Annotated in this window: 113 protein-coding genes and 2 riboswitches (2 of these 115 cut by a window edge); of the genes, 68 read left to right on the top strand and 45 right to left on the bottom strand. The window is 66.1% G+C overall.

Annotated elements, in window-relative coordinates; genetic code table 11:
- Together cobT and JMJ54_RS16935 are read right to left on the bottom strand one after the other, a co-directional pair.
- Positions 1–739 carry the 5' portion of a nicotinate-nucleotide--dimethylbenzimidazole phosphoribosyltransferase gene (cobT, locus tag JMJ54_RS16940; RefSeq protein WP_203539739.1) on the bottom strand. It extends 305 nt beyond the left edge of the window, so the window shows 739 of its 1,044 coding nt (coding positions 1–739); it begins with the start codon at positions 737–739; its stop codon lies off the left edge, out of view.
- A 51-nt stretch (positions 740–790) separates the two neighbouring features.
- Positions 791–1,042, bottom strand: a complete 252-nt coding sequence (locus JMJ54_RS16935; RefSeq protein ID WP_203539738.1) for a hypothetical protein — start codon at positions 1,040–1,042, stop codon at positions 791–793.
- A gap of 63 nt (positions 1,043–1,105) precedes the next feature.
- Positions 1,106–1,317, top strand: a riboswitch (cobalamin riboswitch).
- A 143-nt stretch (positions 1,318–1,460) separates the two neighbouring features.
- Here JMJ54_RS16935 and JMJ54_RS16930 point away from each other — a divergent pair.
- Positions 1,461–3,287: a TonB-dependent receptor domain-containing protein gene (locus JMJ54_RS16930; RefSeq protein WP_203539737.1), complete on the top strand. Its 1,827-nt coding sequence runs from the start codon at positions 1,461–1,463 to the stop codon at positions 3,285–3,287.
- Positions 3,288–3,336: 49 nt separating this feature from the next.
- On the opposite strand, the gene JMJ54_RS16925 is transcribed toward JMJ54_RS16930, so the two are convergent.
- Positions 3,337–3,939, bottom strand: a complete 603-nt coding sequence (locus JMJ54_RS16925; RefSeq protein ID WP_203539736.1) for a diguanylate cyclase domain-containing protein — start codon at positions 3,937–3,939, stop codon at positions 3,337–3,339.
- A gap of 87 nt (positions 3,940–4,026) precedes the next feature.
- Here JMJ54_RS16925 and waaC point away from each other — a divergent pair, with 87 nt between their 5' ends.
- The 17 genes from waaC to JMJ54_RS16840 all read left to right on the top strand — a co-directional run bounded on the left by waaC (position 4,027) and on the right by JMJ54_RS16840 (position 20,505).
- Positions 4,027–4,986, top strand: coding sequence for a lipopolysaccharide heptosyltransferase I (waaC, locus tag JMJ54_RS16920; protein ID WP_203539735.1), 960 nt, complete (start codon positions 4,027–4,029; stop codon positions 4,984–4,986).
- Positions 4,983–6,257 carry a lipid IV(A) 3-deoxy-D-manno-octulosonic acid transferase gene (gene waaA, locus JMJ54_RS16915; protein ID WP_203539734.1) on the top strand — a complete coding sequence of 425 codons (1,275 nt, stop codon included), beginning with the start codon at positions 4,983–4,985 and terminating at the stop codon, positions 6,255–6,257. Before waaC ends, waaA begins: the two co-directional genes overlap by 4 nt.
- A 135-nt stretch (positions 6,258–6,392) precedes the next feature.
- Complete coding sequence (locus tag JMJ54_RS16910) at positions 6,393–8,996, top strand: putative bifunctional diguanylate cyclase/phosphodiesterase (protein WP_203539733.1); 2,604 nt, start codon at positions 6,393–6,395, stop codon at positions 8,994–8,996.
- Between the two features lie 119 nt (positions 8,997–9,115).
- Positions 9,116–9,454 carry a 2Fe-2S iron-sulfur cluster-binding protein gene (locus JMJ54_RS16905; protein WP_203539732.1) on the top strand — a complete coding sequence of 113 codons (339 nt, stop codon included), beginning with the start codon at positions 9,116–9,118 and terminating at the stop codon, positions 9,452–9,454.
- Between the two features lie 92 nt (positions 9,455–9,546).
- Entirely contained in the window at positions 9,547–10,560 is a 1,014-nt protein-coding gene (locus JMJ54_RS16900) for a sulfate ABC transporter substrate-binding protein (protein WP_203539731.1), read from the top strand.
- Positions 10,561–10,613: 53 nt separating this feature from the next.
- On the top strand, positions 10,614–11,246 hold the full coding sequence (locus JMJ54_RS16895; RefSeq protein ID WP_203539730.1) for a peroxiredoxin: 633 nt from the start codon (positions 10,614–10,616) through the stop codon (positions 11,244–11,246).
- A gap of 125 nt (positions 11,247–11,371) precedes the next feature.
- Positions 11,372–12,184 carry an EAL domain-containing protein gene (locus tag JMJ54_RS16890; RefSeq protein ID WP_203539729.1) on the top strand — a complete coding sequence of 271 codons (813 nt, stop codon included), beginning with the start codon at positions 11,372–11,374 and terminating at the stop codon, positions 12,182–12,184.
- On the top strand, positions 12,184–12,774 hold the full coding sequence (locus tag JMJ54_RS16885) for an RBBP9/YdeN family alpha/beta hydrolase (RefSeq protein WP_203539728.1): 591 nt from the start codon (positions 12,184–12,186) through the stop codon (positions 12,772–12,774). The genes JMJ54_RS16890 and JMJ54_RS16885 overlap by 1 nt, the downstream gene beginning before the upstream one ends.
- Before the next feature lie 41 nt (positions 12,775–12,815).
- Entirely contained in the window at positions 12,816–13,037 is a 222-nt protein-coding gene (locus JMJ54_RS16880) for a hypothetical protein (protein WP_203539727.1), read from the top strand.
- Positions 13,038–13,113: 76 nt separating this feature from the next.
- Positions 13,114–13,710, top strand: coding sequence for an NADPH-dependent FMN reductase (ssuE, locus tag JMJ54_RS16875; protein WP_203539726.1), 597 nt, complete (start codon positions 13,114–13,116; stop codon positions 13,708–13,710).
- Positions 13,711–13,747: 37 nt separating this feature from the next.
- Positions 13,748–14,680, top strand: a complete 933-nt coding sequence (locus tag JMJ54_RS16870; protein WP_203539725.1) for a sulfonate ABC transporter substrate-binding protein — start codon at positions 13,748–13,750, stop codon at positions 14,678–14,680.
- A gap of 10 nt (positions 14,681–14,690) precedes the next feature.
- On the top strand, positions 14,691–15,620 hold the full coding sequence (locus JMJ54_RS16865) for a sulfonate ABC transporter substrate-binding protein (protein ID WP_203539724.1): 930 nt from the start codon (positions 14,691–14,693) through the stop codon (positions 15,618–15,620).
- Between the two features lie 23 nt (positions 15,621–15,643).
- Complete coding sequence (ssuD, locus tag JMJ54_RS16860; protein WP_203539723.1) at positions 15,644–16,795, top strand: FMNH2-dependent alkanesulfonate monooxygenase; 1,152 nt, start codon at positions 15,644–15,646, stop codon at positions 16,793–16,795.
- A 9-nt stretch (positions 16,796–16,804) separates the two neighbouring features.
- On the top strand, positions 16,805–17,572 hold the full coding sequence (gene ssuC, locus JMJ54_RS16855) for an aliphatic sulfonate ABC transporter permease SsuC (RefSeq protein WP_203539722.1): 768 nt from the start codon (positions 16,805–16,807) through the stop codon (positions 17,570–17,572).
- Between the two features lie 593 nt (positions 17,573–18,165).
- Positions 18,166–18,966 carry an ATP-binding cassette domain-containing protein gene (locus tag JMJ54_RS16850; RefSeq protein ID WP_203539721.1) on the top strand — a complete coding sequence of 267 codons (801 nt, stop codon included), beginning with the start codon at positions 18,166–18,168 and terminating at the stop codon, positions 18,964–18,966.
- Between the two features lie 108 nt (positions 18,967–19,074).
- A complete protein-coding gene (locus tag JMJ54_RS16845) occupies positions 19,075–19,290 on the top strand; it encodes a TOBE domain-containing protein (protein ID WP_189461934.1) in 216 nt (71 codons plus the stop codon).
- Between the two features lie 84 nt (positions 19,291–19,374).
- Entirely contained in the window at positions 19,375–20,505 is a 1,131-nt protein-coding gene (locus JMJ54_RS16840) for a porin (protein ID WP_203539720.1), read from the top strand.
- A gap of 55 nt (positions 20,506–20,560) precedes the next feature.
- Here JMJ54_RS16840 and JMJ54_RS16835 read toward each other — a convergent pair whose 3' ends face one another.
- Positions 20,561–21,628, bottom strand: coding sequence for a tetratricopeptide repeat protein (locus tag JMJ54_RS16835; RefSeq protein ID WP_203539719.1), 1,068 nt, complete (start codon positions 21,626–21,628; stop codon positions 20,561–20,563).
- Positions 21,625–23,031: a GGDEF domain-containing protein gene (locus tag JMJ54_RS16830; RefSeq protein WP_203539718.1), complete on the bottom strand. Its 1,407-nt coding sequence runs from the start codon at positions 23,029–23,031 to the stop codon at positions 21,625–21,627. The genes JMJ54_RS16835 and JMJ54_RS16830 overlap by 4 nt, the downstream gene beginning before the upstream one ends.
- Here JMJ54_RS16830 and JMJ54_RS16825 point away from each other — a divergent pair.
- The 5 genes from JMJ54_RS16825 (at position 23,030) to JMJ54_RS16805 (ending at position 27,131) form a co-directional block, all read left to right on the top strand.
- Positions 23,030–23,182, top strand: coding sequence for a hypothetical protein (locus JMJ54_RS16825; RefSeq protein WP_203539717.1), 153 nt, complete (start codon positions 23,030–23,032; stop codon positions 23,180–23,182). The two genes, JMJ54_RS16830 and JMJ54_RS16825, sit on opposite strands and share 2 nt — an antisense overlap.
- A 74-nt stretch (positions 23,183–23,256) precedes the next feature.
- Entirely contained in the window at positions 23,257–24,258 is a 1,002-nt protein-coding gene (locus JMJ54_RS16820; RefSeq protein ID WP_203539716.1) for a sulfate ABC transporter substrate-binding protein, read from the top strand.
- 98 nt (positions 24,259–24,356) lie between these two features.
- On the top strand, positions 24,357–25,190 hold the full coding sequence (cysT, locus tag JMJ54_RS16815) for a sulfate ABC transporter permease subunit CysT (protein ID WP_203539715.1): 834 nt from the start codon (positions 24,357–24,359) through the stop codon (positions 25,188–25,190).
- A gap of 2 nt (positions 25,191–25,192) precedes the next feature.
- Positions 25,193–26,071 (top strand): sulfate ABC transporter permease subunit CysW, encoded by an 879-nt coding sequence (gene cysW / locus JMJ54_RS16810; protein WP_203539714.1) that lies wholly within the window; start codon positions 25,193–25,195, stop codon positions 26,069–26,071.
- 13 nt (positions 26,072–26,084) lie between these two features.
- Positions 26,085–27,131: a sulfate/molybdate ABC transporter ATP-binding protein gene (locus JMJ54_RS16805; protein ID WP_203539713.1), complete on the top strand. Its 1,047-nt coding sequence runs from the start codon at positions 26,085–26,087 to the stop codon at positions 27,129–27,131.
- Positions 27,132–27,259: 128 nt separating this feature from the next.
- On the opposite strand, the gene JMJ54_RS16800 is transcribed toward JMJ54_RS16805, so the two are convergent.
- A complete protein-coding gene (locus JMJ54_RS16800) occupies positions 27,260–27,616 on the bottom strand; it encodes a hypothetical protein (protein ID WP_203539712.1) in 357 nt (118 codons plus the stop codon).
- 291 nt (positions 27,617–27,907) lie between these two features.
- Here JMJ54_RS16800 and JMJ54_RS16795 point away from each other — a divergent pair, with 291 nt between their 5' ends.
- The gene (locus tag JMJ54_RS16795) at positions 27,908–28,312 is read left to right on the top strand and encodes a YidB family protein (RefSeq protein ID WP_203539711.1); all 405 of its coding nucleotides are present in this window, start codon (positions 27,908–27,910) and stop codon (positions 28,310–28,312) included.
- A 50-nt stretch (positions 28,313–28,362) separates the two neighbouring features.
- Here the strand turns inward: JMJ54_RS16795 and JMJ54_RS16790 are convergent, their stop codons facing one another.
- The 4 genes from JMJ54_RS16790 to JMJ54_RS16775 are packed head-to-tail and all read right to left on the bottom strand — an operon-like array spanning position 28,363 to position 33,822.
- Positions 28,363–29,394 (bottom strand): glycosyltransferase family 2 protein, encoded by a 1,032-nt coding sequence (locus JMJ54_RS16790; RefSeq protein WP_203539710.1) that lies wholly within the window; start codon positions 29,392–29,394, stop codon positions 28,363–28,365.
- The gene (locus JMJ54_RS16785; RefSeq protein WP_203539709.1) at positions 29,384–29,779 is read right to left on the bottom strand and encodes a GtrA family protein; all 396 of its coding nucleotides are present in this window, start codon (positions 29,777–29,779) and stop codon (positions 29,384–29,386) included. The genes JMJ54_RS16790 and JMJ54_RS16785 overlap by 11 nt, the downstream gene beginning before the upstream one ends.
- 15 nt (positions 29,780–29,794) lie before the next feature.
- Positions 29,795–31,819 carry a DUF2298 domain-containing protein gene (locus JMJ54_RS16780; protein WP_203539708.1) on the bottom strand — a complete coding sequence of 675 codons (2,025 nt, stop codon included), beginning with the start codon at positions 31,817–31,819 and terminating at the stop codon, positions 29,795–29,797.
- Positions 31,816–33,822, bottom strand: a complete 2,007-nt coding sequence (locus JMJ54_RS16775) for a DUF2298 domain-containing protein (RefSeq protein WP_203539707.1) — start codon at positions 33,820–33,822, stop codon at positions 31,816–31,818. The genes JMJ54_RS16780 and JMJ54_RS16775 overlap by 4 nt, the downstream gene beginning before the upstream one ends.
- Before the next feature lie 258 nt (positions 33,823–34,080).
- Between JMJ54_RS16775 and JMJ54_RS16770 the strand changes: the two genes are divergently transcribed.
- The 6 genes from JMJ54_RS16770 to JMJ54_RS16745 all read left to right on the top strand — a co-directional run bounded on the left by JMJ54_RS16770 (position 34,081) and on the right by JMJ54_RS16745 (position 40,280).
- Positions 34,081–34,341 carry a YkgJ family cysteine cluster protein gene (locus JMJ54_RS16770; protein ID WP_239000155.1) on the top strand — a complete coding sequence of 87 codons (261 nt, stop codon included), beginning with the start codon at positions 34,081–34,083 and terminating at the stop codon, positions 34,339–34,341.
- Positions 34,342–34,539: 198 nt separating this feature from the next.
- Positions 34,540–34,803 (top strand): hypothetical protein, encoded by a 264-nt coding sequence (locus tag JMJ54_RS16765; RefSeq protein WP_203539706.1) that lies wholly within the window; start codon positions 34,540–34,542, stop codon positions 34,801–34,803.
- Positions 34,803–35,060 (top strand): hypothetical protein, encoded by a 258-nt coding sequence (locus JMJ54_RS16760; protein ID WP_203539705.1) that lies wholly within the window; start codon positions 34,803–34,805, stop codon positions 35,058–35,060. Before JMJ54_RS16765 ends, JMJ54_RS16760 begins: the two co-directional genes overlap by 1 nt.
- 4 nt (positions 35,061–35,064) lie before the next feature.
- Entirely contained in the window at positions 35,065–36,627 is a 1,563-nt protein-coding gene (locus JMJ54_RS16755) for a PepSY-associated TM helix domain-containing protein (RefSeq protein WP_203539704.1), read from the top strand.
- A gap of 76 nt (positions 36,628–36,703) precedes the next feature.
- The gene (locus JMJ54_RS16750) at positions 36,704–38,818 is read left to right on the top strand and encodes a TonB-dependent siderophore receptor (RefSeq protein WP_203539703.1); all 2,115 of its coding nucleotides are present in this window, start codon (positions 36,704–36,706) and stop codon (positions 38,816–38,818) included.
- 172 nt (positions 38,819–38,990) lie between these two features.
- Positions 38,991–40,280 (top strand): L-cysteine desulfidase family protein, encoded by a 1,290-nt coding sequence (locus JMJ54_RS16745; RefSeq protein WP_203539702.1) that lies wholly within the window; start codon positions 38,991–38,993, stop codon positions 40,278–40,280.
- Positions 40,281–40,529: 249 nt separating this feature from the next.
- Here the strand turns inward: JMJ54_RS16745 and JMJ54_RS16740 are convergent, their stop codons facing one another.
- Both JMJ54_RS16740 and JMJ54_RS16735 read right to left on the bottom strand, forming a co-directional pair.
- Entirely contained in the window at positions 40,530–41,120 is a 591-nt protein-coding gene (locus JMJ54_RS16740) for a glutathione S-transferase (RefSeq protein ID WP_203539701.1), read from the bottom strand.
- A gap of 23 nt (positions 41,121–41,143) precedes the next feature.
- Entirely contained in the window at positions 41,144–42,751 is a 1,608-nt protein-coding gene (locus tag JMJ54_RS16735; protein ID WP_203539700.1) for an EAL domain-containing protein, read from the bottom strand.
- A 339-nt stretch (positions 42,752–43,090) separates the two neighbouring features.
- Here JMJ54_RS16735 and JMJ54_RS16730 point away from each other — a divergent pair, with 339 nt between their 5' ends.
- The 5 genes from JMJ54_RS16730 to JMJ54_RS16710 all read left to right on the top strand — a co-directional run bounded on the left by JMJ54_RS16730 (position 43,091) and on the right by JMJ54_RS16710 (position 47,705).
- A complete protein-coding gene (locus JMJ54_RS16730; protein WP_203539699.1) occupies positions 43,091–43,825 on the top strand; it encodes a MotA/TolQ/ExbB proton channel family protein in 735 nt (244 codons plus the stop codon).
- Entirely contained in the window at positions 43,825–44,238 is a 414-nt protein-coding gene (locus tag JMJ54_RS16725; RefSeq protein ID WP_203539698.1) for an ExbD/TolR family protein, read from the top strand. Before JMJ54_RS16730 ends, JMJ54_RS16725 begins: the two co-directional genes overlap by 1 nt.
- Before the next feature lie 264 nt (positions 44,239–44,502).
- Positions 44,503–46,578 carry a site-specific recombinase gene (locus JMJ54_RS16720; protein WP_203539697.1) on the top strand — a complete coding sequence of 692 codons (2,076 nt, stop codon included), beginning with the start codon at positions 44,503–44,505 and terminating at the stop codon, positions 46,576–46,578.
- Positions 46,541–47,128, top strand: a complete 588-nt coding sequence (locus JMJ54_RS16715) for a 2OG-Fe(II) oxygenase (protein WP_203539696.1) — start codon at positions 46,541–46,543, stop codon at positions 47,126–47,128. The genes JMJ54_RS16720 and JMJ54_RS16715 overlap by 38 nt, the downstream gene beginning before the upstream one ends.
- 70 nt (positions 47,129–47,198) lie before the next feature.
- Positions 47,199–47,705 (top strand): outer membrane lipoprotein, encoded by a 507-nt coding sequence (locus JMJ54_RS16710; RefSeq protein ID WP_203539695.1) that lies wholly within the window; start codon positions 47,199–47,201, stop codon positions 47,703–47,705.
- Between the two features lie 58 nt (positions 47,706–47,763).
- Here the strand turns inward: JMJ54_RS16710 and JMJ54_RS16705 are convergent, their stop codons facing one another.
- A complete protein-coding gene (locus tag JMJ54_RS16705; protein WP_203539694.1) occupies positions 47,764–49,452 on the bottom strand; it encodes a Na/Pi cotransporter family protein in 1,689 nt (562 codons plus the stop codon).
- A 304-nt stretch (positions 49,453–49,756) separates the two neighbouring features.
- A complete protein-coding gene (locus tag JMJ54_RS16700; RefSeq protein WP_203539693.1) occupies positions 49,757–50,647 on the bottom strand; it encodes a DMT family transporter in 891 nt (296 codons plus the stop codon).
- 96 nt (positions 50,648–50,743) lie between these two features.
- Between JMJ54_RS16700 and JMJ54_RS16695 the strand changes: the two genes are divergently transcribed.
- The gene (locus JMJ54_RS16695; RefSeq protein WP_203539692.1) at positions 50,744–51,529 is read left to right on the top strand and encodes an AraC family transcriptional regulator; all 786 of its coding nucleotides are present in this window, start codon (positions 50,744–50,746) and stop codon (positions 51,527–51,529) included.
- 45 nt (positions 51,530–51,574) lie between these two features.
- Here the strand turns inward: JMJ54_RS16695 and metF are convergent, their stop codons facing one another.
- The 4 genes from metF to JMJ54_RS16675 form a co-directional block, all read right to left on the bottom strand.
- Positions 51,575–52,405 carry a methylenetetrahydrofolate reductase [NAD(P)H] gene (gene metF / locus JMJ54_RS16690; RefSeq protein WP_203539691.1) on the bottom strand — a complete coding sequence of 277 codons (831 nt, stop codon included), beginning with the start codon at positions 52,403–52,405 and terminating at the stop codon, positions 51,575–51,577.
- Positions 52,406–52,483: 78 nt separating this feature from the next.
- Positions 52,484–52,627 carry a hypothetical protein gene (locus JMJ54_RS16685; protein ID WP_203539690.1) on the bottom strand — a complete coding sequence of 48 codons (144 nt, stop codon included), beginning with the start codon at positions 52,625–52,627 and terminating at the stop codon, positions 52,484–52,486.
- Positions 52,624–53,310 carry an LrgB family protein gene (locus JMJ54_RS16680; RefSeq protein ID WP_203539689.1) on the bottom strand — a complete coding sequence of 229 codons (687 nt, stop codon included), beginning with the start codon at positions 53,308–53,310 and terminating at the stop codon, positions 52,624–52,626. The genes JMJ54_RS16685 and JMJ54_RS16680 overlap by 4 nt, the downstream gene beginning before the upstream one ends.
- Positions 53,310–53,735, bottom strand: coding sequence for a CidA/LrgA family protein (locus JMJ54_RS16675; RefSeq protein ID WP_203539688.1), 426 nt, complete (start codon positions 53,733–53,735; stop codon positions 53,310–53,312). The genes JMJ54_RS16680 and JMJ54_RS16675 overlap by 1 nt, the downstream gene beginning before the upstream one ends.
- A 100-nt stretch (positions 53,736–53,835) precedes the next feature.
- On the opposite strand from JMJ54_RS16675, the gene JMJ54_RS16670 reads away from it, so the two are divergent.
- A complete protein-coding gene (locus JMJ54_RS16670; RefSeq protein WP_203539687.1) occupies positions 53,836–54,711 on the top strand; it encodes a LysR family transcriptional regulator in 876 nt (291 codons plus the stop codon).
- Here the strand turns inward: JMJ54_RS16670 and JMJ54_RS16665 are convergent.
- Positions 54,702–55,697 (bottom strand): nitrilase family protein, encoded by a 996-nt coding sequence (locus JMJ54_RS16665; RefSeq protein ID WP_203539686.1) that lies wholly within the window; start codon positions 55,695–55,697, stop codon positions 54,702–54,704. The genes JMJ54_RS16670 and JMJ54_RS16665 overlap by 10 nt on opposite strands.
- A gap of 107 nt (positions 55,698–55,804) precedes the next feature.
- Between JMJ54_RS16665 and JMJ54_RS16660 the strand changes: the two genes are divergently transcribed.
- Together JMJ54_RS16660 and JMJ54_RS16655 are read left to right on the top strand one after the other, a co-directional pair.
- Entirely contained in the window at positions 55,805–56,644 is an 840-nt protein-coding gene (locus tag JMJ54_RS16660) for a LysR family transcriptional regulator (RefSeq protein WP_203539685.1), read from the top strand.
- A 49-nt stretch (positions 56,645–56,693) separates the two neighbouring features.
- Positions 56,694–57,830, top strand: a complete 1,137-nt coding sequence (locus JMJ54_RS16655) for an HD domain-containing phosphohydrolase (RefSeq protein ID WP_203539684.1) — start codon at positions 56,694–56,696, stop codon at positions 57,828–57,830.
- A gap of 39 nt (positions 57,831–57,869) precedes the next feature.
- Here the strand turns inward: JMJ54_RS16655 and JMJ54_RS16650 are convergent, their stop codons facing one another.
- A complete protein-coding gene (locus tag JMJ54_RS16650) occupies positions 57,870–59,819 on the bottom strand; it encodes a helicase-related protein (RefSeq protein ID WP_203539683.1) in 1,950 nt (649 codons plus the stop codon).
- A gap of 49 nt (positions 59,820–59,868) precedes the next feature.
- Entirely contained in the window at positions 59,869–60,477 is a 609-nt protein-coding gene (locus JMJ54_RS16645; protein ID WP_203539682.1) for a DUF938 domain-containing protein, read from the bottom strand.
- Between the two features lie 76 nt (positions 60,478–60,553).
- Between JMJ54_RS16645 and JMJ54_RS16640 the strand changes: the two genes are divergently transcribed.
- On the top strand, positions 60,554–60,799 hold the full coding sequence (locus JMJ54_RS16640) for a DUF7660 family protein (protein ID WP_189461897.1): 246 nt from the start codon (positions 60,554–60,556) through the stop codon (positions 60,797–60,799).
- A 9-nt stretch (positions 60,800–60,808) separates the two neighbouring features.
- On the opposite strand, the gene JMJ54_RS16635 is transcribed toward JMJ54_RS16640, so the two are convergent.
- The 3 genes from JMJ54_RS16635 to paeA all read right to left on the bottom strand — a co-directional run bounded on the left by JMJ54_RS16635 (position 60,809) and on the right by paeA (position 65,375).
- Positions 60,809–62,302 (bottom strand): AMP nucleosidase, encoded by a 1,494-nt coding sequence (locus JMJ54_RS16635; protein WP_189461896.1) that lies wholly within the window; start codon positions 62,300–62,302, stop codon positions 60,809–60,811.
- A gap of 156 nt (positions 62,303–62,458) precedes the next feature.
- Complete coding sequence (gene ahcY / locus JMJ54_RS16630; protein WP_203539681.1) at positions 62,459–63,859, bottom strand: adenosylhomocysteinase; 1,401 nt, start codon at positions 63,857–63,859, stop codon at positions 62,459–62,461.
- A gap of 67 nt (positions 63,860–63,926) precedes the next feature.
- Positions 63,927–64,009, bottom strand: a riboswitch (S-adenosyl-L-homocysteine riboswitch).
- A gap of 31 nt (positions 64,010–64,040) precedes the next feature.
- Positions 64,041–65,375: a polyamine export protein PaeA gene (gene paeA, locus JMJ54_RS16625; protein ID WP_203539680.1), complete on the bottom strand. Its 1,335-nt coding sequence runs from the start codon at positions 65,373–65,375 to the stop codon at positions 64,041–64,043.
- Positions 65,376–65,579: 204 nt separating this feature from the next.
- On the opposite strand from paeA, the gene JMJ54_RS16620 reads away from it, so the two are divergent.
- Both JMJ54_RS16620 and JMJ54_RS16615 read left to right on the top strand, forming a co-directional pair.
- Positions 65,580–66,188 carry a lipid-binding SYLF domain-containing protein gene (locus JMJ54_RS16620; RefSeq protein ID WP_203539679.1) on the top strand — a complete coding sequence of 203 codons (609 nt, stop codon included), beginning with the start codon at positions 65,580–65,582 and terminating at the stop codon, positions 66,186–66,188.
- Between the two features lie 128 nt (positions 66,189–66,316).
- The gene (locus JMJ54_RS16615) at positions 66,317–66,865 is read left to right on the top strand and encodes a lipid-binding SYLF domain-containing protein (RefSeq protein ID WP_203539678.1); all 549 of its coding nucleotides are present in this window, start codon (positions 66,317–66,319) and stop codon (positions 66,863–66,865) included.
- 21 nt (positions 66,866–66,886) lie between these two features.
- On the opposite strand, the gene JMJ54_RS16610 is transcribed toward JMJ54_RS16615, so the two are convergent.
- From JMJ54_RS16610 to JMJ54_RS16600, 3 genes are all read right to left on the bottom strand, one after another.
- Complete coding sequence (locus JMJ54_RS16610; RefSeq protein WP_203539677.1) at positions 66,887–67,210, bottom strand: rhodanese-like domain-containing protein; 324 nt, start codon at positions 67,208–67,210, stop codon at positions 66,887–66,889.
- Between the two features lie 80 nt (positions 67,211–67,290).
- Positions 67,291–68,898, bottom strand: a complete 1,608-nt coding sequence (locus JMJ54_RS16605; RefSeq protein ID WP_203539676.1) for an NAD(P)-binding protein — start codon at positions 68,896–68,898, stop codon at positions 67,291–67,293.
- Between the two features lie 12 nt (positions 68,899–68,910).
- Positions 68,911–70,422, bottom strand: coding sequence for a polyamine aminopropyltransferase (locus JMJ54_RS16600; RefSeq protein ID WP_239000153.1), 1,512 nt, complete (start codon positions 70,420–70,422; stop codon positions 68,911–68,913).
- Between the two features lie 74 nt (positions 70,423–70,496).
- Here JMJ54_RS16600 and JMJ54_RS16595 point away from each other — a divergent pair, with 74 nt between their 5' ends.
- From JMJ54_RS16595 to JMJ54_RS16570, 6 genes are read left to right on the top strand one after another with little or no spacing between them, the layout of a single operon-like run.
- On the top strand, positions 70,497–70,883 hold the full coding sequence (locus JMJ54_RS16595) for a DUF350 domain-containing protein (protein ID WP_203539674.1): 387 nt from the start codon (positions 70,497–70,499) through the stop codon (positions 70,881–70,883).
- Positions 70,884–70,926: 43 nt separating this feature from the next.
- Positions 70,927–71,973, top strand: coding sequence for an SPFH domain-containing protein (locus JMJ54_RS16590; protein WP_203539750.1), 1,047 nt, complete (start codon positions 70,927–70,929; stop codon positions 71,971–71,973).
- On the top strand, positions 71,973–73,451 hold the full coding sequence (locus JMJ54_RS16585) for a DUF4178 domain-containing protein (RefSeq protein WP_203539673.1): 1,479 nt from the start codon (positions 71,973–71,975) through the stop codon (positions 73,449–73,451). The genes JMJ54_RS16590 and JMJ54_RS16585 overlap by 1 nt, the downstream gene beginning before the upstream one ends.
- A 3-nt stretch (positions 73,452–73,454) precedes the next feature.
- Complete coding sequence (locus JMJ54_RS16580; protein ID WP_189461885.1) at positions 73,455–73,613, top strand: hypothetical protein; 159 nt, start codon at positions 73,455–73,457, stop codon at positions 73,611–73,613.
- Complete coding sequence (gene speD, locus JMJ54_RS16575) at positions 73,610–73,969, top strand: adenosylmethionine decarboxylase (RefSeq protein WP_203539672.1); 360 nt, start codon at positions 73,610–73,612, stop codon at positions 73,967–73,969. The genes JMJ54_RS16580 and speD overlap by 4 nt, the downstream gene beginning before the upstream one ends.
- Before the next feature lie 43 nt (positions 73,970–74,012).
- Positions 74,013–74,939 (top strand): cation diffusion facilitator family transporter, encoded by a 927-nt coding sequence (locus JMJ54_RS16570; protein WP_203539671.1) that lies wholly within the window; start codon positions 74,013–74,015, stop codon positions 74,937–74,939.
- Here JMJ54_RS16570 and JMJ54_RS16565 read toward each other — a convergent pair.
- Both JMJ54_RS16565 and metK read right to left on the bottom strand, forming a co-directional pair.
- The gene (locus JMJ54_RS16565; protein ID WP_203539670.1) at positions 74,908–76,272 is read right to left on the bottom strand and encodes a hypothetical protein; all 1,365 of its coding nucleotides are present in this window, start codon (positions 76,270–76,272) and stop codon (positions 74,908–74,910) included. The two genes, JMJ54_RS16570 and JMJ54_RS16565, sit on opposite strands and share 32 nt — an antisense overlap.
- 138 nt (positions 76,273–76,410) lie before the next feature.
- Positions 76,411–77,577, bottom strand: a complete 1,167-nt coding sequence (gene metK / locus JMJ54_RS16560) for a methionine adenosyltransferase (protein WP_203539669.1) — start codon at positions 77,575–77,577, stop codon at positions 76,411–76,413.
- Between the two features lie 80 nt (positions 77,578–77,657).
- Between metK and JMJ54_RS16555 the strand changes: the two genes are divergently transcribed.
- From JMJ54_RS16555 to JMJ54_RS16545, 3 genes are all read left to right on the top strand, one after another.
- Positions 77,658–78,533: a lysophospholipid acyltransferase family protein gene (locus JMJ54_RS16555; protein ID WP_203539668.1), complete on the top strand. Its 876-nt coding sequence runs from the start codon at positions 77,658–77,660 to the stop codon at positions 78,531–78,533.
- Entirely contained in the window at positions 78,530–79,447 is a 918-nt protein-coding gene (locus tag JMJ54_RS16550) for an LpxL/LpxP family acyltransferase (RefSeq protein ID WP_203539667.1), read from the top strand. The genes JMJ54_RS16555 and JMJ54_RS16550 overlap by 4 nt, the downstream gene beginning before the upstream one ends.
- 309 nt (positions 79,448–79,756) lie before the next feature.
- Positions 79,757–80,908 (top strand): patatin-like phospholipase family protein, encoded by a 1,152-nt coding sequence (locus tag JMJ54_RS16545; protein ID WP_203539666.1) that lies wholly within the window; start codon positions 79,757–79,759, stop codon positions 80,906–80,908.
- A gap of 175 nt (positions 80,909–81,083) precedes the next feature.
- Here JMJ54_RS16545 and JMJ54_RS16540 read toward each other — a convergent pair whose 3' ends face one another.
- The 11 genes from JMJ54_RS16540 to corA all read right to left on the bottom strand — a co-directional run bounded on the left by JMJ54_RS16540 (position 81,084) and on the right by corA (position 91,392).
- Complete coding sequence (locus JMJ54_RS16540; protein WP_203539665.1) at positions 81,084–81,731, bottom strand: MarC family NAAT transporter; 648 nt, start codon at positions 81,729–81,731, stop codon at positions 81,084–81,086.
- A gap of 93 nt (positions 81,732–81,824) precedes the next feature.
- Positions 81,825–82,487: an O-methyltransferase gene (locus JMJ54_RS16535; RefSeq protein WP_203539664.1), complete on the bottom strand. Its 663-nt coding sequence runs from the start codon at positions 82,485–82,487 to the stop codon at positions 81,825–81,827.
- Between the two features lie 10 nt (positions 82,488–82,497).
- The gene (gene ptsP, locus JMJ54_RS16530; protein ID WP_203539663.1) at positions 82,498–84,225 is read right to left on the bottom strand and encodes a phosphoenolpyruvate--protein phosphotransferase; all 1,728 of its coding nucleotides are present in this window, start codon (positions 84,223–84,225) and stop codon (positions 82,498–82,500) included.
- Positions 84,226–84,244: 19 nt separating this feature from the next.
- Entirely contained in the window at positions 84,245–84,517 is a 273-nt protein-coding gene (locus JMJ54_RS16525; RefSeq protein WP_203539662.1) for an HPr family phosphocarrier protein, read from the bottom strand.
- 22 nt (positions 84,518–84,539) lie between these two features.
- Positions 84,540–84,935: a PTS sugar transporter subunit IIA gene (locus JMJ54_RS16520; RefSeq protein ID WP_203539661.1), complete on the bottom strand. Its 396-nt coding sequence runs from the start codon at positions 84,933–84,935 to the stop codon at positions 84,540–84,542.
- Positions 84,936–85,023: 88 nt separating this feature from the next.
- On the bottom strand, positions 85,024–86,064 hold the full coding sequence (locus JMJ54_RS16515; RefSeq protein ID WP_203539660.1) for an FAD:protein FMN transferase: 1,041 nt from the start codon (positions 86,062–86,064) through the stop codon (positions 85,024–85,026).
- On the bottom strand, positions 86,064–87,014 hold the full coding sequence (gene gshB, locus JMJ54_RS16510; protein ID WP_189461871.1) for a glutathione synthase: 951 nt from the start codon (positions 87,012–87,014) through the stop codon (positions 86,064–86,066). The genes JMJ54_RS16515 and gshB overlap by 1 nt, the downstream gene beginning before the upstream one ends.
- Positions 87,015–87,026: 12 nt before the next feature.
- Positions 87,027–88,325: a glutamate--cysteine ligase gene (gene gshA, locus JMJ54_RS16505; RefSeq protein WP_203539659.1), complete on the bottom strand. Its 1,299-nt coding sequence runs from the start codon at positions 88,323–88,325 to the stop codon at positions 87,027–87,029.
- 106 nt (positions 88,326–88,431) lie between these two features.
- A complete protein-coding gene (locus JMJ54_RS16500; protein ID WP_203539658.1) occupies positions 88,432–89,241 on the bottom strand; it encodes a type IV pili methyl-accepting chemotaxis transducer N-terminal domain-containing protein in 810 nt (269 codons plus the stop codon).
- 6 nt (positions 89,242–89,247) lie between these two features.
- Positions 89,248–90,261, bottom strand: coding sequence for a sulfate ABC transporter substrate-binding protein (locus JMJ54_RS16495; protein WP_203539657.1), 1,014 nt, complete (start codon positions 90,259–90,261; stop codon positions 89,248–89,250).
- A 168-nt stretch (positions 90,262–90,429) separates the two neighbouring features.
- Positions 90,430–91,392, bottom strand: coding sequence for a magnesium/cobalt transporter CorA (gene corA / locus JMJ54_RS16490; RefSeq protein WP_203539656.1), 963 nt, complete (start codon positions 91,390–91,392; stop codon positions 90,430–90,432).
- A 109-nt stretch (positions 91,393–91,501) separates the two neighbouring features.
- On the opposite strand from corA, the gene mgtE reads away from it, so the two are divergent.
- From mgtE to grxD, 4 genes are all read left to right on the top strand, one after another.
- Entirely contained in the window at positions 91,502–92,932 is a 1,431-nt protein-coding gene (mgtE, locus tag JMJ54_RS16485; protein ID WP_203539655.1) for a magnesium transporter, read from the top strand.
- A 100-nt stretch (positions 92,933–93,032) separates the two neighbouring features.
- The gene (locus tag JMJ54_RS16480; RefSeq protein ID WP_203539654.1) at positions 93,033–94,145 is read left to right on the top strand and encodes a mechanosensitive ion channel family protein; all 1,113 of its coding nucleotides are present in this window, start codon (positions 93,033–93,035) and stop codon (positions 94,143–94,145) included.
- Positions 94,117–94,923 (top strand): peptide chain release factor N(5)-glutamine methyltransferase, encoded by an 807-nt coding sequence (gene prmC / locus JMJ54_RS16475; RefSeq protein WP_203539653.1) that lies wholly within the window; start codon positions 94,117–94,119, stop codon positions 94,921–94,923. The genes JMJ54_RS16480 and prmC overlap by 29 nt, the downstream gene beginning before the upstream one ends.
- A gap of 57 nt (positions 94,924–94,980) precedes the next feature.
- The gene (grxD, locus tag JMJ54_RS16470) at positions 94,981–95,295 is read left to right on the top strand and encodes a Grx4 family monothiol glutaredoxin (RefSeq protein WP_203539652.1); all 315 of its coding nucleotides are present in this window, start codon (positions 94,981–94,983) and stop codon (positions 95,293–95,295) included.
- 66 nt (positions 95,296–95,361) lie between these two features.
- Here grxD and JMJ54_RS16465 read toward each other — a convergent pair whose 3' ends face one another.
- Both JMJ54_RS16465 and JMJ54_RS16460 read right to left on the bottom strand, forming a co-directional pair.
- Entirely contained in the window at positions 95,362–95,610 is a 249-nt protein-coding gene (locus tag JMJ54_RS16465; RefSeq protein ID WP_203539651.1) for a hypothetical protein, read from the bottom strand.
- A gap of 80 nt (positions 95,611–95,690) precedes the next feature.
- Complete coding sequence (locus JMJ54_RS16460) at positions 95,691–96,152, bottom strand: DMT family transporter (protein ID WP_203539650.1); 462 nt, start codon at positions 96,150–96,152, stop codon at positions 95,691–95,693.
- 105 nt (positions 96,153–96,257) lie between these two features.
- Between JMJ54_RS16460 and JMJ54_RS16455 the strand changes: the two genes are divergently transcribed.
- Complete coding sequence (locus tag JMJ54_RS16455; protein ID WP_203539649.1) at positions 96,258–96,587, top strand: YegP family protein; 330 nt, start codon at positions 96,258–96,260, stop codon at positions 96,585–96,587.
- Between the two features lie 47 nt (positions 96,588–96,634).
- On the opposite strand, the gene JMJ54_RS16450 is transcribed toward JMJ54_RS16455, so the two are convergent.
- Together JMJ54_RS16450 and JMJ54_RS16445 are read right to left on the bottom strand one after the other, a co-directional pair.
- Positions 96,635–97,117: a DUF3291 domain-containing protein gene (locus tag JMJ54_RS16450; RefSeq protein ID WP_203539648.1), complete on the bottom strand. Its 483-nt coding sequence runs from the start codon at positions 97,115–97,117 to the stop codon at positions 96,635–96,637.
- Between the two features lie 53 nt (positions 97,118–97,170).
- Positions 97,171–97,644 carry a VOC family protein gene (locus tag JMJ54_RS16445; RefSeq protein WP_203539647.1) on the bottom strand — a complete coding sequence of 158 codons (474 nt, stop codon included), beginning with the start codon at positions 97,642–97,644 and terminating at the stop codon, positions 97,171–97,173.
- 234 nt (positions 97,645–97,878) lie between these two features.
- On the opposite strand from JMJ54_RS16445, the gene JMJ54_RS16440 reads away from it, so the two are divergent.
- The 5 genes from JMJ54_RS16440 to JMJ54_RS16420 all read left to right on the top strand — a co-directional run bounded on the left by JMJ54_RS16440 (position 97,879) and on the right by JMJ54_RS16420 (position 104,812).
- Positions 97,879–99,231, top strand: coding sequence for a DUF2252 domain-containing protein (locus tag JMJ54_RS16440; RefSeq protein WP_203539646.1), 1,353 nt, complete (start codon positions 97,879–97,881; stop codon positions 99,229–99,231).
- Between the two features lie 91 nt (positions 99,232–99,322).
- Positions 99,323–100,189, top strand: a complete 867-nt coding sequence (locus tag JMJ54_RS16435) for a LysR substrate-binding domain-containing protein (protein ID WP_203539645.1) — start codon at positions 99,323–99,325, stop codon at positions 100,187–100,189.
- A 147-nt stretch (positions 100,190–100,336) separates the two neighbouring features.
- Positions 100,337–102,385 (top strand): alkaline phosphatase family protein, encoded by a 2,049-nt coding sequence (locus JMJ54_RS16430; protein ID WP_203539644.1) that lies wholly within the window; start codon positions 100,337–100,339, stop codon positions 102,383–102,385.
- A gap of 12 nt (positions 102,386–102,397) precedes the next feature.
- Positions 102,398–102,610, top strand: coding sequence for a hypothetical protein (locus JMJ54_RS16425; RefSeq protein WP_203539643.1), 213 nt, complete (start codon positions 102,398–102,400; stop codon positions 102,608–102,610).
- A 48-nt stretch (positions 102,611–102,658) separates the two neighbouring features.
- Positions 102,659–104,812 (top strand): phosphocholine-specific phospholipase C, encoded by a 2,154-nt coding sequence (locus JMJ54_RS16420; protein ID WP_203539642.1) that lies wholly within the window; start codon positions 102,659–102,661, stop codon positions 104,810–104,812.
- A gap of 45 nt (positions 104,813–104,857) precedes the next feature.
- Here the strand turns inward: JMJ54_RS16420 and JMJ54_RS16415 are convergent, their stop codons facing one another.
- The gene (locus JMJ54_RS16415) at positions 104,858–105,562 is read right to left on the bottom strand and encodes a glutathione binding-like protein (RefSeq protein WP_203539641.1); all 705 of its coding nucleotides are present in this window, start codon (positions 105,560–105,562) and stop codon (positions 104,858–104,860) included.
- Positions 105,563–105,632: 70 nt separating this feature from the next.
- On the opposite strand from JMJ54_RS16415, the gene JMJ54_RS16410 reads away from it, so the two are divergent.
- From JMJ54_RS16410 to JMJ54_RS16380, 7 genes are all read left to right on the top strand, one after another.
- Complete coding sequence (locus JMJ54_RS16410; protein ID WP_203539640.1) at positions 105,633–106,520, top strand: 5'-nucleotidase; 888 nt, start codon at positions 105,633–105,635, stop codon at positions 106,518–106,520.
- Positions 106,411–106,770, top strand: a complete 360-nt coding sequence (locus tag JMJ54_RS19475; protein ID WP_275411138.1) for a family 1 glycosylhydrolase — start codon at positions 106,411–106,413, stop codon at positions 106,768–106,770. Before JMJ54_RS16410 ends, JMJ54_RS19475 begins: the two co-directional genes overlap by 110 nt.
- A 118-nt stretch (positions 106,771–106,888) precedes the next feature.
- Positions 106,889–107,350 (top strand): type IV pilin protein, encoded by a 462-nt coding sequence (locus JMJ54_RS19470; RefSeq protein ID WP_203539639.1) that lies wholly within the window; start codon positions 106,889–106,891, stop codon positions 107,348–107,350.
- Complete coding sequence (locus JMJ54_RS16395; protein ID WP_203539638.1) at positions 107,344–107,781, top strand: prepilin-type N-terminal cleavage/methylation domain-containing protein; 438 nt, start codon at positions 107,344–107,346, stop codon at positions 107,779–107,781. Before JMJ54_RS19470 ends, JMJ54_RS16395 begins: the two co-directional genes overlap by 7 nt.
- The gene (locus tag JMJ54_RS16390) at positions 107,753–108,208 is read left to right on the top strand and encodes a hypothetical protein (RefSeq protein ID WP_203539637.1); all 456 of its coding nucleotides are present in this window, start codon (positions 107,753–107,755) and stop codon (positions 108,206–108,208) included. The genes JMJ54_RS16395 and JMJ54_RS16390 overlap by 29 nt, the downstream gene beginning before the upstream one ends.
- A 41-nt stretch (positions 108,209–108,249) precedes the next feature.
- Complete coding sequence (locus tag JMJ54_RS16385; RefSeq protein WP_203539636.1) at positions 108,250–108,951, top strand: hypothetical protein; 702 nt, start codon at positions 108,250–108,252, stop codon at positions 108,949–108,951.
- A gap of 8 nt (positions 108,952–108,959) precedes the next feature.
- Positions 108,960–109,335: the 5' portion of a hypothetical protein gene (locus tag JMJ54_RS16380; protein WP_203539635.1), read on the top strand. 1,865 nt of this gene lie beyond the right edge of the window; 376 of the gene's 2,241 nt are visible here — the first part of the coding sequence; its start codon is at positions 108,960–108,962; the stop codon falls past the right edge of the window.

Here is a 109,335-nt window from a genome sequence, read left to right as displayed (position 1 = left end):
TGTAAAAGCCGGCCAGCGCGGCGATTTCGAGACCGCCGACTTCGGCCAGCCAGTCGCGCGCACTGCTTGCTCCGGCGGCTCGGGCACGGGCGACCGAATCGGCGACGACGGCGACCTTGTGGAGGCGGCCGGCGTCGTCGATGCCGGTGCCGTTGCCGACGGCGTCGTCGGCGCTGATCCCGGCCAGCGCAACGGTCAGGCAGGCCGCGGCGGTGGTATTGGCGATACCCATCTCGCCGCCGATCAGCAGGGTCTTGCCACGGCCGATCGCCTCAAGCGCGGTCTCGCGGCCGATGTTCCACGCCAGCGTGCATTCGGCGACGCTCATCGCGGCCTCGCGGCGCAGATTGCGCGTGCCCTGGGCGACCGGGGTGCGGAACAGCAGCGCGGCGGGCTGTGCCGGGAACGGATAGTCGTGAGCGACGCCGACGTCGACGATGCTCAGGCTGGCGCCGGCTTCGCGCGCCAGCACGTTGATCGCTGCGCCACCGGTGACGAAGTTGCTGACCATCTGCCCGGTGACTTCGGCCGGAAACGCCGACACGCCCTCGGCGGCGACGCCATGGTCGGCGGCGAACACGACGATGGCCGGCTGCAGCCGCGCCGGGATGACATTGCCTTGCCGCGACGCGAACCAGACGGCCAGCGCCTCAAGCCGGCCGAGACTGCCGGGCGGCTTGGTCAGCGTGTTCTGGCGGGCGAGCGCAGCGGCGGTGACGGCGGGGTCGATCTTGGACATGGGATGGTCGGCGGAAACGGTTGAAACCCACAGGCTAGCACGCGGCGGGGGTCAAGCGCGGCGGGCGACGCCGATGGCTTCCTCCAGCCGTGCGCGCGCATCGGCGAGGTCGGCCGGGTCGTGCGAGCGGGCGGCGTCGGCGAGTGCGCTGTATGCGGCATCCCACAGCTCGTACAGCGGGCCGTCGCTGTTCTCGCGCTTGATCAGCGTGTAGTCGAGCGCGGCCTCGATCGAGTCGAGCTGCTTGTGCAGGCCGCCGGTTTCGAAAGTCGGAATCGTCGTACCGATGCTGGTCACGCTCATGATCTGCTCCCTAGTCTGGACATTCCAGTGTAGCCGGGCCGGCGCATGCCGCGGGCATGCTACAATCCGCGCGCTTTCGCAAGGTGTCCGCTCACGGAGTGGATGAAACGGGAATCAGGTGCGGTGTCGCGTTCACGAAGAACCGGCGCCCAGTCCTGAGCTGCCCCCGCAACGGTAAGCCATATTGAATGCGCCCATCACGCCACTGTTCATGCAACGGGAAGGCGGGCGCAGGAGTGGCGAGCCCGGAGACCGGCCTGCGGATTCGACGAAACGGAGGGCCCGGGGTGCGGCCGTCAGGATTCGCGGCGCCGTGGCGCCGCGTTGCATCGCGCGTCTTCCGTTGTTTTGCCCAAGCCTTGAGGCGGCGCCAGCCGCCCATTGCGTTCGCGTGGGGCGAACGCTACGGAGTGATGTGATGTTGCAAGCCAGATTTACGCTGCGGTGCCTGCCGCTGTTCCTGTCCGCCGGTTTCGCCTGTGCCGCGGACGTCCCCAGTTTCGATGCCGACCCGGTGATCGTCACCGCGACCCGCGTGGCGTCGCCGCGTTCGTCCTTGTCGAGCGATACCACCGTGATCAGCGCCAAGGAGCTGCAGCAGGCCGGCAGCCAGTCGCTCGGTCAGGTGCTGTCGCGCGTACCGGGCGTCGAATTCGCCCGTACCGGCGGCCTCGGCCAGCCGGCCAGCCTTTACCTGCGCGGTGCCAACGGCAACCAGACGCTGGTACTGCTCGACGGCCAGCGCTTGGCGCCGGGCGCCGACGGTTCGAGCGCCTTCGACACGATTCCGGTATCGATGATCGACCGGATCGAAATCGTCCGCGGTTCGGCCTCGGGCCTGTACGGCGCCGACGCGGTCGGCGGTGTGGTGCAGATCTTCACCAAGAGCGGCAAGGGCGCGCCAAGCGGCAGCGTCACCGTCGATGCCGGCAGCGACCGGACCTTCGGCGGCAGCGCCAATGTCGGCGGCACCGTCGGCGACACACGCTTCTCGGTCTCGGTCGACGCGCACAACAGTGACGGCTTCAACCTGACCAAGCCGACCAGCATGTACTACGAAGCCGATCGCGACGGCTGGCAGCAACGCAGCAGCAGCGCCAGCCTGAGCCACTTCTTCGGCGACAACGTCGAAGTCGGCGTGCGCGGCAGCTATGTCGATACCAAGGCTGATTACGACGGCGGCGCCTACGACCAGGATCCGCTCAGCCACCGCACCCAGTCGACCGGCGCGGCGTTCGCCAACGTCAAGGTCAACGACTGGTGGCAGAGCAATTTCCTCGCCGGCATCGGCCGTGACCGCTACGTGACCGAAAGCAGTTACCCGAGCAATACGGCGACGACGCAGCAGCAGTTCCAGTGGACCAACATCCTCCAGAGCGGCATCGGCCAGTGGCTGGTCGGCGCCGAATACCTGCGCGAATCGCTCGACAGCAGCACCGATTACGACCAGACGACGCGCTACAACAGCTCGGTGCAGGCCGGCTGGCAGAACGACTTCGGCCCACACCACCTGCAGGCCAACGTCCGCTACGACGACAACAGCCAGTTCGGCGGCAAGACCACCGGCGGCGTCGGCTACGCATGGCGCTTCGTCGAGGGCTGGCAACTGTTCGCCAACGCCGGTACCAGCTTTCACGTGCCGTCGTTCGTCGACCTGTACTACCCGTCGTGGCCGGGCTTCGCGCCGGCATCCAACCCCAACCTCCAGCCCGAGGAAGGCAAGTCGGTCGACGGCGGCGTGCGCTGGCAGAGCGGCGTGTGGAAGATGGACGCGACCGCGTTCTACAACCGCATCGACAACCTGATCACGCTCGACGCCAACTACACGCCGCAGAACGTCAACGCCGCGCGCATCCGCGGTCTGACGCTGAACGGCAACGGCGCGCTCGGCGCGTTCGAACTCGGTGCCAATGTCACCTGGCAGGACCCGGAGAACGAGGACACCGACAAGCAGCTGGCACGTCGCGCCAAGGTCTACGGCGGCATGACGCTGGCCCAGACGATCGGAGACTGGCGCTGGAACGCCAACTGGCAGGCGGCCGGCCGGCGTTACGACGATCAGGCCAACACCAAGCCGCTGGCCGGTTACGGCAAGCTCGACCTCGGGCTCGACTACCAGATCGCCAAGCAGTGGAGCGCCGGCGCGCAGCTGCTGAACGCCTTCGACCGCGATTACGAGCTGGCCCGCGGCTACAACAACGGCGGCCGGATGTGGTTCCTCAACCTGCGATACAGCGGCGCGTAAACGCCCGTATCCCGCATGACAAAGGCCGGCATTGCCGGCCTTTGTCCGTTCAGGCGCCGGCAGGTTGCGTCGTCCGCGCCAGCGCGAGGTCGGCGGCGATCAGCAGGTCGTCGGCGGTGTCGGTTTCGTTTTCGAGTGTCGCGATACCGATCGTGACCGTCACCGGCACGACGCGGCCGTCCTTCAGCGTGATCGAGTTGGCGGTGATCGCCGCCTCGAGCCGCGCGGCCGCGATGCGGGCGTCGTCCAGCGTGGCGTCGGGCAGCAGCACGGTGAACTCCTTGTGCGAGAAACGGCCGATCAGGTCGAAGTCGCGTACGCAGCCCAGGCAGGCGGCCGCGACATGGCGCAGCAGCCGGTCGCCGCCGTCATAACCGTAGTGCTGGTTGAACCAGCGCAACTGGCCGGCGTCGATCAGCAGCACCGACAAGGCATGGCCGGCGCGCTGGCTGCGGTTGACTTCGCGGGTGGTGGCGTCGAGAAAGCGGGCGCGGTCGGGCAACTGGCTCAACGGGTCGATGCCGCCGTTCGGCGGCGGGGCATCGGGTACGCTGCGCGCACGCGCGCGTTGCCAGGCCAGCACCAGGATCAGCGCAACGAGCCAGCCGAGTGCGGCAATCCCCCAGGCAAGGGCGGTCCAGCTTTCGGTCATCGTGGCGCTCCGGGTGTTTCCGTTCTTGGGTCAAGTGTAGACAACGTCAGGGTGCAGCCCAGTCTTACAGACACTACAATGCCGGCCATGTCGAAATTGCTTCTCGTGCGCCTGTCCTCGATGGGCGACATCATTCATACGTTCCCGGCCCTGACCGACCTCGCCCGCGCGCGGCCGGGCACGACGCTCGACTGGGTTGTCGAGGAAGGTTTTGCCGAGCTGCCGCCGCTGCATCCGGCGGTAGGCCGGGTGATTCCGTTTGCGCTGCGCCGATGGCGCCGCAGCCTGCTGTCCCGGACGACCCGCGCCGAAGCCGGCGTGCTCCGGCAGTCGCTGACGCAGGCCGATTACGATCGCGTGATCGATGCGCAAGGCCTGATCAAGAGCGCGCTGGTGGCGCGACAGGCCGGTGCGCCGGTCGTCGGTTACGACTGGCAGAGCGCGCGCGAGTCGCTGGCGGCGCTGGCCTATGCCGAATCCGTGGCAGTACCCAAGCCACTGCACGCGGTCGAGCGTGCCCGGCTGCTGTTTGCCGGTGCCTTCGGTTACCGCATCGAGACTGCGCCGGACTATGGCATGGCCGTTCCCGAGGTCGCACTGCCGTGGTGCCCGTCCGGCGCCTACGCCGTCCTGCTGACCGCGACCAGCCGTGCCGACAAGGAATGGGCCGAGGCGAACTGGATTGTCCTCGGCGACCGGCTGGCGGCCGAAGGGCTGGCCTGCGTGCTGCCCTGGGGCAGCGATGCCGAGCGCGAACGCGCCGAGCGGCTGGCGCAGGCCATGCCGAATGCCGTGGTTGCGCCGCGTCTGGATCTGACCCGCGCGGCGCGGCTGCTGGCCGACGCGCGCGTCGTTGTCGGTGTCGATACCGGGCTGGCGCATCTGGCTGCGGCAGTGGCGACGCCGGTGGTGGCGATCTTCTGTGCCTCCGACCCGGACCGCACCGGCGTGCTCGCCGGCACGTACGCGGTGAACCTCGGCCGTCGCGGCGCGGCGCCCGATGTCGAGACCGTCTGGGCGGCAACACGGCAGGGACTGGGGGCATGAGCCGCCGACTGTATGCGCTGTTGCTGTGGCTGGTGACGCCGCTGATCCGTGCATACTTGCGCCGGCGGGCAAAAAAGCAGCCGGCCTACCTCGAACACTGGGACGAGCGCTGGGCACGCTACGCCGGTCCGGCGCCGCAAGCCTATGACTACTGGCTGCACGCGGTCTCGGTTGGCGAGATGCGTGCGGCTGCATCGCTGATCCGTGCGCTGCGCCAGCGCGAACCGGCTGCGCGCCTGCTGCTGAGCTGCATGACGCCGACCGGCCGCGAGACCGCGCTGGAACTCTATGGCGGCGACGGGATTGGCGCCGACGTCGTCTACCTGCCGTACGACCGGCCGGCGGCGGTGCGGCGCTTTCTGGCGCGTTTTTCACCGCGCTGCGGCCTGCTGCTCGAAACCGAGCTGTGGCCGAACCTGATCCACGGCTGCGCTGACGCCGGCGTACCGCTGTTGCTGGTCAACGCGCGATTGTCGGCCAAGTCGGCACGCGGTTACGCGCGGGTGCGCTGGCTGATCGAGCCGGCGCTGGCCAGACTGAGCGCGGTGCTGGCGCAGGGCGCCGACGATGCCGAACGGCTGGTCCTGCTCGGTGCGCGCAACGTCAAGGTGTGCGGCAACCTCAAGTACGACAACAGGCCCGATGCGGCGGTGGTCGCGCGCGGGCAGGGCTGGCGGGCCTTGTTCGGCGGCCGGCCCGTGTTGCTGGTCGCGTCGAGCCGCGACGGCGAGGAGGCGCTGCTGCTGGACGGGCTAGACGCATTGCCCGCGCAGACGCTGGTCGTGATCGTGCCGCGTCATCCGCAACGCTTCGACGACGTGGCGGCGCTGATCGAGGCGCGCGGGCTGACGCTGCTGCGACGGCGCGACTGGGCTGCGACGCCGGTGCCCGGTGATGTCCGGGTCCTGCTCGGCGACAGCATGGGTGAACTGGCGGCGTGGTACGCCTGCGCCGACCTCGCCGTGATCGGCGGCTCCATTCTGCCTTTCGGCAGCCAGAACCTGATCGAGGCCTGCGCGCTTGCTTGTCCGGTGCTGCTCGGCCCGTCGACCTACAACTTCGCCGATGCCGCGCGTGACGCGCTGGCTGCCGGCGCGGCATGGCAGGGCCAGGATGCAGCGGCGCTGTTGCGCGAGGCTGCGGCGCTGCTCGACGACCAACCCCGTCGCCTAGCCATGGGGCAGGCCGGTGCCGGCTTTGCCGAGCGGCATCGTGGCGCGACCGCACGCGTGCTGACCGAACTCGAGCGACATCGCCCGTTGCAGCCCTGATGCTGACCTGTTCATTGCGTTCCGGTGGGGCACGGATCGCACAATCGGCCATTCCCGGCAGCGATAAAGTGCAGTGCGCCCGTTGCCGGGTTACTGTTTGCCTAGTTTGATCCGAACCTGAGACGAAAAAAGGCGATGCAGTCGTTATTTGCTCCACGCACGCGCAAGGACTGGCACTGGGTCACCCTGCTCGGCCTCGTCCTGTGCGTCGGTGCGGTGGTGCTGCTCGTCTGGGAAAGCTGGGGCGACTATCAGCAGAGCCGGCGGGATGCCGAGGCGCGCGCCCACAATGCGGCCGGCATGCTCGAATCGCATTTCACCGTGCTGTTGCAGCAGAGCAAGGCCAGCATCGACAACGTTGCCGCCGAGCTGCTCTGGAAACGCCAGTACGGCCCGATCGGTGGCGCCGACTACCTGGATGCGCTGCGCAAGGCGATCAGCTTCGATCCGCAATCGGCCGCGCTGTTCGTGCTGATCGACGGCGAAGTCTGGATGGTCGACCATCGTGCCCGGATGGAGGGCAGCCTGCAGGTCCAGCAACAGCTGCGCGACATGCTGGCCGCTTCGCCCGGGCAGGTGTTCGCCGCGCCGATGCTGCGCCAGGGCCAGTGGCAGGTACCGATGTCCTACGGCTACACCTTGCGCGACGGCCGCCGGATCATCGTCGGCGCGCTGATTCCGTTCGCGCACCTGCAGCGGATCTCGGCCTGGATCCACCGGCATAACGGCGCCATCGGCATTTTCCGCCAGGACGGCCTGCCGCTGATGTGCGTCCCGGGCATGGGCGAGCACGCGACGCCGGGCGAACCGCTGCCGCCGGTGCAGAACAACATCGGCAGCCGCGGTACGGGCTTGTGTCCGGGCGAGCCCAAATGGGGCAGCAGCGTCGTGTTCGGTCTGGTCGGATCGAAGACCTTTCCCTTTGCAGCCTACTTCGGCATCGCCAAGTCGCAGTTCACCCACGCGTGGGCCGAGCGGCTCGGCTGGCGGCTGGCATCGTTCCTCGTCTACGGTCTGGTGATCGGCCTGTTCGTCGCCGGGTTGCGCCGGCTGGTCAAGCAGCTGATCGACGACAAGCGCTTCTATCTCGAGCTGTTCGATACCGTCAACGACGGCTTGCTGATCGTCGAAAACGGCAGGATCAGCAGCGCCAATCCGGCCGCGTGCGCCTTGTTCGGTGTCGACAGCGCGGCGCAGCTGGCCGGCCGGACGCCGTCGTCGCTGTTTTATCCCGATGTCGATCACGATGCGTACCGGCAGATCGAGGCCGACCTGATCGAGATGTACAAAGGCGGGCGGGGGCGCTTCAGCGCGCGCTTGCGCCGGCGCGACGACGGCAGCACGTTTGATGCCGAAGTACGCGGCGCCGAACTGCCGCACGGCACGACCCAGCTGCTGGCGATTCGTGATGTATCGGAGGAGCGCCGCTATCTGGCGCAGCAGGAGTTCCTCGCCACCCACGACATCCTGACCGAACTGCCGAACCGTTATGCGCTGATGCGGCGCATCGACCGTTGCATCGCCACTGCACCCGATGCCTCGCTGGCCGTGTGCGTGCTCGACCTCAACCGCTTCAAGGAAATCAACGACACGCTGGGCCACAGCGTCGGTGACCAGGTGCTGCAGGCCATCGGCGGCCGTTTGCAGCAATGGGCCGTCAGCCGCAACGCCGACGTGGCTCGGCTCGGCGGTGACGAACTGGGGCTGCTGGTGCCGGACCTGCCACTGTGCCAGCAGCAGGTGGCCGAATTGTGTGCGAGCCTGACCGAACGGGTCGGCCTGCCTTTGCCGCTCGAGGAAATGCTGCTCGAGGTCTCGGCCAGCATCGGCATCGCCTTTTACCCCGCACACGGCAACGAGGCCAACGAGCTGCTGCGTTGCGCCGATGTGGCCATGTACGACGCCAAGCACCGCCGGGTGCCGCACTGCGTCTACGACGCCGGGCTGGACCGGCACAGCCGCGAACGGCTGGCGCTGTATACCGAGCTGTCGCATGCGATCCGCGACGGCGGCCTGACGCTGTACTACCAGCCCAAGCAGCGGCTGAGCGACGGCCGGATCGTCGGTGTCGAGGCCTTGCTGCGCTGGCCGCATCCGCAACGCGGGCTGATTCCGCCGGGTGCATTCATCCCGATGGCCGAGAATTCCGAACTGATCCGGCCGCTGACGGCCTGGGTGGTCGACGCGGCGATCCGGCAACTGGCCGCATGGCGGCGCGACGGGATCGACCTGCGTTGCGCGATCAATCTGTCGGCGCGCAACCTGCTCGATCCGGGGCTGGTCGAGTACATCGAAGTGGCGCTGTCGCGTCACGGCGTACCGGCCACGTCGCTCGAATTCGAGGTGACCGAATCGGCGCTGATGGAGGACCCGAACGCGGCACTGGCCTGCCTGCTGCGCATCCATGCGCTGGGCGCGCAGCTGTCGATCGATGACTACGGTTCCGGTTACTCGTCCTTGGGCTACCTGAAGCGGCTGCCGGTGCAGACGCTGAAGATCGACCGGAGCTTCGTGTCGCAGCTCTCGGTCAGCCAGCCCGACGAGATCATCGTCGGGTCGACGATCACGCTGGCGCACAACTTCGGCCTGACGGTGGTCGCCGAAGGCGTCGAACACGATGCCGACCGCGATGCGCTGATCGCGCTCGGCTGCGACGTGATCCAGGGCTACTGGCTTGCGAAGCCGATGCCGGCTGCTGCCCTGGCCGCGTGGCTGGCCGCGCGCGTGACCACGGATTGAAGCCATTCGGGCGGCGGTTCGCCCGCGTTGCGGCTGATTTCGGGAGAGGGGCGGCATCCCGCAGGCCCGAAACTGCGCGGGAGCGTTAAACTCGCCTCTCCACCCTCGGAAGTCCGACCTTGCCCGAGCTGCATTTCCACAGTGCCATTGGCGTGATCGCTGTGTCCGCGCCGGCCGGCACGCGACTGATCGACACGGTGCGCACGCTGAGCCGCGACGGCGATCTGCCGCTCGCGTGGCGTTGCGCGCAGGGCACGTGCGGCGCCTGCCTGATCCACATCGAGCACGCCGGCAGCGGCGGCACGGTGATGCTGGGCGGAATGGAGCGCAATGTACTGGTCCGGCGGGGCGCCTTGCCGAAGGACGCGCGGCGTGAGCAGCCCGATACCGTTGCGACGCCGCGGCTGGCCTGCCATGTCATTGTCTTACACGACCTGCTTGTATATATCCAAAAATGATTTTTTAGAAAAACAATATTATTTCTGGCGATGAAGCATCGCTGGCAGACTGACTTCCGTTCAATCCAATTCCAAAAAAACGGGAGCCGGTCATGTCTTATCGCCAGAAGTTTATTGCTGCAGCCCTTGCCTTCGCCGTGACCACGCCGGCCTGGGCCGCGTCGGTCGAACTGCTCAACGTGTCTTACGACCCGACCCGCGAGCTCTACCAGGACTACAACAAGGCGTTCGCCAAGTACTGGAAGGCGAAGACCGGCGACGACGTGACCATCAAGCAATCGCACGGCGGCTCCGGCAAGCAGGCGCGCTCGGTGCTCGACGGCCTCGAGGCCGACGTGGTGACGCTGGCGCTGGCCTACGACATCGACGAGCTGAACACCAAGGCCAAGCTGCTGAAGCCGGACTGGCAGAAGAAACTGCCGGACAACGCCAGCCCGTACACCTCGACCATCGTCTTCCTCGTCCGCAAGGGCAATCCGAAGAACATCAAGGACTGGGCCGATCTGGTCCGCAGCGACGTGAAGGTGATCACGCCGAATCCGAAGACCTCGGGTGGTGCGCGCTGGAACTTCCTCGCGGCCTGGGGCTGGGCGAAGAAAACCTACGGTTCGGACGAGAAGGCGCGCGACTACGTGCAGAAGCTGTTCCAGAACGTGCCTGTGCTCGATACCGGCGCGCGTGGCTCGACGCTGACGTTCACCCAGCGTGGCCAGGGCGACGTGCTGCTGGCGTGGGAAAACGAGGCGGTACTCGCGGTCAAGGAACTCGGTCCGGACAAGTACGACATCGTCGCGCCGAGCCTGTCGATCAAGGCCGAACCGCCGGTTGCCGTCGTCGACAAGATCGTCGACAAGAAGGGTACCCGCAAGGTCGCCGAAGGCTACCTGCAGTACCTGTACTCGAAGGAAGGCCAGGAAATCGCCGCGCAGAACTACTACCGGCCGTTCGACAAGGACGTTGCCGCCAAGTACGCCAAGCAGTTCCCGAACGTGAAGCTGTTCGACATCGACGATACCTTCGGCGGCTGGACCAAGACGCAGAAGACCTACTTCGAGGACGGCGGCGTGTTCGACCAGATCCAGGCGTCGATTGCCGCCAAGCGTTGACCGACCGGGCGCCGGCTGGCGCCCGTCTTCCCCCCGTGATGGAGAGTGACCCGATGAGCTTGCGTCTTGGCGATACCGCCCCCGATTTCACCCAATCCTCCACCGAAGGCGACATCCGCTTTCACGACTGGGCCGGCGACCAGTGGGTCGTGCTGTTTTCGCACCCGGCCGATTTCACCCCGGTATGCACCACCGAGCTGGGCAAGACCGCCAAGCTCAAGGACGAGTTCGCCAGGCGCAACGTCAAGGCGCTGGCGATCAGCGTCGACCCGCTCGAATCGCACCACGCGTGGATCGAGGACATCAACGACACGCAGCAGACGACGGTGAACTTCCCGATCCTCGCCGACGCCGACCGCAAGGTCGCCGAGCTGTACGACCTGATCCACCCGAACGCGTCGACCACCGCGACGGTGCGCTCGGTGTTCGTCATCGACCCGGCAAAGAAGATCCGCCTGACGCTGACCTACCCGGCCAGCACCGGCCGCAACTTCAACGAAATCCTCCGGGTGATCGATTCGCTGCAGCTGACCGAGTACCACAAGGTCGCGACGCCGGCCGACTGGCAGCAGGGCGACGACGTGGTGATCGTGCCGTCGCTGCAGGACGAAGCCGAAATCGCCAGGCGTTTTCCCAAGGGATACACGGCAGTCCGGCCCTATCTGCGCCTGACGCCGCAACCCTGAGCCCGACCGACCTGCGGGTTGCGGTGCGCTAGCGCACCGGACCCGTCCCCTGTTTGAACCGTTTCTTGTCTCCTCTTTTTGCGCCGGCTCTGCCGGCCTCTTTTTTCTGCAGAAGAACTGATGCGATGAACTCTCCGCTCGAAACCTGGTTCAAGCGCCTGCCCGTGCCGGCCAGCGTGCGCGAAGATTGGCCCGCCGCCAGCTTCGGCATCGAAGCCGGTCGCGGCATCGTCGTGCGCGCGCTCGGGCTGTCGCTGTCGAGCGTGTTCCAGGCGATCCATGCGCCGGACGGCCGGGTCGTCGGCGAAGAGGCGCTGCTGCGCGCATCGGTGCGCCACAAGCCCCTGCCGCCGCTGACCGCGTTCGAATACGCCGAATCGCAGCGCAAGCTGGTTGCGTTCGACCGCCTGTGCCGGACGCTGCACCTGCTCAACGACGCAGGCCATGCCGACCGCGCGCAGACGCTGTACCTGAACGTCCATCCCAAGATGCTGACCGAGGTCAGCGACCGTCACGGCGCCGTGTTTCAGGACATCCTCGAAAGCCTGGACTCGAAGCCCTCGCGCATCGTGCTCGAGATCGGCGAGGACGAAATCGCCGAATCCGACATCAACCGCGCCCGTGCCGCGCTGCAGAGCTACCGCTCGCGCGGCTACCGGATCGCCATCGACGACTTCGGCCGCCGCCATGCCAACCTCGACCGGCTGTGGCAGCTCGAACCGGACGTGATCAAGATCGACCGCAGCCTGATCGGCGAAGCCGAATCCTCGCCGCGCCTGCGCCGCGCCCTGCCCAAGCTGGTGGAGCTGCTGCACGAGCTGGGTGGCGAGGTCATCGTCGAGGGCGTTGAAACCGAAACACAAAGGCAGATCGCCATCGATGCCGGCGCCGACGCGCTGCAGGGCTTTCTGCTCGACGAACCCCGCTGGAGAGGCTGATGGATCCGATCGAACAGTGGCTGGCTGCAGGCAACAGCATCGTTGTCGTTCCCGGCTGGCACGATTCAGGGCCGACGCACTGGCAAAGCCGCTGGTGCGCGCGCTATCGCGGCTTCGACCGCGTCGTTCAGCAGAACTGGGACGTGCCGAGCGCCCGCGACTGGGTGGCCGGGCTCGAACGCACGGTCGCGCAGGCACCGGGGCGGGTGATCATCGTGGCGCACAGCCTGGGCTGTGTCACGCTCGGCCACTGGGCGGTGCTGTCGCAGCATGCGTCGCGCGTCGCCAGCGCCTTGCTGGTCGCGCCGGCCGACGTCGCGCGCGAGGATGCGCCGGCGTCGTTTTCCACCTTCCTGCCCCTGCCGGCGGCCAAGCTGCCGTTCGTCAGCGCGGTCATCGCCAGCGACAACGATCCCGTCTGCAGTTCGGGCCGCTCGATGACGCTGGCCCGGGACTGGGGCAGCCGGTGCGTCGTGCTGTCCGGGCTCGGCCACATCAATGCCGACTCCGACCTCGACGACTGGCCGCTCGGCCTCAAGCTGCTGAGCCAGCTAGTGCCGCCCGTGCTGCCGGAGCGTCTGGCGGCCTGACGCCACGCCCGGTACCCGCCGGTGCTGCGTCGACTTTCCCCATGCAACGTCTCCGCATTTCGCGCGTCATCGCGACGCGCGGCGCGTCACACGGCCGCGACCAACGCGGCCGTTCGTCCTTTCTGACCGCCGATGAGCGGAGGGCCGGGCATGCGATGTCGCGGGGCTGGATCGCGACGGCCACCGGCTGCCTCGCGGCCTGCATCGTCACCTTTCAGGCTGACAAATTTGATTCCATTTGGTTATCAGTGACTAACAACTAGGTATTTTTAGTTATAAGTTGGCAAGGTTAAATTTCCTCTGGTCAATAAGAATGGCGTCCACGCCAGAGGAATCGCGATGTCGACCATCGTCACCTTGTCCGGCAGCCCGAGCGCGAAATCGCGCTCGCATGGCCTGCTTACCCGGGCCTCCCGCCTGCTCGAATCCTACGGGATCACCATCCGGCCGTTCACGCTCGGCGACTTCGACGCCGAAGCCTTGCTGTACGGCAAGTTCGACGACCCGGCGGTGATCGCTTTCCAGAAGGCCGTCGCCGACGCCGAAGGGCTGATCGTCGCCACGCCGGTCTACAAGGCCGCCTACAGCGGCGCGCTGAAGCTGCTGCTCGACCTGCTGCCCGAGCGCGCGCTGCACCATCACGCGGTGCTGCCGCTGGCGACCGGTGGCAGCCCGTCGCACATGCTCGCCGTCGATTACGCCTTGCAGCCGGTGCTGACCTCGCTGAAGGCGCGCCACATCGTCGGCGGCATCTATGCGACCGAACGCGAGCTGACATGGCGCGACGACGGCTACCTCGAGCTGACGCTCGAGATCGAGCAGCGGCTGACGCAGGCGGTGTCGCGCCTGCTGGCGCATCTGCCCGATCCGGGCCAGGTGCTGCTGCACCCCGACCAGCTGAACCGGCAGATCCGCGAAGCGCGCATCAGCTTCTGACCCGCGCCGAAAAAACGATACCAACAAGGAGAACACCATGAAACGCCTGCTCGTTACCGCCGTTGCCGCGCTGGCCGCCGCGACCCTGTCGACCACTGCACTGGCCGAAACGCTGCGCATCGGCTACCAGAAATCGGCCAGCCTGTTCGTGCTGCAGAAAAGCCAGGGCACGCTGGAGAAGAAACTCGCGCCGCTCGGCGCGACGGTGAAATGGGTCGAATTCCCGGCCGGCCCGCAGCTGCTCGAAGGCCTGAACGTCGGCGCGATCGACGTCGGCTATGTCGGTGAAGCACCGCCGATCTTCGCCCAGGCCGCCGGTGCGCGCTTCGTCTACATCGGCAACGACCCGGCCGCGCCGGCGGCCGAAGCCATCGTCGTACCCAAGGGGTCGGCGATCAGGTCGGTGGCCGAGCTGAAGGGCAAGAAGGTCGCGCTCAACAAGGGCTCGAACGTCCACTACCTGCTGGTCAAGGCGCTGGAAAAGAACGGCCTGAAGTACGGCGACATCCAGCCGGTGTTCCTGCCGCCGGCCGATGCGCGTGCGGCGTTCGAGCGCGGTTCGGTCGATGCCTGGGTGATCTGGGACCCGTTCCTCGCCGCGGCGGAAAAGCAGATCGGCGCCCGCGTGCTCGCCGACGGCCGCGACACCGTCAACAACTTCGCCTTCTACCTCGCCGAGCGCGGCTTTGCCGAGAAGAACCCGCAGATCATCAAGGCGCTGTTCGAGGACACGCTCGTGCAGGGCCGCTGGCTGCAGGACAACCGTGGCCAGGCCGCGGCGATCATCGCGCCGCAGCAGGGGCTGACGGCCGACGTGGTCGAACTGGCGCTCTCGCGCTACCGCTACGGCGTGACGCCGCTGACCGCGCAGGTCGCTGCCGAGCAGCAGAAGCTCGCCGACGTGTTCTACGAACTCAAGCTGATTCCGAAACCGATCAAGGTCAAGGAAGCGCTGGCGTCGCAGAAGTAAGGAGACCGCCATGCTGCGCCATTTCACTTCACTGCTGTTCGCCGGACTGGTCGCCGCAGGCGGCGTACAGGCCGCCGAGCTGCACATCGGCTACCAGAAAAGCTCGCTGAACCTGATCGTGCTGAAAAGCCGCGGCACACTGGAAAAGCAGCTCGCCGCCCAGGGCCATACGGTCAAGTGGACCGAGTTCCAGGCCGGGCCGCAGCTGCTGGAAGCGCTGAACGTCGGCAGCGTCGACTTCGGCATGACCGGCGACACGCCGCCGATCTTCGCCCAGGCCGGCGGCACCCAGCTCGTCTACGTCGGTTTCGAACCGCCGAAGCCGCAGGCGTCGGCGCTGCTGGTGCCGGCCGATTCGGCGGTCAGGACGCTGGCCGATCTGAAGGGCAAGCGCATCGCGCTGCAGAAGGGCTCGAGCGCGCACTGGCTGCTGATCCGCGCGGTCGACAAGGCCGGGCTCAAGTGGGACGACATCCAGCCGGTGTGGCTGACGCCGTCCGATGCGCGTGCCGCGTTCGAGTCGGGCAAGGTCGACGCCTGGGCGATCTGGGACCCGTATTACGCCGCCGCCGAGAAGGCACTGAAGCCGCGCGTGCTGACGACCGGGCAGGGGCTGGTCGCCAACCAGAGCTTCTATCTGGCGTCGAAAACCTTTGCCGACAAGCAGGGCAAGCTGCTGCAGACGGTATTCGACGCGCTGTCGGACAACGACGATTTCCTCGAGCAGAAACCGAAGGAAACCGCGCAGATCCTTGCCAAAGCCGTCGGCCTCGACGCCGCGACTTTCGACACCGTAGTGCAGCGCCGGCCGAGCTTCAGGGTCACCTGGCTCAATCCGCAGGTCGTCGCGGAACAGCAGCGCATTGCCGACCGTTTTGCCGATCTGAAACTGATTCCGAAAACCGTGACCGTCAAAGACATCGTACTTGCACCGCAATGAGCGGCGCAGCTGGAGAACGCATCATGAAGTTGTTCTGGTTCCTGCCGACCCACGGCGACAGCCGTTATCTCGGTACCACCATCGGTGCCCGCACCGTCGACCATGCCTACCTGAAGCAGATCGCCCAGGCCGCCGACCAGCTCGGTTTCGAAGGCGTACTGATCCCGACCGGCCGCTCTTGCGAGGATTCGTGGGTCGTCGCGTCATCGCTGGCGCCGCTGACCGAGCGGCTCAAGTTCCTTGTTGCGATCCGCCCGGGCATCATCTCGCCGACGGTGTCGGCGCGGATGGCGGCAACGTTGGACCGGATCAGCAACGGCCGGCTGCTGATCAACGTCGTCACCGGTGGTGATCCGGACGAACAGCGCGGCGATGGCAGCTTCCTGACCCATGCCGAGCGCTACGAGGTCACCGACGAATTCCTGAACATCTGGCGCGGCGTTGCCGCCGGTGAAACGGTCAATTTTTCGGGCAAGCACCTGACCGTCGAGAACGCCAAGGCGCTGTTCCCGTCGGTGCAGACGCCGCACCCGCCGCTGTTCTTCGGCGGATCGAGCGAACCGGCGATCGAACTGGCCGCCGAACACGTCGACGTCTACCTGACCTGGGGCGAGCCGCCCGAGGCCGTGGCCGAGAAAGTCGCTCAGGTACGCGCCGCCGCCGAGGCGAAGGGACGGACCGTGCGTTTCGGCATCCGCCTGCACGTGATCGTCCGTGAAACCAGCGCGGAAGCGTGGCAGGCCGCCGACAAGCTGATCTCGCACGTCACCGACGAGACCATCGCCGCGGCACAGCAAGCGTTCTCGCGCTTCGATTCGGTCGGCCAGCGCCGGATGGCCGAGCTGCACGGCGGCCGGCGCGACAATCTGGAGATTGCGCCCAACCTGTGGGCCGGCGTCGGTCTGGTTCGTGGCGGGGCAGGTACCGCGCTGGTCGGCAGCCCCGACGAAGTCGCAGCGCGGATCCGCGAGTACGCCGATCTGGGCATCGAGCACTTCATCTTCTCGGGCTACCCGCACCTCGAAGAGGCGTACCGCGTCGCCGAACTGCTGTTCCCGCTGCTGCCGCTCGATCATGCGAAACCGGCCGGCAAGGTCAACCTGACCGGGCCGTTCGGCGAAGTGATCGCCAATGACATCGTGCCACCAGCCCCGAAGCTGGTCGCGCAGAGCTGAGGAAGCACCATGACGATTGCTGCCATTTCGCGCCGTCTGGCGCCGTGGGCGGTGCCGGCGCTGCTGCTGCTGGCGTGGCAGTGGTTCGCCACCCACGGCGTGCTCACCAGCCGCATCCTGCCGGCGCCGAGCGCAGTGTTCGATGCCGCGGTTCGACTGGCAGAGTCCGGCGAGCTGTGGGCGCACCTGAAGGTGAGCTTCTGGCGCGCCGCGGTCGGCTTCGGCATCGGCGGCGGCCTCGGGCTCGTGCTCGGGCTGATCACCGGGTTATCCAGACGCGGCGAGCTGCTGCTCGACACCACGGTGCAGATGGTCCGCAACATCCCGCCGCTGGCGCTGATCCCGCTGGTGATCCTGTGGTTCGGCATCGACGAGGCCGCCAAGCTGTTCCTCGTCGCGTTCGGCACGCTGTTCCCGGTCTACATCAATACCTATCACGGCATCCGCTCGGTCGACACCGGGCTCGTCGAGATGGCGAAAAGCTACGGCCTGCGCGGCTGGCCGCTGTTCCGCGACGTGATCCTGCCCGGCGCGCTGCCGAGCATCCTCGTCGGCGTGCGCTTTGCGCTGGGTTTCGCGTGGATCCTGCTGATCGTCGCCGAAACGATTTCGGCCAGCTCGGGCATCGGCTATCTGGCGATGAATGCGCGCGAGTTCCTGCAGACCGATGTGGTGGTGCTGGCGATCCTCTTGTACGCGGTGCTCGGCAAGGGCAGCGACGTGGCGGCGCGGGGGCTGGAGCGGGTGTGGTTGCGGTGGCATCCGGCGTATCAGTGAGATTGGCGGAGCGTTGGGGCAATGCGGTTCAGCGCCTGCGGCGCGGGTAAAAGCGTTTTGATGCGCGTTCCGCCGCGCGAACGGGAAGGGAGCTTTGTCTCACCAAAGCCCCCTTCACCCCAAAGGCGACCCGCGCCTGCGGACCTCCGGGCTGCCCTCGATCGGTCGCGAGCCAAGCCATCAAACCGGCTCGTCTCGCTCCACTCCTCGGCGCTGGCGAACGGGATGAAAGGCCGCTCCTCTCAACTGCAGTGGAATACAGGCGTCGTTTCACCCGCAGCAATGGCATACCACCCTGATCCCCTCAGAAGCGCCGAGCAGCGCAAGTCGGCACGGGGCAGTCGGGATCGCTGTTTGAGCGCAGCGAGTTTGCGATTCCCGCCGTGACGGCTGAGCAGCGCAGGGAACCCCGCTTTAGCGGGGCGCGGATGCGGGGGCGCCTTCTTTTGGTTCCTTTTCTTGGCGAAGCAAGAAAAGAACCCGTCCGCCGGGCGGAACCGGCATCAAGGCTTTTCACCGCGCCGCAGGCGCAAAACCGTTAAAACGAATTGATTTTAAGGCCGCCAATCAACTGTGCGACCAAGGAGTAAACCATGACCTCTCCCCACCTCGAACCTGCCCTCGGCGTCGCGCTGACGATCCGCGGTCTCACGCGCCGCTATGGTGAACAGACCGTGCTCGACCACCTCGACCTCGACATCCGCGCCGGCGAGTTCGTCGCCGTTGTCGGCCGTTCCGGTTGCGGCAAGTCGACCCTGCTGCGGCTTTTGGCCGGGCTCGACACGCCGACGTCGGGCGAGGTGCGCGCCGACGGCAGTCCGCTCGATACCGGCCATTTCGACACCCGGCTGATGTTCCAGGACGCGCGGCTGCTGCCGTGGAAAACCGTGCTGGCCAATGTCGGCCTCGGCCTCAAGGGCGACTGGCAGCCGAAAGCCCATGCGGCGCTGGCCGAAGTCGGGCTGAGCGAACATGCCGGCAAATGGCCGAGCCAGCTTTCGGGCGGTCAGCGGCAGCGCGTGGCACTGGCGCGGGCGCTGATCCACGAACCGCAGCTGCTGCTGCTCGACGAGCCGCTCGGCGCGCTCGACGCGCTGACCCGGATCGAGATGCAGCAGCTGATCGAGCGGCTGTGGCGCCGGCACGGCTTCACCGTGCTGCTGGTGACGCACGACGTCGAGGAAGCGGTGGCGATCGCCGACCGGGTGCTGCTGGTCGAGCAGGGCCGGGTCGGTCTCGATCTGGACGTGCCGCTGGCGCGACCGCGCCGGCGCGGCGACGTGCACTTTGCGCTGCTGCAGGAACGGTTGCTGGCGCGCGTGCAGCAGCCCGACGTGCCGCAGCCCGAACCGCTGCCGCCGATCGCGCCGACCGCCTTGCGCTGGGCCTTGTAAGGCTGACAATAGTTTTTGATGTTTTGGAATAAAAAACAAAAATCAAATTACTTCGGGTGATATGCGGGCCGGGTTAATCTGGCACCGTCAACCCAACAGGAGAACACCATGAGCATCCAGTCGATCAACGTACGCAACCAGTTCCGCGGCACCGTACGCGAAATCATCGAAGGCCCGGTGCTGTCGGAAGTCGACGTCGCCACGCCGGCCGGCATTGTCACCTCGGTGATCACGACCCGTTCGGTCAAGGAACTCAAGCTCGCTCCGGGCAGCGAGGTCATTGCCTTCGTCAAGGCGACCGAGGTGTCGATCGCGACGCTGTAAATACCGAAGAGCGGCTGCCCAGTGCAGCGGTGCCGTACGAGCACCGCAGGGTGGCCGTTTGAAATAACAGGGAGATCCAACAAGATGAAACGCACCATTCTTTCGGCCTTGCTTGCCACCACTTTCCTGAGCGCCGGCGCGGCCTACGCGGAAGTCACCGTCTACGGCTCGATCCGCGAGTCGCTCGAATACGATCAACTGAAGGACGCCGGTGGCAAGGACTACAAGGGCGAAGTCCAACTGATCGACCAGTCGTCCCGCTTCGGCTTCAAGGGCTCGGATGCCCTCGACATCGGCGGCAAGGTGATCTGGCAGATCGAATCGGCGATCAAGACGTCGGGTAACGGCGGCACCGGCAACACCACCTGGGGTGGCCGCAACACCTTCGGCGGCTGGCAAGGCGACTGGGGTACCGTGCGCTTCGGCAACTACGACAGCGCCTACAAGACCCTGCTGACTTCGTCGGACCTGTCGAGCCTGTTCGACAACTTCGCCGATACCGCCGACTACAAGGGCAAGGGCGCCGTGTTTGCCCAGCTGAACAGCCGTCTGCAGAACTCGGTCAGCTACGATTCGCCGAAGTTCGGCGGCTTCCAGGTCCGCGGTTCGTGGGGCCTCGACCAGAACGCGCAGGAAGGCAACAATTCGCCGATCTACGCCGCTTCGGCCCTGTACAGCGGCTACGGTTTCGTTGGCGGTCTGGGTTACTACTACTCGGACAACCGCACCTTCGCACAGACCACCGGCCTGAGCAGCGCCGACCACATCAATGCCGATCCGAAGGCCACGCCGCCGGTTGCCGCCAACACCACCAGCGGTGCGTCGACCTGGGCGACCAACCTGGCACTGGGCTACAAGTTCGACTTCGGTCTGCAACTGGGCGCCGGCTGGGAGCACATCAACAGCGACGACGGCAAGACCGGTCAGGACTGGGACAACTACGCCGCCGTGGGCAACTACAAGTTCGGCCAGTTCGAAGTCCAGGGCGTGTACGCCTGGTCGAAGGACCAGCTGGGCGTGAGCGACAACAGCGGTGCGCAAGCGTCGCTGGGTCTGGTGTACTACGCGACCAAGCAGACCCGTTTCTACACCTACCTCGTGAACGTGAACAACGACACGAACGGCAAGTTCAAGAACAACTCGGGCTCGCTGACGCCGGACTTCAAGAACCAGGATGGCAATGCGTTCTCGGTTGGCCTGCGCACCGACTTCTAAGCCGTACCACCGTCTTCCTAGACTTCAAACCGGGCACAATGTGCCCGGTTTTTTTTTACTGGATCACGGTCTGCCCGAGCCGGATGGCCTGAATGCGGCTGCGCGTTTCCAGTGCGCCGAGCCGGGTCAGCTGGGTGCGGTTCCAGCGGACCTGGACTTCGGGCGGGGCAACGTCGAGTGCCTCGAGTTCGCGCAGCCAGCCCAGCGCAGCAACCATGTCGTCATTCGTGCGTGCCAGTGCGGCCAGACGCCGGAGCAGTTGCTGGTGCAGCGCGATCAGCCCCGCGTTCCGGACCAGTTGCCGTGCGGCCTGATAGCACTCGCCGGCGTGCGCCGGCTGGGCGGCGGCCTCGTGGGCCTGGCCGAGTGCGAACCAGCTGTGGGCTTCGCCCCAGACGCTGTGATTGGCCGAGTGCGCGGTGCGCGCCTGCGCCAGTGCGGACAGCGCCGCGTCGGGGTCACCGTTGGCGAGGCAGACGAGTCCCCGATAGTAGGGGACTTCGGCGGCCCAGACACGGTTGTTCACCTTGGTCTGCAACAGCGCGTCGGCCTCGGCCAGCGCGGTCAGCGCCCGGTCGCCCTGCTGCAGCCGGTAGGCATCGCCGCCGACATTGATCAGCGCTTCGCAGGTCAGCCGGTCGTGGCCGAGCGGTCGCGCCAGCGACAGCGCCAGCTCGTGGTAACGCAAGGCGCCGGCATGATCGCCAAGCGCGACGCAGGCCTGGCCGACGCCAAGGCAGACGCGGGCGCAGTGGTCGGCATCGCCGTTGTCGTGTGCGAGTTCCAGGCACTGCGACCACGTATCGAGGGCCGGGGCGACTTCACCGGCGGCATAGCGGGCGCGGCCGAACTCGATCAGTGCTTCGATCCGGCCACGGGTGTGTCCGGCCGCGGCAAAACAGGCCGCAGCATCGCGGAACGCCTGCTGGGCGGCGCGCAGGCGGCCGACATGCTGCCAAGCGTGGCCGAGCGTCACCATGGCCAGCGCTTCGAGTCGTGCGTCGCCGACCGCGCGTGCGCGTGCCAGCAATGCTTCGACTTCGGCGGGGGGCGGTGGCGAGCCGTTCTCGGCGTTGATGGCGATCGGCTCGAGATCGGCGAGCAGTGCATTGCGTTCATTCATTCCGGGGCTCCTTCACCGCTGCTGACGCGGTTGCCGCCGCCGCGCTGCGCCAGATAGCGCGCCAGATCGGCACGGAACAGCAGGATGTCGGCCGAATCGCCGGGCTGGCAGCTGGCGGCGCCGATGCTGACACTGACCGAGAGCGCCGGATGCAGGGTTGCCCAGTCGTAATGGGCGATGGCACGGCGGACCGATTCTGCGGCATCGAGCGCTGCAGCGGCATCGGTGGCCGGCAGGGCCAGCAGGAATTCGTCGTCGCCGATCCGTGCGAGCAGATCGCCGGGCTGGCGGTCGAGGCGCAGCAGGGCGGCCACCGAGCGCAGGACATCGTCGCCGAGATGCCGGGCGCGTTGTGCTCGGATCTCGCCGAAGCGGTCGATCGAGACCTGCAGCAGGCTGAGCGGCGCGCCGACGCCGGCATGCTCGACCAAAGCCGGTAGCCGGGCATGCAGCGCGGCACGGCTGAGCCCGCCGCTGAGATCGTCCTGTTCGGTTTCCTGTGCGGTCTGATCGCGCAGTTGTGCCAGTTCGAGCCGGGAGGCGAGCAGCTGCAGCCGCATCGCAACAGCGCCGATCCGCCGCTTGGATGCCGGAATTAGTGGTGCTGCGGGCGCAAGTGCCGCGTCGAGATGGGCAACGGCGCTGGCCAGATCGCCCCGGGTCTCGAAGAGGCCGGCCAGTTGCAGGTGTTGCGCCCGGTCGAGTCGGGCCGGATCGAGTTCGGCTGCGAGTTCGGTTGCACGGCGGCTGGCGTGCGGATCATCGCCGAGCGCGGCAAGATGGAGCCGGCAGCGCAGTTCGCCAAGGCGGGCGCCGTCGGCGAGATAGCGGTTCGCAGCGAGTGTGTAGTGATGGCTTGCCCGAGCAGGGCGAGCCGCGACTGCGAGCAGCACGGCGATCTGTTCGTTGGCGCGGGCGGCGTCGAGCGTCGCCAGGGCGGGCTCGGCCAGCGCCTTGTCGAACATGTGCTGGGCCTCGGCGTTTTCACCCAGTGCGAAAAGGTCGGCGGCCACCGCAAGGGCCGACTGCGCCTGCAGTGCCGCATCGTTGCCGGCGCGGGCGAGGTCGGCCGCGAGGAGGTCGAGTCGCAGTGCCATTGCCGCGTCGCCATGCTCGCGACCGAGCGTCGCCAGTTCGAGCCACAGCAAGGTGGCCAGCCGCGACTGGCCGTTGGCCAGTGCCGCGTCGAGCGCGCTCATCCAGGCTTCGACCGCCTGCGGCAGCAGTGCCTCGAGCAGCAGGCTCAAGCCCAGCCACAGGCCGATCTCGGCAAGATGTTCGGTTTTTACCGCCGGCAACAAGGCGCGCAAAGCGCCAGTATCGGCGTGTTCGCGCGCGATGGACGCCTGTGCGGCAGCGAGCTGCGCGCGCCAGTCGGCGGAGGCAAGGGAGGCGGAAGGCATGGTGGGCGCCGCGGGGAGCAAGGCCGTCATCGTGCCAAGCACCGACGTCGAGATCAAGCTTGCTGACAGCGTTCGTAGCAATCCGTTGGCAGCCTGTCATGATGTTGGCATGCTGAATTATGCTTATTCCAAACAAGCCGATATTTATTAACGGATTATTCTTTGGCGGCATATGGCTGCCGGGTGATAATCGCGCATCAAATAGACTGTCCAACGGACCCAACCATGCGCAAACTGATCCCCGCCTTGCTGCTTTCCGTATTTGCCGCCGCCCCGGCGCTGGCCGACGTGACCTTGCTGAACGTGTCTTACGACGTGATGCGCGACTTCTACAAGGATTACAACCCGGTCTTCGCCAAGCACTACCAGGCCAAATTCAACGACAAGGTGACGATCCAGCAGTCGCACGGCGGCTCGAGCAAGCAGGCGCGTTCGGTCATCGACGGTCTCGAGGCCGACGTGGTGACGATGAACCAGAGTACCGACATCGACGCGATCGTCGACAAGGGCCGGCAGATCAACGCTGGCTGGGAAAAGAAATTCCCGAACGAGGCCGCGCCGTTCAGCTCACTGCAGGTGCTGATCGTCCGCAAGGGCAACCCCAAGGGCATCAAGGACTGGAACGATCTGGTGAAGCCGGGCGTGCAGGTGATCGTGCCGAACCCGAAGACCTCGGGCAACGGCCGCTACACCTTCCTCGCCGCCTGGGGCTACGCGGCGAAACTGCCGGGCGGCAACGATGCCAAGGCGCGCGACTTCGTCACCGGCGTGTTCAAGAATGTCCCGGTGCTCGACGCCGGCGGCCGTGCAGCGACGACGACCTTCATGCAGCGCAATATCGGCGACGTGCTGGTGACCTTCGAGAACGAGGCCGAAATGATCGCCCGCGAATTCGGTCGCGGCGGTTTCGAAGTCGTTTATCCGTCGATCTCGATCGACGCCGACCTGCCGGTCGCGGTGGTCGACAAGGTCGTCGACAAGAAGGGCACGCGCAAGGCGGCCGAAGCCTACCTGCAGTACCTGTGGAGCCCGGAAGGCCAGGAAGTCGCCGCGCAGAACTACCTGCGCCCGCGTGACAAGGCCGTCGCCGCCAAGTATGCCAAGCAGTTCCCGGCGGTGAAGCTGTTCGGCATCGACGAGTTCGGCGGCTGGAAGGTCGCACAGAAGAAGTACTTCGACGACGGCGGTATCTACGACCAGGTCGCGGCATCGATCGCCAAACGTTAAACGCAGTCGGCGGCGCGATCTTCGGGGAACCAGAATCGCGCCGCGTGATCCGTATCAGGGCCCAAGCCGGGCAATAACAACAACAGGGGCTGCCAGCAATGGCTTTCAAACAACACAGCGTGCTGCCGGGCTTCAAGCTTTCGCTCGGCTACACGCTGCTCTATCTCTCGCTGATCGTGCTGCTGCCGCTGGCGGCGCTGATCATCAAGACCAGCAATCTCGACTGGTCGGCGTTCTGGACCATCGTCACCGAACCCCGTGTGGTTGCCTCGTACAAGGTGACCTTCGGGACGTCCTTGCTCGCGGCATTGATCAATCTGGTGTTCGGCCTGCTGATTGCCTGGGTGCTGGTGCGTTACCCGTTCCCGGGCAAGCGCCTCGTCGATGCGCTGGTCGACCTGCCGTTCGCGCTGCCGACCGCCGTGGCCGGTATCGCGCTGGCGACGATCTATGCGCCGAATGGCTGGATCGGCCAGTGGTTCGAGCCGCTGGGGCTGAAGATCGCGTTCACGCCGCTCGGCATCGTGCTGGCACTGACCTTCATCACGCTGCCCTTCGTCGTCCGCACGGTGCAGCCGGTGCTGCAGGATCTGGAAAAGGAACTTGAAGAAGCCGCCGCCAGTCTCGGTGCGACGCGCGGTCAGGTGTTTTACAAGATCATACTGCCGACGATCCTGCCGGCCCTGCTGACCGGGTTTGCCATGGCATTCGCGCGGGCCATCGGCGAATACGGCTCGGTGATCTTCATTGCCGGCAACATGCCTTACGTATCGGAAATCACGCCGCTGATGATCATTTCCAAGCTCGAGCAGTACGACTACCTCGGCGCGACGGCGATTGCCTGCGTGATGCTGGCGGTGTCGTTCGCGCTGCTGCTGGTGATCAACGGCCTGCAGTGGTGGACGGCGAAACGACTCGGACGGAGGAAATAATCATGGCGGGTGGAGTCAATAACGCGCCGCGTTCGATCGTCACGACCGAAACGCGCCCGGTCCGCATCGTGCTGACCGGCATTGCCCTGGCGTTCATCGGGCTGTTTCTGGTCGTGCCGCTGGTCTCGGTGTTCATCGAGGCGTTCCGGCAGGGCTGGCATCTGTATCTGGCCGCGCTGGTCGAACCCGACGCGCTGTCGGCTATCAAGCTGACCCTGATCACCGCGGCGATCGCCGTGCCGCTGAACCTCGTCTTCGGCCTGAGCGCAGCGTGGGCCATTGCTAAGTTCGAATTCCGCGGCAAGAGCATGCTGATCACGCTGATCGACCTGCCGTTCGCGGTATCGCCGGTCGTGGCCGGCCTGATCTACGTGCTGTTGTTCGGTGCACAGGGTTGGTGGGGACCGTGGCTGGCCGATCACGACATCAAGATCATCTTCGCCGTGCCGGGCATCGTGCTGGCGACCGTGTTCGTCACCTTCCCGTTTGTCGCACGCGAACTGATTCCGCTGATGGAAGCACAGGGATCGGACGAAGAGCAGGCGGCGATGGTGCTCGGCGCGACCGGCTGGCAGATGTTCTGGCGCGTCACGCTGCCGAACATCAAGTGGGGCCTGCTGTATGGCGTGATCCTCGCCAACGCGCGGGCGATGGGCGAGTTCGGCGCGGTCTCGGTGGTCTCGGGCCATGTGCGCGGTGAAACCAACACGATCCCTCTGCATGTCGAGATTCTGTACAACGAATACAACTTTGTCGCCGCCTTCGCGTGCGCCTCGCTGCTGGCCCTGCTGGCACTGGTGACGCTGGCGCTGAAATCGTGGGTTGAATGGCGTACCGAAAGGCTCGCCGCCGAAGACCGCCGTCACGCGACCGAAGAGTAAGGACTGAAGAACCATGAGCATTGCAATCAACGGCATTTCCAAGCATTTCGGCAACTTCGTCGCGCTGGACAACCTGCAGCTGGACATCGCTTCGGGCGAACTGCTGGCGCTGCTCGGCCCGTCGGGCTGCGGCAAGACGACGCTGCTGCGCATCATCGCCGGTCTCGAAACGCCGGATCAGGGCCAGATCCTGTTCCATGGCGAGGATGCGACCGATACGCATGTCCGCGAACGCCAGGTCGGCTTCGTGTTCCAACATTACGCGCTGTTCCGCCACATGACGGTATTCGAGAACGTTGCCTTCGGCCTGCGCGTTCGGCCGAAGAAGACCCGGCCGAGCGAGACCGAGATCAAGCGCAAGGTGCACGAGCTGCTGAGCCTGGTGCAGCTCGACTGGCTGGCCGACCGTTATCCGGCACAGCTGTCGGGCGGCCAGCGTCAGCGGATCGCGCTGGCGCGGGCGCTGGCGGTCGAGCCCAAGGTGCTGCTGCTGGACGAGCCGTTCGGCGCGCTCGACACCAAGGTGCGCAAGGAGCTGCGCCGCTGGTTACGCCGGCTGCATGACGAAATGCACATCACCAGCGTATTCGTGACCCACGATCAGGAAGAGGCGCTCGAAGTGGCCGACCGCGTCGTGGTGATGAACAAGGGCAAGATCGAGCAGATCGGCACGCCGGAGCAGGTGTACGACGCGCCGGCCACGCCGTTCGTTTACCAGTTCCTCGGCGACGTGAACCTGTTCCACTCGCGCGTGCACGACGGCTGGGCCGAAGTCGGCGCGGCGCGTTTTGCCGCCGAAGCCGGCGACAGCGACAAGGCGGTCGTCTACGTTCGCCCGCACGAGATCGAGCTGTCGCGCGTCGCGACCGAGAAGGCGATTGCCGGTGTCATCAGCCATTCGCGCCTGCTCGGTGCGACGGTCCGGCTCGAAGTCGACGTCAAGGATGCCGAAGTGGTCGAGGTCGAGCTGACGCGCGAGCGCTATCAGGAAGGCGGCTGGCAGGTCGGCGAGGCCGTCTGGCTGAATCCGCGCGAGGCCCGCGTCTACCCGGCCGCCTGATCAGGCGTGGCCTTGATGAAACGGCGAACCGCGACGGTTCGCCGTTTTCGCATTCAGGATAAAAAAAGCCCCGCCGAAAGGCGGGGCCGAGGAGCTGGAGGGCACAGGGGGCAAGCCCTCCGTTGCTATTACTTGGCTTGGGCAGCCGATGCAGCCGAAGCGTGCTTCTTGGCCTGGGCTTTTTGAACAGCCGATGCAGCCGAAGCGTGTTTCTTGGCTTGTGCTTTTTGCACGGCCGATGCAGCCGACGCATGCTTCTTGGCTTGGGTCTTTTGGACAGCCGAAGCCGACGACGCGTGTTTCTTGGCCTGGGCCTTTTGAACAGCCGACGCAGCCGATGCCTTCTTCTTCGGTGCCTTCTTGTGCTGTTTGGCGTGGACGGCCGATGCGCCCTGGGCCGAAACGGCTTCAGCGAACGACGGGGTGGCGATCATCAGGCCGGCGGCGGCGAGAACGGTAGCGATCGATGCGGTCAGTTTGTTCATGCTGGTAACTCCGGAGGATTCGAGCCGCTATCGTTGCGGCGACAGGTTCAGCATCGCATCGCGCCTTCCGGGTGTCTGTGAGCCTTGTGCGGGTCTGTGTTTCCTTATGTTGGCGCTGTCAACCGTTTGAAATGCCGGGCGTTACGCCCCGTTCTGTCCCGGATTTGTCACGCGGCGCACATACTGCCCGTCTATCATGTAGTGCATTGCGGCACGGCATGCCCTTGTCGTGCCTGGCTAGGATGAAACGATGGGCCGCATCGTGCGGCCGGACCAAAACGGGAGAATGGCATGGGACTTCTGGATCAACTGACCGGCGCCCTCGGTGGCGGCAATCAGGAAGAAGGCGCGGGCGGCCTGCTCGGTGCGCTGGGCCCGCTGCTTGAACAGCAGGGCGGCATTTCCGGGCTGGTGGAGAAATTCCAGCAGGGCGGTCTGGCCGAAGTCGCGCAATCGTGGATTTCCACCGGCCAGAACCTGCCGATCTCGGCCGAGCAGATCCAGTCGGTGCTCGGCAGTGACACCGTCACGCAGATCGCCTCCAAGCTCGGTGTCGATCCGCAGCAGGCCGCCGGACAGATCTCCGAGGCGCTGCCGCAACTCGTCGACCAGCTCACGCCGAACGGCGAAGTACCGCAGGGGGGCGACCTGCTCGCGCAGGGGCTGGGCCTGCTCAAGGGCAAGCTTTTCGGCTGATGCGCCGGCAGCAGCGAACGAAAAAGACGCCTTCCGGCGTCTTTTTCGTTTCAGCGCCCTTCGATCAGGCTGCCACGTTCGCCGTACGGCAGCTGCCGCAATGGCGAGTCGGCTGCCCGGACCGGTACCTCGTCGACGCGCGAGGGCCGCAACGACTGGGTGAAGTACAGCGGGCGCTGCTTGGTTTCGTTGAAAATCCGCCCGAGGTACTCGCCGAGCACACCGGTAAAGAACAGCTGCACGCCGCCGAGGAACAGGATGGTCACCATGATCGTCGGATAGCCGTGCACGCGGTCGCCCCAGATCAGCGTCTTGGCGATGATCCAGCTGCCGTAGGCGAAGGCGAACAGCGCCGTCGTCAGGCCGAGGTAGGTGGCGACCTTGAGCGGGCCGATCGAGAACGCGGTGATGCCTTCGAGCGCGAAATTCCACAGCTTCCAGTAGTTGAATTTCGAGACGCCGGCGGCGCGCGGGTCGCGGCGGTATTCGATCGCTTTGGTCTTGAAGCCGACCCAGGCGAACAGCCCCTTCATGAAACGGTGCTGTTCGCGCAGCTGCAGCAGCGCATCGACGGCACGGCGGCTCATCAGCCGGAAATCGCCGGTGTCGCGCGGGATGTGCACCCGCCCCGACATCCGGTTCATCGTCCGGTAGAACGCCGCCGCGGTGGCCTTCTTGACCCAGCTTTCGCCGTCGCGGACGGTGCGTCTGGCATAGACGACGTCGTAGCCGCTTTCCCATTCGCGCAGCATGTCGCGGATCAGTTCGGGCGGGTCCTGCAGGTCGGCATCGATGATGACGACGGCGTCGCCACAGGCGTGATCCATGCCGGCGGTCATCGCGATTTCCTTGCCGAAATTGCGCGACAGGTCGATGCCGGCGACGCGCGGATCGGTGTCGCACAAGCGGTCGATGATGGCCTGCGTGCGGTCGCGGCTGCCGTCGTTGACGAAGACCATCTCGCAGCGGTAACGCGGCAGGCTGTCGAACAGCGCGCTCATCCGGGCATGGAACTGTTCGAGTACGGCTTCCTCGTTGTACGCCGGCACGACGACCGACAGCAGCGGCAGATCAGTGTTCATGTCTTTGCTCCCGGAATGCCCAGAACCGGCTGCCGCCGAAGTTCCAGATCAGTCCGATCCCGGTGGTGATGATCTGGGCGATGAAGTACTGCCAGCCCAGCGTGTGGACGAACAGCGCCATCAGTGCCGTGTTGAGGCACCAGCCGACGCCGACGATGGTGAAATACTTGCTTGCCGCTTCGGCATGCGATTTGCCGCTCTTGAACGTGTACTTGTAGTTCAGTGCATAGTTGGCGAAGCAGCCAAGCACGTAGCCGACAGCCGACGCCACCGCCGCGGCGACGCCGAGATGCTCGACGCCGAACCACAGCGTCACGTACTGGATGCCGGTGCCGGCCAGACCGACGGCGGCGAAGTGAAGGAACTGGTAGTGCAGTTTTTTCATCGATGCAGACCTTGTCTAGCGACGGATCCACAGCCCGACCGGCGCCTGCCCGGCCGCGTTTGCCGGTTGCCAGCTGTAGCCGGCGGCGATGGCCTGCTGCAGCTGCGACCACGCTTGCGGGTTTTGCGCATCACGGGGCGTCCAGACGATGTAGCGGACATTCTTCAGCGTCAGCCAGGCAAGCGGGTCGGCCTGCGTGCCGGTGTAGAACGCGCGGATCTGGTCACGGGTGACCCAGACTTCGGGCGAGCTGCCGTGCCAGGTGATCAGGTGTGACGGCCAGCCGAGCAGCGACGGTTTGGCGGTGAAGGCGGCGAAGATGTTGCTGTCGGTGTAGGCGTCGCCATAGACGTTTTCGAGCACGATGCCGTCGGGCTGTCGCGCCAGTTGCGCAAGCAGGTCGCGCGCGGCCGGGTCCTGGGTGTAGACGGCGGTGGCGTCGAGCCGGCCGCGGTCTCCCGGGCTGGCGTTGGCCAGATAACGCAGCATGTCCCAGCCGTAGCTGAGCGTGATCAGTGCCAGCGAGGCGGCGACGACGACGCGAATCCAGCGGCGCGACTGGCCGAGCAGCAGCGCGCCGAGTACGGCCAGGCCGCCGGTCCAGATCCAGCCCCACCATTTCATCACCGTGTTGGTGCGCTCGAAGCGGCCGCCGGACGGATCGTCGACGAAGACGAACTCGGACAGCAGCAGCAATGCACCGAAGGCCAGCGCCGCATACAGCGTGAAGCCGCGTGTGCGCCGTTGCGCCGCGCCGGCGACGAGGCCGAGCACGATCAGCAGCAGCAGTGGCCACTGCAGTGTCAGGTACTGCAGCAGCGGCGTGTGGTCCAGCGTCGGGACGAGGCGGATCGGCGTCGACAGCGACTTGCTGGCAAAGCCGGCGAGGAAGGGGTAGAGCAGCAGGAAGGCGGCGGTACCACCGGCGATCAGCGCCGGCCAGTCGGTGCCGGGTGCGGTGGCCGCATCGGCCGGGGCGTCGGCCGGTTGTGGCCGGCGATGGCGCCATGCGGCCCAGCCGGCGACCAGCAGCGCCTGTAGCGGGAATACCCAGGTGTTGGTGGCGATCGTCACCGGCACGGTCAGCCCGATCAGCGCGGTGTTGATCCGGCGCGAGCCGCTGCCGGTCTCGACCATCGCCATCAGCGCCAGCGCCAGCAGGACGAGGAAGAAGCCGCCGAGCGGCGGGTGGTAGTCGCCGACGAAGTACTGGTAACCGAGGTTCTCGAGCGGCAGCTCGCGGGCCTCGAAGCGGGTTTCGCGCGGGTACAGCGACTGGGCGAGTTCGGTATCGAGGCGCTGGTCGTACAGGCCGACGAAGCGGGCGCTGGCCCACATCCGGTCGTTGACCTCGGCGTTCGGGTTGTTGACGTCGCCCTGGCGCACCAGATGCACCATCGGGCTGGCACCGGTGGCACCGAGCACCAGCGTGACGACGAGCAGGACCTTCAGTGCGCGGCCGGCAATGAAGCGGCTGGCGATGTCCCACGCCAGCGTGGCGCTCATGGCCATCAGGAGCGGCATGGCCAGGTTGTAGGTCAGGCCCGGCTTGATCGTGAACAGCCGCCCCATCAGCGCGGCGCCGTAGTGCTGGAAGGCGTAGTAGAAGTCGAACACCCGTGGCGGGAACCAGTGGTCGGGCGGCGGCAGCGTTGCGCCGGGCAGGTAGTTGCCGATGAAAAACAGGTCGGTGACGCGTTCGCTGGTCGGGTAGATCGACGGGTAGAACCACTTCCACATCAGTCCGTAGCCGACAAAGGCCCAGAACAGCGCTTCGCTGCGCACGAAGCCGGCGGTCCTGAGCCGGTCCTTGTCCCACCACAGCGCCAGCAGCGCGATCGCGGTCGTGAATGGCCACACGCCGGCGAGCCGGCCCCAGCCGTGGAAGTGCTCGGCGAAGAAACAGGCCAGCGTGATGCCGAGCACGCCGGTGGCGCGGGCGACGTGGAACGACGGAATCAGCCGCGAGACCACAGCCGAGACGGCGGCGAAATGGACGAGGACCAGTGCCAGCGTCAGTACGTAGTAGATCAGGGTCATGGTTGTACGGTCTCGTGCGACGTGCGGACGAACACGCCGTATTCGTCGGTGCCGGCCTGCCAGAGCGGCTGCCATTGGTAATCGGGGGCGAGGGCGGCTTTCAGCTGCGCTAGGACGACCGGGCCGCGTGCGGCGTCGAAACGGCTCCACACAAGGTAGTCGACGTGCTGGCCGATCAGCCAGGCGCGGGCCGCCGGATGCGCGCCGGCGTAGATCGCGCGGGCGGCGTCGGCGCGCTCGCCGACATACGCCGGGTTGCCGCGCCATTGTGCGACGTGCGCCGGCCAGCCGAGCATCGACGGCTGGCCGGCGAACAATGCGAACGCACTGCTCGGGCTGTAGGCGGTGCGGTCGGTGTTTTCGAGCACCAGTCCCTGCGGTTGTGCCTTGAGCCAGCCGAGAATGGCCCTGTTGGCCTCGTCGTCCCTGAGCCACGCGTCACCGGTGATCTGCCCGGCGTGCGGTCGCGGGTTGTGCCACCAGAACTGCAGCTGCGGCAGCACGAAGGACAGCGATGCCGCCAGCGGTACGACCGCGGCGATCCGGCGCCAGCGTGCCGCGCTGCCGAGGCTGATCGCGCCGAGCCAGACGATGGCGGCGGGCCACAGCCACGACCACCACTTGAGCACGGTGTTGAAACGTTGCAGCCGGTCACCGAGCGGGTCGTCGACGGTGACGAGTTCGGACAGCGCCAGCATCGCCAGTACGCCGAGTGCGCTCCACCACGCCAACCGCGCGCGCGGCCCCTGACTCAGTGCAAGCACGACGAGCAGCAGCACCGGCCACCACAGCAGCAGCCACTCGTTCAGCGGCGAGTATTCGAACGGCTTGGTCAGGACGATCGGCGTGTGCAGGCCGGCCAGCGCGAAGTAGCTCAGGAAGGGGTAGAGCAGCACCAGCGCCACGGCGACGCCGGCGGCGGTCGACGGCACGAGGCAGGGGAGCTTGCCGCGCCAGCGGTACAGCAGCCAGCCGGTGACCAGTAGCGCCATCGGCGGCAGCACCCAGGCGTTGGCGGCGATGCACAGCGTCACGGCGGCGCCGATGGCCGCGGCGGGAACGCGCACGTTGTCGGCATCACCTTCGTCGGGGCGTTCGATCCGCGCGATCAGTCCGAGGACGAACAGCAGCAGCACGAAGCCGGCCAGTGGCGGATGCACGTCGCCGAGGTACATCAAATAGGACGGCGTTTCGAGTGCCAGTTCCATCGCCGGTGGCTCGTTCGGCGGAAACAGTTGCTGGCCCGGCACCGAGTTCGACATCCGGTCGTACAGGCCGATGAAGCGGGTGTTCGCCCACATGCGGGTGACCGCTGCCGATTGCGCCGAAGCCGGGCTGGCGTCGGGAGCAACGTAGAGGACGTTCAGCAGCGGCGCGACGCCGGTGCCACCGGCGATCACCGTGGCGACGATCAGCCCGCGCAGCGCGTTCGACGCAACGAAACGCCGCGCCACCGACCACGCCAGACTGCCGATCAGGCCGAACAGCACGGCGCTGCCGAGATTCATCGCCTGGCCGGCCGAGAGGTTGAGCCAGCGGCCCATCAGCGCGACCGCGTAATGCAGGAAGGCGTAATAGCAGTCGAACACCGCGCCGGGCAGCCAGCGGTCCGGCGGCGGCAAGGTGTCGCCGCTCAGGTAGTTGCTGATGAAATACAGGTCGGTCAGGTGTTCGCTGGTCGCGTCGATGTCCGGGTAGCCCCAGCGCCAGGCCAGCGCGACGAGGAAAGGTACAACGAAGGGCAGCTGTGCCAGCCAGAAGCTGCGCTGTTGTGCGGGTCGCCAGATCAGCGCGACCGATACGGCGGTCGACACCGGCCACAGCCATGCCAGCCGGCCGAGGCCGATGAAGTGTTCGGTGAAGAACAGCACGAGGCACAGCGCGAGCACGCCACCGGCGCGCGCGAGCTGGGCGTCGGGCAGCCAGCGGTGCACGAGGCGCGCCAGCCCGGCCAGATTGACGAGCAGCAGCGCCAGCGTCAGCGCAAGGTAGATCAGACTCATCTCTTCCATCCCTGGCGCGGGTCATGGCCCGGCCTGTTTGGTACCTGTCCCGTCAGGCGGGCAAGCCTGCCGGAACCGGTTTTTATAGCGCGGCCGACACGGTCCGATGCGGGCCGGCGGATGTCAGCTGCTTTTGTCGTAGCGGTCGTTGCTGCCACTACGTTGGAAGCGAGCTTACAATCAATCGCGCGGCCGCAACAGCCCGCCGCCCGGCAGGACCGCTTGCCCGCGACAGGCGGCTGCGGTTCAATCGCGGCCATGCCGATTTCCTGCCGTCCCGCCTGCGCCGCCTGTTGCATTGCACCGTCGATCACCAGCCCGATTCCGGGCATGCCGGACGGCAAACCGGCCGGCGTGCCCTGCATCCAGCTGACCGACGACCTGCGCTGCGCGATCTTCACCGATCCGGCGCGCCCGGCCGTGTGCGGCGGACTGCAGGCCGAGGCGGCGATGTGCGGCGCCGACCGCCGCCATGCGCTGGCGTGGCTGACCGAACTCGAGCGCGCGACCGCGCCCTGACCCCACAGGACCCGAAACGATCAGAAGACCGCCATGGCGGTCTTTTTTTTCGCTCTGCTGCCAAGCGAGCGTTTGCCGGCGTTCGGACGCGACCTTGACGCGGCAGCAAGCCTGGGTGGGTTTCGGTGAAATGTTAATGAGAATTGATCGTGTTAGCATTCGCATTCCATCGTGTATGTGAACTTATTTGCCGTCGTCATGTCAGCGCTCGCTTTTCTGCTTTGCCTCTCTGCTGCCGCCTGCATTTACCTCGCTTCGCCGCATCAGCAGCTGCTGCCTGAAGCCCGTTGCGCGCGCCGTTTGCGGGGGCTTGCTGTCGCCTTGGTGCTGGCGGGCACGGGTGTCTGGATGCATGCCGCCGACGTGGCGTCCGGTCTGGTTGCCGCGATGCTGGTCGTGATGACCGCCAGTGTCGCGCTGCCGTATCTGGGCTTGCTGTTGCCGTCGCGGGCGTCGCGCTGATGTGGGGCAGGCTGAGCGCCGGCGCGCTGCTGGGCTTGCCGCTGGCCGTGTTTGCCGTCGGCACGCTGGTCTACGCCTGGCCGGGCCGCTGGCAGGACGGCATGGTGCCGGGCATGCTGGCCATCGTGCCGGCCTGGCTCGCCATCGTGGCCGCCAGCCCCCTATTCCGCAGCGCCGTACGCGCGTGGGTGGTGCTGGCACTGGCGACACTCGCCGCCTTCGCCGCACTGTCGGCCGCCAGGCTGCTGGGGGCATGACGCCATGAAGTCGGCGACGATCAGGCTGTACCAGCAACTGCATACCTGGACCGGCATCGTGGCCGGTTTTGCGCTGTTCATCGCGTTTTACGCCGGTGCGATCACCGTCTTCCACGAGGACATCGCCGTCTGGCAATCGCCGGCGACGAGAAATGCGCCGATCGAACGCATCGACGACGCCGGGCAGCGGATTGCCGCCTTCCACGCCACACATCCGGAACTCAAGGGCCAGTTCGCGATGATGTTGCCGTCGCACCACGATCCGGCACTGACCGCGTGGTGGTTCGACGCCGGGACCGGTGCATGGCAGCACCGGGCGCTGGCCCAGATCGAGCAGGGCCGCCCGCCCGCACCACAAGCCGACCTCGCCGAACTGGTCAACGAACTGCATTTTTCGCTGGGGCTGCCGGTGGCCGGCATCTGGCTCATGGGCATCGTCTCGCTGCTTTACGGGCTGGCGCTGGTGTCGGGCCTGCTCGTCCACCTGCCGTTGCTGGCCAAGGACCTGTTCGCGCTGCGGCCGGGCAGGAATCTCAAGCGTTTCTGGCAGGATGCGCACAACGTCATCGGCGTGCTGAGCCTGCCTTTCCACCTGATGTTCGCCGTGACCGGCGCTGTGTTCTGCCTCTATGGCGTCGTGTTCGCGCTGTTCAACTACGGCGTGACCGAGGGCAAGCTGGCGACCGAATTCGAACCGGCAACCAGCGCCGTCGTCACCCGGCCGCTGGCGGGGCAGCCGGCCGCGATGCTTGATCCGGTAACGCTGCTGGCGCGGGTGCGCACGGTGGCGCCGGACATGGAAGCCAACTGGCTGCGTTACATCAACTACGGCGACCGCAATGCCACGGTCGAGGTTCGCGGTGCTTCGCCCGACACGCTGGGCCCCTACGGCGGCGTCGGCGTCGACATGGTCAGCGGCGAGGTGCTGAAGTCCGAAGTGCCGGGGCAGCGCACCGTCAATCAGGCGGTGCTGGGCGACACCTACGGCCTGCACTTCGGCAGCTTCGGCGGCCGGCTGGTGCAGTGGCTGTACTTCGTGCTGGGCCTTGCCGGAGCCTTCCTGTTCTATTCGGGCAATCTGCTGTGGATCGAGGCGCGCCGCAAGCGTCAGGCGCCGGCACAGCAGCTGAAAACCTGGCGCATGGCGCAGGCCACCGTCGGTGTGTGCATCGGCAGCTGCGCGGCAGTGTCGGCGGCCTTCGTCGCGACCATGGTGGCCCATGCCTTCGGCGCCGATCCGGCAGTCTGGGCGCGCGTGGCGTGCTTCGCCTCCTTCGCGCTGTTGCTGCTCTGGTCATTCCTGCGGCCACCGGCACGCGCCGCATTCGAGTTGCTGAGCGTTGCCGCCTTGTTGTCGGCGCTGATTCCGCTGAGCAACGGCATTGCCACCGGTGACCACCTGTTCGTGACCGCCGTGCGCGGTGAATGGGTCGTGTTCGGTATCGATGCGATGGGGCTGGGGCTGGCAGCCGGTTTTGCCGCGCTGGCCCGCGCCACGCGACGCCGCGCCCGTGACGGCCAGGCCAACAGCGTCTGGGCCGGGGCGGCACCGCCTGCGATGGCCTGAAACCGTGTTTTACGACAGGCCGCGCCTGACAAGCGGCCGTTGACGATGTGTTTGCAATTCTAGGGAAAAGAACTTCATGACTCCTCCACGCACAATGCGTCCGCTGATCGCGGCGATGGCGCTGGCTTTTGCCATGGCCGATGTCCAGGCCGCCGAAACCACGCTCGATACCGTCAGCGTCAGCGCCAGCGCGCTCGAAGACGCGCAGGGCCCGGTGTACGGCTACGTGGCCAAGCGCAGCCGGACCGGCAGCAAGACCGACAGCCCGCTGACCGAGATTCCGCAGTCGGTGACGGTGATCACCAAGGAACAGCTGCAGGATCAGGCCATCAACGGCATCGACCAGTCGCTGCGCTACAGCTCGGGCGTCGTCGGCGGTGCCTATGGCGCCGATGCCCGCAGCGACTGGCTGCTGGTGCGCGGCTTCAATCCGGCGTTCTTCCTCGACGGCATGTCGCTGCCCAACGGCAGCTGGACCAGCCAGTCGCGGGTCGAGCCGTACGGGCTCGAACGCGTCGAAGTGCTCAAGGGGCCGTCGTCGGTGCTGTACGGCCAGCTGCCGCCGGGCGGCATGGTCAACATGGTCAGCAAGCGCCCGACCGATGCGCCGATGGGCGAGGTGGGCGTCGAGTTCGGCAGCTTCAACCACAAGCAGGCGACGGTCGACCTGTCCGGCCCGCTCAACAACGAAGGCACGTGGCTGTACCGGCTGACCGCGCTGGCCAGCGACGGCGACACCAGCATCGATCACGGCGAAGACCGCCGTTACTTCTTTGCGCCGTCGCTGACCTGGAAACCCGACGCGGATACGTCGCTGACCTTCCTCGCGCGCTACCAGAAATCCGAAAGCGGCAACCCCGGCGGCTTCCTGCCGGCGCAGGGTACGGTGATGCAGAACCCGAACGGCTCGATTTCGCCGTCGTTCGACCCGGGCGAGCCGAACTACGACCGTTACGACAAGGAAATGAAGTCGATCGGCTACGAGTTCGCCCACGTGGTCAACGACACCTGGACCGTGCGCCAGAACCTGCGCTTTGCCGAAACCGAGGTACTCCACGACATGGTCGGCGCCAACGGCCTGCAGGCCGACCTGAGCACGCTGAACCGCTACGTCTACACGCCGCACGACAACACGAAGATGTTCACCGTCGACAACCAGGCCGAGGCGCGCTTCAACACCGGCGCTGTCGGCCACGTCGTGCTGGCCGGTCTCGATTACCGCAAGGCCAATGACCGCCTGACCTCGGGCTACGGTTCGGCCCCGCCGATCGACGTGTTCAACCCGCAATACGGCGCCGACATCGTCACGCCGGCCACCAGCAACGACGTGACGCAGAAGCAGAGCCAGCTCGGCCTGTACCTGCAGGACCAGATGAAGCTGGACCGCTGGGTGCTGACGCTGAGCGGCCGTCAGGACTGGGTCGACACCGACGTGCGCGACAATCTCTCCGGCAAGGACAGCACGCAGAACGACCAGGCGTTCACCGGCCGCGCCGGCCTGAACTACGTGTTCGATTCGGGGCTGGCGCCGTACGTCGCGTACTCGACGTCGTTCCAGCCGACGCTGGAGCGCTCGTTCGCGGGTGATGCGTTCAAGCCGACCACCGGCGAGCAGTACGAAGGCGGGATCAAGTACCAGCCGACCGGGACCAACCACATGATCACGGCCGCGATGTACCAGACCACGCAGGAAAACGCGCTGACGGTCGACCCGGACCATGCCTTCTACTCGGTGCAGCAGGGCGAGATCCAGGTGCGCGGCTTCGAGTTCGAGAGCAAGTTCAACTTCCGCCCGGGCTTCAACGTCATGGCGTCGTATACCTTCAGCGACAGCGAAGTGACCAAGAGCAACGATCCGGCGACGCTGGGCAAGCAGGTCGCGCTGCTGCCGAAGCACCAGGCATCGCTGTGGGGCGACTACACGCTGCAAGGCGGCACGCTGGCCGGGCTCGGTTTCGGCGCGGGCGTCCGCTACGTCGGCTCGAGCTACGGCGATGCGGCCAACCAGTGGAAGGCCGATGCCTACACGCTGATCGACCTGTCGGTGCACTACGACATCCGCGACTGGCGACTGCAGCTCTTTGTCAGCAACCTGACCGACAAGGAATACGTCACCGCGTGCAACAGCATCAACTGGTGCTACTACGGCTACGAACGCACCGTCACCGCATCGGCGCGCTATCGCTGGTAACCGGTGGGACTGCAGGGAAACGGACGCTTCGGCGTCCGTTTTTTTTGGCAGCAACACCGGCTTGCCGGCCGTTCGCATCGCCCGGACGGTGAACCAATTGCCGGCTCGTGAATTTCCCTGATTGCCCGTGCCGCAAAAACGAGCAGACTGGTACGAAACCTGGAGCAGCATCATGAACACCGAACTGTGGCCCGAATTCATCAAGGCCATCAAAAAGGAAGTCGCCCCGGCCCTGGGCTGTACCGAGCCGATCTCGCTGGCGCTGGCTTCGGCCATCGCCCGCCGCGAGCTCGGCGTCCTTCCCGAACGCATCGTGGCGAAGGTATCGCCGAACCTGATGAAGAACGGCATGGGCGTGACGGTGCCGGGTACCGGCACCGTCGGCCTGCCGATCGCCGCCGCCGTCGGCGCGCTCGGCGGTGATCCGGATGCCGGACTCGAGGTGCTCAAGTCGCTGACTGCCGGGGTCGTTGCCGATGGCAAGGCCATGCTCGCGGCGCAGCAGGTCAGCGTCGGCATCGCCGAGGTGCCGAACATCCTCTACGCCGAGTCGCGGCTCGAAGCCGGCGGGCACTGGGTGCGTGTCTGCATCGCCGATGCCCATACCCGGGTGGTCCGGATCGAGAAGGACGGCGAGGTGCTGTTCGAGGCCGAGCCGGGTGCTGGCGGTGACGGGCTGGGGTACTCGCTCGCCGGCGCAACCGCCCGCGACGTTTACGATTTCGCGACAACGGTGCCACTGGCCGACATTGCCTTCATCCTTGATGCCGCCCGGCTCAACGATGCCCTCTCGCGTGAGGGCATGAAGGGCGAATACGGACTGCATATCGGCGCAACCTTGCAGCGGCAGGTACAAAAGGGGCTGCTGTCCGACGACCTGCTGACCCGCGTGCTGGTCCGCTCGACGTCGGCGTCCGACGCGCGCATGGGTGGTGCGACGCTGCCGGCGATGAGCAACTCGGGCTCGGGCAATCAGGGCATTGCCGCGACGATGCCGGTCGTCGTCGTGGCCGAGCACGTCGGCGCAGACGACGAGAAGCTGGCGCGTGCACTGATGCTGTCGCACCTGATGGCGGTGTACGTGCATGGCAAGCTGCCCAAATTGTCGGCGTTGTGTGCGGTGACGACGGCGTCGATGGGCGCCGCCGCCGGCATTGCCTGGCTGCTGCGCGGCGACTATGACGCGGTGAGCATGGCGATCTGCAGCATGATCGGCGACATTGCCGGGATCATCTGCGACGGGGCGTCGAACAGCTGCGCGATGAAGGTGTCGACGTCGGGCACGGCCGCCTACAAGGCCGTGCTGATGGCGCTCGACGACATCCGCGTCACCGGCAACGAGGGCATCGTCGCCCACGGGGTCGACGCGTCGATCGACAATCTGTGCGCGCTTGCCTGCGGCAGCATGATGCAGACCGACCGGCAGATCATCGAGATCATGGTTCAAAAGAACAGCTGCTGATTGCCTGGTCACCGGCTTGTTCGCGAGGCGAGCCGGTACGCTCCTGCGATTTCTACTCGGGGGCGTACCGGTGAATTGCCGGACTCCCCTCAGGCTCGCCGCCGCGATCGGCCCTTGTGTCCGGCGCGCAGCTGGGCCGAGGTGGCACGGCTTCCGAAGGATGCGCTGGTCGAGATCGACAGTGATCGTGTTCGCGGTGATCGAGGCCGAGGCCGGCCCCGGAAAAGGATGGCGCCGCCATCCTTTTTTTTACGTCTTCTGCATCACCGTGGCGAACAGCGGGGAGGCCAGCCAGTCGTCGAGCCAGGCGATCAGCCGCGGATACGGCGCCGCGTAAAACCACGCCTTGTCGACATGGGCGAACTGGCGCACGAAGGGGAACAGCGCCGCGTCGGCCAGCCCCGGCTGCATGCCGCCCAGATGCGCTTGCTGCGCGAGCATCGCTTCGAGCCGGGCCAGAAAGCGCTCGCCGCGCTGCCGGTAGTGGCTGGCCGGGTGCTCGGGGAAGCGTTCGGCATACTTGTAGTGATCGAGGTCGCGCTTGAAGCCGTCGTCATTGTCGGCGATCAGCGCCAGTGCGCCGGCCCGGTCCGCCAGCCAGCGTTGCGGATCGCGGGTTGCCAGCGCCCACAGCATGATGTCGAGGCTTTGCTCGATCACGCGGCCATCGGGCAGGCACAGCACCGGCACGGTGCCCTTGGGCGACGCGGCGAGCAGCCCGGCGGGCTTGTCGCGCAGCACGACCTCGTGTTGTTCGACGTCGACGCCGCTCGCGGCGATGGCGAGGCGGGCACGCATCGCGTACGGGCAGCGGCGGAAGGTGTAGAGCAGTGGTTTCATCGGTGATCGGGGCTGCCGGAAGATCAGGGGTGGTCGGCAGTATCGCGCTTGTGGCGATGCGCGTGAATGAACTCGCCGATCGGCATCGGCCGGCCGAAAAAGTAGCCCTGCAGGTAACGCACGTGCAGCGCCCGCAGGTAATCGCGCTGCGCCGCGGTTTCGACGCCTTCGGCGATCAGGTCGATCTCGAGCTTGGTCGCCAGTTCGACCAGCGTGTCGAGCAGGTGGGCCGACAACGTGTCTGCGCCGATGCGCTTGATGAAGCTCTGGTCGATTTTCAGCGCATCGACCTTGAAGCGCTGCAGGTAGTTGAGGCTGGCGTGGCCGATGCCGAAGTCGTCGATCGCCACCTTGACGCCGATCGAATCGAGCTGCATGAACAGCAGGTCGGTCTGCTCGGTCGGCTCGATCAGCTGGCGTTCGGTCAGCTCGAGCCACAGCTCGATGCTGCCCGGCGGAAAGCGGGCGAGAAAATCGCGGCAGTCGTCGAGCAGCCGTGGGTCGTTGCAGTGCGCGGCACTGATGTTGAAGCCGACGTGAAAGTGCGGGGGCAGCTCGGTGGCGTGCGGTACCAGTGCTTCGGCCACCTGGCGCATCAGGTCGCGCGTCATCGGCAGGATCAGTCCGGTCTGTTCGGCCATCGGAATGAACAGGTCGGGGCGGATCAGGCCTTCGCCGGGCAGACGCCAGCGCATCAGCACTTCGACGCCGGACCAGCGCCCGTCAGTGGCGTTGACGATGGGCTGGACGAAGGGCTCGAACTGTTTTGCATTGAGGGCGCCCTGCAACTGCGTGCGCGGCGATGCGGGACGGCCCAGCAGGCGATAACAGATGACACCGCTCAGAAGGCCGAGGCTGCCGATCAGGACCAGCAACGCGAGGTCGTAGTCCATCAGGTAACGCACGATCGAGCCTTCCGGCGAGCCGGCGACCACGGTGTAGGGAAAGTGCGCCGAGGCGATGCTGGACCGGGCCTGCGGCAGGGGCGGCACCGGTGCCTTGTGCACCTGGCCGAACTTGTCCATGTAGAGCGGGCCGACGACCAGATACAGTTCGCTGTAGTCGGAGGCGAACTGCAGCGCGCGGTGCAGATAGCGTCCGTCGATGACCGAAAGGGCACCACGCTGGTCGCGGGCCTGCCGAACGACGAGGATGGGGACCTCCGGCGTGGTGGCGTTTCCCGGACGCAGGCGGAGGCGGCCGTCGACGTAGGCTTCCAAGCCGATTGCCTGATCGGTGCTGCCGAGCAGCGAAGTGCAGTACAGGCGGTCGTGTTCGACGAGGTTGACCGACCGGACGAAGGGGACCGTGGCGACCTGCCGCTGCAGCAGCTGCCGGGTATCGTCGTTGCAGGGGCCGCCGGCCAGCTGCATCACGGCGTTGTTGCTGGTATCGGCGTTGCCCAACATCTGGTCGAGCAGGCCGATCGACTGGGCCACGACCTTGTCCGCACGCTGTTGCAGCTGCCAGCGCGCCTGCAGCGACGCCACGGCGACGCCGATGGCCGGCAGTGCCATGGCGACCAGCAACGAGACGAGCAGGCGTTTGCCCGGATGCTTCGGTTGCAGCGTTGCCAAAGGCAGATCGGCGGCGTCCGGACGACGCAAGAGTTTGGCGAGTCGAAAGGGCATGAGGTCTCGGAAAGGCGCGGGGAACGGCTGGCGAAGCCGGTTTGCCCTCATTCTAGGCAGCGGCCCGGTCAAATGCCTTGGCAGCATTTGGCAATGGCCTTTCCGATATGTTGCTTGACGATGACGCTACGGCAACGTTGCCGAACCCAATTTCAAAGAAACGTTCCCAAGCTTTGCGTCAGTGCCGTGTCGGCAAGACTGCGAACTGTGCCGGTCGGTCTGCGCGTGTCGCAGATAGTGGCCGCAAAGCGTTGAGGATGATAACAATTCTCGTTAATATGGCAGGCTGGAATGGGCGGCCCACGGGTTTCGGCCTAACGAATCGCACAAGGAAACGAGATGGAAACCAATCCCTACGGTATCGCCGCGCTCTGGGCACAAGGCGATTTCGTCACGCGCAGCGTGGCCATCCTGCTGCTGGTGATGTCGATCGCATCGTGGTGCGTGATCGTGCTCAAGGCGGCACGACTGGTCAAACTCAAGCGCCAGGCCAGCGCCGCCAGCAACGATTTCTGGCACCAGCGCGATTTCGCCGCCGGCCTGTCGTCGCTCGGCGAGACCCGTGCGTCGAACCCGTTCCGCCATCTGGCCGAAGAGGGCGCCGACGCGGTGGCCCACCACGCACACAACAAGAACGACCTGCACGGCGCGCTCAATGTCAGCGACTGGGTGACCAGCAACCTGCGCCGCGCGATCGACGACGCCCAGCAATCGATGCAGTCGGGCCTGTCCATCCTCGCCTCGGTCGGCTCGACCGCGCCGTTCGTGGGCCTGTTCGGCACGGTCTGGGGCATCTACCACGCGCTGGTCGGTATCGGTGTGAGCGGCCAGGCGACGATCGACAAGGTCGCCGGTCCGGTCGGCGAGGCGCTGATCATGACCGCCTTCGGCCTCGCGGTCGCGATCCCGGCAGTGCTCGGCTACAACGCGCTGGTGCGCGGCAACAAGGCGGTGTCGATGCAGCTGTCGCGCTTCGCGCATGACCTGCACGCCTACTTCGTCACCGGTTCGCGCGTCGGCAGCACGGCCGCGTCGCCGGCACCGGCGCTGAACGTCGTCAACGGGAGCAAGTGATGGCGTTCGGCAGCCTCGACGACAATGAAGACGTGATGAGCGAGATCAACATGACGCCGCTGGTCGACGTCATGCTGGTGCTGCTGATCATCTTCATCATCACCGTGCCGGTGATCAACCACGCGGTGAAAATGGACCTGCCGCGTGCGGCGAACCAGCCGCAGGAGGTCAAGCCGGAGAACATCGCGCTGTCGATCGACGCCAGCGGCCAGCGCTTCTGGCAGGGCGAGAAGATCGACGAGACGGTGCTCGACGAGCGCCTGAAGGCCGCGGCGGAGAAAAAGCCGCAACCCGAACTGCACCTGACCGCCGACCGCAACGTGCGTTACGAAGTCGTCGCGCAGACGATGGCGGCTGCACAGCGCAACGGGCTGGAACGCATCGGCTTCGTTACCGATCCGAAGGCGCAGTGACCGTGCCGGCGCAGGCCGGAACCCGGCCGCAACGCCGCTGAAAGACGCCCGCATTGCGGGCGTTTTCGTTTTTTTCAAGGCCAAGCGTTTACGCTGCCCCATCCGGCCGTCATCAGGCATGCTATGCGGCCATGCGCGCACAGGGCCGCCCTCACGCCGCCGGTGGTCGCCATCGTCATGAACCGGGGCGATCACGGGCTTGCCGGGCGTTTCGCGCGGACGCGGACGCCCTGCGATAAAATTGCAAAAACTACGGAAACCCGAATGGAAGCCATTCTGCGAACGATGGTCAGCGCGCCGACCGACCGCGCTTTCGACCTGTTTCGCGAGCTCGTCGACACGATGCGCCCGCGCGACCACGCCGATGCCGTTGCCGCCAACAATGCGGTACAGGCGCTGGCCTACCTGCTCGAACAGTCGGGCGACTTCCGTGCCGCACTGCGGCGCCACATGCTGCACCTGCTGTCGACACGCAAGCAGGTCCAGCTCTATACCGACACCGGCATCCTCTCGAACGAGACCTTCTATACCGCGCTGACCCGCCGCATCGGTTACCGCGTGCTGCCGCCGGTGTTCAACCGTTATTCGCTCAAGGACGTGTTCGGCGCGCTGTTCCACAAGAAGACCGACTACGTCTGGCTCGAGGCGATCAGCCGCGAGGCCTGGCTGGCGCTCGGCCGGGCGATGCATTTCCACGACGAGACCGACCTGGTCAGCATCAACAAGACCCGGGTCCAGGTGCTCGAGGCGATCCAGGTGCTGTCGTGCCGGCTGTCGGCGATCGGCCTCGAACCCGAGCTGGTGCGCAACAACCCGGACATCGAGCGCTTCGAGTCGCCGTTCGTGCGCCAGAACGTCGAAACGCTGGCCTATATCGAGCATTACCGCCGGACGATGATCGACGAGGCGCTGCCCGACGAGGACGTCCGGCCCATCCTCGTGCTGCTCGACCAGTGCGAGGAGTGGCTGACCAAGGCGAAGAAGAGCGCGGCGAAGAACGGCATCTCGGTCGGGCTGACCTACCATCTGGTGCGGATCTACCAGCACATCGAGCGCATGCGCATGCTGCTGCTGCTGATCGATCCGGTGCCGAACCCGGACAAGGCCGAGCTGGTGATCGACGGCCTGGTCGCGCTGGTGCGCGCCGAGAACCGCAAGTACCGGATCCGCGACGTCTTCGCCGAAAACACCTCCTTGCTGGCCCTGCAGGTGACCGAGCACGCCAGCCACACCGGCGAGCACTACATCGCCGAAACGCGCAGCGAATGGCTGGGCATGTTCAGGTCGGCCGCCGGCGCCGGTGTCATCGTCGGCTTCATGGCGCTGCTCAAGCTGCTGACCGCCAAGGCGCACATCCCGCTGCTGCTCGAGGCCATCCTGTTCGGCCTGAACTACGCGCTCGGCTTCATGCTGATCCACATGCTGCACTTCACCATCGCGACCAAGCAGCCGGCGATGACGGCGGCCAAGATTGCCGCGACGATCCATGCCGGCAGCAAGCGCAACCGGCAGCGGCTCGACCTCGACGAGCTCGCCGGACTGATCGTCAAGGTCGTGCGTACGCAGTTCATCGCCATTGTCGGCAACGTCGCACTGGCGATGCCGGTGGCGCTGCTGATCGCCATGACGTGGAACTGGTACTTCGGCGTGCCGCCGGTCGATGCCGCCAAGGCCGACCACCTGCTGCACGATCTGTCGCCGATTGCCAGTCTGGCGGTGTTCCATGCTGCAATCGCCGGCTGCTGCCTGTTCCTCGCCGGGCTGATTTCGGGCTACTACGACAACAAGGCGATCTACAACCGCATTCCCGACCGGATCGCGGCATTGCCGTGGCTGAACTGGCTGGTCGGCGAGTCGCGCGCCAGGCGGCTGGCCAAGTACATCGAGAACAACCTTGGCGCGCTGGCCGGTAACTTCTATTTCGGCATGATGCTGGGCATGATCGGCACCGTCGGCTTCCTGCTCGGCCTGCCGATCGACATCCGTCACATCACCTTCTCGTCGGCCTACCTGTCGTTTGCCGCGGTGGCGTACAACTTCCAGCTCGACTGGCACATCGTCGCGATGTCGGTGCTGGGCATCGCGCTGATCGGCATGACCAACCTCGCGGTCAGCTTCGGTCTGGCGCTGTGGGTGGCGCTGCGCTCGCGCAAGCTGACCTTCCAGGCGACCAAGCCCCTGCTCGGCGAGCTGGTCCGGCGCTTCCTCAAGAATCCGGCGCAGTTCTTCGTGCCGCCGCGCTCGCCCAAACCGGTGGTCGAAGCGCCGGTGCCCAGCCTGCCCAACCATCAGGAGACCGTGCGTGAGTGGGTTCGATTGCGTCGTCAACGCGCTGGTTGAAACCGGCTGGTGCGTGCTGCCGGGGTTCCTGACGCCGGCCGAGGTCGCCGCGCTGGTTGCATCGTCCCAGGCGCGGCGCGGTGACTTCGCCCGCGCCGGCGTCGGCCGTGCCGGCGGTCATGCCGTCAACGGCGAGATTCGCGGCGACGAGGTGCTGTGGCTCGACGACGCCGACCCGGCTGCGGCGCTTGCGCTGGCACGGCTCGACGCGCTGCGCGGCGAGCTGAATGCTGCGCTCTATCTCGGTCTGGCCGAACTCGAATGCCATCTGGCGGTCTATCCGGCAGGGCGCTTCTACAAACGGCATCTGGACCAGCATCGCGGCGAGGACACCCGCGTCGTCACCATCGTGCTCTACCTGAATCCCGAATGGGGCGAGACCGACGGTGGCGAGCTGCGGCTCTATCTCGACGACGGCAGCCATACCGACGTCGTGCCGCATGGCGGCACGCTGGCGGTGTTCATGTCCGACCGCTTCGAACACGAGGTGAAGCCGGCACAGCGGGAACGCTGGTCGCTGACCGGCTGGTTCCGCCGCCGTGCCCTGTGACTTGCTGCACAGCGGCCGCGAATTGCGGCGATTAAAATATGGGCAGATCAAACCATCAGGAGGCAGGATCATGACGACCCGCCGCATTCTCGGCGCGACCACCTTGCTCGCCGCCGCACTGTTCGCGACCGGCTGCGCCAATACCTCGTCGAACGTCTACAACCGTGATCAGATGATGCAGGCTGCGACCGTGCAGTCGGGCGCGATCGAGAACCTGCGTTCGGTGAAGATGGAAGACTCGACCGGTGTCGGCACCGTCGCCGGCGGCGCGATCGGCGGCATTACCGCTGGCACCAACATCGGCGGGGGCAACGGCCAGATTGTCGCCGGCATCCTCGGCGCCATCGTCGGCGGTCTGGCCGGCAACGCGATCGAAAAGGGCGTGACCCAGCAGGATGCCTACGAAATTACCGTACGGCTCGACAACGGCCAGCGTCTGGTCATCGTGCAGAAGGCCGACGCGCCGCTGTCGGTGGGCCAGCGTGTCGACATCCTGACCGACCAGAAAAGTACTCGTGTCGTGCCGGCCGGCAACGGCATCGTCCCGCAGGCGGCACCGCAAACGGCGCCGATGTGACCGCGGCCCGCCAGTGGTGACAGAAACGGCCCCGCGGGGCCGTTTTTTTGCGCCGGGACTAGACTCGCCCGGCGACCCCCTGCCAAGTTTTGCCGGCTTCGTTCGGCCGCGCGCGGCCTTCGTCCGGTGCGCCGCCCTGTTCGAGTACCGGATAGGCGATCGCGCAGATGTGCGAGTGGATCCGCCGCAGATCGCGCAGTACGTCCAGATGCAGCGAGCTTGACGCGATGCTCTCGGGCACGCCGTCGCGCAGCCGTGCCAGATGGGTGTCGGCGGCGTGGCGGCCCAGCTCGCGGATCGTGGCCTTGCCCGCCAGCAGCGTCTGCGCGGTGCGGACGTCGGCCGAAATGAAGACCGACTGGGCACGGTGGAAGTTTTCCAGCACTTCATGGTGAAGCCGGGTCAGCTCGGCGGCGCCGTCGTGCGAGAAGCTCAGCTGGCTGCGGATTTTCTTGCCGGCCAGCTCCATCAGGTTCTTGTCGATGATGTCGCCGATGTGCTCCATGTTGATGACGAAACCGATGATCGCCATCGCCCGGGCCGCGTCCTGCGGCGACAGGCTTTCGCGGGTGATCTCGGTGACGTAGAGCTTGATCGCCTCGTGCAGCCGGTCGACGGCGTTGTCGCGGCGCGTGATGTCCAGAATGCGCTGCCGGTCGTCACCGAGCAGGGCCGGCATGCTCGAGCGCAGCATGTCCTCGACGATGTCGCCCATGTGCAGCGCTTCGCGCGTTGCGCAGGTCAGTGCCAGCGACGGGGTGGCAATGGCCGACGGATCGAGGTAGCGCGGTGCATCGGGCTGGTCGGCGGCCGGGCGGTGATCCGGGAAGAGGCGCTCGAGCAGCTTCGAGACCGGCTTGAGCAGGCCGATGAAGGACAGCGCGATGCCGAAGTTGAGCAGGGTATGGAAGTTGGCGACCAGCGCGCCCGCATCGGGCCAGAGCCGGGACAGCCCGTGCGCCAGCGGGCCGACCGCGGTCAGCAGGATCAGGCAGCTGCCGCCCCGCAGCAGCAGGTTGCCGGCCGGCAGCCGGCGGCGCAGGTTGTCGTTGCCCTTGTTGCCCTCGAACCACGGGTTGAGCGCGCTGCCGATATTGGCGCCGAGCACCATGGCCAGTGCGGTGCTGGCCGGGATCGCGTGCGAGCCGGCGAGCGACATCACCAGCAGCACGGTCGGGATGCTCGAGTGCGCTGCCCAAGTCAGCAGTGCGGCGATCACCGCGTTCGGCAGCGGCTGGTCGGCCAGCACATCAAGGATGGCCCGTACCGCCGGTGCGGCCTCGGCCGGCTGCATCGTTTCGACCAGCAGCCGCAGCGCCAGCAGCATCAGGCCGATGCCGATGAAGGCGCGGCCGAAATCGCGCGTCTGCGAGCCCTTGCCGCGCTCGAACATGAACAGCCCGGCGATCAGGCACAGCGGTGACACCCAGCCCAGATGCAGCGAGAAGGCCTGGACGATCAGCGTCGAGCCGAGGTTGGCGCCAAGCATGATCGCCAGCCCGGCCACCGGCGTCAGCACCCGGCGCGCGGCGAACGAGGTCGCCAGCAGACCGGTGGCGGTGCTGCTTTGCAGTACGGTGGTGATCGCCATCCCGGCGAACAGCGCACGCCAGCGGCTGCCCAGACTGCGGCCCATCAGTTGTCGCAACGACGCGCCGAGGGCGCGCATGAAGCCGGTTTCGACCATGTGCAGCCCCCAGGTCAGAAGGGCGACACCACCGGCAAGATGAAGCAGAACGGTCATCATGCTCGTTCTCCCCTGCCGCGGGCCAAGCAGCCCCGGCATTGCAACCCGGCCTTTGTCCTGCCTGGCCGGTGTTGCCGTTATTGTGCGGCCGGCTCGCTCCGGCGGCCTGCGCGGGGATGCGCCTTGCCGGCACGATTGCACCGGGTTTGCGCTGCGCGGGTGCCGCCGCGGGGGGATGGCCGCTGTTGCACTTTCATTCAGTCTTGACCATCGCTGCCGGCTTGGCTGGCCCGCGGCGTTAATTCGGCCAGACGGACGTCAGCGGCTGCGGCGCCTGCGCAACAGGTGTCCGCTGAGAACGGGCTCAGGCGGGGCGGCGGGACAATCCGAACGGCTGCTTCCAGCGCTCGCTGAGCAGCACGCCGGCCAGCGTCAGCACGCCGCCGACAAGGTGATACCACGCCAGCCTTTCGTGCAGGATCGGCGTTGCGGCGATCAGCGCGGTGAACACCGGCGACAGGTTGAACAACAAGGTGGTGCGGCTGGGGCCGGCCTTGGCGACGCCCGTCATCCACAGCAACGGTGCCAGCATCGACGCGAACAGCCCGGCGTACAGCACCAGCGGGATGTTGACGGCCGAGAGCCCGGTCTTGGGCGAGGCGAGGTAGAGCGGGAACAGCAGCACCACGGCGACCAGCACCTGCAGGTAAAGCAGCAGCAGCGACGGCAGCTGGATCTGCCACTTCTTCAGCAGCACGCTGTAGAGCGCGTACGCCAGCGTGGCGATCAGCATCAGCGCGTCGCCGCTGCCGACGCCGTGGTGCAGCAGCGCCGCGCTGCTGCCGCCGGAAACGACGATCAGCACGCCGGCGAACGAAACCACCGAGCCGGTGATCGCGCCCAGCGTCAGCTGCTGGCCGAGCAGGGCGATCGCCAGCGCCAGCGCCATCATCGGCATCAGCGACAGGATGATGCCCATGTTCGTTGCCGAGGTACTGTGTGCGGCGTAGTAGGCCAGGCTCTGGTAGACGACCATGCCCAGCAGCCCGAGCACGACGATGCGCCCGGCCTGCGCCCGGACCGCTGCGCGGTGCTGGAGCAGCGGGCGCAGCATGACGGGCGTGAACAGCAGCGCGGCGAGCAGCCAGCGGTAGAAACCGATTTCGGCCGGCATGATCGCGCCGGCGGCGAGCTTGTTGACGACGGTGTTGGCGGCCCAGATCAGTACGGCCAGAACGGGGAGGAGTAAGGGCATGGCAATCACCTTGCGAAGTGTTGCCATGGATTGTCCGCCTGTCTGCCTGTCCGCATATACTGAGAACCGGACAGATCATCCGCGTATCCGGACAGCATGGCCCACCAGTATTCACCCCGCCGCGACTTCGACCATTTGCCGTATCCGGTGTGCTTCCGCTTCGATGCGCTGGCCGCCGATACCGAATGCGAGTTGCACCACCATGCCTGGGGGCAGCTCAACTACGCCGAGCGCGGCGTGATGCAGATCGACGTCGGCGGGCAACGCTTCATCTCGCCGCCGCAGTACACGGTGTGGCTACCGCCCGGTGTCGTGCACGGCACCTACAACCAGCAGCCGGTGCTGTACCGCGCGCTCGATCTCGATCCGTCATTGTGCAGCGCCCTGCCGGCGCAGCCGTGCATGCTGGCGATCAGTGCGGTGCTGCGCGCCATCCTCATCGACTTCGCCGAACGCCAGGTCGCCGTGCCGGACAGCGACGCTGATCGCCGGCTGGCGCAGGTCGTCGTCGATCAGCTCGGCCGCGCGAGGGTCGAGCCGCGCTACCTGCCGCTGGCCAGCACGCCGGCGCTGCAGCAGGTGCTCGACGCGCTGCAGCGCGAGCCCGGCGACAACCGCACTGCCTCGGTATGGGCCGAAGCGGTCCATCTGACCGAGCGTACGCTGGCGCGGTACTGCCAGCGCGAACTGGGAATGAGTCTGGGCGAGTGGCGGCAGCGCCTGCGCTTCCTGCACGCGATCGAGCTGCTCGACAAGGGGCGCAGCGTTCAGGCGATCGCGCTCGACCTCGGCTACAGCACGAGTTCGGCGTTCATCGCGATGTTCCAGCGCCAGGCCGGCACCACGCCCGAGCAGTACCGGCGCGAATTGCCGGGCGCATGAAAAACGGCCCCGTTCGGGGCCGTTGGTGTGCGAGGTGTGGCGGGCTCAGAAACCGAGCCGCTGGCAGATCGTGCTGACCGCGCCGGCGGCGTTCAGCGTGTAGAAGTGCAGCCCCGGCGCGCCTTGCGACAGCACCCGGTCGGACAGCTCGGTGACGAAGTCGAGGCCGAAGGCGCGGATCGACGCCGAATCGTCGCCGAACGACGCCAGCCGCAGCTTGAGCCAGCGCGGAATCTCGGCGCCGCACATGTCGGAGAAGCGCGACAGCTGGCTGAAGTTCTGGATCGGCATGATGCCGGGGACGATGGGGATGGTGACGCCGCGGCTCTGCACTTCGTCGACGAAGCGGAAGTAGGCGTCGGCGTTGAAGAAGTACTGGGTGATCGCCGCGTCGGCACCGGCGTTGACCTTGCCGACGAAGGCGCGCAGGTCGGCCTCGGCGCTTTGCGCCTGCGGGTGGTACTCGGGGTAGGCGGCGACTTCGATGTGGAACCAGTCGCCGTGCTGTTCGCGGATGAAGGCGACCAGTTCGTTGGCGTAGCGGAATTCGCCGACGTCGACCATGCCCGACGGGATGTCGCCGCGCAGCGCGACGATGCGGCGGATGCCGTGTTCGCGGTAGCTCGTCAGCAGCTCGGCGATCGTCGAGCGGGTCGAGCCGATGCACGACAGGTGCGGCGCGGCCTGATGGCCTTCGGACTGGATTTCGAATACCGCGTTGCGCGTGCCGTCCTGCGTGGTGCCGCCGGCGCCGAAGGTCACCGAGAAGAACTCGGGCTTGAACTGGGCGAGCTGGCGGCGGGTGTTGCGCAGTTTCTCGACGCCTTCGGGCGTCTTGGACGGGAAGAATTCGAAGCTGATCGGCGGGCGGGTCATGGTATGGTTTCGGTAAACGGTCCCGGCCATCTTACCATTGCCCCGCCGGCCTTTACGTGCCTGCTGCGTGCATTCGCTTCATGTCGGTGTGAGCTTGACCGGTGGTGGCGCGAGTTCCCCGGTCGTACCGCCGACGGCATCGGCACGTTGCGGCGTGCGCTTGGGTTGCTGCCGCAGCCGTGCGCGACGCCGCGCACAGCACCAGGGTAAGGGACGTTTCATAACCATGCTCCGAGCAGGGGAGAGATCAACACCATGGCGATGCCGGCCATCGTCATGGTCAGACTGGCGACGACCCCTTCTTCGTCGCCGATTTCACGTGCTTTGGCCGTGCCGGCGCCGTGGCTGGCGGCACCGAACATCGCGCCGCGCGCCATGCGCGAGCGCAGCGGCAGCAGTCGCATCACCGTTTCGCCGATCGCCATGCCGAACACGCCGGTGACGACGACGAACAGCGAGGTCAGCTCGCGCGAGCCGCCGAAGGCATCGGTGGCGACGACGGCGAACGGTGTCGAGACCGAACGCGACAGCAGGCTGTGGGTGACCTCGTCGGGCAGCTGGAACAGCCGCGACAGCAGATACGACGAGCCGATGCCGAGCACGACGCCGGCGATCACGCCGATCGTCAGCGTCAGCGGATTGCGGCGGATGATGTCGCGCTGGTCGTAGATCGGCACCGCGAACGCGATCGTCGTCGGCCCGAGCAGCCAGACCAGCCAGCGGGCATCGGCGTTGTAGACCGGATAGGGAATGCCGGCGAGCAGCACGATGGCGCCGAGGATCAGCGGGGCGAGCAGGATCGGCGCAAACCAGATCCTGCGGTGGCGGCGGTACAGCCATTTGCAGCCGTAATAGACGGCAATGGTCAGGACGAGGCTGATCAGTGCAAGTGGGGAGGATTCCATCACAGTACTCCGGCAAGTTCGCGGCGGCGCGATTTGGCGCGGATGCGGCGGCGGTGTTCCCAGCGGAACACGACGTCGACGACCAGCGCGGTGCCGGCCATGACGATCAGCGTGCCGAGGCCGATCACTGCAATCAGCGGCAGGCCTTCGGCCTTGAACAGCGTGCCGAACTGGACCACGGCGATGCACGGCGGAATGAAGAACAGCAGCATCTCGGCCAGCAGCCATTCGGCGCCGCGGCGGATCGTGTCGGCCGGCATCAGGCCGCTCATCAGCAGCGCCAGCACCGCGCCGAGCCCGATCACGCTGCCCGGAATCGGCGAATGCACGGCGCGGGCAAACCAGTCGGTGGCGAACCAGATGGCAAAGATCAGCAACAGTTGGGCCAGCAGCCGGAGCAGGCTGGCGGCGCGCGAGGTAGCCATGATGGCCTCCCTGAGTACACAGCCCGCAGTGTAGGCCTGCGCATTGATTACAAGGATGAATTATCCTTATGAAATCAATGCCGATTTGGAATGATCAGCGATGGAACTGCGAACCCTGCGCGCCTTTGCCGAAGTCGCCCGCTGCGCCAGCTTCACGCTTGCGGCCGAAAAGCTGTGCGTGACGCAGCCGACGGTGAGCAAGCTGGTACGCCAGCTCGAGGACGAGCTGGGCCAGACGCTGCTGGTGCGCGACGGCAAGCGGCCGAGGCTGACCGATGCCGGCAGCGTGGTGCTCGGTTATGCCGAACGGCTGCTCGGCGATGCTGCACAGCTGCGCGCCGAACTCGACGGCCTGTCGGGGCTGGCGCGCGGCGAGCTGCGCATCGGCGTGCCATCGCTCGGCGGCCGGGTGTTCGTCGCGCTGATCAGCGAGTTCAAGCGCAAGTACCCGGGGGTCGAGCTCAAGCTGTTCGAGGACGGTGCGATCGCGATCGAGGCCGCGCTGCTCGCCGGCGAACTCGAACTTGGCGGTCTGCTGCACCCGGTCGACGATCCGCGCTACCGGACGCTGACACTGGTGCGCGACCGGCTGGCGCTGATCGCGCCCGAGCGCTCGGCATGGGCGCACCGGCCGGTGGTGGCGCTGGCCGACCTCGCCGACGAGCCGTTCATCCTGTTCACGCCGGGCTTCGCGCTCAACGACCGCATCGTCGGCGCGTGCGCCGCAGCAGGTTTCGCGCCGCAGGTCGCCGGCCGCAGCGGCCAGCCCGGGCTGATTGCGGCGATGGTGCGCGGTGGCATCGGCATCGCGCTGCTGCCGGCGTCGGAAATCGCCGCGTCGACCCAGGAAGGGCTGACCGTCTGCACGCTCGAAGCCGATATCCCGTGGGAGATCGCCCTGGCGTGGCCGCGCGACGCCTACCTGTCGCACGCTGCACGGGCCTGGCTGACACTGGCACAGGCGCGTTACGGCTGAGCGACGTCGGTCAGATTGACGTCGACCGGATCGTCGGAGAAGCGCGCGGCGCGGGCATTGCGCAGCCCCGGCCGGCCCTCGGTCAGCACGCCGTAGAGTTCGGGGCGCCGGCCCTGCATCCAGCGTCGCCCGGAACACAGCGGCAGCAGACCGAGGTCCAGCTCGGCGTCGACCAGCGCATCGGCGGCGGCCCACGTCTCGGCGAGGATGCGGCCGTACGGGTCGAGCACCATCGCGTTGCCGGTCCGCACCTCGTCGTCGTCCTCGCCGATGCCGTTGGCGAACACGATGAACAGGCCGTTGTCGTGCGCGCGCGCCGGCAGCCAGCGCAGCAGCCACTCGCGCCCGTTCGGACCGCGGAACGCCGCCTCGACCGCCGCCGGATCGGTATGGCGATTGCGCCAGACCGACAGCGGAATCTTCTTCATCGCATGCGGGCTGCGCGAATCGGTGCCGCCGGTCTGGTGCGGCGCCAGCAGCACCGTCGCGCCGAGCAGCGCGGTGGCACGGGCGTTCTCGACCAGATTGTTGTCCCAGCAGATCAGCACGCCGACGCGCACGCCCCACGGCGTATCGAACACCGTGTAGCGGTCGCCGCTGGCGATCGCCGGATGCTCGAACGCGTGCAGCTTGCGGTGGCAGTGCACCTCGCCATCGGGCAGGCAGACCGCGTAGGCGTTGTAGAGCCGGCCGTCGTCGCCGCGCTCGATGAAGCCGGCGCCGATGCCGATGCCGTGCCGGAGCGCCAGCGCCCGGACGGCGGAGACCGACGGGCCGCCCAGCGGTTCGGCCAGCGCGGCGACCGCGTCAGCGTCGAGCCTGGGCACGTGCCAGTAGCCGGTGATGCACATTTCCGGCAGGGCGAGCAGCTGCACGCCGCGGCGGGCGGCCTCAAGGGCGAAGTCGGCGATGCGGCCGAGGTTGTAGGTCTTGTCGTTGGCGCGATGCTGGAACTGCACCGCGGCGACGCGCAGCGTTTCGGTCATGGTGGGGACTCCGGTACATGCCGGCGGGCCGGCGACACCGACGATTTAAGCACCTTGCTCCGGCGGCGGATAATGATGGATTTTCCGGTCGGTGATAACCTGAAGGAATGGAAATCCGCCTGCTCCGCGCCTTTGTCGTCCTCGCCGACTGCCTGCATTACGGTCAGGCCGCGAGTCGGCTGTGCCTGACCCAGCCGGCGCTGACCAAGCAGATCCGCGTGCTCGAAGACCGGCTCGGCGTGCCGCTCTTCGTTCGCGGCCGGCACGGGGTGGCGCTGACCGGCTTTGGCGCCGATTTCCTCGGCGAAGCGCGCGAGCTGCTCGGCCGCGCCGATGCGCTCGACCTGCGAGCGCGCCACATGGCCAAGGGGGAAGCCGGCCGGCTGGCCATCGGCTTCGGGCTGTCCAGCCTGCAGCTGGCGCCGCAGTGCATCGCCACCTTCCGCCGTCACCATCCTGACGTCGAGATCAGTCTCGAGGACATGTCGTCGGCCGAGCAGGTCGAGCGCTTGCTGGACGGCCGCCTGCAGCTCGGCTTCGTGCGGCTGCCGGTTCCGGCCACGCTGGCGAGTCTGCCGCTGCGATCGGACCGGCTGGTGCTGGCGGTCGGCGACGGTGTCGATCCGCTACGGCCCCTCACTGTCCTGCGGCTGGTGCGGCAGCGCGGCCCGGGGCTTGCTGCCGAAGTCGACCGCTTGCTCGATCACTGGTCCGGGCAGGGCTTCGTGCCATCGGCCATCCACGAGGCCGGCGACATCCAGACGCTGCTGGCGCTGGCAGCGGCCGGCATCGGCGCGGCGCCGGTGCCCGAAAGCGCCATGCACATCCTGCCGCCGGGGGTCCGCATCGTGCAGCCGGAGGCCGAGATCGGCTGGCAGGTCGGTCTGGCGTGGCGACCACAGGCAGGCAGCCCGCTGCGTGACCGCTTCATCGCACTGCTGCGCTAGCCGTCGGCCTGCCTATACTGCAGGGCAACAAGTCCAGGGGGAGATCACCATGTCGCAGCCGGATGGTTCATCTCGCGGAATGCGCGCCAGCGCGCCGTCCGTTCCCCATTTCGTCGGTGCGGGTCTGCGCAGCGAGGAGGTCGCCGAGCATGCGCAGCTGGCGCTGCACAGCGTGCCGACGCTGGCAACGCTGATCGCGCGCTCGACCGATCCGCTGGGCTTCAAGTACGGCCTTGGCGCGCTGCAGCTGCCCGAGCCGCTGTCCCGCCAGCTTGGCCGGCTGGCAGCCGAAAACCCCGAGCTGTACCAGCACCACCTGATCATCGTGATCCTTGCGGATTACCTCGCGCTGGGTTTGCAGTTGTCGGTGCCGGACCGGTCCGCACTGATGATCGCCGCACTGTTTCACGATGCCGGCCTGATCGGTCTGGACAGCCTGATTCCGGCGGCCGGCGATCCGGAAGCGATGCGCATCATCGACGACCACCCGCAGCTCGCGGCGTTGTTGCTGCGGCGTTGTCCGGAGGTGCCGGAGTCGGCAGTACTGGCGGTACTGCAGCATCACGAACGCGTCGACGGCAGCGGCTATCCGACTCACGGTACGCATCGCGTGCTGCATCCGCTCGGCGAAATCCTGGCTGTTGCCGAGGCCGTGGGGTCGGTACTGCCCAAGCGTCGGCCGGCGGCGATGCTGATCTGGCTGCGACTGATCCGCAACAGCTTCCGGACCGATGCGATCGATCTGCTGGCGCGGGCCTTGCAGGGCATCGTTCTGCCCGGACACAGCCATCCGTCCGAGGCGAGGCTGCTGGTACTGTCCGAGCAACTGGGCGGTCAGGCGGCACTGTTCGACAACTGGCTGGCCCAGCGCGGCCGGCTGGAAGCACTGGCGCTCCCCGATTTCGTCATCGACCGGCTCGACCGCATCTACGGCATGCTGGCCCAGCTCGGCATCGACCTGCACCGGATCGAGCTGGCGCTCGATTACGCGATCGACGACGAACAGGTCGCGCAGGAACTGCTGGCGCTGGCACAGGAAGTCGACTGGCAGCTCGGTGACCTGCTGCGCGACATCCAGCGCCACGACCTGCCGCAGTCGGCGAGCTGGCCGGCCTGGCGGCTTGAACTCGAAGCGCTGGCGCAACGCGTCCGGGCTGCGCGCGGCGACCATACCGCGCGGTCCTGAACGCGGCGATTGCCACTTGTGCCGGGGCCGTGTACCGGCTCAGCGCGGACCGAAGCGCCGTCGCCCGCCGCGCTTGGGCTGCGGTGCCTGCGCCTGACGCTTGTTCTGCTGCTGCAGCATCAGGTCGATCTTCTCGGACGTCGTCTTCATCAGTGACTGCGCCAGTTCCTCGTGCGGGAAGGTGTCTGCCATCCGGTAGCCCAGCCATGCGTACGCGGCGTACAGCTTGCAGCTGTCCTCGAGGTACTGCAGCGCGTTGCGCCCGCCGATGCCTTCGATCCGCAGCAGCGGTGAGGGCTTGCCGTCGGCGCGGTCGCGTGCCCAGTCCAGCAGCGCGTTTTCCAGCATCGGAATCTTGGTCGACACCGGGCACAGGCTGAAGGTGTAGCGGTCTTCGAGCGACAGCTTCAGCGTATCGAGCCAGCGCGCCTTTTCCATCTGGTCGCTGAGGTTGGCCGGAACGAAGAACTCGTCGTGCACGTTGATGTGTTTGGTGAAGAGTTCGAGCAGTGCGAACAGCTTGGTCTGGCCGGTGGCCCTGGAAATCTGCTGCAGGTAGTCGAGGTTCGGTGCGACGAAGAACCCGGTCGCCGGCAGCGGCTCGATCTTTTCGCGCAGCAGCTCGGCGATGACCTTGTGCGTGCGGGCGTCGAAACCGGCGACGAAACCGGCCTCGTGCGCGCCGAAGCGCCCGGCGCGGCCGGCGATCTGCTTGGCGAGCGCCGCGGTGATCGTGCCTTCGCTGTAGCCGTCCCACTTGTTCGACGTGGTGAAGATCACCCGCCGTGCCGGCGTGTTCAGCCCCATGCCGATCGCATCGGTGCCGACGATGATCTTGGTGTCGCCGGAGACGAAACGCTCGGCCTGTGCCTGCCGCACCTCGGGCGAGAGGTTGCCGTAGATCGCCGACACGGCGAAACCCTCGGCGATCGCCTGGTCGCGCCAGTTCAGTACCTCGCGACGCGAGAACGCGATCAGCACGTCGCCGGGCTTGAGGTTCTTCAGCGAGCCGAGCGGTTGCGGATCCATTTTCAGCGGCGACTTGCGCTCGAGCTTGCGGACTTCGAGCGTGCCGCCGATGCGGTGGACCAGCGATTCGATCGCCTGCTGCGCTTCGAGCGCCCCGAGCAGGTAGACGGTGTTGGCCGGCACGCCGCACACGGCGGCGGTCCACGCCGCACCGCGGTCGGGGTCGTCGAGCAGCTGGATTTCGTCGATGACGGCAACGTCGATCGGCTTGTTCGGGTTGAACATCTCGACGGTGCTGGCGACGTGGGTCGCACCCGGATGCAGCTTGCGCTGCTCGCCGGTGATCAGGCTGACGGCGACGCCGGCATCGAGCAGGCGCTGGTAGTTCTCCAGCGCCAGCAGCCGCAGCGGTGCGAGGTAGGCACCGGACTTCGCCTGTGCCAGATGTTCCATCGCCGCGTGCGTTTTGCCCGAGTTGGTCGGGCCGAGCACGGCGATGAAATGCCGCGGCATCGCCTGCGCCTTGGTGAACGACTCCGGGTACAGCGACAGGTTGACGGCGTTGCGTGTCTTTTCGGCCTGCCGCGTCGCGGCATTCGTGCCCTGCTGTGCCTCGATCCGCGCCAGCGCGACCTTGCAGCGGTCGCTGGCGCGCTCGTACTTGGCCTGCAGCGCGTTCAGCGCGCCGGTCGGATCGATCTCGCACTCGGTCGCGATGTCGATCACCGTATCGGCACACTCGATCAGCGCGGCTTCGAGCGTCTGCAGCGCGCCGGCGTTCCAGCGTTCCTGCAGCAGCGCGAGCTTGGCCGTCGTCGTCAGCTTGCGCCACTTGGCGGTCTTGCCGAGGAAGCCGGCGTCGGGCACCAGATGGTAGGGAATGCTGCGGTCGCCGACGACGATCTCTCCGTGGACCGACACCGCATAGCTGCCGTCGGTGGTCACCAGCGTGGCGCGGTAGGCGTGCAGATAGTCGTTGAGGGCGTTGCTGCTGTCTTCGGTCGTTTCGATATCGGTCATGGGTGTGTCGGTGGCCCGCCCTTGCGGGCCGGCGGTTCATAGAGGGTGGTCAGCGGCGCTTGCGCAGCACTACGCTGAGGTTGTTCGCGGGCATGGCAACGACGTCGTCGAGAACGAAGCCCGCATCAAAGGCCGTGCCGATCACGGTTTCGAGGTCGCGTACGCCCCATTCGGGGTTGCGGGCGCGCAGCTGGGCGTCGAAGTCTGCATTGCTTGGCGCAGTGTGAGCGCCGTCGCGGCGGTAGGGGCCGTACAGGCAGACCGGGCTGCCGGGATCGAGCACGCGGGCGGCACCGGCAAACAGCGCCAGCGTCGCCGGCCACGGCGAGATATGGATCATGTTGATGCACACCAGTGCCTGCGCCCGGGCAATGCCCCAGTCGGCCGCCATGACGTCGAGCGCCAAAGGCGGCGACAGCGCGACGCCGGCGTGTTCGGCCCATGCCGCGATCGAGGCGCGCGACGGCGCGTCGGGGTCGCTGGTCTGCCAGACCAGTTGCGGCAGCGCGGCGGCGAAGTGTACCGCGTGCTCGCCGCTGCCGCTGGCGATTTCCAGCACCGTACCCGAGGCAGGCAGTACGCGTTGCAGTACCGCAAGAATCGCGTCGCGGTTACGTCCGGTGGCGGGGGCGTAAAGGCGGGCGTCGTAATCGGTCATGAGCGTGTCCTTGGCGAGGCAGCGGTTGGCCGGTATCGGGCATACTCGGCGCTTGATCATCAAAGGCGGTCGAGCGATGGATTTGTACCAGCAATTGCAGGATGTTACCGATCCGAATTCGTTTCTGGCCTTCGCCCGGGCCCTGCTGGCCGATCGTCAGGCCGACCCGGCGCAGTGGCAGCACCAGACGATCGAGGACTTCCTCGGCGCGGCGTTGAACTGGGCCGAGTCGACCCAGCTCGGCAGGATTCAGGGCCTTGCCGAGGTGTCGCCGTGGAAGCGCTGCGCGGTGTTCCTCTACTCCGGCAAGGTCTGCGACTAGCCGCTCCGCTTACTGGAACGCGACTTCGGCAAAGCTGCGCAGCTTGCGGCTGTGCAACTGGTCGACGCCCTGATCGCGCAGCAGCTCCATCGCGCGGATGCCGATGCGCAGGTGCTGGTCGACGCGTTCGCGGTAGAAATGGTTGGCCATGCCCGGCAGCTTGATCTCGCCGTGCAGCGGTTTGTCCGACACGCACAGCAGGGTGCCGTACGGGACGCGGAAGCGGAAACCGTTGGCGGCGATCGTCGCGCTTTCCATGTCGAGCGCGACGGCACGGCTCTGGCTGAAACGACGCTGCGGCGCGTTGTCGGGCAGCAGCTCCCAGTTCCGGTTGTCGGTACTGGCAACGGTGCCGGTGCGCATCACGCGTTTCAGCTCGGCACCGTGGATCTGCGTGACGTCGGAGACGGCCGCCTGCAGTGCGACCTGGATTTCGGCCAGCGCCGGAATCGGTACCCACAGCGGCAGGTCCTGATCGAGCACGTGATCCTCGCGCACATAGCCGTGCGCCAGCACGTAGTCGCCGAGCTGCTGCGTCTGCCGCAGGCCGGCGCAGTGGCCGAGCATGATCCACGCATGCGGGCGCAGTACGGCGATGTGGTCGGTCGCAGTCTTGGCGTTGGCCGGGCCGACACCGATGTTGACCATGGTGATGCCGCTGTGGTCGGCACGAATCAGGTGATAGGCCGGCATCTGCGGCAGCCGCGGCGGCGCCACGCCGAGTGCGTCGGCGGCCTCCGCGGATAGGCCGGTACGACGGGTAATCACGTTGCCGGGCTCGACGAAGGCGATGTATTCGCTGTCCGGGTCGCTCATTGCCTCGAGGCCGAGGCGGATGAATTCGTCGATGTAGAACTGGTAGTTGGTGAACAGCACGAAGTTCTGGAAATGCTCGGGCTGCGTGCCGGTGTAATGCCGGAGCCGGTGCAGCGAGTAATCGACGCGCGGTGCCGTGAACAGAGACAGCGGCTGCGGCTCGCCGGCGGCCGGCTCGTAGGTGCCGTTGGCGATGCCGTCGTCCATCGCCGACAGGTCGGGCAGGTCGAAGACGTCGCGCATCAGCTGGCGGCGCTCGAGTGTCAGGCTGCCCTCGATATGGTCGTTCTCGGCAAACGAGAAATGCACCGGAATCGGCTGGTTGCTGACACCGATCTCGAGCTCGACACCGTGGTTCTGCAGCAGCAGCGCGAACTGCTCGTGGTAGTAGTGATCGAACAGGTCCGGGCGGGTCAGCGTGGTTTCGTAGCGGCCCGGGCCGGCAACGAAACCGAAAGCCAGATGCAGGCCGTCGACCGGATGCAGCCGCGACACGGTGTCGGTCTGCAGCCGTACGTAGGGGTAGCAGGCGCGGACGTGGCCGGGCAGCGTCTCGCCGGCGACGAAGCGCGCCATCGCGTCACGCAGGTGGGCAAGGCTGGATTCGTAAACCAGACGGACCTGCGCCAGCGCGGCGTCGGCGTCGGTATGGCGGGTCGGGGCGATGAATTCGGGCTGGTGGAACATGGGCGTTCGTCCGGTGCGGGGCGTATGGATTCGGAATGCGTCTCTTCCCCGATTCTGGCACGGCTGCGTCGCAAGCGTGTGACGCGGACGCAGAAAAGGGGCCGAAGCCCCTTTTCACGATCAGCCCGCACGGAAGGCGCGGGTGATGTCGGCTGATCAATAACGGTAATGAGCCGGCTTGAACGGGCCGTCCTTAGGCACGTTGATGTACGCAGCCTGCTCGTCGGTCAGCACGGTCAGCTTGGCGCCGATGCGGCCCAGATGCAGGCGGGCGACCATTTCGTCGAGGTGCTTCGGCAGCACGTAGACGCCGACCGGATACTGCTCGCGCTTGGTGAACAGTTCGATCTGTGCGAGCACCTGGTTGGCGAACGAGTTCGACATCACGAAGCTCGGGTGGCCGGTAGCGCAACCGAGGTTCACGAGGCGGCCTTCGGCCAGCAGGATGATGCGCTTGCCGTCTGGAAACTCGATGTGGTCGACCTGCGGCTTGATGTTGTCCCAGTTGTACTGGCGCAGCGACGCGACTTCGATTTCCGAGTCGAAGTGGCCGATGTTGCAGACGATGGCGTTGTGCTTCATCGCCTTCATGTGGTCGTGGGTGATCACGCCGACGTTGCCGGTGGTGGTGACGAAGATGTCGCTCTGCGACGCGACTTCGTCCATCAGCACGACGCGGTAGCCTTCCATGGCCGCCTGCAGCGCGCAGATCGGGTCGACTTCGGTGACCCACACGGTGGCGCCGAGGCCGCGCAGCGATTGCGCGCAGCCCTTGCCCACGTCGCCGTAGCCCAGCACGATCGCGACCTTGCCGGCGATCATCACGTCGGTGGCGCGCTTGATGCCGTCGACCAGCGATTCGCGGCAGCCGTACAGGTTGTCGAACTTGGACTTGGTGACCGAGTCGTTGACGTTGATCGCCGGGAAGGCCAGCTGGCCCTTCTCGTGCATTTGATAGAGGCGGTGCACGCCGGTGGTGGTTTCCTCGGTCACGCCCTGGATGTGGGCCAGTCGGGTCGAGTACCACTTCGGATCCTTGGCGATCTGCGCCTTGATCGCCGCGTACAGTACGGTTTCTTCTTCGTTGGTCGGGTTGGCGACCAGCGACAGATCGCTCTCGGCACGGGCGCCGAGGTGCAGCAGCAGCGTGGCGTCGCCGCCGTCGTCGAGGATCATGTTGGCGTATTCACCGCCTTCGAAGTCGAAGATGCGGTGGGTGAAGTCCCAGTACTCTTCCAGCGATTCGCCCTTGTAGGCGAACACCGGCGTGCCGGCGGCGGCGATGGCGGCGGCGGCGTGATCCTGGGTCGAGAAGATGTTGCACGACACCCAGCGGACCTTGGCGCCGAGCGCCTGCAGCGCCTCGATCAGTACGCCGGTCTGGATGGTCATGTGGATGCTGCCGGCGATGCGTGCGCCCTTCAGCGGCTGAGCGGCACCGAACTGTTCGCGCACGGCCATCAGGCCCGGCATTTCGGTTTCGGCGATGTTCAGTTCCTTGCGGCCCCAGGCGGCAAGGGACAGGTCGGCAACGTGAAAGTCTTTGAATTCGGCCACGGTAGAGTCCTTCGTGTGGCCGGGAGGGATGCGGCTCACCCGCAATCCCCGTGCCCGGCACGGGTTGGTCAGGTGAGCGCCGTTGGATTCGTTCCGAGCCTGGCCCTTGTGGCTTCTGGCCACCAGCGGGTCGCAGCGCTCCTCGGAAGGGCTTGAATTCTATCGGCTTTCGGCGAATCCGTCAGCCGTCGCCGTTCGGTGCTGCGGTCGCGCTGCCCAGCGGCAGCCGGGTGACCAGCACCTGGTCGATCCGGTAATGATCGATGTCGACGACCTCGAAACGGTAGCCGCGGCAGTCGATCGCCTCGGCCTTCTTCGGGATTTTCTTCAGCAGGTACATCAAGAGACCGGCGACGGTTTCGTAGTTTTCCTCGTCGGGCAGGTCGTCGATTTCGAGCACGGCCTTGAGATCGGTGATCGGCGTGACGCCGTCGACCAGCCACGAACTGTCGTCGCGGCGGACGATCTGGTCCTGCTGGCTCAGGTCGGTGACGCTGCCGATCAGGTGGCGGATCACGTCGTTGAGCGTGAAGATGCCGACCACCAGCGCGTACTCGTTGATGACGACGGCGAAGTCCTCGTGCGTTTCCTTGAAACGGTCGAGCGCTTCGGACAGCGAAATCGTATCGGGCACCAGCAGTACGCTTTTCACGGCGACCTGGCGCAGCCCGGCCTGCAGCGCCTCGGGCGCGCTCTTCAGCACGTGCTGCAGCAGGTCCTTGGCGTCGACATAGGCGTAGACGCTGTCGATGCCGTCCTTGCACAGCAGGAACTTGGCGTGCGGCTCGTCAGTGATCTTCTGGCGGATGACGTCGTTGCTGTCGGTATCGGTGAAAAAGATCACCTGTTCGCGTGCCGTCATCACCGACGTGACGAAGCGCTCGCCCAGCTCGAACATGTTCTCGATGAACAGGTGCTCCTTGCGCTGCAGCGTGCCGGCTTCGGCGCCGGCGTCGACCAGCGCGACGATCTCGTCCGACGTGATCGATTCGACCCGCTGCGTCGGCACCTTGAAGATGCGGAAGATCAGGTTGGCCACGCCGTCGAACAGCCAGACCAGCGGCCGCAGCAGCGTGGTGCAGACCATCATCGGCTTGACGATGCGTACCGCCATCTGTTCGGGCTTGAGCATGCCCAGCCGTTTCGGAATCAGGTCGGCAAACTGGATGAAGAGGCCGGTGGTGATCAGGAACGACAGCAGGAAGGACAGCGTCGAGGCCAGCTGGGCATCGACATTCAGTCGTGCGAACCAGCTGGTGAGGTAGGGCGTGAAGGTCGCGTCACCGACGATACCGCCGAGAATCGCCACGGCGTTGACGCCGACCTGCACCACGGTGAAAAAGTCGCCGGGTTTTTCCTGCAGTGCAATGACCAGCGGCGCGCTGGCCTCGCCTTCGTCGGCCATCATCTGCAGCCGGAACTTACGCGCCGCGGCGAGCGAGATCTCCGAAATCGAGAAAAATGCACTGAAGCCGAGTAGGGCCAGAAGGGTGAAAAGACCTGTGGTCAGGCTCATTGGGGGATTCCTGTTGTCCCGGCGCTTGCTGTGCCGGCGGCTTCATTGTGGCGGTTTCGAAAGCAAACCGCAGCTTTTGATCCAGCCGGCCGGCATCCCGGGCCAGGGAAAACCATGCGGAAACACCCCGGAAATTTGCATCGGAAGCCGTGCTGCGCATGAGCTATCCTGAAAGTTCCACCCATAAGTCAAGGAGGCAGGATCATGGCATGTAAGTGGTTGTTCCCCATCGCGCTGGTTGGTGCGCTTGCTGCGCAGCCGGTGTTCGCCGAGGCGGTCAGCGCTGATGCCAAGCCCGAAGGGCAGGCCAAGGCGCCGTCCGAACAGCGCGCCAAAATCCGCCAGATGGCGAGCGATACGCTGGCCGACGTCTACAAGGCCCATCCGGACGCGCAGGCAACGATCGCCAAGTCGGCCGGTTATGCCGTGTTCGATACCGGTGGCGCGATGATCCTGTTTGCCGGTGCGGGCGGTGGCAGCGGTGTGGCGGTGAGCCTGCCGTCGAAGCACGAAACCTTCATGGGCGTGGCGCAGGCCAAGGCCGGCATCGGACTCGGCATCAAGAATTCGCGGCTGGTGCTGGTGTTCATGAGCCCGAAGTCGTTCAACAAGTTCATCACGTCGGGCTGGGCATTCAGCGGGGATGCGACGGCGGCAGCCAAGGCCAATGACAAGGGCCTCGGGCTGACCGGCGCGAGCATGATCGCCAAGGACGTCTACGCCTATCAGTTCACCGAAAACGGCCTGACGGCCGAGGCCACGGTGGCCGGCAGCAAGTATTACGTCGACAAGAAGCTGAACTCGGGCAAATAAGCCCGATCGGTATTGATACCGCCGGCCGGCGTTAATTTGGCCTGTCGGCGGTTCATGATGTCTCGGTATTATGGTTGCATAAATCAACTAACTGAGAGTGATCTATGCGCCGTATCTGTATTGTTGCAATGAGTGCATTGCTGCTGGCCGGTCAGGCCAACGCCGGTTTGTTCGGTGACGACAAAACCCCCGAAACCCAGCGTACCGAACTCAAGCAGATGGCGTCGGACACGCTGACGCAACTCTACAAGACCTATCCGAAGTCGAAATCGGCCATCGCGCACAGCGCCGGTTATGCCGTGTTCGACAACTTCACTGCCAAGCTCATGCTCGCCGGCGGCAACAGCGGCCACGGGATTGCCGTCGACCGCGGCAGCAAGCACGTCACCTATATGGACATGCTGGGCGCGCAGGCCGGGCTGGGTCTGGGTGCCAAGAGCTACCATCAGGTCTTCATCTTCAAGAGCAAGAGCGCGCTGAACGAATTCATCCATTCGGGCTGGCAGTTCGGCGCCCAGGCCAATGCCTCGGCCAAGGCCGACGATCAGGGTGGTGACGCGGCCGGCGCGACCAGCGTGGCGCCGGGCGTGCTGATGTACCAGATGACCGAGACCGGTCTGGCCGCCGAGGCCACGGTGACCGGCTCGAAGTACTCGGTCAACGACGAGCTGAACTGAGCCCGTAGCGCTTGACCCTGCTCAGTAGCGCGGGCAGGCCGGATCGACGTCGTCGGCCCAGGCAGCCATGCCGCCATCCAGATTGATCAGCTGGCTGAAGCCGCTGCGCTCGAGAAAACCGGCGACCTGATAGCTGCGCATGCCGTGATGACAGATCACCACCGTCGGCGCGTCCGGGTCGAGTTCGAGCTGGCGCGACGGAATCTCGCCCATCGGCATATGCGTGATCCCGGCCAGACTGCAGATGCCGACCTCCCAGCCTTCGCGTACGTCGAGCAGCACCGGGCGGGCGCGGCTGTCGTCGGCGAGCCATTGGGCGAGTTGTTGCGGGGAAAGGTGTTGCATGGCGCGGATCTCGGTGCGGATTGAACCGGCCGATTCTGCCATAGCCGCCGCCACGCCGGGCGCCGTTTGGCGGCGTCGGCTCAGGTGCCCAGAATGCGCCCGGCGGCGTGCCAGCCCCACCATGCCGCCTCCTCGAAAACCGAATAGCCCGACAGGTCGCTGTGCGCGAACAGGAGGCGGCCGTCGGCTGCGGCCAAAGCCTGTGTACCGGCGTTACCGAGAAAGCCCGGCCGCGGTGACGGCATCGCGTGGCCACGCAGCGTGATCTCGACCGCGCTGGCGTTGCGCGTCAGCTTCCAGCCGTAGACCTCGGCCAGATCGCTGGCGGCGAGGTCGTAAAGTTCGTCGGCACTGGCGCCGGCCAGCCAGCGTCGCACGTCGCGCGGCTCGCCATCGGCCAGCGCATGGTAGGCGGTGAACACGGTGCGTTCGGGGCGCGCGGCGCGGATCAGCTGGTGCGTTGCGACCACGTAGCCCAGGCCCTTGCCCTGATAGACGACGTTGTCCCAGGCCAGCACCTCGCCTTTTTTTTCACTTGGAAAGTGGTCCATTGCGAAGTTGGCGACCAGCCACGGCGCGTGCTCGGGCGTGTGGATTGCCGGATCGAACCCCTCGTTTTTCAGTCCTTCGACGATATGGCCGGCGACGAACAGCGGCATCGCGATCACTGCGCGGCGCGCGCGGATGCGGATCAGCCGGCCGTATTGTAATACCAGCGCTTCGACATGGTCGCGCCGCTCGCTGACGCGCACGACGCTGCCGGCCAAGGTGCGCTGCGGCGTGATCGCGCCGAGCAGATGCCTCGCCGGCGTGTTCAACCCGTCGGCCCAGGTCAGCACGGCGGCGTCGTCGCCGTTGCGCGCGCTGCCGTTGCGGCTGGCGAAGTAGTGCAGCCCGGCCCACGCCGAGGTGTGGGCGAGACCGGTGCCGAAATCATCGCGGCAACAGTAGTCGAGGTACCACAGCAAACTCGGCGCCGTGTAGTCGTTGCGCGCGAGCCAGTGCGCGAAGGTCTCGGCATCGAGCGCGCGCCATTCAGGATCGCTTGAGGACAGCGCCAGCGGAATCTCGAACAGCCGCCGGCCGTCGCGCCCAAGGCGCTGTTTCAGCGATTCGGTGTAGGCGTAGAAGTGCTGCTGCTCGGCGACCTCGCTGGCAGGGATGCCGTGATGCGGCTGCACGCCGCCCTGCCAGCGGCCGTTGATCCACAGCCGCGATTCGGGCGCATGGACCAGCGCCGCTTCGTCGTAGTCGGGTGCGGCGGCAAAGGCATCGTCAACGAGCTTCATCTCGCCGAGCAGTGTGCGTACGTGGGCCGAAGCGGGGGTCGGCAGCGGCAGATAGTGCGCACCGGTCGGGCACGGTACGTCTCCGAACCGGATGGCGGTGGCATTGCCGAACGGCTCGGGCCCGGTGACGAGGACGAAATCGCCGAAGCCTTCGCGCGCCAGCCGCCAGCCGGCGGTCAACCCGGCGACGCCGCTGCCGAGGATGGCCACATCGGTACGGATTTCACCGGAGACCGGAGGCAGCGGCTGCCGGTCGCGCAGCACGTGGCCGACGTCCATACCGGGTCGGGTGATCCGGATATCGGGCCGGAAGAGCGCGCTGCCGTCGAAGCGGCAGCCTGGCAGACCGGCGGCAAGGCCGGCGGCGAGCCCGGCCTGCAGGAAGGCACGGCGCTTCATTGCCAGCCGGCCTTAGCGCTGCACATTGCGCCAGTCCTGCTCGAAGTAATGGACGAGGGACTGGGTGTTGAGCCGGTTCGGCTCGATGCCGGGTGGCGGCTGCATGTCGGGCGGGAAGTCGAACATCAGCCGGATCGCCGCCGGGTTCAGGTAACGCGTCGGTACCGGGATACTTTCGGGCGGTGCGTAACCGGGCTGCGCACCGGCGATGATGAAGCCCCACTCGCCGAACGATGGCACGTAGGTGTGGTAGGGCCGGGTGTGGAAACCGGCATCCTTCAGCGTCGCATCAATGCACCAGAAGCTGCGCGGCGCGAAGTACGGTGATGTCGACTGCACGACGATGGCGCCGTGTTCGGCAACGTGGCGCTTCAAGAGCCGGTAGAACGGCACCGAGTACAGCTTGCCGAGCGCGAAATTGCTTGGATCGGGGAAGTCGACGATCACTGCGTCGTAGACCTGGTCGTGGTTCTCGAGCCAGCGACCGGCGTCGTCGTTGACCACGTGGACGCGCGGATTTTTCAGCGCGCCCTGGTTCAGCGCGGTCAGCGCTGGCGCCTTGGCGAACAGCGTCGTCATTGCCGGGTCGAGGTCGACCAGCGTGACGGATTCGATGTTCTTGTACTTGAGCAGCTCGCGCGCGGCCAGTCCGTCGCCACCGCCGAGCACCAGTACGCGCTTGGCCCACGGCAGCGTCGCCATCAGCGGATGGACTAGCGCTTCATGGTAGCGGAACTCGTCACGGCTGGAGAACTGCAGGTTGCCGTTGATGTGCAGCCGCAGGTCGTCGTGCCAGCGCGTGATCACCAGCCGTTGGTAGGGCGTGGTTTCGGCATGGATGATCTCGTCGCCGAACAGGCCCTTCTCCGACCACTGCACCAGCCGGTCTGCCACGGCGAAGCCGGCGATCAGCACTGCCAGCACGACGAAGGCACGGGTCAGCTGCGCGCGCAGCCCCGGCAACTCGCGCCGGAAGGCATACGCGGTCCAGATCGCCACGCCGACGTTGCAGATGCCGAACAGCAGGCCGGTGCGTGCCAGCCCGAGCTTGGGCGCCAGCACCAGCGGAAACAGCAGCGACACCGCCAAGGCGCCTAAGTAGTCGAAGGTCAGCACCCGGCTGACGAGTTCGCGGAACTCGGCCTGCCGCTGGTTGAGCACCCGCATCACCAGCGGGATTTCCATGCCGACCAGCGTGCCGATGATCAGCACCAGCGCGTACAGCACGGTGCGGAACGGCGCGGCCAGCCAGCTGAACACGAGGAACAGCGCCAGCGCGGCGAGGCCGCCGATCAGGCCGACCAGAAGCTCGATATCGATGAAGCGCGCCAGGCTGTCCTCGTCCTTCACATACTGGGAGAGGTGGGAGCCGATGCCCATGGCGAACAGATAGGCGCCGATGATCGACGAAAACTGCAGGATCGAATCGCCGAGCAGGTAGCTGGCGAGCGCGCCGGCGATCAGCTCGTAGGCGAGCCCGCACGAGGCGACGACGAAAACCGAAAGAATGAGCAGGCGATCCAACACGGCACCGGAAAGGACGATGATTTGCTTGGGTTTGACGTAAACTTCACGCCTGTTTCAGCAAGGATGCGCGCATGCTACCGCTGTACTCGTATTTGATCTATCTGCTCTCCGGGCTGGCGCTGGTCGCGCTGTTCGCAGCGATCTACGTGCGGGTGACGCCGTTTGCCGAAATCGCGCTGATCCGCCAGGGCTGTCTGGCCGCCGCGCTGTCGTTCGGCGGCGCGCTGCTCGGCTTCTCGCTCACCGTCGCCGCCAGCGCGGTCATCCACGCCAGCTATCCGATGTTCCTGCTCTGGGCCGCGATGGCGGCGCTGGTGCAGCTGGTCGCCTATATCGCGCTCTCGCGGCTGCTGCCGAACATGAATCAGGCGCTGATCGAGAACAACGTCGCAATGGGCGCCCTGATGGGCACCGTCTCGCTGGTGGTCGGCATTCTCAACGCCGCCTGCCTCTCGTAATCCATTTCCGCAACGAACCGTTCAACGAGGTCCGACCATGTCACTGGGCTCTTTCATCAAGAAGCAGTTTATCGACATCCTGCAGTGGAACGAGGACAGCGACGGCGTGCTCGCCTGGCGCTATCCGATGGCGGATTTCGAAATCCAGTACGGTGCCAGCCTGACGGTGCGCGAGTCGCAGGCGGCGGTGTTCGTCAACGAAGGCCAGATTGCCGACGTGTTCGCCGCCGGCATGTACAAGCTGACGACGCAGACGCTGCCGGTGCTGACCTACCTGAAGAACTGGGACAAGCTGTTCGAATCGCCGTTCAAGAGCGACGTCTACTTCTTCAGTACCCGCGTCCAGCTCGGCCGCAAATGGGGCACGCCGCAGCCGATCACGATCCGCGATGCGGATTTCGGCATGGTGCGGATGCGCGCCTTCGGCATCTATTCGTACAAGCTGGTCGACCCGAAGCTGTTCTTCACCGCGATCAGCGGCACGCGCGAAGCGTATACGCGCGACGAGCTGGAAACCCAGCTGCGCAACCTCGTCGTGTCGACGATGACCAGCACGCTCGGCGCGTCGGGCATTCCCTTCCTCGACATGGCGGCCAATCAGGCACTGATGGGGCAGAAGATTGCCGAGGCGCTGGCGCCGACGTTCGCGCAGTACGGCCTCGCGCTCGACAATTTCGCGGTCGAGAACGTCTCGCTGCCGGAAGAGCTGCAGAAGGCGATCGATACCCGGATCAGCATGGGCATGGTCGGCGACCTGCAGAAGTTCACCCAGTACCAGACCGCGCAGAGCATTCCGCTGGCGGCGCAGAACGAAGGCGGCCTGGCCGGCATCGGTGCCGGGCTGGCGGCCGGCGTCGGCGTCGGTCAGGTGATGACCGACGCGATGCGCGGCGCGCTCAACCCGCAGGCGGCTGCCGGTGTCGCCGCAGTGACCGGTGCCGCCACCGCTGGCGCAGTAGCTGCGGGTGTTGCGGCCGACGATCCGCAAGCCAAGCTTGCCAAGCTCAAGGGCCTGCTCGATCAGGGGCTGATTTCGCAGGCCGACTACGATAGCGCCAAGGCCGAAGTGCTGAAGAAACTGATCGGCTGATGTATCGCGTCGCCTGCCCTTCGTGCGGTGCCGAGGTCGTCTTCCGTTCGACGATCTCGGTGATGGCCGTCTGCGAGTATTGCCGTACCGTGGTGCTGCGCGATGCCGACGCCGTGCGCGAGCAGGGCAGGCTGGCGAACGTGCTCGAGGATGCGTCGCCGCTGCAGATCGGCAGCAGCGGCGTCTGGCAGGGCCGGCATTTCGCGCTGGTCGGCCGGATCCAGCTGCGTTACGACGCCGGTTTCTGGAACGAATGGTACGCGCTGTTCGACGACGGCAGTGCCGGCTGGCTCGCCGAGGCCGGCGGCCAGTACGTGTTCACGCTGGCCGTCAGCGACGCGACCGACATCCCGAACTTCGAGAACCTGCGCGTCGGCGCAATCTACCGCTACGGCGGCAACAGCTACACGATGTCCGACGTGCGCGGTGCGCGCTGCACCGGTGGCCAGGGCGAGCTGCCCTTCGTCGTCGGTGACGGCTGGGAAGCCAGGGTCGCCGATGCACGCTGCCGCGAGCGTTTCCTGACGCTCGACTATTCGGACGAAAAACCGCAGGTTTACGTCGGCACCGCCGCGCCGCTCGACACGCTGAACATGCAGCTGCTGCGCGACGACGACACCATCGTTGCTGCCGCCGGACGCCTGCGCGGCACGCCGCAGACGCTGACGTGCCCGAGCTGTGGCAGCCCGCTCGAATTTCCGTCCGGCATCGCGACCCAGCTCGTTTGTCCGGCCTGCCACGCCGAAGTCGACTGCAGCAGCGATACCGCGACGCTGATCGCCAATCGCGGCGAACTCGCCAGGGTGGTGACGACGCTGGCGATCGGCGACGTCGGCACCATCGCCGGCCGAAAATGGACAGTGATCGGCCTGCTGCACTGCCGCGAGGCCGACGATGTGACGTCGGTATGGACCGAATACCTGCTGTACCACCCGAGCGCCGGGCTGCAATGGCTGGTCGAGGCGGAAGAGGGCTGGGACCAGGTCCGGGTGATGGACATCTGGCCCGAATCGGCGAGCATGGAACAGGCGGTGTACAAGGGCGAGCATTTCCGCCACCTGTACGATTACGCATCGGTCGTGACCTTTGCCGCCGGCGCGTTCAACTGGCGCGCAGCCGTTGGCGACAAGACGTGGATTTCGGACTACGAGCGCAACGGCATCAAGCTGACGCGCGAATCGGGCGCGAAGGAAATGGGCTGGTCGCGCAGCGAGCGCGTCACTGCCCAGCTAGTCGGCCAGTGGTTCGGGAAGCCGGCACTGGCGAACCGGCCGCGTGCGGGGCTGGCGAGCGGCGCGGGAACGACGGCCGGTGACCGTGAATCGCTGCGCCGTCCGGCCACCTGGGCGATGGCGATTTTCCTGCTGATCAATCTGCCCATCCTGATCACATCGGGTTTTGACGACGACGTGATCATGGTCGGCTTTGTCGCGATGATCCTGCTGTGGATCCCGGCCAACCAGGATTTCGACGGCTGACCCATGTCCCGATTCGCTTACATTGTTTACTGCCTGATCGTCATCGCCGTGTCGACGCTGATCAACCTGTCGATGACCGACGAGGGCGGGCGCAGCAGCCGCGGCTGGGGCAGTGGCGGCTATTCCGGTGGTGGTTCGTCGTACAGCGGCGGGCACAAGTGAGCGCCGCGATTGGCCAGCACCTGCTGGCCGACCTGTACGGGGTGGTCCCGGCGCTGCTGAGCGATGCGGCGAGGGTCGAGTCGGCGATGCGCGACGCCGCGCGGGCGGCCGGCGCGACGGTGCTGTTCGGCCATGTCCATCCGTTCGGTGACGGACAGGGTGTGACCGGCGTGCTGCTGCTGATGGAGTCGCACATCTCGATCCACACCTGGCCCGAGCACGGTTTTGCCGCCGTCGACGTGTTCATGTGCGGCGACGCCCGGCCTGAGCTGGCGCTGGCGAGTCTGGCGGCGTCGTTCGGCCCGGCCCGCTGCACCCAGCGGCAGGTGCCGCGCGGTCAGCCGCCTGCACCTTGATCCCGGTCGTGGCGGTTTTGCCGCCACGACGGATAATGTCGGCATGAATGTCAGCACGTCCCCTCTCCCGACCGAAGCGGCTTCGCAGGCTGCGCGCCGCAGCACGCTGGTCAGCGTCGTCGTCAACATCGGCCTGAGTCTTGTCCAGATCGTGGTCGGCGTGTTCGCGCACTCGCAGGCGCTGATCGCCGACGGCCTGCACTCGCTGTCGGATCTCGTCTCCGACTTCGTCGTGCTGTTCGCCAACCGCTACAGCGGCAAGGCGCCCGATGCCGACCACCAGTACGGTCACCAGCGCTACGAGAACGCCGCATCCTTCGTCATCGGTGCGATCCTGCTTGCGGTCGGCGTCGGCATGCTCTGGTCCGCGCTGCAGAAGCTGCAGACGCCGGCGCTGATTCCGCAGGTGCACCTGGTCGCGCTGTGGGTGGCGCTGGGCGCGCTGGTGGCCAAGGAGCTGCTGTTTCGCTACATGCTCGCCGTGGCGCAGCGGTTGCGCTCCAGCCTGCTGGCAGCCAATGCCTGGCATGCGCGTTCGGACGCGGCATCGTCGCTGGTCGTCGCGATCGGCATCGTCGGCAATCTGGCCGGCCTGAAGCTGCTCGACCCGATCGCCGCGCTGATCGTCGGCTTCATGGTCGGCCGGATGGGCTGGGCGTTTGCGTGGCGTTCGCTGCACGAACTGATGGACCATGCCGCCGACGCCGGCGACATCGAACGGATCCGCGAGATCGTGGCCGCGACGCCGGGCGTACAGGGCGTGCACGACCTGCGCACGCGCAAGATGGGCGACATGATCCTCGTCGACGTGCACCTCGAGATCGACGGGACGATCAGCGTCAGTGCCGGCCATGCGATTGCCGTTGCCGCGCGGGAACGGGTCATGGCGGCGCTGCCGGTGCTGGACGTGATGACCCATGTCGATCCGGCCGGACCGGCTACAGCGACGACGCCAGCAGGGCCAGCGTAAGCGCGAGGCAGAGCAGGTCGAAATGCCGCCCGCCGCGCGTGTACAAGGTCAGGGCGGGCAGGGCCGTCGGCAGCGGTGCCGAAATCGTCGTGATTGCCGCCGTGCTGGCGGTTTCGGCCACGATGCGGCCGTACGGGTCGCTGACCGTCAGCAGGCCGTTGCGGGCGCTGCGCAGCACCGGCAAGCCGCATTCGATCCCGCGCAGTACCGCGAGCCTTGCACGTACCCAGGCGTCGACGTCGAAATCCCATGCCGGTACGGCCAGCATCCTTGCGGCTGGTGGCGCGTAACTGCGGGTGCTGGCGGCAAAGAAGGCGTCGCGGCAGATCGCCAGCGCGATGCCATCGCCGACGATCAGTGGCTTGCTGCCGGGGTGCAGTCCGTCTTCGAGCCCCGGAACCAGAAAGCGCTTGGCGTAATCGCGGCTCTGGCCGTCGGGGGCATAGGCCCGGGCGATATTGAAACGGCGCGCGTCATGTGCGGTTTCGAGGCCGGCGATGACGGTGCTTTGCCGGCTTCTGGCGAGATCGAGCAGGATCTGATCGATTGCTTCTGAGGATCCGAACCGTTTCTCCGGCAGCACGATCACGCCCTGTGCCGGCGCACCGGCGATCGCGGCGGCATAAGCGTCCAGCGCCTGATCGTCGTCGTTTCGCGTATCGCTGCTCACGAGTGTGACGATGGGTGTTTGCGCGGGAGATGGCCGGCGCAGACGAACGAGGCCGTAGGCGACGACGCCTGCGAGCAGGGCCGACGACAGTGCGAGGCCGGCCAGCGCATCGCCTAAACAGAGCACACGGATGATCTCGACCAGCCACGCGGATCCGATCCCCAGCGTGAAGACGACGCCGCGCAGGCCGAACAGTGCGGCGATCTGAACCAGCGGCAGGGCGGACGCCTGGCTCGTCGCCAGCGTCAGCGCGTCACCATGCGGCGAGACCCGCGCGATGACCGCTTCGAGTGACACCAGCGCCAGCGGCCAGGCGAGGACATTGAGCTGCGACGGCAGCGCGGTGTCGAGCAATCGGGTGAGCCAGAACAGCAGGACCAGACCGCCAGCCAATGCCAGCCAGGTCGTTGTGGCTGCGCGCGCGGGCAGGACAAGGCGGAAGAGGCCAAGGTAGCCGCTGTAGCCGATCAGCCCGGCCAGCAGGGCACTACCGGCGATTGCCCATGGCGACAGCAACGGGAGCAACAGCAACAGCGGTACCGGCGCACACCAGCCGAGCCAGACGACGGGCCGGAGTCCCCATGCCTTGCGGATGGCAAAGCCGCTGACGCAGGCGGCGAGGAGCGCCAGCACGGCGAGGGTGGTGGGAGAGGGAGGCTGCATCGCGGGACTCGATCGTCGGGATGCGCCATCGTTGCCCATGCGAATGCGTTTCGCCTGATCCTACTTGCGCGATCAAACGCAAAAACGGGATGGCGATGCCATCCCGTCTGCTGGGCTCGATACCGGATCAGTCGCGGATCAGAGGCCGGCGTCGGCGCGCAGCGCTTCGGCCTTGTCGGTGCGTTCCCAGGTGAAGTCCGGCTCTTCGCGACCGAAGTGGCCGTAAGCGGCGGTGCGGGTGTATACCGGGCGCAGCAGGTCGAGCATCTGCACGATACCCTTCGGGCGCAGGTCGAAGTGGCGCTCGATCAGCTTGACGATCTGCTCGTTCGACAGCTTGGACGTGCCCCAGGTGTCGACCATGATCGACACCGGCTTCGAAACGCCGATCGCGTAGGACACCTGCACCATGCACTGCTTGGCGATGCCGGCGGCAACGATATTCTTCGCGACATAACGGCCGGCATAGGCGGCCGAGCGGTCGACCTTGGACGGATCCTTGCCCGAGAACGCGCCACCGCCGTGCGGCGCTGCGCCGCCGTAGGTGTCGACGATGATCTTGCGGCCGGTCAGACCGCAGTCACCCATCGGGCCGCCGATGACGAAACGGCCGGTCGGGTTGACCAGATATTTCGGGTTCTGCAGCCACTCGGACGGCATCACCGGCTTGATGATCTCCTCGATCACGGCTTCGGACAGCTGCGCGTGCGAGACATCCGGGTGATGCTGGGTCGACAGCACGATGGTGTCGACGCCGATGACGGCACCGGTTTCCGCATCGTACTTCAGCGTGACCTGACTCTTGGCATCCGGGCGCAGCCACGGCAGGCGGCCGTCCTTGCGCAGTTCGGACTGGCGCTGCACCAGACGGTGCGCGTAGTAGATCGACGCCGGCATCAGCTGCGGCGTTTCGTCGCAGGCGTAGCCGAACATCAGGCCCTGGTCGCCGGCACCCTGGTCCAGATCGAGGCCCGCGCCTTCGTCGACGCCCTGGGCGATGTCCGGGCTCTGCTTGTCGTAGGCGACCAGCACGGCGCAGGTCTTGTAGTCGAAGCCGATGTCGCTGTGGTCGTAGCCGATGCGCTTGATCGTATCGCGCGCGATCTGGATGTAGTCGATATTGGCGGTAGTGGTGATTTCGCCGGCGAGCACGACGAGGCCGGTGTTGACCAGCGTTTCGGCGGCGACACGCGCGTTTTTGTCCTGGGTCAGGATCGCGTCGAGGATGGAGTCGGAGATCTGGTCGGCGACCTTGTCGGGATGGCCTTCAGAGACCGATTCGGATGTAAACAGGAATTCTTTCATGGGCCTCTGGGCTCCTAAGTCATGTCGGGCATGCGGCAAAGCCGATAAAATCGTTGCCGCAGATCATCAATGGACATTACATGCTGCTGAAATTGCTTCGCCCGTTTGCCTGGCTGCCGCTGTGGTTCTTCCACGGTGCCGGCATCGTTGCGGGCTGGCTCGCCTGGGCTGCGGATCCGACCTACCGGAAAAGGCTGGCGGCGAATCTGCGCCAGTCGGGGCTGGCGAAAAATGACGCCGATTATACCCGATTGCTCCGCTCAAGTATTGTGCAGCACGGCATGGCCGGGGCCGAAATGCTGGTGCACTGGCTGCGACCGGCCGAAAAGGTCGCGCAGCTCGTAATCGAGCGCCGCGGCTGGGAGCATGTCGATGCGGCGCTGGCGAATCCGAAACCGATCCTGTTCGTTTCGCCGCATCTGGGCGCGATCGAAGCCTGCGGCATCCATCTGGCGATGCGGATTCCGCGCCAGCTCGCCGCGCTGTATCGGCCGCCGAAAATCAAGGCGCTCGAACCGCTGATGCTGGCGTCGCGCGACCGCGAGAACGGACTGGCGGCGCCAGCCAACGCCAAGGGCGTGCGGCTGCTGCTGAAAACCCTCAAGGGTGGCCAGACCGCCTACATGCTGCCCGACCAGGCCCCCGGCGCCGGTGACGGCGTGTGGGCGCCGTTCTTCGGCCAGCCGGCGTATACGATGACCCTGCTGCCCAAGCTGGCGCGCCAGTTCGATGCGACGGTGCTGATGTGCTTTGCCGAACGACTGTCATGGGGGCGCGGCTACCGCATGCACATCGTGCCGTTGCCGGCGCTGAGCGGCGAGCCGGTTGTCGATGCGACCATCGTCAATGCGGCGATCGAGGACCTGATCGCGCGTGCGCCGGCGCAATACCTGTGGAGCTACAACCGTTACAAACGGCCGGCCGGTGCTCCGAAGCCGGGTGAGGAGAACGCATGAGCGAGCCGACCACCTGGCAAACGCTGTCGCTGCCGGCAAAATTACTGGCGGTACCGTTCTGGCTGTTGCGCTGGTTGCCGATGCCGTTGATCCGCTTCAAGGGCGCGGTGCTTGGCGAACTGATTTACTGGCTGATCCCGGGGCGGCGCAAGGTCGGGCTGATCAATCTGCGGCTGTGCTTCCCGGACTGGCCGGAGGCGCGCCGCCGCGCCACGCTGCGCGAACACTACCGGGTGTTCTGCAGCTGCCTGCTCGCTTACGGCAAACTCTGGTTCGGCCCGGAAAAACTGGTCCGTAAACTGGTCCGACGCGAAGGCTACGAGCACTATCTGGCGGTTAAGGACCAGCCGGTGATCCTGCTGGCGCCGCACTTTCTCGGCCTCGACTACGGCGGCATCCTGCATACCGCCGACCACTGGGGCGCGAGCATCTATACGTCGACGCACGACAACCCGTTCGACCAGTTGCTGCGCCTGGGCCGCTCGCGCTTCGGCGCGCCGTTGTTGATCCGCCGCATCGACGGCGTCCGTCCCATCGTCAAGGCGCTGAAGCAGGGCGCACCGCTGTACTACCTGCCGGACCAGGATCTCGGCCGCAAGGAGTCGATCTTCGTGCCGTTCTTCGGCATCCAGACCGCGACGGTCCCGGGCCTGCCGAGGCTGGCCCAGCTTGGCAAGGCCGTGGTCGTGCCGATGGTGACGACGCTCGAAGGCAACCATTTCGTCACCCGCTATTACCCGGTGTGGGACGGTTTTCCGGGGGACGACGTCGAGGTTGATACGCGCAGGATGAACGCCTTCATCGAACAGCGCGTCCTCGATTTTCCGGCGCAGTACTACTGGCTGCACCGGCGTTTCAAGACGCGGCCGCGCGGCGAACCCGACCTGTACGGCCGCAAGGGCCCGCAGGACTGAGCGCAAACGAATGCCCCAGGGGCACTTCCTGCGGGGCGCAAATCCTGCCGGCTGCGCTGTGCTGGCTTGTCGTACCTGGTTGTACTGCTGCGACCGAAGGAGGCCCCCCTTGGGACGCTTCGGACCCTAAGAGCCTCCTTGGCCAGCACCGCTGCGCTGGATTCGCGCCCCGCAGGAAGTGCCCTTGGGGCATTGCTTTGTACACCGTATTGCTGGCTGATGTGACTGAGCCGCCACGGTCGGAGCGACCGCCGTCTGTCCGGCCGATGGACGCGCTATGCTGTCTTCCTTGTTCAGAGGAGAGGCAGCATGAAAAAAGCAAACAAGACTGCACTGGTGATCGGCGGTGGTGCACCGAACATGCCGCTGATGGCGGGCGCGCTGTGCGCGATGCTGCGGCAACGGGTCGATTTCGACGTGATTTCGACCTCGGGGGCCGGCGCGCTGGTAGGGCTGCTGTACGCGGCGCCGAAGGCTGGCTCGCCGATCGCAGCGCTCGCGGGCATGGTCGAGATGGGGATTTCGGATTCGCTGTACCGGGCCCTGCCGGTCAATTTCAAGGTATTCAACAAGCCCGGTGCGCTGGCCGACCTGTTTCGCGACGGCCTGAAGGCATCGCCGTATGCCCAGCTGGTCGAGCGGATGGCCGACGTCAGCCCGGCGTTCCGGCTCTGGAGCGACTGGCAGCAACTGCTGTGGGCGACGGCGACGCCGAGCGACCTGAGCGCCGAGAGTCTGGGCCTGTGCGCGCACGTGCCGTTCGTCGAAGACGTCGTCGATTTCGAGCGCTTGCGGACGTACGAAAAGCCGGTTTACCTGAATGCTTACAACGTTGACCGCCACGAAATGGCGCAGTGGCGGGGTCAGGACATCGATGTGGCGCACTTCCGCGCTGCGCTTTCCTTTCCCTTCCTGTATCCGCCGACCGAGATCGACGGTGAACGCTACATCGAGGGCGCGGCGCTCGACACGCTGAATTTCAAGGCGCTGATCGGCGACGACGCCAGCGATCCGGACATCGACACCATCGTCGTGTTCGACGTGCTCGGGGCCGACCGGCTGCTGCGCGCACCGCGCGACCTCTACGACGCCTGGGTGATGTCGATCATCACGCCGCTGACCGAAATCGCCAAGGACGACCTGAAGCTGTTCGAACTGGTGCACAACCGCAATGCCGACGGCAGCGAGAAGCGCGCGCTGCTGCGGGTGCCGCTGTTGTCGCCGGATCTGCCGGCCGAACGCTGGGAGCGGATGTTCGACTGGTCGTATTCGAACATGCACACGCTGTTCCGCATCGGCTTCGACGCCGGGCTGGGCTTCTGCCGGGAGCATGCCGTGCGGCTGGGTATCGCTTACGACGAAAGCGTACCGTCGCTGCCGGAGGACTGGACCCTGGCCGATGTCGAAGGCGATGGCCAGCGCGTCACGCGGCATACGGCCGAGCAGCACTTGCGCGCCTGAAGCGCCTGATCCGTTTCATTCGGTGAGCGAGCCAAAGCAGTTTGCTGCCGCCCGAAGCGCAGGAACAGGAATGGAATGTGGTCCATGAGGACGGCCCGAAGGTAGCCCCCTTGCGGGGTTCTGAGCACCGGACGGCGGCAAAATGTGCAGGCGTAGCCACCGAATGAAACGGATTTCAGCTGCCGGCGATGAAGGTGCGTACCCCCGAACCGATGAACTGGATGCCGACGCAGATCAGCACGAACCCCATCAGCCGGGCCATCACCTCCTGGCCGGAGCGACCCAGCCGCTCGGAAATCATCGTCGACGAGCGCAGCGTCATCCACATCACCAGACTGGACACCGCGATCGCGGCCAGCGTCAGCGCAAACGTCACCGCCTTGCCGGTCAGCGTCGGTTTCTCGACGATTTCGGTCGACAGGCCGATGACGACGGCGATCGTCCCTGGCCCGGCAATCGCCGGCATTGCCAGCGGAAAGAAGGCGTAGTCGTTGCGGTTGCGGGTACCGGCCGCTTTCGGTGCCATGCCGGGGTCCTGCAGGTGATAGAGCATCCGGTAGCCCAGCAGCCCGATGACGATGCCGCCGGCGACGCGCAGCGCGCCATACGAGATGCCGAAGGTCGCGAGGATCAGGTTGCCGGCAATCAGGCACACCGTCATGATCAGAAAGGCGATCCAGCTGGCGCGGATGGCCTGATGCTGGCGGCGCGGTTCGCTCATGTTCTGCGTCAGCGAGATGAACATCGGAATTTTCGACAGTGGATTGGTCATCGTGACCAGACTGATCAGGGCGCCGAAAAAGAACTGCCAGTGCAGCAGCATAGCGAACTCGCAGGGTAGGACTTGCCTGCATGATAGAGCGGGGCCGCGCTGATGGCAGCCACGGCAAATCACCTATTGCGCTGGGTCAATCGCTCAGCGCCGCATCAGCACGATCAGGCCGTCACCGAGCGGCAGGAAGCAGTGCGCGACGCGCGCATCGTCGCGCAGGGCGGCGTTGAGGTCGCGGATGACGCCGACGCCGGGCGCTTCTTCGTTGTGCGGCCGGGCGACATCGCCGCCGAGCAGCATGTTGTCGAGCAGGATCAGTCCGCCGGGGCGGACCAGCCGAAGCGCACGTTCGTAGTAATCGGGGTAGCCCGGCTTGTCGGCATCGATCAGCATGCAGTCGAACGCGCCGGCCTGGCCGTCGTCGAGCAGGGCGTCGAGCGTCCGCAACGCCGGCTGCAGCACCAGCTCGATCCGCCCGGCGACACCTGCGGCCTGCCAGTGTGCGCGGGCGATGCGCGTGAAGGCGTCGCTGACGTCGCAGGCGGTGACGCGGCCGGTTTCGCCCATCGCCAGCGCTGCGGCCATCGCGCTGTAGCCGGTATAGGTGCCGACTTCGAGGTAGCGGCGCGCACCGGTCAGCTGCAGCAACAGCATCAGCAGCTGCCCCTGTTCCGGCGCAAGCTGCATACGGGCGAGACGGTGGCCGGCGGTCGCGGCACGCAATCGTGCCAGCGCCTCCGGTTCGCGCTGCATTGCGGTAACGTAGCCGACAAGCGCCGGGTCGAGCGACAGCGTCTGTCGGGTCATGCGTCCCGGATCATGAATCCAGCTGTGCGGCGAGCGCGCGCAGCTCGTCCGAGTCGCTGGTTTCGCACATGGCCTCGATCAGCGGCGACAGCGCAGCGACGTCGGTACCCAGCACCTGCTGCTTCACCTTCAGCAGCTGTGCCGGCAGCATCGAGAAACGCCGCAGACCGAGTCCGAGCAGCAGGCGGGTCAGCGCCGGATCGCCAGCCATTTCGCCACACATCGACACCGGTTTGCCGACGGCATTGGCGGTATCGATGATCAGCGACAGCAGTTTGACCACGGCCGGATGCAGCGGGTCGTACAGGTGCGAGACGGCATCGTCGTTGCGATCGACCGCGAGCGAATACTGGATCAGGTCGTTGGTGCCGATCGAGATGAAGTCGAGGTGCTTGAGCAGGCCGCGCACCGTCAGCGCGGCGGCCGGCACTTCGATCATGCCGCCGAGTTCGATCGCCTCGTCGAAGGCGATGCCTTCGGCGCGCAGCTGGGCCTTGACCTCTTCGAGGTGGCGGCGCGTCTGCTTGACCTCGGCGATCGTCGAAATCATCGGGATCAGCAGCTTGATCTTGCCGAACGCCGACGCGCGCAGCAACGCGTGCAGCTGCGTGCGGAACATCGACGGCTCGGCCATGCACAGCCGGATGCCGGTCAGGCCGAGCGCCGGGTTCGGTGCATCGGTGTCTTCCTGCCACGTGGCGATCTTGTCCTTGCCGAGGTCGACGGTGCGGATGATCACCGGCATGCCGGCCATGTTCTCCGCGACGGCCTTGTAGGCCTCGAACTGCTCTTCCTCGCCGGGCAGCGCTTCTTCCTTGAGGAAAAGGAACTCGGAGCGGAACAGGCCGACGCCGGTGGCGCCGTTGGCGAGCGCCAGCGTGGTGTCTTCGGGCAGTTCGATATTGGCGAACAGTTCGACCTCGACGCCGTCGCGGGTCACCGGCACGCTGGCGCGGATGTCCTGCAGCGCCGATTGCTTCAGCAGCCATTCCTGCTGACGGGTCCGGTATTCGGCGAGAATCAGCTCGTCCGGGTCGACGATGACGAAACCGTTGACGCCGTCGACGATGACCATCTCGCCTTCGCGGATCAGGCCGCGTGCGTGCTTGAGCGCGAGCACCGACGGCAGGTCGAGACTGCGGGCGAGGATGGCGGTGTGCGAGGTCGGGCCGCCAACGTCGGTGACGAAGGCGACGTAGCTCGTGTCCTTGAACAGCACCATGTCGGCTGGGCTGAGGTCGTGGGCGACCAGAATGCTGTCGCGTGCCTGCGAGACCAGCAGGTGTGCGGCCGGATCGTGGCCGGCCAGCGCCTTGAAAATGCGCTCGGCGACCTGGATCACGTCGGTGCGCCGCTCGCGCAGGTATTCCTCTTCGATCTCGTCGAACTGTGCCAGCAGCGTGTCGAGCTGCTGCTTCAGCGCCCATTCGGCGTTGCAGCGCTGCGTTTCGATCAGCTCGCGCGGCTCTTTCGACAGCGTGTGGTCGTTCAGCAGCATCAGGTGCAGCGACAGGAACGCGCCCAGCTCGGTCGGCGCATTCTCGGGGATGCTGCCCCAGAGCATTTCCAGCTCCTTGCGGGTGATGCGGATCGCGTCGTCGAAGCGGGTCAGTTCGGCGGGCACCTCTGCATCGTCGAGCAGGTACTGGGCGATTTCGATGTCGGTGTGCGACATCAGGTGGGCATGACCGATGGCGATGCCGCCACCGATGCCGATGCCGTGTAGCGTGAGGCTCATGCTCGTCTCCAGCTGCGGCTTATTCGCCTTCGCCGAACTTGTCGGCGATCAGTTCGGTCAGTGCGGACATGGCCTCGACTTCATCGGGCCCGTTGCTGGTTTCCAGCGTCACGGTGCTGCCCTTGGCTGCAGCGAGCATCATCACGCCCATGATCGATTTGGCGTTGACACGGCGGGCATTGCGGGTAATCCAGACTTCGCACTGGAAACGGCTGGCAAGCTGGGTGAGCTTGCTCGACGCGCGGGCGTGCAGCCCGAGCTTGTTGACGATGAGCACGTCCTGAACCGGCATGTTTTTGTAGTCTCCGTAGGGGTCAGTGCGTTTCGGGCAGCATGTAGAGCACGCCTTCCAGCCCGCCGGTGATCGCCTTGCTGACAACGACTTCGAGCGGCTGGTGGCAATAGGTCAGTGCGCGGACCAGCATCGGCAAGTTGACGCCGGCAACGGCCTCGATCCGGCCCGGGGTGATCAGGCGGTTGGCGACGTTGGACGGCGTGCCGCCGTAGATGTCGGTCAGCAGCAGGACGCCCGAACCGTCATCGAGCTGCTCGATGATCTCGCGTGCACGCAGCACGACGGTATCCGGATCGTCGGCCTTGCTGACCGCGAGCTGGGCCAGATTGGGCAGGGGACGCCCCATGATGTGCTGCGCGCAGGCGTACAGGGCGTCGCCGAGCGTCACGTGGGTCACGATGATGATGCCGATCATGCGGAGCTGCTTCCTATCTTGGCGTCAGGCCGGACAATCCGATGTTATAACCCAAATCGACGTCTCGCCGCGATAGGGCGACGCCGATTCAGCGCAGCCGGTACAGGTGCGGCGGCTTGACCAGCCAGGTCAGCCGCGTCTGCAGCTCGGGTGTCACGTAGACGCTGCCGTCGTCGGCGACGATCAGCACGTCGCTGATGCCGAAGCGCTGCGCGTAGTGGCGTGCGGAGGCGATGCCGCCGATGAAGACCGGCTTGGTCGCGACGTCCGAAATCGTGCCGGCGTCGCGCGATGCAGGTGCCAGCACCGTCGCCGCCTGTATCGTCCGCGCCGGCACCCCGGTCCGCGGGTCGATCAGGTGGCTGTAGCGTTTGCCGTCCTTGATGAAATAGCGCTGATAGTCGCCCGACGTACCGATCGCCTCGCCGTCGCGCAAGGCCAGCGTCGCCATGGCCTGCGGCTCGCGCGGGTGCTGCAGGCCGATCGACCACGGTGCATCGCCCTTCTTGCCGAGCGCGAGCACATTGCCGCCGATGTTCAGCAACGCGTTGTAGACGCGGTTCTTGCGCAAATAGGCCGCTTCGCGGTCGAGCGCCCAGCCCTTGGCAAAGCCGCCGAGATCGAGCGCCACGCCGGGATTCCGGCTGGTGACGACGCCGCCATCGTCGAATTCGACGTCGGCGAGCGACGGTTTGCGTTCAAGCAGCAGCGCCAGCGTGACCGGATCGGGCGTGACCGGCGCAAAGGTGTCGCGATGGAAACCCCAGGCGGTGACCAGGCCGCCGATCGCCGGGTTGAACAGCCCGTCCGAACGGGCTTCGTAGTCCTTTGCCTGCTTGAGTAGCGCGATCAGTTCGGCATCGGCTTGGCCGGGCTCGCCACGGCCGAAATGGGCGTTGAGCCGGGTGATTTCCGAGGGCTGCCATGCGTGCAGCTTGGTGTTGAGCCGGTCGAGGTCGGCGAGCACGGCACCGGCGTGCCTGGCCGCCGTATCGTGTGGCAGTCCCCAGATCGAAATCTCGACCCGGGTACCGAACACATAGCCTTCCTGCGTGTAGAGCGGATCTTCGCCGCAGCCGCCGAGCAGCAGCGTCGCTGCCAGCAGGGCCAGCGCGGCGAGGCGGCGCATCAGCCGGCGACCCGCCGTTCGAGTGCGTCGATGAACAGCGCGCCGACGTCGATGCCGCTCTGGTCGCTGATTTCGCGGAAGCAGGTCGGGCTGGTGACGTTGATCTCTGTGACATGCTTGCCGATCACGTCGAGACCGACGAGCAGCAGCCCCTGCGCCGCGAGCTTGGGGCCGAGTGCTTCGGCGATCTCGCGGTCGTGGCCCGAGAGCGGCCGGGCGACGCCGGTGCCGCCGACAGCGAGGTTGCCGCGGGTTTCGCCTTCCTTGGGAATGCGGGCCAGACACCAGTCGACCGGCTTGCCGTCGATCAGCAGGATGCGCTTGTCACCGTCCTTGATCGCCGGCAGGTAGCGCTGCGCCATGATGGTGCGGCGGCCGTTGTCGGTCAGCGTTTCGATGATGCTGCCGATGTTCGGATCCTCGCGGCGCAGCCGGAAGATGCCCATGCCGCCCATGCCGTCGAGCGGCTTGAGGATGATGTCGTGCTGGTCGGCCAGAAACGCGCGCAGGTCGTCGTCGCGCTGGGTGACCAGCGTATCGATGGTGAACTCGGGATGCTTGAGGATCGCGAGCTTTTCGTTGTAGTCGCGCAGCGTCTGGCCGGGGTTGAATACCCGTGCGCCCTGCGTTTCGGCCAGACTCAGCAGGTGCGTGTTGTACAGGTACTGCTGGTCGAACGGCGGATCCTTGCGCATGATCACAGCGTCGAATTCGCTCAGCCGCGCACGCACGGCTTCGCCCGAAACGAACCAGTGCTTGTACTCCTGGGTCGCGGAGAACGTGAACGGCTGTGCGGTGATCTCGACGTGACCGCGACTGACGCGCAGGTCGTCGGCGAGCGCGGTGTGGATTTCGTACCCGCGCCGTGCCGCCTCGCGCAGCATCACATAGGTCGAATCCTTGTGGATCTTGAACCCGGCGAGCGGATCGGCAATGACGAGCAGGCGCATGCTGGTTTCCTTTCAGACGGCGATCGCGACGGCGACTTCGGGAGCCGTGGTTTCCAGTTCGTGGGCGGCGGCAAGCAAGGCCAGCCGCGCGACGACGCCGTAGGCATAGAAGCGGTTGGCGGTGCAGTCGGGCGAGCCGTCGCAATCCGGCGTCGACAGCGCCTGGGCAAACGCCAGTGGCACGAAGTGCGCGCCCGGTGCGTTGAGGTTCTCGTCGATGCCGCGTTCGGTATGCACGCGGTAGAAACCGCCGATGACGAAGCGGTCGAGCATGTAGACCACCGGTTCGGCGATCGCGTCGTCGATCTGCTCGAAGGTCGGCACGCCTTCCTGGACGATGACGTCGTGGACCTGCAGGCCCTCCTTGATCACCGACATCTTGTTGCGCGCCTTGCGGTTCAGGCCCAGCAGCTCTTCGCCCGACTTCACGCTCATGATGCCCATGCCGTAGGTGCCGGCATCGGCCTTGACGATGACGAACGGCGTCTGGTCGATGCCGTGCTCGGCGTACTTGGCGCGGATCTTCGCCAGCATCTCGTCGACGGCCGCAGCCAGCCGGTCCTCGCCTTCACGGGCCTGGAAGTCCAGGCCGCCGACACGGGCGAAGTAGGGATTGATCACCCACGGATCGATGCCGATCAGCCTGGCGAATTCGTCGACGACGCGGTCGTACTCGGCGAAGTGCGCGGTCTTGCGACGGGTGTACCAGCCGGCGTGCAGCGGCGGCAGCAGCGTTTGGGCGATGCCTTGCAGGATGGCCGGTACGCCGGCCGACAGGTCGTTGTTCAGCAGCACGACACACGGGTCGAAATCGGCGAGGCCGATGCGGTCGCCCTTGCGCACCAAGGGCTCGAGCACGATGCCGCTGCCGTTGGCGAGCTCGAACACCGTCGGCTCGGTGATTTCGGGGTTGAGCGTGCCGATGCGCACCTTCAGCCCGGCCTGGCGCAGGATCTTGGCCAGCGCGGCAACGTTCTGCAGGTAGAACTGGTTGCGGGTATGGTTTTCCGGGATCAGCAGCAGGCGCTTGGCGTCTGGGCAGAAGCTCTCGAGCGCGCTCATTGCCGCCTGCACTGCCAGCGGATGGAACTCGGGGTTCAGGTTGTTGAAGCCCCCCGGGTACAGGTTCATGTCGACCGGGGCGAGCTTGTAGCCGGCATTGCGCAGGTCCACCGAGCCGTAGAACGGCGGCGTGTACTCCTGCCACTGGTTGCGGAACCAGTGCTCGATTTCAGACTGCGACTCGAGGATGCGGCGTTCGAGTTCGAGCAAGGGGCCGCTCAGCGCGGTCGTCAGATGGGGGACGCTCATGGCGCAGTCCTGTCTTACGAAGTCAGAGGCCAGCATATGGGGACAATGGTGACGGAATCAACCACCCGCATCGCGACCGGATGCAATGACGGGCGGGAACCGGCGTTCACGGCTGGCGGCTGGTGCCGTTCTGGCGCGTGTAATGCGTGGTGACCGCTTCCATCATTTCGCTGATGCGTTCCGAGGTGGTCGCCACATTCTCAAGATAGACCTTGTCCTTGCCGGGCGGCGCCTTCAGCGCCTGCTCGTAGAAAAACCACTGGTCCTTGGCCAGCGCCAGCAGGCTGGTCGCGCGTGGCGTGTTGCCGGGGGCGTCGGTCAGCTGCTTGAACACCGCGGCGAAACGCGTCCGCGTCACCTCGACCTCCGGCCGGGTCTGGCGACCGAGCTGGCTGAGGAAGTAGAGCTTGGCCATCCGCTGCGACAGCGTGTTTTCCTGCACCGCCAGCGAGACGAGCTTGCCGGTTTCGTTGGGGGCATGACTTTCCAGCGTGCGTGTCGCCCGCAGGATGGTCATCGTCAGCTCCTCGCTGGCCTGGTTGATCCGGTCCGGGTCGCGTTCGGACAACTGGGTCTTCAGTGTCTCCCAGTTGTAGGCGACCGCGTCCAGTGCGCGTTCCAGCGTCGGGTCGTCACTGCCGACCTTCTGCAACTGGCCCAGCAGGCTGTCGAACTGGCGGATGCTCTCCCCGAGTTTGCCGGTGGCGTCGGCAGTGCGTACGCCGAGGCGGATCTGCAGCGAGAGCTTGGCCGTGCGCTGGGCCAGCATTCGCAGCTGCGCAGCATTGTTGATGTCCTGCGTGCGAACGGCGCCGGCCTGTGCGCCAAAGGCGCAACCGGCCAGGATCATCGCCAGACACGCGCCGGCCCGGCGGGCCCGCGATGCGGGCCGCGCTTTTGTCGTCGTCTTGATCATCGCGGTTTACCGTGCCGCGCGAATCTGGTCGAACACGGCGCCGTCGGCAAAATGCGTCGCAACGGCCTGCGGCCAGCTGCCGAACACGTCGCTGACCTTGTACAGCGTCACTTTGGGATACTGCTTGGCGTACTTGGCGGCGGCACGTGCGTCGGTGGGCCGGTAGTAGTTGCGCGCGATGATGTCCTGCGCCGCCGGGGTGTAGAGGAACTTCAGATAGGCTTCCGACACCTTGCGCGTGCCGTGCTTGTCGACGTTGCGGTCGACCCACGCCACCGGCGGTTCGGCGAGGATGTTGTTGCGCGGCGTGACGATCTCGTAATCGTCGGGGCCGAGTTCCTTCAGTGCCAGCAGCGCTTCGTTTTCCCACGCCAGCAACACGTCGCCGAGGCCGCGTTCGACGAAGGTCGTCGTCGAACCGCGTGCGCCCGAATCGAGCACCGGCACGTGCTTGTACAGCTCGGCGACATAGGCCCTGGCTTTCTGCTGCGAGCCACCGGGCTGCTTCAGCGCCCAGGCCCAGGCGGCCAGATAGTTCCAGCGGCCGCTGGCCGAGGTCTTGGGATTGGGCGTGATCACCTGCAGGCCGGGCCGGACCAGATCGCCCCAGTCGTGGATCGCCTTCGGATTGCCCTTGCGGACGAGGAAGGCGACCGTCGAGTAGTACGGCACGCTGGCGAGCGGCAGCCGCTGTTGCCAGTGACCCGGCAGCAGGCGGGTCTTGGTGGCGACGTCGTCGATGTCGGGCGCCAGACCCAGCGTCAGCACGTCGGCTTCGAGGCCGGCGATCACCGCCTGTGACTGCTTGCCCGAGCCGCCGTGGGACTGCTTGATCGTGACGGTTTCGCCGGTGTCCTGCTTCCATTTGGCGGCAAAGGCCTTGTTGATGTCCTGATACAGATCGCGGGTCGGATCATAGGACACGTTCAGCAGCGTCACGTCGGCGTGGGCGGTGCCGAGCAGGGCGGCGAGCAGGCCGGCGGTGATCAGCGTGTGGCGGGGGCGGGTCGGGTGCGGCATGGCAGGCTTCCTGTGCATGTATGTAAACAGCTGCGCAGGGTATGCCCAAATGACATATTCCAAATAATACTTAAATATTTATTACATATAATCAGTTGAAGTTTTTATCTTCAGGTCAGGACGAAGCCGGAGAGGCTTTGCGCAAGCGGCTGCCTGCGGACTTGACGTTTACAGCCAGCCCTTGCGTTTGAAGAACCAGTACGGTGCGATGCCCGAGAGGATCATCAGCGCGATCGCAAACGGGTAACCGAGCTCCCAGTTCAGCTCGGGCATCATCTGGAAGTTCATCCCGTAGGTCGACGCGATCACCGTCGGCGGCAGGAACACCACCGAGGCGATCGAGAAGATCTTGATGATCTTGCTCTGCGCCAGGTTGATCAGCCCCATCACCGCGTCCATCAGGAAGTTGATCTTGTCGAACAGGAAGGCGGTGTGGTTGTTCAGCGATTCGAGGTCGCGCAGGATCTCGCGCAGGTCGGTTTCCTGCTCGTGGTTGAGCGAGCGGCTGCGGAGCAGGAAGGACAGCGAGCGGCGCGTATCCATCAGGTCCAGCCGCACCTTGCCGTTGATGTCTTCCTGCTGGGCGATGTCGGACACCGTCTCGGCCATGCCCTCGTCGTTCAGCGCGTCGCCACCCTTGAGCACGCGGGCGCTGACGCTTTCGAGCTTGGTGTACACGCCTTCGAGCACGTCGGCGTCGTATTCGACCGCGACCGCGTAGATGCCGAGCAGCACGTCCTCGGCGTTCTCGACGAAGCCGGGCTGGACGCGCGCGCGCAGCCGGAACAGCCGGAACACGGCGAGCTCCTCCTGACGCATCGTCAGCAGGCGGCCGCGGTTGAGCAGGAAGGAGACGGTGACGTTCGCCGCACCTTCGCTGTCCTGATGCAGGAAATAGGAGTTGAGGTGCAGGCCGGCGTGGTCGACGTAGCAACGTGCCGATTCCTCGATGTCCTCGAGGTCTTCGTCCTCGGGCAGCTCGTAGCGGAACACCGACTCGACGAGGTCGCGCTCGGCGTCGGTCGGGTCGACGAGGTCGACCCAGAACACTTCGGGACGGGCGAGATCGGCCGCCGATTCGATCGGAATCTGGATCAGGCGGCCTTGCGACAGTACGAAAGCAGACAGCACGAATGATCCTCCGGTTGCATCGACAAGCCGCGCGATTATAAGCGCAGTGCACAAGTCGCGTCGTGGTGATCTGCTACACTCGGCGCGCGGATTTCAGGATGGCTGTCTCATGAGTAACGTAGGCCGAAAGACGAGGGAAAACTTTCAGGAGACACTGCAGCAGATCGAACGATTGCTGCAGCGGCACCGGCTGATCGAAGGCATGGTGCACAAGCAGGCGATGGCCAAGCACGATCTCGTCGAGCAGCTGGTGCACAAGCAGAATCTCGCCGAACTGTCGCTCAGGCTGGAGCGGCTGCATCCGGCCGACATCGCCCAGATCCTTGAAGCACTGCCGCGCCCAGACCGGCTGACCGTGTGGGAGCTGGTGCGCGCCGAGCGCGACGGCGAAATCCTGCTCGAAGTCTCCGACGCGGTGCGCGAATCGCTGCTCGAAGGCATGGACAGCACCGAGATCGTCGCCGCCGCCGGCACGCTCGACGCCGACGACCTGGCCGACCTCGCCCCCGACCTGCCCGAACACGTGCTGTCCGAAGTCATGGGCGCACTCGAACCGGCCGAACGCGCGCAGGTGCAGAGCGCGCTGTCGTACCGCGACGATGAAGTCGGTTCGGTGATGGACTTCGACATGGTGACGATCCGCGCCGACGTCCGTCTGGCGACGGTGCTGCGTTACCTGCGGCGCTTTGCCGCCTTGCCCGAAAATACCGACAAGCTCTTCGTCGTCGAGCGCGACCGCACGCTGGTCGGCGTGCTGTCGCTGGAAAAGCTGCTGCTGAATCCGCCCCGGCAGCAGGTCGGCGCGGTGATGGCGCGCGAGGTCGTCACCTTCAGCCCGGACAACCGCGTCGACGACGCCGTCAACGCGTTCGACCGCTACGACCTCGTGTCGGCGCCGGTGGTCGATGCCAACCGCCGGGTGATCGCGCGGCTGACCGTCGACGACATGCTCGACGTCGTGCGCGAGGACTCCGAATCGCTGTCGCTCGCCGGCCTCAAGGACGAAGACCTGTTCTCGAGCATCTGGAAGTCGACGCAGAACCGCTGGCCGTGGCTGGCGGTGAACATCTGTACCGCCTTCCTCGCCAGCCGGGTGATCGGTGCATTCGAATCGACCATCGCCCATCTCGTGGCGCTCGCCACGCTGATGCCGATTGTTTCGGGCATCGGCGGCAATACCGGCACGCAGACGATCACGCTGATCATCCGCGGCCTGGCGCTCGGCCACATCACGCCGGGCAATTCGACCCGGCTGATCGTCAAGGAGCTGGGCATCGCGCTGCTCAACGGCGTCGTCTGGGGCAGCGTGCTCGGCCTGATCGCGTTTGCGCTGTACGGCCAGTGGGCGCTCGGCGCGGTGATGATGGCGGCAATGGTGCTCAACCTGCAGGTCGCGGCGCTGGTCGGCATTCTCGTGCCGGTGACGATGCAGAAGCTAGGCCGTGATCCGGCCTACGGTTCGAGCGTGCTGCTGACGGCAATGACCGACAGCATGGGCTTCTTCATTTTTCTCGGTCTGGCGACGCTGTTTCTCACCTGATCGCCGCCGCAGGACGACGTTGCCGGTAATAAGACCGGGAACGCCCGCGCGAAACGCCGGGTCATCCAGAGGATGAGCCGCGATGACCGAGGGAGGAAGCATGGCCGATAGTGCCGTCTGGCAATGGATGCAGACGATCTACCGCAACGACACATGGGTGTACGAGGTGTTTGCCGTCGTCCTCGTCACCGTGTTTGCCAACGCACTGGTCCGGCTTGCGCTGACCCGGCTGACGAGCCGGCTGGCGCAGCGCACGCAGACGTACTGGGACGACGCACTGATCGGTGCCGCGCACCGGCCGCTGGCGTGGCTGGTGTGGGTGCTGGGCCTGTCGGTGGCGGCCGGTCTGGCCGAACCGCATGCGGTGTCCGAAGTGTTCCAGTATGTGCCGCCGTTGCGGGTGCTGGCGGTGATCGTGCTGATCAGCTGGTTCCTGGTCGGCTTCATCGATCGCGCCGCGCGGGCGCTGCTGGCCAGCCGCCCCGGCGCCGATCCGACCACGACGATGGCGGTCAGCCGGCTGCTGCGCGTGTCGGTGCTGGTGACCGCCGCGCTGGTGGCGCTGCAGTCGCTGGGTTTTTCGATCTCCGGCGTGCTGGCGTTCGGCGGCGTCGGCGGGATCGCGGTCGGCTTTGCCGCCAAGGACCTGCTGGCCAATTTCTTCGGCGGCGTGATGATCCATCTGGACCGGCCGTTCGGCGTCGGCGACTGGGTCCGCTCGCCCGACCGCGATATCGAGGGCGTGGTCGAGGAGATCGGCTGGCGGCTGACGACGATCCGCACCTTTGACAAGCGGCCGCTGTACGTGCCCAATTCCGCCTTCACGACCATCAGCGTCGAAAATCCGTCGCGCATGAGCCATCGCCGCATCCGCGAAACGATCGGCCTGCGCTATGACGACATCGACGTGGTACCGGCGCTGCTCGACGACGTGCGCGCGATGCTGATCGCGCATCCGGACATCGACGACAGCCAGATACTGATGGTCAATTTCGATACTTTCGGCGAATCGTCGCTGCAGTTCTTCGTCTACTGTTTCACGCACACGACCAACTGGGTCGAGTTCCATCGCGTCAAGCAGGTGGTGCTGGTCGAAATCATGGCCATCATTGCCCTGCATGGCGCGCGCGTGGCGCAGCCGACACGGCGCCTGCAGCTCGATCCCGCCGCACCGGCCACCCTTGATGACCACACCCCGACAACTGCTTGCTGATGCCCGACTCGATGCCATCGACGCCCGCGTACTGCTGCAGCATGCGCTGCAGGTCGGCCGCGCCTGGCTGATCGGCCACGGCGACGACGTGCTGCCGGCGGAACGGATCGCCGCGTTCGAGGCGCTGGTGGCGCGGCGCCGCAACGGCGAGCCGGTGGCGTATCTGGTCGGCGTGCGCGAATTCTACGGCCGCGATTTTGCCGTCAGCCCGGCCGTGCTGATCCCGCGTCCGGAAACCGAGCTGCTGGTCGAACTGGCGCTCGAACGTGCCGGGCAGGGCGCGCGCGTCGTCGATCTGGGCACCGGCTCGGGCTGCATTCCGGTGACGATCAAGCTTGAACGTCCCGACCTCGACGTCAGCGCCGTCGACATCAGCGACGATGCGCTGGCGGTGGCACGCGGCAACGCAAAGGCGCTCGGTGCGAACGTCGTGCTTTACCTGTCGGACTGGTACGCGACGCTGGCAGGGCAGACCTTCGGCGTCATCGTTTCGAACCCGCCGTACATCGTCGCCGGCGATGCGCATCTGGTGCAGGGCGACCTGCGCTTCGAGCCGCAGGGCGCGCTGACCGATTTTGCCGACGGCCTCACGCACATCCGCAGCATTGTCGAAGGCGCGGGTGATCATCTGGCTCCGGGCGGCTGGTTGCTGTTCGAACACGGCTTCGATCAGGGTCCGGCGAGCCGGGCGCTGCTGGCCGAAGCCGGCTTTGCCGACGTGCAGACATGGACCGATCTGGCTGGGCTCGACCGGGTCAGCGGCGGTCGTCTTGCTTGACCGATGCGCGAGCCAGTACAATTACCCGAGTAAATCAATCGAGTTTTCGAGGCAGCCATGAGCGCACAAGACACCATTCGCCAGACCGTAACCGCTAACCCGGTCGTGCTTTACATGAAGGGCACGCCGCAATTCCCGATGTGCGGCTTCTCCGCCGGTGCGGTGCAGATCCTCAAGAACTGTGGCGTGTCGTTCGCCGCGGTGAACGTGCTCGAAGATCCGGAAGTCCGTCAGGGCATCAAGGAATTCGCCAACTGGCCGACGATTCCGCAGCTCTATATCAAGGGCGAGTTCGTTGGCGGTTCGGACATCATGAAAGAGCTGTTCGCATCGGGCGAACTGCAGAAGATGCTCGAAGGCATCGAGGGCTGAGCGACACGCCGGCCAATAAAAAACCCGCCTTGATGGCGGGTTTTTTCATGCGCGACGGTCACGGGGTCAGCCATTGTCGATCGCCCACGGCTTGCCGGCTTCCTGCTTGTAATCGGTGCCGCGATGCGCGGCGATCCAGTCGGCGGCCGACGCGAGCTGCGTGTCGGTGAGCTTGATCGCCGCATCCTGCAGCACGGGCTTGTGCACCAGTTGCTGGCGTGCGAGCTGCAGCAGGCCGACGGTGAGCAACGTGGCGAAGGCGATGCCGATCAGCGGAGCGAAGGTGGTGCCGAGGTGGCGGAAGGTCGTGTTCATGCGGTGGATGATCGCGCGGTCCGTTGCGAAAATCCCGGCAGTTTGCACACCGGTGCACGGTAAAAAATGACACCGTTGTATCAGCGCGGCAGCCGGTCGCCGAAGTTGACCAGCGCGACGCCGATCACTACCAGCAGCGCGCCGAGCAGCCGCCAGCCGCCGACCTCGCGCAGCGGCATGCCGAGTAGGCCGAAGCGGTCGAACAGCAGCGAGGCGCAGACCTGACCGGCGATGATCAGCGAAATCATCGCCGCCACACCGATGCGCGGGGCGATCAGCGTCGAGCCGAACACGAAGAAGGCGCCGAGCACGCCGCCGCCGAGTTGCCACGCGCTGGCATTGGACAGATTGGCGAGTCCGGCCCAACGCTGGCCGGTGAGCAGCGCGGCCAGACCCAGCGTGATCGTACCGACGCCGAACGACACCAGCGCCGCGAGCACCGTGCTGCCACCGATCAGCAGCCTGACATGATTGTTGACGGCCGCCTGCAGCGGAATGACAAGCCCGATTGCTGTCGCCAGCAGGAAATACATCAGTTGCATGATGACCCTCCTTTCCCATACTTTAATGTGCACCCCGCAACGCGGGCGCCAACGATGTTTATTCCGCTCAGTATGGTTTGGGCCATTTCGATCAGGAGGGCAACAATGTCGGGAAAATACGAACTCAAACTGGCCAAGGACGGCCAGCACATGTTCAACCTCAAGGCCGCCAACGGCCAGGTGATTCTCACCAGCGAACTGTACCGTTCCAAGGCCGCGGCCGAGAACGGCATCGAGTCGGTCAAGACCAACTCGCCGCTCGAAGAGCGTTACGAGCGTCGCGAGAACAAGAACGGCGAGCCGTACTTCATCCTCAAGGCGGCCAACCATCAGGAAATAGGCCGCAGCGAGTATTACAGCAGCAAGGCCGCGATGGAAAACGGCATCGAGTCGGTCAAGAAGAACGGCCCGGATTCGCCGACCGTCGAAGTCTGACCGGACATCCGCCCGAAGAAAAAGCGCCGCATTGCGGCGCTTTTGTTTTACGGCAGGACATCTGCCGCCGTTTGCGTACCGACGGCATCCGGCGGCGGACAGGGATCGCGGAAAGTGAACGCATCCGGTGTCGGACCGAGCCGTTGCAGCAAGGCCAGCTTCCCGGCCGCTTCGGCCAGCGTCGGCACGTGACCGGCGGGAACCCACCACAGCACCATGTAGGCATCAGCCATCCTGGCGAACCACTCGCGCCGGCGCTTGAAGATCTGCGCGTGGTCCGAGCGGTAAACGTAGTCGTGCAGGGCGTCGATGCCGTTCCAGACCGACATGTTGACGATGACGTCGTCGCCGAAGTGGCGGATCGCGGTGGCGTCGCCGCCTTCGTCCTTCAGCCGCCACACGAAGCCCGGCGTCGCTTCGGCCAGCGCGTTGATCCGGTCGAGCGCGTCGACGAAGCCGGCGAGCTGGGGCGAATCGAGCGGGGCCAGCAGCGTGGCGATGTTGAGTTGGGCGAGCTGGTACGTCGACACGGCATCTCCAAATATTTCTTTGTGCATCAGGTTTTCGAAATATATCGGAAATTTTATCCGCCGGCCCTTGCGGCCCGCAACGCGGCAATGTCGATCCTCGTCATCGTCATCAGGGCCTGCATCGCCCGGCCGGCGGCGGCCTGATCGTCGCCGCCGAGTAGCGCTGCGATGTCGCGCGGCACCACCTGCCAGGTGACGCCGAATCGGTCGGTCAGCCAGCCGCATTGCTGGACCTGGCCGCCGTCGCCGAGGGCCGCCCAGTAGCGGTCGATGTCGGTCTGACCATCGCAATGGATGACGAAGGACGTGGCCGGCGAAAAGGTGTACTGCGGGCCGCCGTTGAGCGCGGTGAAGCGCTGGCCGTCGAGCTCGAAGCCGACCGTCAGTGCCGTACCCGTCGGGAAGTGCATGCCTTCGCCGTAACGCAGCGTTTCGGTGATGCGCGAGTCCGGGAAGACCGACACGTAGAACTCGGCCGCAGCCTCGGCGTTGCCGTCGAACCACAGGAAGGGGGTGATCGTGTGCATCGTACGTCTCCTGATACCGATCGCGCCGGGCGCGCGTTACCCGGCTTAGCGCATAAGTAGCGGCTTACCCGCAAAGGCCGACCGGTGGCCGGCCTTTGCCAGTTACCGACGCTGCAATGCGTTTGTCATGCCTGCGTCGCCGGCGTGTCATCTGTGCTTGGTCGAATACGTGCTTTCCCTAATATCTGCATTGGACGGCGCCGCCGCAAAAGCAGAAACCACCGGAGTGAGCCCGTGCACTACAAGTCCTTCGTTCTTGCCCTGACCCTGGCCGTTCCGGCCGCCTTTGCCGCGACGTCGCGTCCGTCCTTCGTCACCACCGAAATCTACAACTACAACCATCCGTATGCGGCGCAGGCCAGCGCCGAGCTGGCGACCAAGATGAGCAAGATGAACGGCAGCGCGTTCTACTTCTATCGCGGCACTAACCACATCTTCTTCAAGGACACGACGACGCTGCCGGCATCCAGCTACACCAGCAGCAATACCGCCTTCACCTGGCTCGGCGGCGACACGCATCTGGCCAACGTCGGCGCGCAGCGCGACAGCAGCGGCAAGTCGGTCTTCACCGTCAACGATTTCGACGAAGGCTATCTGGGCCAGTACGTGTGGGACCTGCGCCGGATGGCGACCAGCGTCGTTCTCGCCGGTCGCGAGAACGGCATTTCGGACAGCAACATCACCACGGCGATCAACACCCTCGTCGGCGCCTATGTCGACAAGCTGGCCGCGTTCAAGGGCAACGACGACGAGAAGACCTTCCAGCTCGTCAGCGGCGGCACCAGCGGCTACGTGAAGACCAATATCGACGACGCCAACGGCAATACCCGCGCCGACCTGCTGTCGAAGTACACCAGCGTCTCGGGCAGCACGCGTACCTTCCAGAACAAGTCCGATCTGGTCGCCGTCACCAGCGGCACCTACAGCATGATCGCCGGCGCGGTGCCGGCCTACATCGCGTCGATCGCCGCGTCCAAGCAGTACGCGGCCAGCTACTACACGGTGAAGGACATCCACCAGAAGCTCGGTTCGGGCACCGGCAGCCTCGGCCGCTTGCGCTACTACATCCTGATCGAAGGCCCGACCACCTCGACCAGCGACGACGTGATCCTCGAAGTGAAGCAGTCGACGACCAGCGCGGTCGCCACGGTGCTGCCGGGCCAGTTGCCGTCGTCGGCGTATGCCGGCAACGAGGGCAACCGCGTCGCCCGGACCGCCAAGGCACAGGTGCTGAATGCCGACGTGCTGGTCGGTTCGACGACGATCAACGGCCAGCCTTACTTCATCCGCGAGAAGTCGCCGTTCCAGGAGGACTTTGACACCACGCAGCTGTCGTCGAGCAGCAAGCTCAATACCGCGATGACCTATGTCGGCCAGGCGCTGGCAAGCGCGCATGCGCTGGCGGACAAGGACTACGACAACACCGTGGTGCCGTACGGTATCGACGCCGAAATCAGCACTGCGGTCACCAGCAAGAGCGGGCTGCAGGCCGAGATCGTGTCGTTCGCGTTCAGCTACGCCGATCAGGTCGCGCTGGACTGGGCATCGTTCAAGTCGGCCTACAGCGCCGGCACGCCGCTGTACTGATCTGCCGTTTGACCGGCGCGGTGGCCTTGCGCACCGCGCCGGCTGTCACATTCGCCGTTTACGCTGCCGGTTTTGTCCCGCGGTGGCGCCGATGCTGTCGATCCTGCTGTCCTCGTTTTTCGAAGTGGCGCGCCAGGGCAGCGTCACCATCGCCGCCAAACGGCTGAACGTCAGCCAGCCGACGGTGACCAGCCGGATCCGCCAGCTGGAAGAGGCCTACGGCGTGGCGCTGTTCCACCGGCGCGGCAGCCGGCTGGACCTGACCGAAACCGGCGTCAGCCTGCTGCCGATGGCCGAAGGGCTGATGCGCCATCTCGGCGATGCGGATTTCGCGCTGCGCAACGCCGGCGACCTGCGTACCGGCCATTTGCGCGTCGGCGTTACCGGCCCGCACTACATCCTGTCGAGCATCGATGCCTTCGGCCGGGCGAATCCGCAGCTGCGCATCACGCTCGACGTCGGCAACTCGCAGCAGATCATCGACATGCTCGTCGACCACCGGCTCGACATCGCCGTGTCGTCGCACGCGATCGACGACGCGCGGCTGACCCGCGTGCTGCTGGCCCGTGATCCGCTGCTGCTGGTGGTGCACCGCAATCATCCGCTGGCGCGCAGTGCCTCGGTCACGCTCGACGCGCTGCGTGCGGTGCGGCTGCTGCTGCGCGAGGAAGGCTCGATGACGCGCAAGGCGACCGAAGCGGCGCTGGCCACGGCCGGCATCGTGCCGGCACCGGCAATGGTGATCGGCAGCCGCGAAGCGATCATTGCGGCCATCCACCGGGAAATGGGCTGCAGCCTGCTGCCGCAGTCGGAGGTGCCGCAACACCCCGAGCTGCGGGCGATTCCCTTTGCCGCCGCCGCGCCGCAACTGTCCGAATACCTTTACCACCTGAAGGAGCGGGCCGGCTCCCGGCTGCTGCAGGCCTTCCTCGAACACGTGCATCCCGTCGGCGGCTGAGCCCGAGTTTTGCCAATACCGGCATCAGTCCATCTTCGGCGATGGCAATGATGCTGACGTGCTGCCTCCCTAAGCTGGGGCGCAAGCGGAGTCGGCCGACTCCATCACTTGCGAACCGGTCTGCGGGCGCGTCGAAGGGAGCAGCACATGTTGTGGAAGAAACAGGTTCGCGCCGGATGCGCGCTGGTGCTGGTGGCCGCACTGGCGGCATGTGGCGGCGGGGACGAGGGCCAGACTGGCGGGACGACGATGCCCGATGGCCGCCCGACACCGGCGCCGACGCCCGTCCCGACTCCGGCGCCTTCGGTCGCGGCACGGAAGGTGCTGCTGGTCGAGCTGGACGGGCTGACCTATCCGCAGCTGAAGGAAGGCATCGCACAGGGGCGCTTGCCCAATCTCGCCACGCTCAAGGCGCGGCCTGCCTACAGCGGCGGCGTGAACGGCACGCTGACGCAGCAGCCCACGCTCGATGCACCGGGCTGGGCGACCCTGCTGACCGGCAGCTGGGCCAACCGCCACCAGGTCCGCTCGGATGCACCGGGCCAGGCGATGCAGGCCGACAGCGTCTTCAAGCTGCTGAAGGACGGCCGCAGCGCGAAAACGGCCGGCGTGACCGGATCGCCGGCACTGGCGCAGCTGCTGGCACGCGAGCAGAACGCCGGCCGGCTGGACAGCCTCACCGATTGCGCCGGGGTCGACAGCTGTGTCGCCGATGGCGCCAGCGCCCGGATCCGCGACGGTTACGATCTGGTTTACGCGCAGTTCCATTCACCTGCCGATGCGGCTGCCAGCAGCGGCTTCCAGCAGGGCTACCGCAACGTGCTCGGCAATCTGGACGCGGCCGTCGGGCGCCTGCAGGCTGCGGTGGCGCAACGGACCGCGGCCAATCCAGGTGAAGACTGGCTGATCGTCGTCACCGCGGCGCACGGCCTGGCCAAAACCGGCAGCAGCGACGGCTTGCCGGTGCTCGACAACGCGCTGACCTTCATCGCGCTCAACCGCGACGGCAACGCGCTGCTCGGCAGCGACGATGCGGCGCCGGACAGTTTCGACGCGCTCTACGCCCGCGCCAGCCTGGCCGACATCACCCCGACGGTGCTGGCGTTTGCCGGTGCGCAGCCGGCGCTGGCCGGCCACGCCATCGACGGCGCCCCGCTGCTCGCCGATCCGGCGGTGGCGCAACTGCGCGGCAAGGCCGGCAGCGATCACGCGAGCGTGCAACTGGGCTGGCGCTCGTTTTCCGACGCCAGCCGCAGCATCGAAATCTGGCGCGACGGCCTGAAGCTGCAAACGCTGCCCGGCGATACGACGGCATACACCGACAGCAGCGTCGCGCAGGCTGCGTCGGGGCTGTACCGCTTCAACTACACGGTGGTGGCGAACGGGATTCCGGTCTCCCTGCTGGCGCAGCTCGACTACGTCAAACCGGTCGTGCTCGAACGCACGCTCACCAACGGCCTGCTGTACTTCTACGGCTTCGACGGCGGCATCACCGATGCCCGCAACGGATCGGTGCTGCAGAACTGGGCCATCGGTGTCGACAGCGGCAGCCTCGTCGCCGATGCCTTCGGCGCCAAGGCACTCCGGATCGACGGGACGGTCGCCGATGCCGGCGGCAGTACCGGCTACAAGTTGGTGCAGAACGGTGCCGACTTTGCCGGGTTGCCGCAGTTCACCATCGGCTTCTGGCTGCGGACCGACTGCGTCATGGGCACCGGCAACGGCGCGGCCATCGTGTCCAACAAGAACTACGATAGCGGCTCGAATGCCGGCATCGCGCTGGGCATGTTCACCGGCTGCGAGGTGCGCTTCAACATCGGCAGCGGCGGTGTGCGCGACGAAATCGGCGGCTCCCGCTTCAGCGCCAACCAGTGGGCGTATCTGGCGCTGAGCGTCGACGCGGCGAACAAGAAAATGAGCGCCTACCTGTTCGACCCGGTCATCGGCGAGCAGAAGACCGAGAACAAGGCCATCGCCAATACCGACATCAGCAAGCTCAAGGGTCTGGGTGTACTGGGCCTGAACGAGGACGGCACCGGCCAGTACTACAAGCGGAACTGCGGCACGCCCAGCTGCGCCACCCCGCGCGGCCGGATGGAGTTCAACGACTTCGCGGTGTGGTCGCGCGTGCTGACGCTGACCGAATTGCGTTCGATCTACGCATCGAACCGCTCGCTGACCACGCTCAACCCCTAAGCGGAACACACGATGACACCCACGCCCTTCTTCCCGAGTGCGGGCCGCCTGCTGGCGGCGACCACCCTGAGCCTGTCGCTGGCCGCGTGCGGCGGCAATGACGACAGCGCAGGGGCGGCACCGTCGCCCGCGCCGTCACCGGCGCCCACGGCGGTGCCGATTCCGGTGACCCCGACGCCGGTGCCGCCGAATGCATCGCAGCCGCAGAAGCACTGCGCCCCCTGACCTTGCGGGGCAGGCGACCGTCCTGCCCGCCGCCATCCAAAGCAGATCATGACGACCTTCAATCGACGCAAATTCCTTCAGGCCGCGGCCATCGGTTCGACGATGGCGATGTTTCCGCCGGCGATCCGCCGGGCGCTGGCGATTCCCGCCAACAACGCCACCGGCACGATCAACGACGTCATGCACGTGGTGATCCTGACGCAGGAAAACCGTTCGTTCGACAATTACTTCGGCACGCTGCCGGGCGTGCGCGGCTTCGGCGACCGTTTCAGCATTCCCGTTGCCGGCGGCAAGTCGGTCTGGGAGCAAAGCAACGGCACGCGGGTGGTGATGCCGTACCACCTCGACAGCAGCAAGGGCAATGCGCAGCGCGTCAGCGGCACGCCGCATTCGTGGGGTGATGCCCACACGGCGTGGGACGACGGGCGCATGAACCAGTGGCCGCGTTACAAGACCAATGCGTCCATGGGGTATTACAAGGAGGCGGAGCTGGGCTTCCAGTTTGCCCTCGCCAATGCGTTCACGCTGTGCGACGCCTACCATTGCAGCGTGCATGCCGGCACCAACCCCAACCGGTTGTTCCTCTGGACCGGCACCAACGGCCCGACCGGTGCCGGCGTGGCGGCGGTGGTGAACGAGTGGGACGATCTCGGTCCGTCTGGCACCGGCTACACGTGGACGACGTACCCGGAGCGCCTGCAGCAGGCCGGCGTCAGCTGGAAGGTGTACCAGAACCTGCCGGAGAACTTCGGCGACAACCCGCTGGCCGGCTTCCGCCAGTACCGCAAGGCCAACGAGGCAATCGGCAATACCTCCGCCGGCAGCCCCTACATTCCGTATGCGGCGGGGCATGACGCGATCAGTCCGCTCTACAAGGGGGTGGGCAACACCATGCCCGACGGCGGCTTTCTCGACAGCCTGCGTGCCGACGTCGCCGCCGGCAGCCTGCCGCAAGTGTCGTGGATCGTCGCACCGGCCACGTATTCCGAGCATCCCGGCCCGTCCAGCCCGATCCAGGGCGCGTGGTACATCCAGCAGGTGCTTGAAGCGCTGACGGCGAATCCCGAGGTGTGGAGCCGCACGGTGCTGCTGGTCAATTTCGACGAGAACGACGGTTTCTTCGATCACGTGCCGTCGCCGTCGGCACCGTCGCTGAATCCGGACGGCAGCAGTGCCGGGCTGTCGACGGTCGACGATGCGTTCGAGCGCTATACCCACCCGGTCGCGCCGGGCACGACATCGCAGCCGGCGCCGGACAAGCGCGTTTACGGCCCCGGGCCGCGGGTGCCGATGTACGTGATTTCGCCGTGGAGCCGCGGCGGCTGGGTGAACTCGCAGGTGTTCGACCACACTTCGGTGATCCGCTTCCTCGAACAGCGTTTCGGCGTGTTCGAGCCGAACATTTCCGCCTGGCGCCGCGCCGTGTGCGGCGATCTGACTTCGGCGTTCAACTTCGTCAATCCGAACACCGAAAAGCTGCCGGCCATGCCGGCGCTGACCCGCAGCCAGGCGGACACGATCCGCGCCCAGCAGCAGGCGCTGGCGCAGGTCGCGCTGCCGGCCGAAGCGCAGCAGCAACGTCCGGTGCAGCAGCCGGGCGTGCGGCCATCACGCGCGCTGCCGTACGAGCTGCATGTCAGCGCCCGTGCCGATACGGCGGTGGGCGGCGTACGGCTGATCTTCAGCAATACCGGGACTGCCGGCGCTGTGTTCCACGTGTACGACCGGCTGCATCTGGACCGGATACCGCGCCGCTATACCGTGGAAGCGGGCAAACAGCTCGACGACCTGTGGGACACGCTGCGCAACGACGCGGGCAAGTACGACCTGTGGGTGCTCGGGCCGAACGGTTTTCACCGCGGTTTCCAGGGCGATACCGCTGTGGTTGCCGCCGGTGGCGCGAATCCGGAAATCCGGGTCTGTTACGAGGTGGCCGGCAACGCGGTGTACCTGACCATGCTGAACACCGGCACCGCCGCGTGCACGTTCACGGTCAGGCCCAATGCCTACCGGCAGGACGGCCCGTGGGTGTTCGACGTCCCGGCGGGCATGCAGATCGAACAGCACTGGCAGCTGGGATGGACGGGCGGCTGGTACGACTTCAGCGTCAGCGCGGCGGGCGGTTTCTCCCGGCGCTTTGCCGGCCGGATTGAAACCGGCAGGCACAGCAACAGCGATCCGGCGATGGGCATGCCGGGCTGAGCGAAGCATCCGGCCCGCCCACGGCGGACGGGCCGCGTGGACCGATCAGTGTTTGCGCACGGTGTCGGCGTCCTGGCCGAAGAGGATCTTCTTCTCGGCTTCGTCCATCGGCTTGGGCGGGTTGATCGCCTCGGCCTTCGCGTAGGCGCGCTGCACTGCCGGGCGCGCGGCGATCGCGTCGAACCAGCGCTTCAGGTTCGGGAAGTTCGCCAGATCCTGCCCCTGGCGTTCGTACGGCACCACCCACGGATAGGCGGCGATGTCGGCGATGCTGTACTCGTCGCCGGCCAGATAGGCCGCTTCGCCGAGGCGCTTGTCCATCACCGCGTACAGCCGGGCGGTTTCCTTCACGTAGCGCTCGATCGCGTACGGCAGCTTTTCCGGCGCGTACTGGCTGAAATGGTGGTTCTGCCCGGCCATCGGGCCGAGGCCGCCCATCTGCCAGAACAGCCATTGCAGCGCGGCATTGCGGCCGCGCAGGTCCTGCGGGATCAGCTTGCCGGTCTTGTCGGCCAGATACAGCAGGATCGCGCCCGATTCGAACAGCGGAATCGGCGCACCGCCGTCGACCGGGTGCTGGTCGACAATGGCCGGGATGCGGTTGTTCGGGGCGATTTTCAGGAATGCCGGGTCGAACTGCTCGCCCTTGCCGATGTTGACCGGGTGGATCGTGTAATCGAGGCCGGTCTCTTCGAGAAAAATGCTGACCTTGTGGCCGTTGGGCGTGGTCCAGTAGTACAGGTCGATCATGGTGCGCTCCTGCCGTCCCGCGCGGGACGGGCTGTTACACTGCAGTGGGGATGCCAACCGGATCGAGATGATGCCGTTTACGCTGGATAACAAGCTGGTCGTGGCAATTTCTTCACGCGCGCTGCTCGACTTCGAGGAAGAGAACCGCGTGTTCGAGTCGGGCGAGGCCGCTGCCTATATGGCATTGCAGCTGGAGCGGCTGGAAACCGCCGCCGCCGGCGTTGCGCTGCCGCTGGTGAAGAAATTGCTGGCGTTCAATGCCGACGGCGAGCATCGGGTCGAAGTGGTGATCCTGTCGCGGAACGATCCGGCCAGCGGGCTGCGGGTCTTCCACTCGGCCGGCGCGCATGGTCTCAAACTCGAGCGTGGCGTGTTCACCCAGGGGCGCGAACCGTACCGCTATCTCGGACCGCTCAAGGCCAACCTGTTCCTGTCGGCCAATGCCGACGACATCCGCGCGGCGCTCGACGCCGGTTTTCCGGCTGCGCACGTCTATCCGGACTCGGTACGTGCGGCCGAACATCCCGACGAAATCCGCATCGCCTTCGACGGTGACGCGGTACTGTTCTCCGATGACGCCGAACGTGTCTTCCAGACCGATGGTCTGCCGGCTTTTCATGCCCACGAAGCCGCGCACTCGCGCGAGCCGCTGGCCGCCGGGCCGTTCAAGGCATTCCTCGAAGCACTGCACCGGCTGCAGTCGGCCGAGTCGCCGATGAAGATCCGTACCGCGCTGGTCACCGCGCGCAGCGCGCCGGCCCATGAACGCGCGATCCGTACGCTGATGGACTGGCACATCCAGATCGATGAGGCGATGTTTCTTGGCGGGCTCGAGAAGGGGCCGTTTCTTGCCGCGCTCGGGCCGGACTTCTTCTTCGACGACCAGGCCGGCCACTGCCGCTCGGCCGCACAGGCCGGGCCGACCGGACAGGTGCTCGCCGGCATCGCCAACGGCTAGCGCGTCGCCGGCAACGGACATTCGTCGCGGCACCGCGTCGGCGGCGTATCGGGTCGAGGGTGCGCGGAAGGCCGACGGCAAAGGTCCGTCGGTACGGGATGTGTTTATCCGCGAACCTGGACGCATCTTCATGGGCAGCAACGGCGATGTCGCGGTCGACCACTTCCACCAATTTCTGCGCCGGCTACGAAGGGATGGCCTCTTCTGGTCTCGCGATCTGATCGCGTGCCATGGCGAAATCTTGCCGTAGATCAGCGTAATTGCTCCGCTTACACAAAGTCTTTGCCTGGATTGCTGGGGTTTTATGTGATTGACTTACAGCTGTGATAAATTGTCCGAATCCCCTGTTTTTGCACGACAAAAATCACATGCTTCTGAGTCAAAACGGCCGGATCCGGTCACGTGCCGAGGCCGGCTTCACCCTGATCGAACTGATGATCACGATCGCGATCATCGGCATTCTCGCCAGCATCGCACTGCCCGCCTATTCAAACTACGTGAAGCGCGCCAAGGCCAAGACGGCCGGCGCCGACTTGGTGAGCCTGTCGCTGGCAGTGGAAAACGTCTACCAGAAGACGCTGTCCTATCCGGTGCCTTCGACCAACCCGACGACGACGACGTCCGACACCAAGGTCGTGGCGACGTCGTGGGCGCCGGCGCAGGATGCCGACTTCGACTACACGTACGGTTACAGCTCGTCGACCAAGCTCTATACGCTGACCGCAACCGGCAAGGGCGGCATGAACGGTTGCACGCTGACGCTGAAAAGCGACGGCACCCGAACTCCGACCAGTTCCACGGCCGCGTGCGGCGGGATGGGCAAGTGGTGATCCACCGGGGCTTCACGCTCATTGAACTGATCATCACCATCGCCATTCTTGCGCTGTTGCTGGCGGTCGGGATCCCGTTCACTCAGCGCTGGGGCCAGAGCGCGCGCGTCCAGCAGGTCGAAAGCACGCTGAAGCAGGGCTTCGCCCATGCCAAGGCCATCGCGCTGCGCAACCCTAACGGCGTCAAGGACGGTACGGCGACCGCCGCCGTGCTGACGCTCACCGGCGACAGCTTCTTCGTCTGCGAAGGCGCACCGTCGAGCTGCGGTGCCAGCAACGCGGTCTGGCAGGCGAGCAAATCAGGAAACACATCGATCACGATCGGTGCGAACACCGCATGGACGCTTGGCCTGACCGCACAGGGGCTGGCGACTTCGTCCAACTACACAGTGAGTGACGGCAATGAATCGGCAACCGGCAATCTGCACTGAACGTGCCCGCCCGCACCGCCAGCGTGGCGAAGCGCTGTTCGAAGCCCTGATCGGCATCCTCCTGATGGCTGCGATCGGTCTGGGCCTGACCTACGCGGCCTCGCGGGCCGCGGTCGGGCAACGCTTGACCAATACCCAGAACATGGCGGTGTCGGACATTCGCGAGAAACTGGCCACGACCGGTGTCGATGCGCTGTGCGGCACCAGCCCCAGCATTGCTGTCGGCAGCAATGCGCTGCCGTCCACGGTCAACTGCAGCAAGGCTGCGGTGACCGTGAGCGCGCCGGGCGTAAGTTCGGTCACGCTGAGTGCCAACAGTGTCCTGACCGGTGTATCGGTCTCGATCGATTCGGGAACAGCCTCGCAGGAGCTGCTGGGCGGCAACGGCCAGATCGTCATCAGCACGACCCCGGTACCGGCATCATGATGCCGGCCATGCGCCCCCAGCGCGGGATATCCATCATTAGCATGATGGTCGGCCTGACGATCTCCATGATCATCGTGCTGGCGATGATGTCGCTGTACAAAACGACCCTGAAGACCACGGTTACCGGCAAGATCGGCGCTGCGCAGGACGGCAACCGGACTACGGGCTTCCTGTCGGCCCAGTCTTCGCTGCAAGGCGCCGGCTATGGCATCGATCCGGTCGACCTGAGCAAGGATCTGCTGCTCTACGACAGCGTCGCCGACAGCACCAGCACTCCGCCGACGGCCAAGACACTGTCGACGACGGCTTCGACCGGCAACGCACTGTTCTGGCGCATGAATGACGGCGCAATGAGCTGTGCGCTGCTGTATGCGCCGAGCGGTGGCGGGCTGAAGTATTTCACCGCGAGCGGCGCCAACTGCAACAGCGCTTCCACTGCATGGAGTACCTTCACGCTCAACTCGGGTGATGCCTGGCTGATCCCGCCGAACCTGCCCTCGGGTGCCACGGCGCCCGACGGCGTGCTTGCCAACGTGGTGAGCATCAGCGTCAGCAAGACCGGCGCCGCGGGCTGCACGCCGTTCGGCATCCAGGCGCCCACGCCGACACCGGCGACGGTCGACCCCAATCCGGTCCGGCTGATCGTCCAATTGTCGATGCAAAGCAGCAATGCAACGACGGCGGGCACGGACTTCAAGATGAACAGCACCACCTGCCTCGCCAACATCCACCTGGCCTCGTGAGCTCCGCCATGACCCCCATGCTTCGAACCCGACCCGCATCGCAACGTGGTATCGCGACGATCCTGATCCTGCTGCTGACCGGCCTGTCGCTGACTGCGGCGGTATTGGGGACGGTGTATTACGTGCGCGGCACTCAGGAGCAGGGGGTGTCGGCCCATGCAATGACGCAGGCACAAGTAAAAGCTTGGACCGGTGTGGAGGTGGTCAAGACATATCTGACCAATCTCGATGCTGCCGGAGTCAAGACGCTGGCTGCAGCGACAACTTCGGCGCCACTTTCATTGACGTTGACCGGGCTGGACGGGGTGGCCGCCAAGGTCGTGGGGTCGGACAGTACCACCGCGCCGACACAACTGACGGTTGAAGTAACAGGAACGACTGCTG

It is taken from the genome of Jeongeupia naejangsanensis (assembly GCF_016865585.1).
Lineage (GTDB): Bacteria > Pseudomonadota > Gammaproteobacteria > Burkholderiales > Chitinibacteraceae > Jeongeupia > Jeongeupia naejangsanensis.
This window is presented reverse-complemented; position numbering and strand designations above follow the sequence as displayed.

Excerpts from the sequence above, each read along its gene's own strand:
- JMJ54_RS16935 (WP_203539738.1), bottom strand. The coding sequence starts at position 1,042 with ATGAGCGTGACCAGCATCGGTACGACGATTCCGACTTTCGAAACCGGC.
- JMJ54_RS16930 (WP_203539737.1), top strand. The coding sequence starts at position 1,461 with ATGTTGCAAGCCAGATTTACGCTGCGGTGCCTGCCGCTGTTCCTGTCC.
- JMJ54_RS16925 (WP_203539736.1), bottom strand. The coding sequence starts at position 3,939 with ATGACCGAAAGCTGGACCGCCCTTGCCTGGGGGATTGCCGCACTCGGC.
- waaC (WP_203539735.1), top strand. The coding sequence starts at position 4,027 with ATGTCGAAATTGCTTCTCGTGCGCCTGTCCTCGATGGGCGACATCATT.
- waaA (WP_203539734.1), top strand. The coding sequence starts at position 4,983 with ATGAGCCGCCGACTGTATGCGCTGTTGCTGTGGCTGGTGACGCCGCTG.
- JMJ54_RS16910 (WP_203539733.1), top strand. The coding sequence starts at position 6,393 with ATGCAGTCGTTATTTGCTCCACGCACGCGCAAGGACTGGCACTGGGTC.
- JMJ54_RS16900 (WP_203539731.1), top strand. The coding sequence starts at position 9,547 with ATGTCTTATCGCCAGAAGTTTATTGCTGCAGCCCTTGCCTTCGCCGTG.
- JMJ54_RS16895 (WP_203539730.1), top strand. The coding sequence starts at position 10,614 with ATGAGCTTGCGTCTTGGCGATACCGCCCCCGATTTCACCCAATCCTCC.
- JMJ54_RS16890 (WP_203539729.1), top strand. The coding sequence starts at position 11,372 with ATGAACTCTCCGCTCGAAACCTGGTTCAAGCGCCTGCCCGTGCCGGCC.
- JMJ54_RS16885 (WP_203539728.1), top strand. The coding sequence starts at position 12,184 with ATGGATCCGATCGAACAGTGGCTGGCTGCAGGCAACAGCATCGTTGTC.
- JMJ54_RS16880 (WP_203539727.1), top strand. The coding sequence starts at position 12,816 with ATGCAACGTCTCCGCATTTCGCGCGTCATCGCGACGCGCGGCGCGTCA.
- ssuE (WP_203539726.1), top strand. The coding sequence starts at position 13,114 with ATGTCGACCATCGTCACCTTGTCCGGCAGCCCGAGCGCGAAATCGCGC.
- JMJ54_RS16870 (WP_203539725.1), top strand. The coding sequence starts at position 13,748 with ATGAAACGCCTGCTCGTTACCGCCGTTGCCGCGCTGGCCGCCGCGACC.
- JMJ54_RS16865 (WP_203539724.1), top strand. The coding sequence starts at position 14,691 with ATGCTGCGCCATTTCACTTCACTGCTGTTCGCCGGACTGGTCGCCGCA.
- ssuD (WP_203539723.1), top strand. The coding sequence starts at position 15,644 with ATGAAGTTGTTCTGGTTCCTGCCGACCCACGGCGACAGCCGTTATCTC.
- ssuC (WP_203539722.1), top strand. The coding sequence starts at position 16,805 with ATGACGATTGCTGCCATTTCGCGCCGTCTGGCGCCGTGGGCGGTGCCG.
- JMJ54_RS16850 (WP_203539721.1), top strand. The coding sequence starts at position 18,166 with ATGACCTCTCCCCACCTCGAACCTGCCCTCGGCGTCGCGCTGACGATC.
- JMJ54_RS16845 (WP_189461934.1), top strand. The coding sequence starts at position 19,075 with ATGAGCATCCAGTCGATCAACGTACGCAACCAGTTCCGCGGCACCGTA.
- JMJ54_RS16840 (WP_203539720.1), top strand. The coding sequence starts at position 19,375 with ATGAAACGCACCATTCTTTCGGCCTTGCTTGCCACCACTTTCCTGAGC.
- JMJ54_RS16835 (WP_203539719.1), bottom strand. The coding sequence starts at position 21,628 with ATGAATGAACGCAATGCACTGCTCGCCGATCTCGAGCCGATCGCCATC.
- JMJ54_RS16825 (WP_203539717.1), top strand. The coding sequence starts at position 23,030 with ATGGTGGGCGCCGCGGGGAGCAAGGCCGTCATCGTGCCAAGCACCGAC.
- JMJ54_RS16830 (WP_203539718.1), bottom strand. The coding sequence starts at position 23,031 with ATGCCTTCCGCCTCCCTTGCCTCCGCCGACTGGCGCGCGCAGCTCGCT.
- JMJ54_RS16820 (WP_203539716.1), top strand. The coding sequence starts at position 23,257 with ATGCGCAAACTGATCCCCGCCTTGCTGCTTTCCGTATTTGCCGCCGCC.
- cysT (WP_203539715.1), top strand. The coding sequence starts at position 24,357 with ATGGCTTTCAAACAACACAGCGTGCTGCCGGGCTTCAAGCTTTCGCTC.
- cysW (WP_203539714.1), top strand. The coding sequence starts at position 25,193 with ATGGCGGGTGGAGTCAATAACGCGCCGCGTTCGATCGTCACGACCGAA.
- JMJ54_RS16805 (WP_203539713.1), top strand. The coding sequence starts at position 26,085 with ATGAGCATTGCAATCAACGGCATTTCCAAGCATTTCGGCAACTTCGTC.
- JMJ54_RS16800 (WP_203539712.1), bottom strand. The coding sequence starts at position 27,616 with ATGAACAAACTGACCGCATCGATCGCTACCGTTCTCGCCGCCGCCGGC.
- JMJ54_RS16795 (WP_203539711.1), top strand. The coding sequence starts at position 27,908 with ATGGGACTTCTGGATCAACTGACCGGCGCCCTCGGTGGCGGCAATCAG.
- JMJ54_RS16790 (WP_203539710.1), bottom strand. The coding sequence starts at position 29,394 with ATGAACACTGATCTGCCGCTGCTGTCGGTCGTCGTGCCGGCGTACAAC.
- JMJ54_RS16785 (WP_203539709.1), bottom strand. The coding sequence starts at position 29,779 with ATGAAAAAACTGCACTACCAGTTCCTTCACTTCGCCGCCGTCGGTCTG.
- JMJ54_RS16780 (WP_203539708.1), bottom strand. The coding sequence starts at position 31,819 with ATGACCCTGATCTACTACGTACTGACGCTGGCACTGGTCCTCGTCCAT.
- JMJ54_RS16775 (WP_203539707.1), bottom strand. The coding sequence starts at position 33,822 with ATGAGTCTGATCTACCTTGCGCTGACGCTGGCGCTGCTGCTCGTCAAT.
- JMJ54_RS16770 (WP_239000155.1), top strand. The coding sequence starts at position 34,081 with ATGCCGATTTCCTGCCGTCCCGCCTGCGCCGCCTGTTGCATTGCACCG.
- JMJ54_RS16765 (WP_203539706.1), top strand. The coding sequence starts at position 34,540 with ATGTCAGCGCTCGCTTTTCTGCTTTGCCTCTCTGCTGCCGCCTGCATT.
- JMJ54_RS16760 (WP_203539705.1), top strand. The coding sequence starts at position 34,803 with ATGTGGGGCAGGCTGAGCGCCGGCGCGCTGCTGGGCTTGCCGCTGGCC.
- JMJ54_RS16755 (WP_203539704.1), top strand. The coding sequence starts at position 35,065 with ATGAAGTCGGCGACGATCAGGCTGTACCAGCAACTGCATACCTGGACC.
- JMJ54_RS16750 (WP_203539703.1), top strand. The coding sequence starts at position 36,704 with ATGACTCCTCCACGCACAATGCGTCCGCTGATCGCGGCGATGGCGCTG.
- JMJ54_RS16745 (WP_203539702.1), top strand. The coding sequence starts at position 38,991 with ATGAACACCGAACTGTGGCCCGAATTCATCAAGGCCATCAAAAAGGAA.
- JMJ54_RS16740 (WP_203539701.1), bottom strand. The coding sequence starts at position 41,120 with ATGAAACCACTGCTCTACACCTTCCGCCGCTGCCCGTACGCGATGCGT.
- JMJ54_RS16735 (WP_203539700.1), bottom strand. The coding sequence starts at position 42,751 with ATGCCCTTTCGACTCGCCAAACTCTTGCGTCGTCCGGACGCCGCCGAT.
- JMJ54_RS16730 (WP_203539699.1), top strand. The coding sequence starts at position 43,091 with ATGGAAACCAATCCCTACGGTATCGCCGCGCTCTGGGCACAAGGCGAT.
- JMJ54_RS16725 (WP_203539698.1), top strand. The coding sequence starts at position 43,825 with ATGGCGTTCGGCAGCCTCGACGACAATGAAGACGTGATGAGCGAGATC.
- JMJ54_RS16720 (WP_203539697.1), top strand. The coding sequence starts at position 44,503 with ATGGAAGCCATTCTGCGAACGATGGTCAGCGCGCCGACCGACCGCGCT.
- JMJ54_RS16710 (WP_203539695.1), top strand. The coding sequence starts at position 47,199 with ATGACGACCCGCCGCATTCTCGGCGCGACCACCTTGCTCGCCGCCGCA.
- JMJ54_RS16705 (WP_203539694.1), bottom strand. The coding sequence starts at position 49,452 with ATGATGACCGTTCTGCTTCATCTTGCCGGTGGTGTCGCCCTTCTGACC.
- JMJ54_RS16700 (WP_203539693.1), bottom strand. The coding sequence starts at position 50,647 with ATGCCCTTACTCCTCCCCGTTCTGGCCGTACTGATCTGGGCCGCCAAC.
- JMJ54_RS16695 (WP_203539692.1), top strand. The coding sequence starts at position 50,744 with ATGGCCCACCAGTATTCACCCCGCCGCGACTTCGACCATTTGCCGTAT.
- metF (WP_203539691.1), bottom strand. The coding sequence starts at position 52,405 with ATGACCCGCCCGCCGATCAGCTTCGAATTCTTCCCGTCCAAGACGCCC.
- JMJ54_RS16685 (WP_203539690.1), bottom strand. The coding sequence starts at position 52,627 with ATGAAACGTCCCTTACCCTGGTGCTGTGCGCGGCGTCGCGCACGGCTG.
- JMJ54_RS16680 (WP_203539689.1), bottom strand. The coding sequence starts at position 53,310 with ATGGAATCCTCCCCACTTGCACTGATCAGCCTCGTCCTGACCATTGCC.
- JMJ54_RS16675 (WP_203539688.1), bottom strand. The coding sequence starts at position 53,735 with ATGGCTACCTCGCGCGCCGCCAGCCTGCTCCGGCTGCTGGCCCAACTG.
- JMJ54_RS16670 (WP_203539687.1), top strand. The coding sequence starts at position 53,836 with ATGGAACTGCGAACCCTGCGCGCCTTTGCCGAAGTCGCCCGCTGCGCC.
- JMJ54_RS16665 (WP_203539686.1), bottom strand. The coding sequence starts at position 55,697 with ATGACCGAAACGCTGCGCGTCGCCGCGGTGCAGTTCCAGCATCGCGCC.
- JMJ54_RS16660 (WP_203539685.1), top strand. The coding sequence starts at position 55,805 with ATGGAAATCCGCCTGCTCCGCGCCTTTGTCGTCCTCGCCGACTGCCTG.
- JMJ54_RS16655 (WP_203539684.1), top strand. The coding sequence starts at position 56,694 with ATGTCGCAGCCGGATGGTTCATCTCGCGGAATGCGCGCCAGCGCGCCG.
- JMJ54_RS16650 (WP_203539683.1), bottom strand. The coding sequence starts at position 59,819 with ATGACCGATATCGAAACGACCGAAGACAGCAGCAACGCCCTCAACGAC.
- JMJ54_RS16645 (WP_203539682.1), bottom strand. The coding sequence starts at position 60,477 with ATGACCGATTACGACGCCCGCCTTTACGCCCCCGCCACCGGACGTAAC.
- JMJ54_RS16640 (WP_189461897.1), top strand. The coding sequence starts at position 60,554 with ATGGATTTGTACCAGCAATTGCAGGATGTTACCGATCCGAATTCGTTT.
- JMJ54_RS16635 (WP_189461896.1), bottom strand. The coding sequence starts at position 62,302 with ATGTTCCACCAGCCCGAATTCATCGCCCCGACCCGCCATACCGACGCC.
- paeA (WP_203539680.1), bottom strand. The coding sequence starts at position 65,375 with ATGAGCCTGACCACAGGTCTTTTCACCCTTCTGGCCCTACTCGGCTTC.
- JMJ54_RS16620 (WP_203539679.1), top strand. The coding sequence starts at position 65,580 with ATGGCATGTAAGTGGTTGTTCCCCATCGCGCTGGTTGGTGCGCTTGCT.
- JMJ54_RS16615 (WP_203539678.1), top strand. The coding sequence starts at position 66,317 with ATGAGTGCATTGCTGCTGGCCGGTCAGGCCAACGCCGGTTTGTTCGGT.
- JMJ54_RS16610 (WP_203539677.1), bottom strand. The coding sequence starts at position 67,210 with ATGCAACACCTTTCCCCGCAACAACTCGCCCAATGGCTCGCCGACGAC.
- JMJ54_RS16605 (WP_203539676.1), bottom strand. The coding sequence starts at position 68,898 with ATGAAGCGCCGTGCCTTCCTGCAGGCCGGGCTCGCCGCCGGCCTTGCC.
- JMJ54_RS16595 (WP_203539674.1), top strand. The coding sequence starts at position 70,497 with ATGCTACCGCTGTACTCGTATTTGATCTATCTGCTCTCCGGGCTGGCG.
- JMJ54_RS16585 (WP_203539673.1), top strand. The coding sequence starts at position 71,973 with ATGTATCGCGTCGCCTGCCCTTCGTGCGGTGCCGAGGTCGTCTTCCGT.
- JMJ54_RS16580 (WP_189461885.1), top strand. The coding sequence starts at position 73,455 with ATGTCCCGATTCGCTTACATTGTTTACTGCCTGATCGTCATCGCCGTG.
- JMJ54_RS16570 (WP_203539671.1), top strand. The coding sequence starts at position 74,013 with ATGAATGTCAGCACGTCCCCTCTCCCGACCGAAGCGGCTTCGCAGGCT.
- JMJ54_RS16565 (WP_203539670.1), bottom strand. The coding sequence starts at position 76,272 with ATGCAGCCTCCCTCTCCCACCACCCTCGCCGTGCTGGCGCTCCTCGCC.
- metK (WP_203539669.1), bottom strand. The coding sequence starts at position 77,577 with ATGAAAGAATTCCTGTTTACATCCGAATCGGTCTCTGAAGGCCATCCC.
- JMJ54_RS16555 (WP_203539668.1), top strand. The coding sequence starts at position 77,658 with ATGCTGCTGAAATTGCTTCGCCCGTTTGCCTGGCTGCCGCTGTGGTTC.
- JMJ54_RS16550 (WP_203539667.1), top strand. The coding sequence starts at position 78,530 with ATGAGCGAGCCGACCACCTGGCAAACGCTGTCGCTGCCGGCAAAATTA.
- JMJ54_RS16545 (WP_203539666.1), top strand. The coding sequence starts at position 79,757 with ATGAAAAAAGCAAACAAGACTGCACTGGTGATCGGCGGTGGTGCACCG.
- JMJ54_RS16540 (WP_203539665.1), bottom strand. The coding sequence starts at position 81,731 with ATGCTGCTGCACTGGCAGTTCTTTTTCGGCGCCCTGATCAGTCTGGTC.
- JMJ54_RS16535 (WP_203539664.1), bottom strand. The coding sequence starts at position 82,487 with ATGACCCGACAGACGCTGTCGCTCGACCCGGCGCTTGTCGGCTACGTT.
- ptsP (WP_203539663.1), bottom strand. The coding sequence starts at position 84,225 with ATGAGCCTCACGCTACACGGCATCGGCATCGGTGGCGGCATCGCCATC.
- JMJ54_RS16525 (WP_203539662.1), bottom strand. The coding sequence starts at position 84,517 with ATGCCGGTTCAGGACGTGCTCATCGTCAACAAGCTCGGGCTGCACGCC.
- JMJ54_RS16520 (WP_203539661.1), bottom strand. The coding sequence starts at position 84,935 with ATGATCGGCATCATCATCGTGACCCACGTGACGCTCGGCGACGCCCTG.
- JMJ54_RS16515 (WP_203539660.1), bottom strand. The coding sequence starts at position 86,064 with ATGCGCCGCCTCGCCGCGCTGGCCCTGCTGGCAGCGACGCTGCTGCTC.
- gshB (WP_189461871.1), bottom strand. The coding sequence starts at position 87,014 with ATGCGCCTGCTCGTCATTGCCGATCCGCTCGCCGGGTTCAAGATCCAC.
- gshA (WP_203539659.1), bottom strand. The coding sequence starts at position 88,325 with ATGAGCGTCCCCCATCTGACGACCGCGCTGAGCGGCCCCTTGCTCGAA.
- JMJ54_RS16500 (WP_203539658.1), bottom strand. The coding sequence starts at position 89,241 with ATGATCAAGACGACGACAAAAGCGCGGCCCGCATCGCGGGCCCGCCGG.
- JMJ54_RS16495 (WP_203539657.1), bottom strand. The coding sequence starts at position 90,261 with ATGCCGCACCCGACCCGCCCCCGCCACACGCTGATCACCGCCGGCCTG.
- mgtE (WP_203539655.1), top strand. The coding sequence starts at position 91,502 with ATGAGTAACGTAGGCCGAAAGACGAGGGAAAACTTTCAGGAGACACTG.
- JMJ54_RS16480 (WP_203539654.1), top strand. The coding sequence starts at position 93,033 with ATGGCCGATAGTGCCGTCTGGCAATGGATGCAGACGATCTACCGCAAC.
- prmC (WP_203539653.1), top strand. The coding sequence starts at position 94,117 with ATGACCACACCCCGACAACTGCTTGCTGATGCCCGACTCGATGCCATC.
- grxD (WP_203539652.1), top strand. The coding sequence starts at position 94,981 with ATGAGCGCACAAGACACCATTCGCCAGACCGTAACCGCTAACCCGGTC.
- JMJ54_RS16465 (WP_203539651.1), bottom strand. The coding sequence starts at position 95,610 with ATGAACACGACCTTCCGCCACCTCGGCACCACCTTCGCTCCGCTGATC.
- JMJ54_RS16460 (WP_203539650.1), bottom strand. The coding sequence starts at position 96,152 with ATGCAACTGATGTATTTCCTGCTGGCGACAGCAATCGGGCTTGTCATT.
- JMJ54_RS16455 (WP_203539649.1), top strand. The coding sequence starts at position 96,258 with ATGTCGGGAAAATACGAACTCAAACTGGCCAAGGACGGCCAGCACATG.
- JMJ54_RS16445 (WP_203539647.1), bottom strand. The coding sequence starts at position 97,644 with ATGCACACGATCACCCCCTTCCTGTGGTTCGACGGCAACGCCGAGGCT.
- JMJ54_RS16435 (WP_203539645.1), top strand. The coding sequence starts at position 99,323 with ATGCTGTCGATCCTGCTGTCCTCGTTTTTCGAAGTGGCGCGCCAGGGC.
- JMJ54_RS16430 (WP_203539644.1), top strand. The coding sequence starts at position 100,337 with ATGTTGTGGAAGAAACAGGTTCGCGCCGGATGCGCGCTGGTGCTGGTG.
- JMJ54_RS16425 (WP_203539643.1), top strand. The coding sequence starts at position 102,398 with ATGACACCCACGCCCTTCTTCCCGAGTGCGGGCCGCCTGCTGGCGGCG.
- JMJ54_RS16420 (WP_203539642.1), top strand. The coding sequence starts at position 102,659 with ATGACGACCTTCAATCGACGCAAATTCCTTCAGGCCGCGGCCATCGGT.
- JMJ54_RS16415 (WP_203539641.1), bottom strand. The coding sequence starts at position 105,562 with ATGATCGACCTGTACTACTGGACCACGCCCAACGGCCACAAGGTCAGC.
- JMJ54_RS16410 (WP_203539640.1), top strand. The coding sequence starts at position 105,633 with ATGCCGTTTACGCTGGATAACAAGCTGGTCGTGGCAATTTCTTCACGC.
- JMJ54_RS19470 (WP_203539639.1), top strand. The coding sequence starts at position 106,889 with ATGCTTCTGAGTCAAAACGGCCGGATCCGGTCACGTGCCGAGGCCGGC.
- JMJ54_RS16390 (WP_203539637.1), top strand. The coding sequence starts at position 107,753 with ATGAATCGGCAACCGGCAATCTGCACTGAACGTGCCCGCCCGCACCGC.
- JMJ54_RS16385 (WP_203539636.1), top strand. The coding sequence starts at position 108,250 with ATGATGGTCGGCCTGACGATCTCCATGATCATCGTGCTGGCGATGATG.